The organism is Agrobacterium sp. ST15.16.024, assembly GCF_027956545.1.
Classification (GTDB): Bacteria; Pseudomonadota; Alphaproteobacteria; order Rhizobiales; family Rhizobiaceae; genus Agrobacterium; species Agrobacterium cucumeris.
Window position 1 is genome coordinate 1 of the sequence record NZ_JAQKGO010000011.1, and the last position, 115343, is coordinate 115343.

At 57.4% G+C, this 115343-nt stretch carries 99 protein-coding genes, 1 tRNA gene and 14 pseudogenes (1 of these 114 running past the window's edge); 52 read left to right on the forward strand and 62 right to left on the reverse strand.

Going from position 1 to position 115343, the window contains the following annotated elements:
* The first annotated feature begins 22 nt into the window (after positions 1-22).
* The 3 genes from PL640_RS22445 to PL640_RS22455 all read left to right on the forward strand — a co-directional run bounded on the left by PL640_RS22445 (position 23) and on the right by PL640_RS22455 (position 2896).
* Positions 23-99: transfer RNA gene (locus tag PL640_RS22445), tRNA-Met, on the forward strand.
* 604 nt (positions 100-703) lie between these two features.
* Entirely contained in the window at positions 704-2143 is a 1440-nt protein-coding gene (locus PL640_RS22450) for a DUF1963 domain-containing protein (protein WP_271363576.1), read from the forward strand.
* A 51-nt stretch (positions 2144-2194) separates the two neighbouring features.
* Complete coding sequence (locus tag PL640_RS22455; protein ID WP_271363577.1) at positions 2195-2896, forward strand: IS6 family transposase; 702 nt, start codon at positions 2195-2197, stop codon at positions 2894-2896.
* 66 nt (positions 2897-2962) lie between these two features.
* On the opposite strand, the gene PL640_RS22460 is transcribed toward PL640_RS22455, so the two are convergent.
* The 6 genes from PL640_RS22460 to PL640_RS22485 form a co-directional block, all read right to left on the reverse strand.
* Positions 2963-3769: an ABC transporter ATP-binding protein gene (locus PL640_RS22460; protein WP_271363578.1), complete on the reverse strand. Its 807-nt coding sequence runs from the start codon at positions 3767-3769 to the stop codon at positions 2963-2965.
* Positions 3762-4766, reverse strand: coding sequence for a FecCD family ABC transporter permease (locus PL640_RS22465; RefSeq protein ID WP_271363579.1), 1005 nt, complete (start codon positions 4764-4766; stop codon positions 3762-3764). Before PL640_RS22465 ends, PL640_RS22460 begins: the two co-directional genes overlap by 8 nt.
* Complete coding sequence (locus PL640_RS22470; protein WP_271363687.1) at positions 4763-5767, reverse strand: FecCD family ABC transporter permease; 1005 nt, start codon at positions 5765-5767, stop codon at positions 4763-4765. Before PL640_RS22470 ends, PL640_RS22465 begins: the two co-directional genes overlap by 4 nt.
* A gap of 14 nt (positions 5768-5781) precedes the next feature.
* Entirely contained in the window at positions 5782-6705 is a 924-nt protein-coding gene (locus PL640_RS22475; RefSeq protein WP_142842604.1) for an ABC transporter substrate-binding protein, read from the reverse strand.
* Between the two features lie 58 nt (positions 6706-6763).
* On the reverse strand, positions 6764-8908 hold the full coding sequence (locus tag PL640_RS22480) for a TonB-dependent receptor family protein (protein WP_271363580.1): 2145 nt from the start codon (positions 8906-8908) through the stop codon (positions 6764-6766).
* Between the two features lie 279 nt (positions 8909-9187).
* Complete coding sequence (locus tag PL640_RS22485; RefSeq protein WP_271363581.1) at positions 9188-10054, reverse strand: MurR/RpiR family transcriptional regulator; 867 nt, start codon at positions 10052-10054, stop codon at positions 9188-9190.
* Positions 10055-10338: 284 nt separating this feature from the next.
* Here PL640_RS22485 and PL640_RS22490 point away from each other — a divergent pair.
* A pseudogene (locus PL640_RS22490) lies at positions 10339-10575 on the forward strand (IS6 family transposase); the annotation flags it as partial.
* Positions 10576-10799: 224 nt separating this feature from the next.
* Here the strand turns inward: PL640_RS22490 and PL640_RS22495 are convergent.
* The 5 genes from PL640_RS22495 to PL640_RS22515 form a co-directional block, all read right to left on the reverse strand.
* Positions 10800-11183: a type II toxin-antitoxin system VapC family toxin gene (locus tag PL640_RS22495; RefSeq protein ID WP_271363582.1), complete on the reverse strand. Its 384-nt coding sequence runs from the start codon at positions 11181-11183 to the stop codon at positions 10800-10802.
* Complete coding sequence (locus tag PL640_RS22500) at positions 11180-11380, reverse strand: type II toxin-antitoxin system VapB family antitoxin (RefSeq protein WP_271363583.1); 201 nt, start codon at positions 11378-11380, stop codon at positions 11180-11182. The genes PL640_RS22495 and PL640_RS22500 overlap by 4 nt, the downstream gene beginning before the upstream one ends.
* A 172-nt stretch (positions 11381-11552) precedes the next feature.
* Positions 11553-12674: a siderophore-interacting protein gene (locus PL640_RS22505; protein WP_271363584.1), complete on the reverse strand. Its 1122-nt coding sequence runs from the start codon at positions 12672-12674 to the stop codon at positions 11553-11555.
* A gap of 18 nt (positions 12675-12692) precedes the next feature.
* Entirely contained in the window at positions 12693-13817 is a 1125-nt protein-coding gene (locus tag PL640_RS22510; RefSeq protein ID WP_271363585.1) for an ABC transporter substrate-binding protein, read from the reverse strand.
* Between the two features lie 7 nt (positions 13818-13824).
* A complete protein-coding gene (locus PL640_RS22515) occupies positions 13825-15972 on the reverse strand; it encodes a TonB-dependent siderophore receptor (RefSeq protein ID WP_271363586.1) in 2148 nt (715 codons plus the stop codon).
* Positions 15973-16135: 163 nt separating this feature from the next.
* Between PL640_RS22515 and PL640_RS22520 the strand changes: the two genes are divergently transcribed.
* A complete protein-coding gene (locus PL640_RS22520; protein ID WP_271363587.1) occupies positions 16136-16780 on the forward strand; it encodes a TetR/AcrR family transcriptional regulator in 645 nt (214 codons plus the stop codon).
* 434 nt (positions 16781-17214) lie between these two features.
* On the opposite strand, the pseudogene PL640_RS22525 reads toward PL640_RS22520, so the two are convergent.
* Positions 17215-17696 (reverse strand): annotated as a pseudogene (locus PL640_RS22525) (DDE-type integrase/transposase/recombinase).
* A 226-nt stretch (positions 17697-17922) separates the two neighbouring features.
* Here PL640_RS22525 and PL640_RS22530 point away from each other — a divergent pair.
* Entirely contained in the window at positions 17923-18132 is a 210-nt protein-coding gene (locus PL640_RS22530) for a TOBE domain-containing protein (protein WP_271363588.1), read from the forward strand.
* A gap of 58 nt (positions 18133-18190) precedes the next feature.
* Here PL640_RS22530 and tsaA read toward each other — a convergent pair whose 3' ends face one another.
* Genes tsaA through PL640_RS22550 form a run of 4 tightly spaced genes read right to left on the reverse strand, consistent with a single transcriptional unit; the run spans position 18191 to position 21551 of the window.
* Positions 18191-18706, reverse strand: coding sequence for a tRNA (N6-threonylcarbamoyladenosine(37)-N6)-methyltransferase TrmO (gene tsaA / locus PL640_RS22535; RefSeq protein ID WP_271363589.1), 516 nt, complete (start codon positions 18704-18706; stop codon positions 18191-18193).
* On the reverse strand, positions 18690-19499 hold the full coding sequence (locus PL640_RS22540; protein ID WP_271363590.1) for an ABC transporter ATP-binding protein: 810 nt from the start codon (positions 19497-19499) through the stop codon (positions 18690-18692). Before PL640_RS22540 ends, tsaA begins: the two co-directional genes overlap by 17 nt.
* Positions 19496-20509: a FecCD family ABC transporter permease gene (locus PL640_RS22545; protein WP_442867054.1), complete on the reverse strand. Its 1014-nt coding sequence runs from the start codon at positions 20507-20509 to the stop codon at positions 19496-19498. The genes PL640_RS22540 and PL640_RS22545 overlap by 4 nt, the downstream gene beginning before the upstream one ends.
* 13 nt (positions 20510-20522) lie before the next feature.
* The gene (locus tag PL640_RS22550) at positions 20523-21551 is read right to left on the reverse strand and encodes an iron ABC transporter substrate-binding protein (RefSeq protein ID WP_271363592.1); all 1029 of its coding nucleotides are present in this window, start codon (positions 21549-21551) and stop codon (positions 20523-20525) included.
* A gap of 222 nt (positions 21552-21773) precedes the next feature.
* Between PL640_RS22550 and PL640_RS22555 the strand changes: the two genes are divergently transcribed.
* Complete coding sequence (locus PL640_RS22555) at positions 21774-22571, forward strand: class I SAM-dependent methyltransferase (RefSeq protein WP_271363593.1); 798 nt, start codon at positions 21774-21776, stop codon at positions 22569-22571.
* Between the two features lie 21 nt (positions 22572-22592).
* The gene (locus PL640_RS22560; protein WP_271363594.1) at positions 22593-23465 is read left to right on the forward strand and encodes a LysR substrate-binding domain-containing protein; all 873 of its coding nucleotides are present in this window, start codon (positions 22593-22595) and stop codon (positions 23463-23465) included.
* 70 nt (positions 23466-23535) lie between these two features.
* Here the strand turns inward: PL640_RS22560 and PL640_RS22565 are convergent.
* The 4 genes and pseudogenes from PL640_RS22565 to PL640_RS22580 form a co-directional block, all read right to left on the reverse strand.
* Positions 23536-23839: pseudogene (locus tag PL640_RS22565) on the reverse strand (MFS transporter); the annotation flags it as partial.
* Positions 23840-23949: 110 nt separating this feature from the next.
* Positions 23950-24465 (reverse strand): HPP family protein, encoded by a 516-nt coding sequence (locus PL640_RS22570; protein ID WP_271363595.1) that lies wholly within the window; start codon positions 24463-24465, stop codon positions 23950-23952.
* Between the two features lie 59 nt (positions 24466-24524).
* Positions 24525-25730, reverse strand: a complete 1206-nt coding sequence (locus PL640_RS22575) for an NAD-dependent formate dehydrogenase (RefSeq protein WP_271363596.1) — start codon at positions 25728-25730, stop codon at positions 24525-24527.
* Positions 25731-26111: 381 nt separating this feature from the next.
* The gene (locus PL640_RS22580) at positions 26112-27056 is read right to left on the reverse strand and encodes a LysR family transcriptional regulator (RefSeq protein ID WP_271363597.1); all 945 of its coding nucleotides are present in this window, start codon (positions 27054-27056) and stop codon (positions 26112-26114) included.
* 163 nt (positions 27057-27219) lie between these two features.
* Between PL640_RS22580 and PL640_RS22585 the strand changes: the two genes are divergently transcribed.
* Complete coding sequence (locus PL640_RS22585; protein WP_271363598.1) at positions 27220-27669, forward strand: DUF6314 family protein; 450 nt, start codon at positions 27220-27222, stop codon at positions 27667-27669.
* A gap of 72 nt (positions 27670-27741) precedes the next feature.
* On the opposite strand, the gene PL640_RS22590 is transcribed toward PL640_RS22585, so the two are convergent.
* The 3 genes and pseudogenes from PL640_RS22590 to PL640_RS22600 all read right to left on the reverse strand — a co-directional run bounded on the left by PL640_RS22590 (position 27742) and on the right by PL640_RS22600 (position 29707).
* Positions 27742-28161, reverse strand: coding sequence for an FMN-binding negative transcriptional regulator (locus PL640_RS22590; RefSeq protein ID WP_271363599.1), 420 nt, complete (start codon positions 28159-28161; stop codon positions 27742-27744).
* Positions 28162-28202: 41 nt separating this feature from the next.
* Positions 28203-28409: pseudogene (locus PL640_RS22595) on the reverse strand (DDE-type integrase/transposase/recombinase); the annotation flags it as partial.
* Between the two features lie 59 nt (positions 28410-28468).
* Positions 28469-29707 (reverse strand): ROK family transcriptional regulator, encoded by a 1239-nt coding sequence (locus PL640_RS22600; RefSeq protein ID WP_271363600.1) that lies wholly within the window; start codon positions 29705-29707, stop codon positions 28469-28471.
* Positions 29708-30010: 303 nt separating this feature from the next.
* On the opposite strand from PL640_RS22600, the gene PL640_RS22605 reads away from it, so the two are divergent.
* The 4 genes from PL640_RS22605 (at position 30011) to PL640_RS22620 (ending at position 34882) form a co-directional block, all read left to right on the forward strand.
* Entirely contained in the window at positions 30011-31036 is a 1026-nt protein-coding gene (locus tag PL640_RS22605; RefSeq protein WP_405049206.1) for a substrate-binding domain-containing protein, read from the forward strand.
* A gap of 269 nt (positions 31037-31305) precedes the next feature.
* Complete coding sequence (locus tag PL640_RS22610; protein ID WP_271363602.1) at positions 31306-32391, forward strand: ABC transporter permease; 1086 nt, start codon at positions 31306-31308, stop codon at positions 32389-32391.
* Positions 32388-33164 (forward strand): ATP-binding cassette domain-containing protein, encoded by a 777-nt coding sequence (locus tag PL640_RS22615; RefSeq protein ID WP_271363603.1) that lies wholly within the window; start codon positions 32388-32390, stop codon positions 33162-33164. Before PL640_RS22610 ends, PL640_RS22615 begins: the two co-directional genes overlap by 4 nt.
* 113 nt (positions 33165-33277) lie before the next feature.
* Positions 33278-34882, forward strand: a complete 1605-nt coding sequence (locus tag PL640_RS22620; protein WP_271363604.1) for an FGGY-family carbohydrate kinase — start codon at positions 33278-33280, stop codon at positions 34880-34882.
* A 25-nt stretch (positions 34883-34907) separates the two neighbouring features.
* Here the strand turns inward: PL640_RS22620 and PL640_RS22625 are convergent, their stop codons facing one another.
* From PL640_RS22625 to PL640_RS22635, 3 genes are read right to left on the reverse strand one after another with little or no spacing between them, the layout of a single operon-like run.
* Positions 34908-35729, reverse strand: coding sequence for a DeoR/GlpR family DNA-binding transcription regulator (locus PL640_RS22625; protein WP_271363605.1), 822 nt, complete (start codon positions 35727-35729; stop codon positions 34908-34910).
* A gap of 60 nt (positions 35730-35789) precedes the next feature.
* On the reverse strand, positions 35790-36563 hold the full coding sequence (locus tag PL640_RS22630; protein WP_271363606.1) for an SDR family NAD(P)-dependent oxidoreductase: 774 nt from the start codon (positions 36561-36563) through the stop codon (positions 35790-35792).
* Positions 36564-36574: 11 nt separating this feature from the next.
* Positions 36575-37843, reverse strand: a complete 1269-nt coding sequence (locus PL640_RS22635) for an ADP-dependent glucokinase/phosphofructokinase (RefSeq protein ID WP_271363608.1) — start codon at positions 37841-37843, stop codon at positions 36575-36577.
* A 498-nt stretch (positions 37844-38341) separates the two neighbouring features.
* Here PL640_RS22635 and PL640_RS22640 point away from each other — a divergent pair, with 498 nt between their 5' ends.
* From PL640_RS22640 to PL640_RS25830, 9 genes and pseudogenes are all read left to right on the forward strand, one after another.
* Complete coding sequence (locus tag PL640_RS22640) at positions 38342-39358, forward strand: hypothetical protein (protein ID WP_271363609.1); 1017 nt, start codon at positions 38342-38344, stop codon at positions 39356-39358.
* Between the two features lie 115 nt (positions 39359-39473).
* Positions 39474-40760, forward strand: coding sequence for an ABC transporter substrate-binding protein (locus PL640_RS22645; protein WP_271363610.1), 1287 nt, complete (start codon positions 39474-39476; stop codon positions 40758-40760).
* Between the two features lie 217 nt (positions 40761-40977).
* Positions 40978-41844, forward strand: coding sequence for a carbohydrate ABC transporter permease (locus PL640_RS22650; RefSeq protein WP_271363611.1), 867 nt, complete (start codon positions 40978-40980; stop codon positions 41842-41844).
* Entirely contained in the window at positions 41841-42674 is an 834-nt protein-coding gene (locus PL640_RS22655) for a carbohydrate ABC transporter permease (RefSeq protein WP_271363612.1), read from the forward strand. Before PL640_RS22650 ends, PL640_RS22655 begins: the two co-directional genes overlap by 4 nt.
* Before the next feature lie 4 nt (positions 42675-42678).
* On the forward strand, positions 42679-43809 hold the full coding sequence (locus PL640_RS22660) for an ABC transporter ATP-binding protein (protein WP_271363613.1): 1131 nt from the start codon (positions 42679-42681) through the stop codon (positions 43807-43809).
* 53 nt (positions 43810-43862) lie between these two features.
* Positions 43863-44591: an SDR family oxidoreductase gene (locus PL640_RS22665; protein WP_271363614.1), complete on the forward strand. Its 729-nt coding sequence runs from the start codon at positions 43863-43865 to the stop codon at positions 44589-44591.
* A 46-nt stretch (positions 44592-44637) separates the two neighbouring features.
* Positions 44638-45326 (forward strand): annotated as a pseudogene (locus PL640_RS22670) (helix-hairpin-helix domain-containing protein); the annotation flags it as partial.
* Positions 45327-45486: 160 nt separating this feature from the next.
* The gene (locus PL640_RS22675) at positions 45487-46635 is read left to right on the forward strand and encodes an epoxide hydrolase family protein (RefSeq protein WP_271363615.1); all 1149 of its coding nucleotides are present in this window, start codon (positions 45487-45489) and stop codon (positions 46633-46635) included.
* A gap of 186 nt (positions 46636-46821) precedes the next feature.
* Positions 46822-47603 (forward strand): annotated as a pseudogene (locus PL640_RS25830) (IS5 family transposase).
* Between the two features lie 275 nt (positions 47604-47878).
* Here PL640_RS25830 and PL640_RS22690 read toward each other — a convergent pair.
* Both PL640_RS22690 and PL640_RS22695 read right to left on the reverse strand, forming a co-directional pair.
* Entirely contained in the window at positions 47879-48088 is a 210-nt protein-coding gene (locus PL640_RS22690) for a hypothetical protein (RefSeq protein ID WP_271363617.1), read from the reverse strand.
* A gap of 308 nt (positions 48089-48396) precedes the next feature.
* The gene (locus PL640_RS22695) at positions 48397-49812 is read right to left on the reverse strand and encodes an MATE family efflux transporter (RefSeq protein WP_271363618.1); all 1416 of its coding nucleotides are present in this window, start codon (positions 49810-49812) and stop codon (positions 48397-48399) included.
* 165 nt (positions 49813-49977) lie between these two features.
* Between PL640_RS22695 and PL640_RS22700 the strand changes: the two genes are divergently transcribed.
* Positions 49978-50454 (forward strand): MarR family winged helix-turn-helix transcriptional regulator, encoded by a 477-nt coding sequence (locus tag PL640_RS22700; RefSeq protein WP_271363619.1) that lies wholly within the window; start codon positions 49978-49980, stop codon positions 50452-50454.
* A 46-nt stretch (positions 50455-50500) separates the two neighbouring features.
* Here PL640_RS22700 and PL640_RS22705 read toward each other — a convergent pair whose 3' ends face one another.
* From PL640_RS22705 to PL640_RS22720, 4 genes are all read right to left on the reverse strand, one after another.
* Positions 50501-50689 carry a hypothetical protein gene (locus PL640_RS22705; protein ID WP_135856656.1) on the reverse strand — a complete coding sequence of 63 codons (189 nt, stop codon included), beginning with the start codon at positions 50687-50689 and terminating at the stop codon, positions 50501-50503.
* Between the two features lie 64 nt (positions 50690-50753).
* Positions 50754-51761 carry a cell division protein FtsZ gene (ftsZ, locus tag PL640_RS22710; RefSeq protein WP_271363620.1) on the reverse strand — a complete coding sequence of 336 codons (1008 nt, stop codon included), beginning with the start codon at positions 51759-51761 and terminating at the stop codon, positions 50754-50756.
* Between the two features lie 50 nt (positions 51762-51811).
* A complete protein-coding gene (gene fabF, locus PL640_RS22715; protein ID WP_271363621.1) occupies positions 51812-53107 on the reverse strand; it encodes a beta-ketoacyl-ACP synthase II in 1296 nt (431 codons plus the stop codon).
* 166 nt (positions 53108-53273) lie between these two features.
* Positions 53274-53861 carry a TetR/AcrR family transcriptional regulator gene (locus PL640_RS22720; RefSeq protein ID WP_271363622.1) on the reverse strand — a complete coding sequence of 196 codons (588 nt, stop codon included), beginning with the start codon at positions 53859-53861 and terminating at the stop codon, positions 53274-53276.
* Between the two features lie 98 nt (positions 53862-53959).
* On the opposite strand from PL640_RS22720, the gene PL640_RS22725 reads away from it, so the two are divergent.
* The 7 genes from PL640_RS22725 (at position 53960) to vapC (ending at position 62349) form a co-directional block, all read left to right on the forward strand.
* Positions 53960-55069: an efflux RND transporter periplasmic adaptor subunit gene (locus PL640_RS22725; RefSeq protein ID WP_271363623.1), complete on the forward strand. Its 1110-nt coding sequence runs from the start codon at positions 53960-53962 to the stop codon at positions 55067-55069.
* Positions 55069-58182 carry an efflux RND transporter permease subunit gene (locus tag PL640_RS22730; RefSeq protein WP_271363624.1) on the forward strand — a complete coding sequence of 1038 codons (3114 nt, stop codon included), beginning with the start codon at positions 55069-55071 and terminating at the stop codon, positions 58180-58182. Before PL640_RS22725 ends, PL640_RS22730 begins: the two co-directional genes overlap by 1 nt.
* Positions 58183-58324: 142 nt before the next feature.
* Positions 58325-58912: a glutathione S-transferase family protein gene (locus PL640_RS22735; RefSeq protein ID WP_271363625.1), complete on the forward strand. Its 588-nt coding sequence runs from the start codon at positions 58325-58327 to the stop codon at positions 58910-58912.
* 231 nt (positions 58913-59143) lie between these two features.
* On the forward strand, positions 59144-59956 hold the full coding sequence (locus PL640_RS22740; RefSeq protein WP_271363626.1) for an oxidoreductase: 813 nt from the start codon (positions 59144-59146) through the stop codon (positions 59954-59956).
* A 480-nt stretch (positions 59957-60436) separates the two neighbouring features.
* Positions 60437-61543, forward strand: coding sequence for a Fic family protein (locus tag PL640_RS22745; RefSeq protein WP_271363627.1), 1107 nt, complete (start codon positions 60437-60439; stop codon positions 61541-61543).
* A 174-nt stretch (positions 61544-61717) separates the two neighbouring features.
* Entirely contained in the window at positions 61718-61948 is a 231-nt protein-coding gene (vapB, locus tag PL640_RS22750) for a type II toxin-antitoxin system VapB family antitoxin (RefSeq protein ID WP_271363628.1), read from the forward strand.
* A complete protein-coding gene (gene vapC / locus PL640_RS22755; protein ID WP_271363629.1) occupies positions 61948-62349 on the forward strand; it encodes a type II toxin-antitoxin system tRNA(fMet)-specific endonuclease VapC in 402 nt (133 codons plus the stop codon). The genes vapB and vapC overlap by 1 nt, the downstream gene beginning before the upstream one ends.
* Before the next feature lie 127 nt (positions 62350-62476).
* Here vapC and PL640_RS22760 read toward each other — a convergent pair.
* Positions 62477-62739 (reverse strand): annotated as a pseudogene (locus tag PL640_RS22760) (hypothetical protein); the annotation flags it as partial.
* A gap of 361 nt (positions 62740-63100) precedes the next feature.
* Between PL640_RS22760 and PL640_RS22765 the strand changes: the two are divergent.
* Positions 63101-63301 (forward strand): annotated as a pseudogene (locus PL640_RS22765) (ATP-binding protein); the annotation flags it as partial.
* 84 nt (positions 63302-63385) lie between these two features.
* On the opposite strand, the pseudogene PL640_RS22770 reads toward PL640_RS22765, so the two are convergent.
* Positions 63386-64016 (reverse strand): annotated as a pseudogene (locus PL640_RS22770) (hypothetical protein).
* Positions 64017-64247: 231 nt separating this feature from the next.
* The gene (locus PL640_RS22775; protein WP_271363689.1) at positions 64248-67364 is read right to left on the reverse strand and encodes a hybrid sensor histidine kinase/response regulator; all 3117 of its coding nucleotides are present in this window, start codon (positions 67362-67364) and stop codon (positions 64248-64250) included.
* A gap of 162 nt (positions 67365-67526) precedes the next feature.
* Here PL640_RS22775 and PL640_RS22780 point away from each other — a divergent pair, with 162 nt between their 5' ends.
* Complete coding sequence (locus PL640_RS22780; protein WP_271363630.1) at positions 67527-68528, forward strand: sensor histidine kinase; 1002 nt, start codon at positions 67527-67529, stop codon at positions 68526-68528.
* Positions 68529-68893: 365 nt separating this feature from the next.
* On the opposite strand, the pseudogene PL640_RS22785 reads toward PL640_RS22780, so the two are convergent.
* From PL640_RS22785 to PL640_RS22805, 5 genes and pseudogenes are all read right to left on the reverse strand, one after another.
* Positions 68894-69007 (reverse strand): annotated as a pseudogene (locus tag PL640_RS22785) (GntR family transcriptional regulator); the annotation flags it as partial.
* A gap of 64 nt (positions 69008-69071) precedes the next feature.
* Positions 69072-71030: a MacB family efflux pump subunit gene (locus tag PL640_RS22790; protein ID WP_271363631.1), complete on the reverse strand. Its 1959-nt coding sequence runs from the start codon at positions 71028-71030 to the stop codon at positions 69072-69074.
* Between the two features lie 3 nt (positions 71031-71033).
* On the reverse strand, positions 71034-72257 hold the full coding sequence (locus PL640_RS22795; RefSeq protein ID WP_271363632.1) for an efflux RND transporter periplasmic adaptor subunit: 1224 nt from the start codon (positions 72255-72257) through the stop codon (positions 71034-71036).
* 22 nt (positions 72258-72279) lie between these two features.
* On the reverse strand, positions 72280-72576 hold the full coding sequence (locus PL640_RS22800; protein WP_271363633.1) for a hypothetical protein: 297 nt from the start codon (positions 72574-72576) through the stop codon (positions 72280-72282).
* 127 nt (positions 72577-72703) lie between these two features.
* The gene (locus PL640_RS22805; protein ID WP_271363634.1) at positions 72704-73321 is read right to left on the reverse strand and encodes a hypothetical protein; all 618 of its coding nucleotides are present in this window, start codon (positions 73319-73321) and stop codon (positions 72704-72706) included.
* A 202-nt stretch (positions 73322-73523) separates the two neighbouring features.
* On the opposite strand from PL640_RS22805, the gene PL640_RS22810 reads away from it, so the two are divergent.
* Positions 73524-74255 carry a response regulator gene (locus PL640_RS22810; protein ID WP_271363635.1) on the forward strand — a complete coding sequence of 244 codons (732 nt, stop codon included), beginning with the start codon at positions 73524-73526 and terminating at the stop codon, positions 74253-74255.
* Entirely contained in the window at positions 74252-75550 is a 1299-nt protein-coding gene (locus PL640_RS22815; RefSeq protein ID WP_271363636.1) for a sensor histidine kinase, read from the forward strand. The genes PL640_RS22810 and PL640_RS22815 overlap by 4 nt, the downstream gene beginning before the upstream one ends.
* 151 nt (positions 75551-75701) lie before the next feature.
* On the opposite strand, the gene PL640_RS22820 is transcribed toward PL640_RS22815, so the two are convergent.
* Positions 75702-75974 carry a hypothetical protein gene (locus tag PL640_RS22820; protein WP_271363637.1) on the reverse strand — a complete coding sequence of 91 codons (273 nt, stop codon included), beginning with the start codon at positions 75972-75974 and terminating at the stop codon, positions 75702-75704.
* Positions 75975-76303: 329 nt separating this feature from the next.
* Positions 76304-76752, reverse strand: a pseudogene (locus PL640_RS22825) (Lrp/AsnC family transcriptional regulator).
* Positions 76753-76903: 151 nt separating this feature from the next.
* On the opposite strand from PL640_RS22825, the gene PL640_RS22830 reads away from it, so the two are divergent.
* From PL640_RS22830 to PL640_RS22870, 9 genes are read left to right on the forward strand one after another with little or no spacing between them, the layout of a single operon-like run.
* Positions 76904-78451 (forward strand): ABC transporter substrate-binding protein, encoded by a 1548-nt coding sequence (locus PL640_RS22830; protein WP_405049205.1) that lies wholly within the window; start codon positions 76904-76906, stop codon positions 78449-78451.
* A 22-nt stretch (positions 78452-78473) separates the two neighbouring features.
* Entirely contained in the window at positions 78474-79418 is a 945-nt protein-coding gene (locus PL640_RS22835; protein ID WP_271363639.1) for an ABC transporter permease, read from the forward strand.
* A complete protein-coding gene (locus tag PL640_RS22840; RefSeq protein ID WP_271363640.1) occupies positions 79415-80230 on the forward strand; it encodes an ABC transporter permease in 816 nt (271 codons plus the stop codon). Before PL640_RS22835 ends, PL640_RS22840 begins: the two co-directional genes overlap by 4 nt.
* Before the next feature lie 3 nt (positions 80231-80233).
* Positions 80234-81898: an ABC transporter ATP-binding protein gene (locus PL640_RS22845; RefSeq protein ID WP_271363641.1), complete on the forward strand. Its 1665-nt coding sequence runs from the start codon at positions 80234-80236 to the stop codon at positions 81896-81898.
* Positions 81895-83451, forward strand: a complete 1557-nt coding sequence (locus PL640_RS22850) for a serine hydrolase domain-containing protein (RefSeq protein ID WP_271363642.1) — start codon at positions 81895-81897, stop codon at positions 83449-83451. Before PL640_RS22845 ends, PL640_RS22850 begins: the two co-directional genes overlap by 4 nt.
* A 25-nt stretch (positions 83452-83476) precedes the next feature.
* The gene (locus PL640_RS22855) at positions 83477-84301 is read left to right on the forward strand and encodes a creatininase family protein (RefSeq protein ID WP_271363690.1); all 825 of its coding nucleotides are present in this window, start codon (positions 83477-83479) and stop codon (positions 84299-84301) included.
* Positions 84294-84992, forward strand: coding sequence for an RraA family protein (locus tag PL640_RS22860; protein ID WP_271363643.1), 699 nt, complete (start codon positions 84294-84296; stop codon positions 84990-84992). The genes PL640_RS22855 and PL640_RS22860 overlap by 8 nt, the downstream gene beginning before the upstream one ends.
* Positions 84989-85882 (forward strand): N-formylglutamate amidohydrolase, encoded by an 894-nt coding sequence (locus PL640_RS22865; RefSeq protein ID WP_271363644.1) that lies wholly within the window; start codon positions 84989-84991, stop codon positions 85880-85882. The genes PL640_RS22860 and PL640_RS22865 overlap by 4 nt, the downstream gene beginning before the upstream one ends.
* A gap of 13 nt (positions 85883-85895) precedes the next feature.
* Positions 85896-86735, forward strand: coding sequence for an alpha/beta hydrolase (locus PL640_RS22870; protein WP_271363645.1), 840 nt, complete (start codon positions 85896-85898; stop codon positions 86733-86735).
* A 32-nt stretch (positions 86736-86767) separates the two neighbouring features.
* Here PL640_RS22870 and PL640_RS22875 read toward each other — a convergent pair whose 3' ends face one another.
* From PL640_RS22875 to PL640_RS22895, 5 genes are all read right to left on the reverse strand, one after another.
* Positions 86768-87652, reverse strand: coding sequence for a sucrase ferredoxin (locus PL640_RS22875; RefSeq protein WP_271363646.1), 885 nt, complete (start codon positions 87650-87652; stop codon positions 86768-86770).
* A 6-nt stretch (positions 87653-87658) separates the two neighbouring features.
* Complete coding sequence (locus PL640_RS22880) at positions 87659-88552, reverse strand: GntR family transcriptional regulator (protein ID WP_271363647.1); 894 nt, start codon at positions 88550-88552, stop codon at positions 87659-87661.
* A gap of 302 nt (positions 88553-88854) precedes the next feature.
* On the reverse strand, positions 88855-89823 hold the full coding sequence (locus PL640_RS22885) for a quinone oxidoreductase family protein (RefSeq protein WP_271363648.1): 969 nt from the start codon (positions 89821-89823) through the stop codon (positions 88855-88857).
* A 71-nt stretch (positions 89824-89894) separates the two neighbouring features.
* Positions 89895-90731 (reverse strand): alpha/beta fold hydrolase, encoded by an 837-nt coding sequence (locus PL640_RS22890; protein WP_271363649.1) that lies wholly within the window; start codon positions 90729-90731, stop codon positions 89895-89897.
* A 246-nt stretch (positions 90732-90977) separates the two neighbouring features.
* The gene (locus PL640_RS22895) at positions 90978-91622 is read right to left on the reverse strand and encodes a hydrolase (protein ID WP_271363650.1); all 645 of its coding nucleotides are present in this window, start codon (positions 91620-91622) and stop codon (positions 90978-90980) included.
* A gap of 154 nt (positions 91623-91776) precedes the next feature.
* Here PL640_RS22895 and PL640_RS22900 point away from each other — a divergent pair, with 154 nt between their 5' ends.
* A complete protein-coding gene (locus PL640_RS22900; RefSeq protein WP_271363651.1) occupies positions 91777-92670 on the forward strand; it encodes a LysR family transcriptional regulator in 894 nt (297 codons plus the stop codon).
* 271 nt (positions 92671-92941) lie between these two features.
* On the opposite strand, the gene PL640_RS22905 is transcribed toward PL640_RS22900, so the two are convergent.
* From PL640_RS22905 to PL640_RS22940, 8 genes and pseudogenes are all read right to left on the reverse strand, one after another.
* Positions 92942-93502 carry an NAD(P)H-dependent oxidoreductase gene (locus PL640_RS22905; RefSeq protein WP_271363652.1) on the reverse strand — a complete coding sequence of 187 codons (561 nt, stop codon included), beginning with the start codon at positions 93500-93502 and terminating at the stop codon, positions 92942-92944.
* A gap of 49 nt (positions 93503-93551) precedes the next feature.
* Entirely contained in the window at positions 93552-94733 is a 1182-nt protein-coding gene (locus PL640_RS22910; protein ID WP_271363653.1) for an acyl-CoA dehydrogenase family protein, read from the reverse strand.
* A 114-nt stretch (positions 94734-94847) separates the two neighbouring features.
* Positions 94848-95579 (reverse strand): annotated as a pseudogene (locus PL640_RS22915) (LLM class flavin-dependent oxidoreductase); the annotation flags it as partial.
* A pseudogene (locus PL640_RS22920) lies at positions 95551-95907 on the reverse strand (ketopantoate reductase family protein); the annotation flags it as partial. The pseudogenes PL640_RS22915 and PL640_RS22920, both read right to left, overlap by 29 nt.
* A gap of 304 nt (positions 95908-96211) precedes the next feature.
* Positions 96212-96355 carry a hypothetical protein gene (locus PL640_RS22925; protein ID WP_271363654.1) on the reverse strand — a complete coding sequence of 48 codons (144 nt, stop codon included), beginning with the start codon at positions 96353-96355 and terminating at the stop codon, positions 96212-96214.
* 130 nt (positions 96356-96485) lie between these two features.
* Positions 96486-96608, reverse strand: coding sequence for a hypothetical protein (locus PL640_RS22930; RefSeq protein ID WP_271363655.1), 123 nt, complete (start codon positions 96606-96608; stop codon positions 96486-96488).
* Positions 96609-96904: 296 nt separating this feature from the next.
* Positions 96905-98269 carry a sensor histidine kinase gene (locus tag PL640_RS22935; protein WP_271363656.1) on the reverse strand — a complete coding sequence of 455 codons (1365 nt, stop codon included), beginning with the start codon at positions 98267-98269 and terminating at the stop codon, positions 96905-96907.
* A complete protein-coding gene (locus PL640_RS22940) occupies positions 98266-98931 on the reverse strand; it encodes a response regulator transcription factor (RefSeq protein ID WP_271363657.1) in 666 nt (221 codons plus the stop codon). The genes PL640_RS22935 and PL640_RS22940 overlap by 4 nt, the downstream gene beginning before the upstream one ends.
* A 130-nt stretch (positions 98932-99061) precedes the next feature.
* Between PL640_RS22940 and PL640_RS22945 the strand changes: the two genes are divergently transcribed.
* The 3 genes from PL640_RS22945 (at position 99062) to PL640_RS22955 (ending at position 101566) form a co-directional block, all read left to right on the forward strand.
* The gene (locus tag PL640_RS22945) at positions 99062-99559 is read left to right on the forward strand and encodes a hypothetical protein (RefSeq protein ID WP_271363658.1); all 498 of its coding nucleotides are present in this window, start codon (positions 99062-99064) and stop codon (positions 99557-99559) included.
* A 466-nt stretch (positions 99560-100025) separates the two neighbouring features.
* Entirely contained in the window at positions 100026-101117 is a 1092-nt protein-coding gene (locus tag PL640_RS22950) for a histidine kinase dimerization/phosphoacceptor domain -containing protein (RefSeq protein WP_271363659.1), read from the forward strand.
* Complete coding sequence (locus tag PL640_RS22955; RefSeq protein ID WP_271363660.1) at positions 101114-101566, forward strand: response regulator; 453 nt, start codon at positions 101114-101116, stop codon at positions 101564-101566. The genes PL640_RS22950 and PL640_RS22955 overlap by 4 nt, the downstream gene beginning before the upstream one ends.
* A 29-nt stretch (positions 101567-101595) precedes the next feature.
* Here PL640_RS22955 and PL640_RS22960 read toward each other — a convergent pair whose 3' ends face one another.
* Positions 101596-102573 carry an HWE histidine kinase domain-containing protein gene (locus PL640_RS22960; RefSeq protein ID WP_271363661.1) on the reverse strand — a complete coding sequence of 326 codons (978 nt, stop codon included), beginning with the start codon at positions 102571-102573 and terminating at the stop codon, positions 101596-101598.
* Positions 102574-102829: 256 nt separating this feature from the next.
* On the opposite strand from PL640_RS22960, the pseudogene PL640_RS22965 reads away from it, so the two are divergent.
* Positions 102830-103164 (forward strand): annotated as a pseudogene (locus PL640_RS22965) (3'-5' exonuclease); the annotation flags it as partial.
* Positions 103165-103260: 96 nt separating this feature from the next.
* Here PL640_RS22965 and PL640_RS25835 read toward each other — a convergent pair.
* On the reverse strand, positions 103261-103506 hold the full coding sequence (locus PL640_RS25835) for a 2'-5' RNA ligase family protein (RefSeq protein ID WP_405049204.1): 246 nt from the start codon (positions 103504-103506) through the stop codon (positions 103261-103263).
* Between the two features lie 213 nt (positions 103507-103719).
* On the opposite strand from PL640_RS25835, the gene PL640_RS22970 reads away from it, so the two are divergent.
* A complete protein-coding gene (locus PL640_RS22970) occupies positions 103720-104931 on the forward strand; it encodes a CHASE3 domain-containing protein (RefSeq protein ID WP_271363662.1) in 1212 nt (403 codons plus the stop codon).
* A 242-nt stretch (positions 104932-105173) separates the two neighbouring features.
* The gene (locus PL640_RS22975; protein ID WP_271363692.1) at positions 105174-107084 is read left to right on the forward strand and encodes an AI-2E family transporter; all 1911 of its coding nucleotides are present in this window, start codon (positions 105174-105176) and stop codon (positions 107082-107084) included.
* A 205-nt stretch (positions 107085-107289) separates the two neighbouring features.
* Here the strand turns inward: PL640_RS22975 and PL640_RS22980 are convergent, their stop codons facing one another.
* Entirely contained in the window at positions 107290-107523 is a 234-nt protein-coding gene (locus PL640_RS22980; RefSeq protein ID WP_271363693.1) for a BrnA antitoxin family protein, read from the reverse strand.
* A gap of 528 nt (positions 107524-108051) precedes the next feature.
* Positions 108052-108861: a cyclase family protein gene (locus PL640_RS22985; protein WP_271363663.1), complete on the reverse strand. Its 810-nt coding sequence runs from the start codon at positions 108859-108861 to the stop codon at positions 108052-108054.
* A 357-nt stretch (positions 108862-109218) separates the two neighbouring features.
* Here PL640_RS22985 and PL640_RS22990 point away from each other — a divergent pair, with 357 nt between their 5' ends.
* Together PL640_RS22990 and PL640_RS22995 are read left to right on the forward strand one after the other, a co-directional pair.
* The gene (locus tag PL640_RS22990; protein ID WP_271363694.1) at positions 109219-110373 is read left to right on the forward strand and encodes a glucoamylase family protein; all 1155 of its coding nucleotides are present in this window, start codon (positions 109219-109221) and stop codon (positions 110371-110373) included.
* 2 nt (positions 110374-110375) lie between these two features.
* A complete protein-coding gene (locus tag PL640_RS22995) occupies positions 110376-110555 on the forward strand; it encodes a hypothetical protein (protein WP_271363664.1) in 180 nt (59 codons plus the stop codon).
* Positions 110556-111558: 1003 nt separating this feature from the next.
* Here PL640_RS22995 and PL640_RS25840 read toward each other — a convergent pair.
* From PL640_RS25840 to PL640_RS23005, 3 genes are all read right to left on the reverse strand, one after another.
* Complete coding sequence (locus tag PL640_RS25840; protein WP_405048909.1) at positions 111559-111798, reverse strand: LysR family transcriptional regulator; 240 nt, start codon at positions 111796-111798, stop codon at positions 111559-111561.
* Between the two features lie 272 nt (positions 111799-112070).
* Complete coding sequence (locus tag PL640_RS23000) at positions 112071-114815, reverse strand: LuxR C-terminal-related transcriptional regulator (protein WP_271363665.1); 2745 nt, start codon at positions 114813-114815, stop codon at positions 112071-112073.
* Between the two features lie 90 nt (positions 114816-114905).
* Positions 114906-115343 carry the final stretch of a DUF917 domain-containing protein gene (locus PL640_RS23005; RefSeq protein WP_271363666.1) on the reverse strand. It continues 651 nt past the right edge of the window, so only the last 438 of its 1089 coding nucleotides appear in the window; its start codon lies off the right edge, out of view — the gene reads right to left on this strand; its stop codon occupies positions 114906-114908.

The window sequence follows — 115343 nt, forward strand, 5'->3', positions numbered from 1 at the left end:
TTCTGCGAACTTGCGCTGGTAACGCGGGGTGGAGCAGCCCGGTAGCTCGTCAGGCTCATAACCTGAAGGCCGCAGGTTCAAATCCTGCCCCCGCAACCATTTCCCCTACAAAGACTACAATACAATAAAATACCCTCCCGCCGCGGAGGGCTTTTGCGTTCCAAGCACTCAAATACCCATGCATCTTCTGAAAGGCGCCGCCATGACATGTGGTCGAGGCATATACAACGTGGCAGTATGCTAACGCCGCTTCTCGATAGGCCGGAAGCGTCAAGGCCAAATGCTGCCCTATATATGCGCAATTGGTCGCGTGCCACCGTAGATGCCCTTACGAGAGGAAATAGCTAGGATATAGTATTGCTCAGTGGAAGCTTAGGGATAGTGAATAATTATACCCAATAAAAACTCGTCACGACTAATACGGCGGTATAAAGTAATTTAATTTGTCTAATTATGGATTGTCTATAAATCTGAATAGATTGCCTCTACCATTAATAAGTATTCCTATCGAACGTGACATGATTATATTGAGGGCATTGAGGAGTTGTTTGAGCATAAATAACTCTGTTTTCACAAATCCGATTGTATGGGTATCCACGTGAAGCCCGGCGGGGATATTGCCAAAAGAGGTATTCAGATTTCTCAACCGCGTGCCCTTTGGAATGCCAGGTTATCCTACCCACCCAATTCAAGGCAGATCTAGATGTTCAACTCAATCGTTACCGTCGAACAAGCGGCAGATCTGCTGCGCCCTCACCGCACGAAAGCTATCCGACTTGAGCGCGTCTGGCCCCCGCATCAAAAGACAAGTCTCCTGTCGCAGATTGGGGGAAGCCCCAATTTCCCACCGGGCTGGAGCTGGCCGAAGATCGACTTTCCAGACTCGACGTCAGCCTCACTCGACTTCTTGGCTCAGATAAACCTCGAAGAACTTCCAGACATGGAAGACCGGGACCTCTTACCCAGGGAAGGCATGCTTTACTTCTTTGCGCTGTCCCTATCGCACCAGCCTCTGCAGACATTTGGCAGCGATGCGTGGCGCGTTCTCTACTATCCTCACGCTCCCGATGGTCTTCCGGTCAGGGATGCGCCTGATGATGCCGGATGGGCAAAGGATTACATGTATTACAGCCGCATGCCAGGTTGGGAATATCGTGAGCCCGGAGCAAGCCCGGCATCGCTCTTCCCGAAATGCCCGATCCGTTTTGTGATCGCTGAGCTCTGGGCAGAACCGGAATTTGCAGGTCCTGATGATCCAGCGTTGGGGCCGTTCGCCGCGGCTTTGCTCAGCCAACAGATGGTCTGGGAACCTGAACCTCTCGGACTTACTGGTCGAATTATGAACCTCGCGAAGCGGTTTGGGAGACCGGGGAATTTAAAGTTGCCTGCCGCTTCTACGCGCAGGAATAGCGTCGATTTGCGTGAGATGAAAATGAAAATGCTCGTTCGGGACTGTCTAACGCTGGTCATGCGTGATGAGGATCGTGGAGGTTACGATCAGGATAAAGTCTTGGAGGACATCAGCCTTCCTTATCGTGCCGATGACGCCATCCTGCTTTTGAATGCGGTCCGCAACGATTGGCTCGAGGACGTCATGCCCATCAAGACCGTGTTGAATAACGAAGGTAAATATTCTGACGATTTGTTGCTGCGCTATGAGGCCTGGAGAGCTGAAGCAGTTGATCTAACGGAGACACTTGTCGCAATCGGCAGGCAAACGAAATTGTCCGACGAGCAACGCGAGAGGGTCAACGATGTGCTGAAGCAACATGGGCAACTCCGGAAGGAGGCGACCTCTTGCGGTCTCATCCCATATAACCATTTGGCTCTGCGAGCATCTCTTCAGCCGCTGATGACCGCCTTCCCTGATATCACCAATGAGGAAACGGAGCTCCTTGCGAGCTACGATCCCGCGCGCGATCCGCTCCTGAATGGCCCGGCCGCTCATCTGATGCTAAGCAAAGTCGGCGGCATCCAGTCCGATTTGGACCCTGATGAGGTCTTGCTCCTTCAGCTGGCAAGCGACTGCGATGGACCGCGCTGGAAATGGTGGGACCTCGGCGTTCTGAGATTCTCAATTAAGAAGGATGCACTTGCGGCAATGCGCTTCGATCTGGCGCAAGCGGAAATAGAGGGTCACTGAATGGCAACGTAAACTTAACGGAATGTGGAATCCGCTGTGCGATGAGGAGGCATGAAAGATCGAGATCCTCTCTACCGTCGGCATCGCTATCCCGCCGAGGTCATTGCCCACGCTGTGTGGCTGTATTTCCGTTTCCCTCTCAGTCTGCGAACGGTGGAGGACCTGCTGGCTGCCCGTGGGATCATCGTCTCGCATCAAACGATCCGGCTTTGGGCGGAGAAATTCGGGCGAACCTTCGCCAACGAGATCCGTCGACGCTCGTCCGGTCGGCTTGGTGACAAATGGCATCTCGATGAGGCCGTCGTTTCGATCCGGGGCAAGAAGCACTGGCTGTGGCGCGCCGTTGATCAGGACGGTTTTGTCCTGGAGGTGCTCGTGCAAAATCGCCGCAACGCCAAGGCGGCCAAGCGCCTGATGCGTAAGCTGTTGAAGAGCCAGGGCCGAGCACCGAGAGTGATGATCACCGACAAGCTTCTCTCTTACGACGCAGCAAAGCGTGACATCATGCCGGCTGTCGAGCACCGCTCGCATAAGGGCCTGAACAATCGGGCGGAGAACTCTCATCAGCCGATCCGACGGCGTGAGCGGATCATGAAACGCTTCAAGTCACAGCGACATCTACAACGTTTCGTATCGATCCACGACCCGATTGCCAACCTGTTCCACATCCCACAACACGACATCCCCTCCAGCCATCATCGCGAACTGCGTTTGGAGGCGTGGAACCTGTGGGCGAAAATTGCAAGAGCATGACCGACGAACTCCACCGGCGCCATGAATTGCCCTATTTGCCTTTAAGTTTACGATGCCCATTCCCGGTTAGCTATTCGATTTACTGCCGAGAGGCAGACACAGTGGCGTGCCATCGGCGGGATGCGGAATGACCATCGCCTCGACGCCGAAAATAGCGTTGATGAGGTGTGGGGTCAGCAGGGCGGAAGGGCTGCCTGTGGCGAGTATGCCGCCATCTGCAAGGGCAACCAGGTGGTCGGCATATTGCGCAGCGTCGTTGAGGTCATGCACAACCATGACGATCGTTCGGCCTTCGTCTGTGTTCAGCTTTCTCAGGAGGTCGAGAATTTCCAGCTGATGGGCGATGTCGAGATAGGTCGTCGGCTCATCGAGCAGGAGGAGCGGAGTCTCCTGCGCCAGCGCCATGGCAATCCAGGCGCGCTGCCTTTGACCACCCGACAGCCGATCGAGCTCGCGCTCGGCAAGCTCAAGAAGGCCGGTGGAGGCCAGTGCCTGTTCGACAATCTGTTCGTCGTGCCGGCTTGGGCGCGACAGGATGCCTTTATGCGGATGGCGACCGAAACGGCAGAGTTGTCTGACGGTCAGCCCATCCGGAGATACCGGGCTCTGCGGCAACAGGGCAAGCGATTGTGCAACCGTTCTTGCGGCCATCGTTCTGATTGGTTTGCCATCAAGATAGACCGTGCCGGAGGAGGGGTGAATGACACGCGCCAGCGTGCGCAGCAGTGTCGACTTGCCGCTGCCATTTGCGCCGATCAGGGCCGTGATTTTCCCGTCCGGTATGGCGAGATCGACATCGTTCAATACAGGGGCGGCGGCATAGCCGACGGTGATTTTTTCGCAGTGAAGGCGTGTCGGGTGGGCATCAGCCATGGCGACCTGTCTCCTTGATCAATAGAAAGACAAGATAGGGACCGCCGATCACAGCGGCGACGATGCCGGCGGGAATTTCATTCGGCAGGGCGATCACCCGGCCGATCAGATCTGCCGAAGAAAGGGCAAGGGCGCCGACAAGGGCGCTTGCCGGCACAAGATGGCGTGCGCGGCTGCCGACGAGAATACGTGCGGCATGCGGTGCGATGAGCCCCAGAAACCCCATGCTTCCCACAGCCGCGACGCCACCGGCGCACAGGAGAACGGATATGAGGATCAGGCCGCCACGCAGGGCAGGTGGTGAAATTCCGATGCTGATCAGCGTATCGTCACCGAAGCCGCCGGCATCCAGCCGCAGCGCAGAATAGATAACGGCCGGCAGGCAGGCGAGGAGCCAGAGCGAAAGGAAGAGCCCATCGCGTGCCGTGTTGCCATAGACGCTCCCAGCAAGCCAGACCATGGACTGGTCGGCGCGGGAAGGGTGGAGCACCATGATGTATTGCATCAGCGCCTGGGCAAGCATTCCGAGAGCGACGCCCGTCAGCGCGAGCGAGGCAACGCCACCAAAGCGCCGACCGATGAAAAGGAGCGCGGCCGCGCCGAACAGGGCGCCGGCGATCACGCCGAGCGGTACCGACCAGCTCACCCAGGCCGGTGGTGTCGCGAGCCCGGCGAGAAAAGCCCCTAGCCCCGCCCATTTGGTGATGCCGACGACATCCGGGGAGGCGAGTGGATTGCGCAGCGCACCCTGCAGGAAAACGCCGGCAAGGCCGAAGGAGAGACCTGCCAGAAGGGAGACGGCGATCCGCGGCAGACGATATTGCATCACGATGAAGGTGTTTTTACCGCCGCCGAGCGCATCGAGAACCTCGCGAAAACCGAGCGTGACGGCGCCAGCCATGATGCCCAGAAGAGCGATGGCCGCAAGCAGCAGAAAAAGGATGCCGCAGACGCCGATGGCACGCGCGTCTGCCTGTTGCTCCAGCGCGCGGCTCATGCACTCCTCCGGCGGTTGAGCAGCAGAAGAAAGGCGGGAGCGCCGATCAGCGCCGTCACGATGCCGACGGGTAGTTCAGACGGAAAGGTGGCGATACGGCCGAGAAGATCGGCGGTGTTGAGCAGGAGCGGGCCACAGAGCAGGGAGAGGGCAAGGACGGTTGCCTGGTCGCTGCCGACGAGACGCCGGACGATATGCGGCACCAGAAGGCCGATGAAACCTATGGGGCCGCTGACGGCGACGGCCGAGCCAGCCAGGACGACGATGAGAACCGCAGCCAGTCCGCCGACGCGCCGCGCATTCTGCCCGAGTGACACGCCGGTGCTTTCATCGAGCGACAGAACGCCGAAATGCCGCCCGGCAACAAGCGCCAATCCGCCACCCACCAGCGAGAACGGCAGGATCGTCCAGACCTTGGACCACTGCGCGCCGTTGACCGAGCCGGCGAGCCAGTAGACGATGTCCTGCGCCGCATTGTTGGCGATCAGGATCGCCTGGACGAGGGCGGACAGCACGAGCTGGATCGAGATGCCGGCAAGGGCGAGTTTCATATCGTTCATCGCCCCGGATACCGAGAGCGCCCACATCGCAAAGCCCACGATGGCAGCGCCCACGAAGGCCGGCCAGACTGTGCCTGCTCCCCGAAGCGCCGGAAAGGCGATCAGGCAGACGACGATGGCAAGCGACGCGCCGGCATTGATGCCGAAGGTCTGCGGCGATGCCAACGGGTTGCGTGTCAGGGTCTGGATCAGGACACCGGCTACTGCAAGATTGGCGCCGACCAGAACGGCAAGAAGGACGCGCGGCAGGCGGATGTCCCAGACAAGTGCGTTTTCTGGCGACCCGTCGGGAGCCACCAGAAGTCGCAGGGCCGTCATCGGCGACAATTGCGATACGCCGAAGGCAATCCCGGCGATCACGCTTGCGGCCAGAAGCACGATGAGAAAGGCTGCGACGAGAAGTGGCCGCCGTGTTTTGTTGTCCGGGCCTTTGGAGGCCATCGCCGTCACGATCCCTATCCCGCCCTGTAGACCTTGGCCAGCAGCTCCCGGGCGATCATTTCGGCAGTTCGCAATCCGCGGAACCGGGCGAACTGGTTGCGATCGACCTCGAAGACCATGTTGCTTCGGATTGCCGCGATGTTGGCCCAGGCGGCATTGCCCTTCCATTGGTCAAGCGCGGTGCCGCCCGGGTCGGTAGCGACAAGCAGGATGTCGGGATTGACCGCGATCAGCCGCTCAAGGCTGGCCCCGCTCTCCACCGGATCGGAGGACCGGAGGGCGGGCACGAGGCCGAGAGCCTCAAAAACCGAGCCGGTGAAGGATGACGAGGTATGAAGGCTCATCGAATCCGGCGTCGCCACCGCAAGCAGAATGCGTCGCTGTTCACCGGGCGGGATGCGCGCGACCAGTGCGGCGATGGTCTCATCGTGCGCTGCAAGCACCTGCTGGCCCCTGTCGTGTTCGCCGAGGGCGTCGGCAATGGTGGCCACGCTCTCCTTGATGGTCCTGTAGTCACCTTCCCAGCTATTCAGAACGATGGTTGGCGCAATGGCACTCAGCTGGCCATATATGGCGGCGTGCCGTACCTCATCCGCGATGATCAGGTCCGGTGCAAGGGTGCTGACGAGTTCGAGATTGGGTTCAAGCCGAGTGCCGACCGAGGCGTAATCGATGCTCTTGCCCAGCAGCAGCTCGATGCGCTGGCGCTGGTTGTCGTCAGCTATGCCTGCGGGAACGACGCCAAGTGCATCGAGAGCCTGCACGAAGGAGAATTCCAGTGCCACGACGCGGCGTGGTCTGCCGACGATTTCCGTCGAGCCAAGCTGATGGGCGATGCTTCTTGGTGCCTCTTCGGCTATGCCGGTTCGTGAAAACATGGCCGACGCGATCGTCGAAAGAAGCAGGATGCCTGTTGTTCTGCGAGTAAAGGTAATCATCGATGGTTCCGGAGAGTGCGGCAGGCCGGTACTATACCGGCCCGCAAATTTTACGCGATCAGAAAGCAACCGAGGCACTGACAAAGAAAGTGCGTGGCTGGCCGACGAACTTGCCGCCGTTGTTGTCAGTTGAGCGTGTGAAATACTCGTTGTCGAAGAGGTTTTTCACGCCGAGTGCGAATTTGGGGGCGTTCTTGCTGTTTTCCGGCTGGTACGCCAAGCGCAGGTTGACGGTGCCATAGCCCGGTATGTCGCCAAGGCGTCCGGTAGAGTCTTCTTCCGTGACATAGGTTGTGCCGCTTCCGGGGGAGCGCTGCTTCGACTGCGCCGTGACATCCGCATTGATGACCCAGTCTTCATATCGGTAGCTTGCGCCGACGGTGCCGAAGTGGCGAGAATAAAAGGGAAGATCTTTCCCCTTGAAATCTCCTGCCTCGTAAACGGCTTCCGTATAGGTGTAGTTCGCATAGACAGAGAGCCCGTCCAGCGACGGGGTGAGGCTGCCGAGATCGTAACGCCCTGCCGCTTCTATGCCCTGGTGGGTGGTTGCGCCGAGATTTGTCCACACGCCTTCACCGACGATGTTGCGGCTGAGCAGCAGTTCCTTGTCGAAATCGATGTAGAAGGCCGTCAATTCCGCGCTCAAGGCATCGCCCTGATAATGCGTGCCGATTTCATATGTCTTGGCCTTTTCAGGATTAAGGCCATCCGTGGTCGAGGCAAGATGGCTATATTGCTGAGGCCCGAAGGAAACGCCGGCATTTCCAAAGACGCTCCAGGCATCATTGATCTGGTAGGCGACGGAGAGCGTGGGCAGCAGTTCGTTCGCGTCGAATTGCGGCGAGCGCGATGCGGTGACGACACCACCGGTGAGGTCATTTACGGTGTTATTGGTGCTGATCATCTCGTAGCGGACGCCGGGCGTGACGGTCCAGTTGCCGAACTGGATTTTGTCGTCGATATAGATGGCGTGTGCCTTGGTGCCGCCCTCGCTGGTCTGGTAGGTGACCATCGGACGCGTATGGGGATTGTAGCCGGGAAGGCGGTCGTAATATGCGGTGCGCGCTGCCACCTCGGAGCTTTCCTCCCATAGATAACGATAGCCGACAGTCACCTCATGCGTGGTGTCGCCGATGTCGAACAGGCGCGAGTAGCGTGGTTCGATGCCGAAATATTCATAGTCGCGCGGTGCCGAAGTCAGACGATAGCGGTTTGCGCTTGCCCCTGTTCCCTGCTGTTCGACGAAGCTGCCGCGGAACGAATTTACATAATAGCCGAGGATCTCGAAGTTGTTTTCGCCATCATTGTGCTGATAGCGCAGCGAGATATCATTACGGCGTCCATTGAACTCGTCGTATTGCCGTGTCGACTGGAATGGGTCTGCCGCATATTCACCCGTTGTCAGGCCCCCTGGCATTTGCCCTTCGCCGCTGTAGTGGTGATATTGCAGGCTCAGCGTGTCCGTATCCGAAAGTTCATATTTGCCCTTGAAGATCAGGTCGTCGATATCCGTGCGGTCGTTGCTGTCACGATAGCCGGTGCCATGAATGCCCGAATAGAGAAGTGCGGCCCCAAGCCCGTCATCATTGGTCCCGCCGATTAGGAAACTCGGCGTTGCCTTGGTGCCGCCGCCGAATTCAGCGGAGGAAGACATGCGAGCGGTGAAGTCATCCGGGATCGGGTGTGTCACGAAATTTATGATTCCACCGACATTCTGCGGTCCATAGCGTACGGAGCCTGCCCCGCGCACCACATCCACGGTATCGACATTGCCTAGCACGAGAGGGAATAGCGACAATTGCGGCTGGCCATAGGGAGCGTAGGACAGCGGTATGCCGTCCATCAACACGGTGGAGCGTGGTGAAAGGCGCGAGGTGAGGCCTCGAACACCGAGGTTGAGAGAGACATCGCTGCCGCCGGTGCCGGCACTTTCCTGTACCTGGATGCCGGGAATCTGGTTGAGGGCGTCACGAATGTCGACGGCGCCGCGCTCTTCCAGCTCCGTTTTGTCCATGATGGTGCGAGCGCCGGGGTGCTTCAGCACCTTTTCCTTGTTGGGCTGCTCCAGCCAGTTGCCGGTAATGGTGATGGCTTCTAGGACGGTTTCGCCGCCATTGGCGCTATCCTGCGCGAAAACACTGGCGGGTGCGAAGGCGACCGAAGCGAGGAGAACGGAATTTGCTAATCTACGGTAGGAAATCATCAGGGCCCCAGACTGAAAGCAGGACAACAAAATTCCTTCCGTGCCGGTACGGCGCGGTAAAGGGATCATCGGTTTGAAATGGTGTGTGGGAGCGGTTGCTTGCGCGCTTCCGCTAGAAAGTGATTTTTCGACTAGATTTCATGAGTGCCCCTCGACGGAAAATACGGGATCGGCCGCTGTCGCCCGCGGCTATGTCGTCACCACTACATTATTGAAGTGTGGATATCAATAAAACATTACTGATATTCTCATCTTTTTGAATGGCTCTTTCGAGATCCGCTATTGCGTTATCTGTTCGCGCAGCCGCGCGAGGCGCTTTCGGCTCTTGAGCGCTCGGTCCTGATTACGCGTAGCAATGCCATAGGCAAGAATATCGGAGGTGACGACGGCGCCGAGCGTCCAGCTTGCAAGTCCCGCCGCGGATCCGACGCAAGTCAATACTGCGGAAACCCTGTCGCGATAAAGCTCCGTCAGCTGGACGCCGCATACCAGGATGACACGACAGCCGATGTCGCTGACCTGATTGACGATGAGCCGCAATTCGGCCGTGTCGCGGGCGACGTGGAACAGAATGACGACGTCCTCCTGCCGTAAATCAACCAACTCGTTGGCGAGCGAAAAGCCGGACGATCCGGAATGACGGGTTCTCAGCCCGACGCGGCTGAGTGCTGTCGCGCAATGCCTTGCTTCCACCTCGGATCGTCCCATACCCAGGCACCACACGGTATCGGCGGCATCGAGCAACTGGATCGCATTCGCAAGCGAATCGATCTCCAGTTTTTCTTCACATGAGGTCATAATCTCATGGGCTGTGGAGAAGATGCGTTTTTTGATCCTGCCAAGATCGTCACCGGTGGCGCGGAACCGCTGCGACAGCCGTTCCGTTGTTGGAACGCTTTTCGCCATGTTGCGGCTGGAGAGCCGCTTGAGTTCCGGCAGGCCGGTGAAGCCGAGCCGTCGCGCCGCACGAATGACCGTTGCGTCGCTCGTACCGCTCTTGGCAGCTATATCTTCCGCGCTTTCGAAGATCAGGACATCGATCGGCGTTGCCAGTAAATATTCGGCAACAGCCATTTCCGAACGGCTGAGTTTCGATTTGTGCTGCTGAAAGCGGTCCCGCAACACCATATGATTGTCGTCGCTCATGCCATTCCCGTTTTGAAAATGAAGTACTCACGACAAACTAGATAGCTGACAAGCCTTTCCATCGAAACAGGAAATCCGTTCACCGATGAGAATGAGCGGCGAAGGGATGAGCGGGCGCCAGCTTGGATCGCGGCACCCGGCGATTTTCATATCAGTAATCCGAGGCGAAGTTCAGGCGGAAACGCGCAGTCTGAACCGGGCGAGGATATGGTTCTGTCGCAAAATTTTCACTTCTGTTGAGCTAAGTCACCATCAACGTGCGTAATTGATTGAGCTGAATATAGGTGACAATTGATTTCAAAGGTGCTCATTTCCCCAAAAGTGTCATCCTGTATGCTGTTTTCTTCTATGTCCGTTATTCAGTTTCTTATCGCGAGCTTCAGGAAATCATGGCCGAACGCAGCGTAGAGATTGATCATGCAACGTTGAATCGGTGGGTTGTTAAATATTCGCCGCAGATTGCTGCTCAAGCACAAAGACGTAAACGACCAACCCTTGCATCCTGGCGTGTTGATGAGACGGAACAAGTACATCCCGATCAAGCGCTCGTTTCCCGGCAGGTATTCGAGCCGAACATTTTCTGGATGCAACATCTCCGCAATAGCTACGGCTTTCTTTGATTTGACCTACTGCCTCACGTGAGGTCGCACAGACGACGTCGGTTCTTCGTTGTCAGTCAATGCGACTGGCGGCAGGACTTCGGTCCTAACTCGACAAACTGCTCAGAAAGCTCCTCGCTGGATGTCTAGTGAGGAATATTCGCGGAAGGATAAAGCGCCGCGCCAACCTTCTGAGCCGCAGCCGCCAGGCGTTTATCCCTCGTCCACAAGCTTGATCGTCGATCGAGGAGGGTTGAAGTCAACAGATGTGCATCAGTATAGCCGATCCCCATGCTGAATATTGAATAACCATCAATGACGGTCATTACCTCTGCATGGGTCGCGACCACTGCCTCACGCTGAGCTGCAAGAAATGCTAATACCGCATCCCGATCTCGCAGGCTGCCTAGGGCCAGTTCGCCGACAATGAAAGGGTGGCAAAGTAACCGATCATCTCCGATGATTTTGGTCAGCTCCGAGTCGCCGTGTCGAAAATGATCAATCCAGATTGAGCTATCGACAAGGATCACTTACCCACTTCGCTCCGGCGGCGAGGCGCTACCTCGGCCTCGGGCATAGTGCCCCCAAGGGCGATCAGCCGTTTGCCGGATTCGACTCGTACCAAAGTCTCGAGTGCTTGACGCACAAGAGCCGCCGTTTCCTTTGTGCCTGTAAGGGACTTGGCCCGTTCCATGAGATTGTCGTCAAGATTGATAGTAGATCGCATAGCTAGCTCCCAGATGTTGATACGATCATAGCACCAATTGGTGCGATAATCTACGCCCCTCGATCTGGCCATTGCCACCATGCCTATCGCGGGTCGCTGGTTCGATCCCCTTCAAGGCGTTAACCGGAAAATGTCTGCTCATGCGTTCTATTCCATCAACCGCAACTCAATGTCACTGAGGTAGATAAGCATCTGCACCTGCAGCGATGATATCTTCCTCGCTGAGACACCTGTGCCAGTGCGAATAGAGCACGAAGCGGTGACGGGGAAGCCCGACTTCCTTCTTCAGGTGGCGATGAATGGCACTGAATGCCTTGTGTTCGCATCCACCCCAGAAGAAGGTGTTCTCAGTGCATGCCGGCCACTGAATGGAGCGGATTGCATCCTGAAGCAGCGTCGTTGTGCCTGCAGCATTGCCGTTGCGATACAACCACCGGATTGAGACATCGCTGGAAGAGCAGAGCAGCAGTTCGTCGGCGGGCGTATCGATTTCGATGAAGGCATGGCCGGTTGCCGTCGCCGGCAGATATTCGAGAATTCTGGCAATGCCGGGCAATGCGGTCTCGTCGCCGGCGAGAACGTAGAAGTCCGCCAGCCCTGGGCCGTTCGCCGCAGGCCCCAGAATACCGACGACATCGCCTGCCTGTGCGTTCATCGCCCACACGGTCGCGGGACCGGGATGAGCATGGAGCGCGAAATCGATTGTGATTGTTTGTCTTGCCGTGTCGATGAAGCGGATCGTATAGACGCGCGTCGGAACAGCATTATTGTCCGGCCAGACGACATGCCCGCGATGGTCAAGTAGCGGCCAGCGTGGCGCGGCGATATCGCGCGGCTGGAAAATGAGACGACAGTGGAGCTGGTCCTTGCGGTCGTAACGTTCGAGGTTCTCTCCCTTGAAGACGATCCTGCGAAAGCGGGGCGACAGGTCCTCAATGGTCTGCACCCGCAAAATGCGCAGATCGTCGGGTAAGGCGGGGTCCGCATGGTCGCCTTCCCATTGAATATCGAGATTTTCACGGGCGGCGATGAAACCGATCGGCCCGACCAGAGCATGTTTCAGCCGGTTCAGGCCGCCGGGATCGGAAGCTTCCGCCGTCAACCGGAAACCGTTTGCCGTCGCCTCGAATGTGGCGTCGCCGAATGGCGAATGGATATGATGAATGCCACCTGCCGTCTTAACGGTCATGTCGTGCGTTGCAATCGATTCAACAATCGGTTCGATATAGTCGTTAATCTTTTCAAACTGGACCGCGGCATGTGCGCGGTATCGGTTGTTGCTGGTCGATGGCATCGGGCGTGGCTCCGTGTCTCAGATCGCCGCCCACAGCGGTCCCTTTATGGGAAATGCTGCGAAGTCGCGATTGATGGTGTCGAGAATGGCGGTTGGATCGATATCGGCACATCGATCCGGATGCAGCCATCTGGCTGCCTGGGCGATAAACAGCACGTTGAGGGGCAAGTTGGTAATCAACCCGGTCCATATCCCGTAAACACGTTTTGAGCGAACGCTCGGCAGATGTTCGAAACTCGGGCGGCCCTCGATCAGGTGCTGTAATCCCTGTCGACCCTGTTCGGCGTCGATTCCAGGGCCGATGGACGGACGGCCACCCGAGGCCCAGCCGCCGCCGGAGGCGATGTAGACCTCATGCGGTGTGGCGAGAAGATATTCGAGCGACAGCTTCTCAAACCACGGCGCGACCACGCCCGGAAGCGGCTGACCACCGGCCAGCGCCAGCAATTCGCCCCAGTTCTTTCTGCCTGCCGCCCAGCAGCAGTCGTCGAGTGTCGACTGGACCTCCAGATAGGTCGTGACGGGCTTCGCACCTGAAACGCGCGTTGCAATGCCCGCCAGTTCCCGCTCGACAAAGGTGATATAGGCCTCTGCTTTGCCTGAAGCACCCATAAGTGTTCCCCACATGCGCATAGATGCTTTCATCGCATCAACCGGGCCGCTTGCCCGCGCCTCATCCGCCGCGTTTGAGGAGGCGTCGCTGAAGACCACGGGAATGCCGATCTCCTTCAGCCTCTGCAGCAGGGAATTCTCATCACCCTGCGGCGTTATGAAGGCCGTGGTCACGATCAGGTCGGGAGACAGGGCGATCAGCCCTTCAAGGGAAAGCGTGTCCGGGCTCAGTGTCCCGACCGTGCTGACGGAATGGCCGTTCAGCAGGATCGTCTGCAATTCACCGCTGTCGAGCCGATCGACGGCGGCCCAGCCCACGACCAGCGACGCAGGATCGCGATGCAGGAGCGACATCGTCAGCAGGTCATGCGCCTCCAGCAGAACGATCCTTTTCGGCAGGGCGGGAAGGTGTACCTCGCGCCCCGCCATATCCCTCACGGTAACCGGCTGCTCGGCTCCGGCGGGCTGAATGCCGGAAAGGATGCCAGCTGCCGCAAAGGAGATGCAAAAGCCTCGTCTCGTTATGATCACGGCGACATCACCATTTATATCTGAGGCCGGCGAGCACCGTGCGGCCGTTGCCGTACTGGCAATAATATTCGGAACTGCAGGAGGAGTAATAGTCCTTGTCGAGCAGGTTGGTGACGTTCAGTGTCGCCTGCAGCCCCTTGAGTTTCGGGTTCGTTGCTCCAAAATCATAACGAAGTGCGGCGTCAAGCAGGGTATAACCATCGGCTTTCACCGTATTGGTGTCGTTACTATAGCTGGAGCCGACGAAACGCATCCCGCCGCCGACGCTTAAGCCCTCCAGCGCACCGGATGAGACGGTGTAGTTCGCCCAGAGCGAACCATAGTAGCGCGGCACGGCCTGCGGGCGGTTGCCTATGATCGATGTGATACCGGATTCGGAAACTTCCGTGTCAAGCAGGGAAACCGCAGCGATAAGTTCGAGATTGCTGGTGAGGTTCCCCCTCGCCTCGAACTCCAGCCCGCGGGAGTGGATCTCGCCCTGTTGTTCATTGAAGCCTGATGAGGCGTTGTAGTAGACCACATTTTGTTGGCGAATATCGAAAGCGGAGAGCGTGAACATGGCGTCCAGCCCTGAGGGCTGGTATTTGACGCCCACCTCATATTGCTGCGCTTCCGTCGGCTTGAACGGACTGCCATTGGCGCCAACGCTGGTGGAAGGTTCGAACGAGGTGGAATAACTGACATAAGGCGCAATGCCGTTATCGAAAAGGTAAAGCAGGCCGGCGCGATAGCTTGTTGCGCTGTCGGATCGTTTCAACGATGTTGCGGCAAGGAGATTGTCAGTGTCCTGACGGGCCCAGTCGTGCCGCACCCCGAAAACACCGCGCAGCCCGCCGATCTCGATCTGATCCTGGAGATAGATGCCTGTCTGGCGAAGCGACTGATCATTGTCGACTGCCGTCATGAACGGGCCGACCGGTCGGCCGTAAGCGGGATTGGCCACATCAAGCGGCGTCGCGCCACCCAGCAGATATTCCCAGCTGCTGCTTGAGCGCTGAATGTCGAGGCCGGCAAGAAGCGTATGACCGATGGCGCCGGTTTCGAACTTGAATTCAGCCTGGTTGTCGAAGGAAAAGCCTTCGGCGTCCTCGATGGAATGGACAGCCCAGCGGGGAATAATACCCGTCGCGGACATTGGCCCGTTCATCTGGAGCGAACGCATATCGGTATCCACGCCGGAATATCGGAAGTTGGAGCGGACGGTCACCTGGTCATCGAACCTGTGCTCGAACTCGTAACCGGCACCATACTGGGTGCGCCTGAACGCGTCGTAGTTGGGATCCCCGACATTGAGGTCCCGACTGAGGAAACCGGCATAACCTGCGGGTGCCAGAAACTTCGGATAAAGCGAGTTGAAATAGCCGCCTTCCGGATCGCGCTGATAATAGCCGGAAATAACGAGCGAGGTATCCTCGTCCGGCTGCCACTTGAGGGATGGCGCAATGCCGAGACGCTTTTCATCCACATCGTCATAGCGTGTGCCGGAGGAACGGCCAACAATGCCGATACCATATTGCCATGTTCCATCCGTGGCGATGGGGCCGGTGGAATAAAGACCGCTTTGCACCCTCCCATCGGTCCCGACTTCGAGTCTTGCCTCGTTTGACTGCACGCTCGATGGCTTGCGGCTGACCTGATTGACGAGGCCGCCGGGGCTCACCTGGCCATAAAGAAGTGCTGCCGGCCCCTTCAGGACGTCGATGCGTTCAAGGAGAAACGGATCAATGGAGGGTGTTGCAAAGGCCTGACCGCGTTGAAGTTTCAAGCCATCCAGATAATTCACATAATTGGTCGCCGTGCCAAATGCGCCGAAGCCGCGCAGAAACACGGAATCGTAACGCGAATTCGAGTCCCGATCAGACAACACGCCGGCTGTGTAGCGCAGCGCTTCACCGACCGTTTGCGGGTTCTGGTCGTCGATCTGCTTGCGCGTTATCACCGTAACGGATTGCGGCGTTTCGGCTAAAGGTGTTCCGGTCTTGGTTGCCGACCGAGTGGACTTGGCGACAATCGCAGCGGAGGTCCCGGCTGCCCCGCCATTGCCCTGCACGACGATTGTTTCCAACTGTGTGCCCTGCTCCTGCGCCAGGGCATGGGTCGCCACCAGAAAGGTTGTGGCTGTAAGAATGTTTTTAAAGGAAAGACCTTGCTTCACGAATTCGCCCCCATGGTCGAAGCTTGGGAAATCTGCTAGAGTGCATAAATCAAACGGGACCGTCCTGTCCAGTTAATATGAAGGCATTGGTCAACTTTTATGTTGGCAATCCTGTTCGACGTCTTCAAACAGGCCGGGCACGGGCAAGTGCGGAGGAAATCTGGTGTCGGAAAAAACAAATGCCACAGCGCGGGTCGGTCGGCCCTTGAAGGCGGAACAGAACGCCGCGGCCGAGCGGATAATCGACGCTGCGACCACGCTTTTTGCGACGCGCGGCTTTGCCGGCACTTCAATGGAACAGGTCGCTTCGCAGTGCGGGGCGGGCAAGGATACTGTTTATCGCCGCTTTCCCTCGAAAGTCGCCCTGTTCGAAGCCGTGGTGGAACATGCTCACGCCCGAGCGGTGGCGCGGCTGAGAGACTTGCCGACGGCACAGGGCAACGCTCTTCAACGCCTGCGGGCCCTGATGCGCGAATTGCTGCATATCAACATGGAGCCGGACCTCATTGCGCTGAAGCGTATCACTTTCAGTGAAGCGGTCGTGTTCGAAAAGAAAAGACCGATCCCGCCGCAGCCCGATCCGATCATGAACCGGCTCGTCGATGCCGTGCAGACAGCGCAGGATGCGGGCATGGTTGCGACCGGGGATGTGAGCCTGATCGCCAGCCATCTCATTCACTGTCTTGTCGCAATGCCCACCTCATCCGCGATGATGGGCAGCGCCGAATTTGATACAAGACAGTCTGTCGACCTGCATTTCGACAGGACCTGGAACTGGCTCTACAGAGGAATATCGGCAGACGGCTAACAGCAGGGGTGACCATTTTTGTGGAGAGTTCTGGAGTTTGAAATCGAGCGTACTATCGCAAATCTTCCAAAGCCTGCTACCCATCTCGTCTGGTGCCCCGTGCCGTTTTGTGATGCCACGATCCAGCTGTGAATGACTTGGAGGTTCCGAGCTGCCTCCTTCAGAACTATCGATAAATGACCGCTATTTCAGTTTGGATATTGGAACGGGTCATTCGGTCCCAGCCCCCCAAGCTCTTGGTTAGCATACGAATCTCGTACTGAGGGAATTTCGTAATAACGGGGCCGTCGGTTCATATCCCTTCAAGAGTACGAACGTCGAACCCAAAATCACAACCGTTCGCCTGCTATTTTTATTTAGACTTGGGTTGAGGCCTCAAGAGGGCGTTGTCACGTTGTTGGCGAATGCTGGAATAAAGAGCGTATATGCGGAAATCAGACAGTCGCGGCTGTCACAGCTTTCCCCTCCGCCGTGGCGCGGATACGGTGAATGTAGGTGGCCAGAGCTGAGCGTTTCTGGCGTGGCGCGACGAAGAGATTTCGGACTGCCGAAAAGATCGAGATGAAGCGTTGCACGCCGCCGGCCGCTCGAAATCCCTGCATCATCCGTTCCCGTTTTCGCAGGGGTAAGTGAGAGCTTTCTGCCCGGTTGTTCAGGCCCTTGTGGGATCGATGTTCGACATCGGGCATGACATCGCGTTTCGCCGCTCCGTTGCGTGGCGTAGGCCGGGCCGAATTCGCGGCCCCAACGCCGGATCGTTTCGTAAGAAACGACAACGCCGCGCTCCGGTAGCCTTTCTTCCACCAGCCGCAGGCTCAAAGGGACCAGAAAATACAACCAGACCGCATGGGCGAAGGCCTGCGACGGAAAGCGGTGATTCTTGTAGTTGACGGCGTGTGCGCTCATCCCATCGCAACTATCCGCTACCCGTTAAGCCAAAGACAATGTGACAACGCCCTTTCAACTCTTACAATCGAATGCCTGACGGCAGCCGGCTGACTGTATGCACCCGTCGGCGACTTAAGATCAGGACACGTAATACCACGGTGCCGGATCTAATACTAAGCTAAGCGCAGTGGACTTGTAATCGCACGTCTGACAACTGATAAGGCTGCAGTAACGACAGCTAAGAGGATTCATATATGAAGATCAGCGCCAGAAACCGTCTTAAGGGCAAGATTATAGAAGTCACCAAGGGCGCAACGACCGCGCATGTGCGGATTGATATCGGGAATGGCGTCGTTGTCACGTCCTCCGTTACCAACGAAGCGATCGACGAACTGGGTCTTGAGGTTGGTGGCGAAGCCTATGCGGTAGTGAAAGCTTCCGACGTCATGGTTGCCGTCGACTGATATGCGAGATCGTTTGCCGTTGCTCGTGGCAGCGGCAAACGCGCATGGGCGTAGCAAGTCAGTCCTTCTGGCACATGGCCACCGCATCGACCTCGAAGTCGCCTTTCTGCGCAGGCGCAATCGGTTTGAACAAAGTTCGGTCGGGCTTCAGATCGAGAAGCGGCGTGTCGTCGAGGCAATCCAGTCCACGAACAAAAAGTTTCGCGCCTTCGATTTTTTCGAGAAGAACGATCGATGTGCCGATGGGATTGGGCCTGACGGGCGACCTGATGGAGAAGGTGCCATGCACTTCACCATTCGAGGCCGGGCTTTGGAGAACCAGATCACGCCGGGAGCGGTCGAGCCAGTATAATACCTCCAGACGCTCGAACCTCTCAACGCCCTTGAGTGCTGCAACCCAAGGCTCGAAAATCTCGATGACGCAGACAGGCCCGTCATGTCGACCTTGTCTGGGCGCTTCCAGCCGCGATGTCCATGGCGTCTGGATGCGTCCGATGAAGGTGAGAGCGGCATCCGTCGGTTCGGGGACATCGACGGCAACTTCGTTCAGCCGGACTTCATTTTCTCGAACCAATGCCATTCCTTTCATAGGTCTGTCTCAAGTTGGCGACAAAGACTGTCGATCCGTTTTTCGTGGAAGTCTCAATCTCCACATCAACGCCGTAGAGGGTTTTGATCGCCTCAGCCGTCAGCACCGCGTCCGGTGGCCCTATTCCTATCAGGGCCCCACCGTGCAGCAGCGCAACACGATCTGCAACGAGCCGGGCGTGATCGGGATTGTGTGTGGAAAGGATAATCGAGAGACCTTTCGACGCTATCTCACGAATGCGCGAGAGGAGCCTGATCTGATTTCCGTAGTCGAGACTGGAAGCCGGCTCGTCCATGACGATGACCGAGGCCTGCTGCGAGAGTGCCCTCGCGATCAATGCCATCTGGCGCTCGCCGCCGCTCACCTGTGTGTAGGGGCGGTCGGCCAATGCGGTGATTCCGAGATCGTTCAGAGCCTCTTCCGCTATTCTATGATCTTCATCACCGGGCATGTCGAAGCGTCCGAGATGGGCGGTTCGCCCCATGAGAACGATGTCGCGGATGGTGAAGGGGAAGGCGGCTTCATGTGCCTGCGGAACATAGGCGACCTTTATGGCCTGTTCTCTGCGGGACAATGTGGATAGGGTCTTTCCGTCGAGGAGGATTTCACCTGATAATGGCGGCATCAGCCCGAGAATGGTCTTGAATAACGTGGTCTTGCCGGCACCATTCGCTCCAAGAAGCGCGAGAACCTCGCCTGCTCGAATATCCAGAGAAAGATTGGAGCCGACTATCTTGCTGCCATGACCGAAGGAGATATTTTTCAAGCGCAGCGTCATGACCAACCCTTCCGGGTTGCGATCAAAAGCCAGAGAAAGAACGGTGCCCCAACAGCGGCCGTCAGAATGCTCAGCGGAATTTCGATAGAAGCAACACTTCGTGCCAGCATGTCGACGACCAGCAGGAAGGCCGATCCACAGAGGATGGAAGCGGGAAGAAGTCTCCTGAAGTCTGGTCCCACCAGCATTCGGGCGATGTGCGGAATGATCAGGCCGACCCAGCCAACGACGCCGGTTACGGAAACCGTCGCGGCCGTCACGAGCGTCGCGCCGGCGATCAGCGCAAGACGGACGATCCTTGTATCGACGCCAAGGCTTCGGGCTTCATCCTCGCCAAGCGTCATGACATTCATCCGCCAGCGCAGCAGAACCATCGGCAAGACGCCGATGACGACCGCTGGCAGGATCGACAAAACTTCGGTGCGTGTGATGGCCGTCATGCTGCCGAGAAGCCAGTAGGTGATCGCGGGGAGCTGATCGTAGGGATCAGCAAGGATTTTGAGCAGCGATATTCCCGCGCCAATCAGTGCTTGCACCGCGATGCCGACCAAGACAAGCGTCAGAACAGGATCTCGAGCCCGGATCATGCCGCCGATAATGTATACCAGCGACACCGCCGCGAGCCCAAACGCGAAGGCCAGTCCCTGGATGAGCAGGAATGGCATCGACAAAAAGATGCCGAGCACGGCTCCGAGGCTCGCGCCAACGGATACGCCGAGAAGGTCCGGAGAGACAAGTGGATTACGGAACAATCCCTGAAACGTCACGCCCGCCGCAGCTAGCGCGCCGCCGATGACGATCGCCGCCAGAACTCTCGGCAGGCGGACATTCCAGAAGACTGTCGCGAGTAGTGGGTCCTGACTGTTGCCTGTGAATAAGCTCTGGGTAGCTTCGATGAGCGGCGTCGGCCCGCTTCCGTATTTGCCGATCATCATTGAGATGACGGCAAGGACTGCCACGAGCGATATGCCAATGATCAGGATCCAGGATCGACCACGCCCGTGGGGCAATACCGACGCCAACCTATTTCCTCGCGGGAAGAAGCTTTGCGACCTGCTGGTCAGTCACTTCGACCTGGTAGAAAAGCTTGAAGAACGACTTGATCTCGCTAGTCAGATCGATTTTGAATTTTTCTGGATAGAAAACATGTTCAAGCCATTTGATGCCGATCATCCGGTTCACGCCGGGTGGAGAGTCGATCCATCCAAAGGGAAGGCCGGGCGCTATATGAACCCGACCGTCCTTGACCGCGTCGAGCCGCGACCAGATCGGGTCGCCCGAAAGCGATACCGCGAACTTCGGCGAAGCCGCAATGATAATGTCCGGCCTCCAGGAAAGGACCTGCTCGGCGGAAACCTGTGTCAGACCGCCTTTTCCGGCAGCAGCCGCCACGTTTTCCGCTCCTGCGGCACTGATGATCTCCATGTTGATGGACCCGGAAAGACCGGTTTCCAGCCCTTCGGGCCCACGTCCGTAGTAAACCTTTGGACGTTCTGAACCCTTGATCGATGCAAGGCCCGCCTGAAGCTCAGCCAGGCTCTTCTCGGAGTATGCTGCAAGCTCCTCGGCCCGATCCTGTACGCCGAGCATTGCTCCGGTCTCCCTAAGTGTCGTTGGCGTTCCCGCAACGGATCCATCGATCAGAACATAGGGAATTCCGGTCTGCTCCTGCACCTTGTCGGCTAGTGACGCATAGGTTGGGCTGACCGTTCCAACGTCGATGATAACGTCGGGCTTTGCGGCGAGCACGGCTTCGATGTTGGCAGTTCCGCCCTTTCCGGTCAGTTGCCCATAAGTCGGCAGGTCTCGAACGGAGGGAAGGAGAAACTCTTTTTCAGCCTGGCCAGGTTCACGCACCCATCCCACCATTTTCTGCGGAGCAAGAACGTAGAGAAGGATGGAGGCCGGTGGACCCGCAGCCATGACACGCTCGATCTTGTCCGGGACGACGACTTTTCTACCTGCAGCATCCGTGATGGCGGCGGCGTGGCCGACATTGATCCAAGACAGGAACAGAAGGCAAAAAGCCAATAACACCCGAGATAGATTCATCGCTTTCCCTCCAAACGATATGTTCGGAGCAATATATCGATTGGTTGGGAGTGTTAGGCAAGAGGATTCGAACTGGATCTCTTGTCCCCAGTCGAGATGCTTCGGAGCCCATTCGACGGTTGGTATGTGCATTTCGAGAACATATAATGTCGAATAATACTGTTTTACGTGACCGCCGTTCCCGTGCCATCTGCGTTCAACGGAAACTGGAAGGAAACTGACATGTCTGCACGGCGTGAGGACGGCAGCGCGGGGGATGCCAACTACGGTGTCATTGGGGTGAACTACAAACGATACCGCCAGCCCGACGCGGAGATCGAAAAGTATCTGGTGGAAGCGCTGGGTGACGCCCGTACCGTGCTTAATGTCGGCGCAGGCGCAGGATCCTACGAGCCGCGCGGCAGGATCGTGGCTGCGGTGGAACCGTCTGCAGCCATGCGGTCGCAGCGTGGTCCAGATCGGGTTCTGGCTGTCGATGCAGTGGCGGAAAATCTCCCTTTCGTGAATGCCTCGTTCGACGCAAGCATGGCGACCTTCTCCATTCACCAATGGAAAGACATGGAGAAGGGTCTCTCAGAAATGCGCCGGGTGACGTCAGGTCCTGTTGTTCTATTGACCTGTGATCCCGACAGCCTCGATCGGTTCTGGTTGAACGAATATGCGCCTGAAGCCATCGCGGTGGAGGCGAGCCGCTACCCGAAGCTCGATCGCGTCGCTGAGGCACTTGGGGGCGAGATCGAAATCGTCTCTGTGCCCATACCGCTCCAATGCACCGATGGGTTTAGTGAAGCCTATTACGGTCGTCCTGAAGGTCTGCTGGATCCGGGTGCACGGTTAGCGAACTCAGCCTGGAGCTTCGTCGCGCCGGAGGTGGGCGACCGCTTCGTGGAACGTCTCGCTTGCGACCTTGGAAGCGGCGAATGGGACCGACGCTACGGCCACTATCGACAGCAGGCAAATTTCGACGGTTCATTACGCTTGATTATTTCGAGACCCCTTTCAGTAATGACCGCTGATTGAAGCTATGTTACGTTTTCAGACATGAAGCGAAACTTGCCTTCCCTTAATGCATTGAGAGCCTTCGAAGCTGCGGCGCGGCTGGGTCGGATGACGCTTGCTGCCGAGGAACTGAACGTCAGCCACAGCGCGATCAGCCGTCAGGTGCAGGTTCTGGAGGAGCGACTGGGCGTCTCCTTGTTCGAGGGTACCAAGAACAGGCCGGCACTGACGGAAGCGGGGAGGGAGCTTCTATCCTCCCTGACGATGGCGTTCGATCAGATCGATGCGGGCATAAGAAAGGTCGCAGACCGTCCCGACGGTGTTCTCAACGTGTCCTGTCCGGGAACATTCATGATGCGGTGGCTCATCCCGCGGCTTTACGAGTTCCGAAGCTGCAACCCTGAAATCGACATCCGCCTCAGCGCGTCGACCGCGCCTGTGGATTTTGCACGTGGCGGCGTCGACGTCGCAATCCGCGTCGGGACAGTTGCGATGTTTGATGAAGCACAAGCCCTTGAGCTCTTCCCGGAGCGGACCGGGCTTGTCCATTCCCCGGATTTGGAAATCGACTTGAATGCGGGTGCCATCAGCGTTCCGATACTTCACACTCTTACGCGTCGCGATGCGTGGGTAAACTGGCAAGTCCGCACAGGGGTAGAACTCGCTTCAGATCGCCTGATCGAATACGAGCATTATTACTTTATGCTTGAGGCTGTCTGCTCCGGGATGGGAGTTTGTGTGGCTCCATATCCATATGTCCTAGAAGCGCTTGAAAACGGGCGGCTCGTCGCGCCATACAGCTTCGTTGACAGCGGGCGATCTTATATCGCCATCTCCAGGCGAAGGGGAGATGCGAAGACGCGTCTCTTTCTCGACTGGATCAGCAGGCAGAGTGCGGCTTTTCAGCCGACCTGAAGACGTTGGGTACATGGGATGGCGCGATCTCGGAGTGGGCTAAATTTTGCTCTATAGGTCCCCTGCCGCGAAGGAGGACGAAGAAGAGGGTATAGATACAGCCTAGATCTGCCACGCGCCAGTCGCAACTGGTCGTGAAGAGTGCCTTTAAAAGTCCAGCGCCGTCACATACGATGGGACTGCTGACGCTGACCGCCCGTGATAGCGGCAGCCAGAAAACCCAGAAGCCATAGGCCATGCCGATGCAGAGGTGGATGGCCAGAGCTGCAGGGGGCACCAGCCACCGGTTATCCCGGCTTTGCGATGGTTCTTTCACGAGACAGCAGGGCAGGCACAACTTCCCCCTGCCGCCAGCTCTCCTGAGTGGTCGACATCTTTTCTCCTCCTTGCGGCTGCCACGCCACAGTATCTGAACGTCATCGTCCAGGCCTCCTCTGCCGGTGATGTCGTCTCCGAAATGTAGACCGGGTGCCCATTCCGCAGATCAGGCGGGATCGGTCCGTTTCGAAATGAATCGATGGTAAACCCACGCGATTAGGACGAGCGTGGTTGTTCCCGCCAGGATCGGCAGGACCAGAAACGGCCAGCCTGCGCTGCCGATAATGACAACGAGGGGGTCGCCACCTGCAGGGGGATGCAGCGTGCCGGTGAATTGCATGACGGCAATGGCGAGACCGACGCCGATTCCCATTGCGATCACGCCGTTGCCTAGGAAAGTCAGTACCAGCAAGCCGACGAGCGCAGATAAAAAATGCCCGCCGATCACGTTGCGTGGCCGGGCGAGCGGACTTTGCGGTAATGCGAACAGGAGCACACAGCTTGCCCCAAACGGTGCAATCAGCAGGGTGTAATGAAGACCTTCGGTCAGCCCGGCGAGAAGCCAGATCGCGATAGCGCCCCCGAGACCAGAGGCCAGAGCGGGAATGGCATTTTTTGTGACATGCTGCAGGAAGGCATCGACCGGCGAGGGGGCTTGGGCTGTATCGGTATCTGTAGGCATTCTTGAATAACTCCAGAGGCGCCGGCCCGCACACGTGCATCTTGCGCGGGCCGGTACGGTTAGTTGACCTTCTTGAACTTGGCGGCCTCTTCGGAGCCGCCGGTTGCGTTACCCTTCGAATACGAATGAGTGCCGGTGCCAGCCAGGCCGCCGCCCTGGACGATCAGATATTCGTCGCGGATGGGCCGGCCCTCGAAATGGCACTCGAGGATCTCGCGAGTGCCGGCCGCGTAGCGGGCCTGCGCCGAGAGCGAGGTGCCGGAGATGTGGGGCGTCATGCCGTGATGCGGCATGGTGCGCCACGGATGATCCTGCGGTGCAGGCTGCGGGAACCAGACGTCGCCCGCATAACCGGCAAGCTGGCCGGATTCCAGCGCACGAGCGATGGAGTCTCGGTCGCAAAGCTTTCCGCGGGCGGTGTTGACGAGATAGGCGCCGCGCTTGAAGTGCTTCAGCGTCTCGTCGTTGATCATGTGCTCGGTTTCGGGGTGAAGCGGGCAATTGAGCGTTACTACGTCGCAAGCCTCGTAAAGCTCCTCACGGGTGGTGTGCCAGGTGAGGTTCAATTCCTTTTCGACCGACTCTGGGAGACGGTGGCGGTCGTTATAGTGTAAATGGACATCGAAGGGCTTCAGCAGACGCAACACGCGCAGACCGATGCGGCCCGCCGCGACCGTGCCGACATGCATCCCTTCCACGTCATAGGAGCGTGCCACGCAGTCGGCGATATTCCAGCCGCCCTTGATGACCCAGTTATAGGAAGGGATATAATTCCGAACGAGGCCGAGAATCATCATCACCACATGCTCGGCGACGGAGTTCGAATTGCAATATGTGACCTCAGCGACCGTGATGTTGCGGTCGATGGCAGCCTGCAGGTCGACGTGGTCGGAGCCAATGCCGGCGGTGAGCGCCAGCTTCAGCTTCGGAGCTTTGGCGATACGCTCAGCGGTTAGGTAAGCTGGCCAAAATGGCTGCGAGATCACCACTTCCGCATCGGCCAGATGTTCTTCGAGCTCAGAGTTCGGGCCGTCCTTCGACGAGGTGACGACCAGTTCATGTCCCTGTGATTCAAGGTATTTTCGCAAGCCCAGTTCACCTGAAACCGAGCCCAACAGGATTCCAGGCTTGAAATCGATGGCTTTGGGGGTAGGAAGTGTCTGTCCGTCCGGGTACTTTTCCAGCTTCGGCAGATCGTCGCGGGCGTAGGAGGAGGGGTATCCGTCGATCGGATCGTCGTAGAGGACGCAAACAACTTTGGCCATGAAATTTCCTTTCTGCCGTTGAGACAGCCAGATACCCGCCCGTGCAATGCTTTCGCGCACACAGGATCACGCGCCTGATCCGAATGTCAGGCAACCCACCCTTACGGCTGGATGAAATGTTGGGCTTCCTCCCTGGATGCCTCGGTTCAATGAGGTGTCTTGTGAGACAACCGCACCATGCACCTGCGCATTCAACCCATCCAATGGATGTTTTTTACGAATCGATAGGCAGTTTCAATGAAGTTGCGCTGCAGCAATAGGCGACCTCAATCAGTTCAAGGGGTTCTGGCAGCGAGGCCAGTGGTCAGACGAAGTTCTTCGCAGCGCAAAATCGTCGAAATCAGTAAATCGCGGCTTCGAAAGTCTCGAAAGCCTATTATCTCACAGCCGCTTCCCGCGGCTCCAGGGGGAACGCGCCAACATCGATGCAAACTCGGCTTCGATATCGACCGTATCGGCACAATCTTGTAGCGCTAAAGCCATCGGTGATTGGGGCAAACGGTCGGCCAATACTAGGCCGATGGTCTGTTGATGCACCGGCTCGACCATGTCCAGCAATACGAGATCTTCAGCGCCGCCGAAGACGAAGCCGAACGTATGGGGTACGATGGCGCACCAGTGTCCCAGCCGCAAATGCGATGCGACGCCAAGGAACGAGTTGCTGACGACCTTCGGCCTGAGCTCCAGTCCGGCGCCGGCCGCGATCCTGTTGAGGATCCGCCGATTCTGCATGTCTACTGATAGAAGGCAAAGCGGTTCCCTTACGGCTTGTGCCCAGGTTACCTTTTCTCTGCCCGCCAGCGGATGATCTTCGCGGCATGCAAAAACGTAACGCTCATGATAGAGCGGGAAGCGGCGCACATGCTCAATCGGCTCATTGTCCAGATAGGTGATGCCGCCATCGATCTCGAAATTCTCCAGCGACTTTTCGATGATCCGAGAGGACATCGATCTGATCTCGATCTGGACCAACGGGTTCCGATCCTCGAACTGGTGTGCGAGGAACGATACAGAGGGCATCGCTGCTGGAATGACCCCAAGCTGCAAGGTTCCAGTCAATCCGCCTTTCGTCTTGCCGCTCAGATCGTCGTGCAGGCTATCGTAATCAGCGAGGATCTGCCGTCCCCAACGCAAAACCTTCTCTCCTTCGGGTGTCAGCGAGACGAAACGATGGCTTCTGACGATCAAAGCCAGATTGAGATCCTCCTCCAGCTTTCGAATGGCCTGGGACAGGGTCGGCTGCGTGACGCTGCAGATCTGGGCAGCTCGGCCGAAATGCTGCTCCTCGGCCAGCGTGACGAAGAATTTCAAATGCCTGATCAACATGCTCTATCTCCTCAACCGATATATTCCTTGAAATATATCGGTTGAGTGTTCAAGTGATTTGAGGAAGCGATCGCGAAGGCCTGCCATCCTGAGACCGTGGCGGGCATGATCGCGAATGCAGTCGCCAGAGGGACATCAGGTTTATTCAGCGAAGTGATCGAACATGCCAATTCCAACCACAGGCCTTTCAACCACAAGCCATCTCGAAACTGCCTTTGGGCCGGAGGAGTTCTTTGGCGTTTGGGCCGTGCAACGTACCATCCTCGACAGGATGAATGTGGTAAAGGTGGAGTTCGCCGGCACAGCTGTCATCAGCCGATATCACTTCGAAGAAGACGGCGAGACGTTTTCGGGCGGCATGCTGCTGGCTAGTCGCCGGAAATACGCGCTCAGCTTCACTTATCATGGCGTCGATGTTGCCTTCCATGACCTTCGAGCATTCGGCTTCATCTCCCGCATGCCATCGCAGAAGCTTGATCATCGATGCGGTGATGACGATTACTCTGGACGCTTGTTGTTCCCGAACCCTGAAAGCCTGATCGAGGTGTGGCGGGTGAGAGGGCCTCGCAAGAACTACACGAGCTTCTCGCGCTATCAGCGTATCAAAGGCTGAAACGGTTGGCATCAAACCGCTTCAGCCATAATCCCACGAGCAGATCACACCAGGAGCTGAAGAGGCCTGGATCTATCTCTCCAAGCGCCAGCCGCCATCGGGTTCATGGTCGGCGACCAGATCAGCAATCTGCTTTTGTAGACCCTTGCAATCAAGACGATAGAGGCGCCCCTCCAACGTCGCACTCACATAGTTGCAGGTTGGCGCGGTGTGGCTGCGATCCGACGCGGCGTTCGGAAAGCGTGCGGTGTACCAGCTCGGTGAGATATGGGCGCTCGGGCCATCGATAATGATCGTTGCTGGCATTCCGTCGGCAATCGTATCGACTATGCTCTTCTGCTGCGCCAAATGAAACTCGATCGCGCCAGCTGATCCAGGCTTATCGCGAAACGTCAACGGCGCACGTGCGACCAGTGGCCTCCCATTGCCATTGATAACGATGACCGCGAAAGGAAAAGTTTCGATCAGACACTGCAGAAGGTTTTGTCGCAAATATTCCAGCTGGTTAAGAGTGAGCTTTTTTCTAGACGCAGTTATGCTGCGAGTTCGGCAAAGACTTCGAATGGTGAACGATTGTCATTTGCGAATTGGTTTTTGCGGATCATGTGAGCCACTTCGATGCCTGCGATTGTCGCTGACGCTGAATGAAAAGCTTTGAAGCCTAACATATGCTTGGTAAGCCTCTTGATGAAACGATGATCTTGCTCAAGGATATTGTTCAGATACTTGACCTGCAGGATCAATTACGCACGTTGGTGGTGACTTAGCTCAACAGAAGTGAAAATTTTGCGACAGAACCCTAGCGCGCTGGGGGCGCGCTATGACGCAACATCACCATTTCGACATTCTGCGCCTTCATCTGTTCTTCAACCACAAGAATGGCGGCGCCCATGATGCCAGCGTCTGGGTCCAGCGGTGAGATCACCAGTTCCAGTTCCCTGGTCGCCAGCGGAAGCGAGCGTTTGTAGACCAGCTCGCGTATGCCGGCCAGAAGGTGGTCGTTGGCGATGGCCAGTGTGCCGCCGATCACGATCATCTGCGGGTTCAGGATGCTGACGAGGCTTGTCATGACCTCGCCGAGAATGCGGCCGGATTCCCTGACGAGGTGAATGGCAAGCGGCTGTCCAAGTTCGACCAGCCGGGTCACGTCACGGGCGGTGTGCGCCTCGATCCCCTCTTTGCGCAACTCGCGTGCGATTGCCCAGCCGGCGGCGCGCGCTTCGACGCAGCCGATCTTGCCGCAGCGGCAGAGCGGTGCGGGTTCACGCGCGAACTGGATATGGCCAATATCGCCCGCCGCACCTTGCGCACCGCGATAAAGGCGGCCTTCCGTAATGATGCCGCTGCCGATGCCCGTTCCGACCTTGACGAACACCATTTCGCTCACATTCGTCCGCCGCTGCCGATGGTCGCTCAACGCCAGAAGGTTCACGTCGTTTTCGGCGTAGACGGGAACACCGAATCTTTCTTCAAGATGTTGCCTGATTTCGAAATTGTCCCAGCCGACCATCACGGAAGGACCGACGACCCGGCCGTTGGCGTAATCGACAGGGGCAGGCAGGCCAATACCGATGCCCAGCACATTGGCGGTTGTTTTGCCAATCTTCGATAAAAGCGCCTCGAACTGCTCTTCGATCCAGTTGAGAACCACAGCGGGGCCGCGCAGAATATCGAATGTTTCCGAGATTTCCGTCAGGATTCGCGGCTGCAGGTCGGTGACGGCGACGCGTATATGCTGCTCACCGATATCGGCGGAGAGGACGACAGCAAAGTCGCGGTTGAGATCAAGCGCGCGTGTCGGGCGTCCGCCGCTCGGAAGCGTTTCCTCCGTCTCGCGGATCAACCCCGCATCGATCAGGCTCGCTAGCTTCTGATGCACGGTCGCTCGCGAAAGGCCGGAAAGTTCGGTCAGGGCGCTGCGCGAACGGGCGCGACCCGATCCGACAAGCGACAAGAGCGCCGCGCTTGCCTTGATCGCGTTGAGATCGCCTTGCCATTCGCGAGCTGTAGACCCTTGTCCGGAGCTTGTGCTTGCCATTGCCTTTTCCCGTTCCTCAGAGCGTCTCCGAGTGTCTGGCACGCGGCCGAGCGATTTGCGAGGCTGCCTGCCAGGATTTCGCATAAAATCCAGACATATTCCGGAATTTGCAATCTTACTCATGATATATGTATAAAAAAATACAAAAGAATAAACAGATAATGTTGACAGTATGCATAATCACGGTCAGTAATAATCGCGCCAAGACCGATTATGTCCTCCGAACGGGAGGGAGCGCTTGGCAATCTGGGAGGATTTCACATGAAGTTTTTTGTAAAACCCGCTTTTGCAGGCAATTTTGCCATGTCCAGACGTCTCGGTTCTGCAGCGCTCGCTTTTGGTGTGAGCCTGGCCTTTGTTCCCGTGAGCGCACAGGCCGAGGACATCCTCATAGGCGTCATCACCAAAACCGAAGCCAATCCGTTTTTTGCCAAGATCCGCGAAGGCGCGACCTTGAAGGCCAAGGAACTGGGCGGTGTAAAGATCCAGAGTTTCGCCGGCAAGTTCGACGGTGATAATGAAAGCCAGGTGGCTGCCGTCGAAAACCTGATCTCTGCCGGTGCAAAGGGCATTCTGATGGTGGCGAGCGACACCAAGGCGGTGGTGCCGGTGGTGGAGCAGGCCCGCAAGGCGGGTATCCTCGTCATCGCGCTCGATACGCCGCTCGAACCCGCCGATGCCGCCGATGCGACCTTTGCGACCGACAATTTCAAGGCGGGTGAACTGATCGGCTCCTGGGCCGCCAAAACGGTCGCCGATGCTTCCAAGGCGAAGGTTGCCTTTATCGATGCGCTCGAAAACCAGCCGACGGTGGATGTCGCCCGCGACCAGGGCTTCATGAAAGGCTTCGGCATCGATCCCAAGGATGTGACGCGTTACCTCGATGAGGACGACAAGCGCATCGTCGGCCACCAGTGGGGGCAGGGATCGGAAGAGGGCGGCCGCACCGGCATGGAAACGCTTCTCCAGAAAGACAGCGATCTGAATGTGGTCTACACCATCAACGAGCCGACCGCGGCCGGCGCTTATGAAGCGTTGAAGGCGACCGGCAAGCAGGACTCCGTCATAATCACCTCCGTGGATGGCGGTTGCCCCGGCGTTAAAAACGTGAAGGCGGGCGTCATCGGCGCAACGTCGATGCAATATCCGCTCAAGATGGCGTCGCTTGGGGTTGAGGCGATTGTCGAATATGTGAAGTCCGGCAAGAAGCCCGAGGCCAGCCCCGGCCTGCCGTTCTTCAACACCGGCGTCACGCTCGTCACCGACAAACCGGTTGCCGGCGTTGAATCGATCACCTCCGACGAGGCTCTGAAGGCCTGCTGGGGTTGAGTGGCCTTGACGCCCCGTCCTTTCTCTGCCTGCGGGGCGTCATTCCCGGCAAGATTTGTGTCCTTCCGGACAACTCCCGGGAGCAAGGCATGGCTTTTCGGCTCGGAAACCAAACGGCCATGTCTTGCAAACTTTACCGTAACAGAACGCCGTGTGTCCCCCTGGATGTGAAAAAAGGCGCTAAACCGTGTTGAATCTGTGCATCGCACTTTCCGGCAGGCGATCCTTTATCCGGGCCGATGCCGCAGACCTGCGAAGGGTGTATCCCCATGAATGAACCCAGCAAACATGCTTCGGCGGGTCCGACAGGCTTTGAGGCCGGTCTGACAGGAAGCGAGACATCGCACGCCGTATTCGAGGATCAGGACACGAACCCGCTTCGCAGGCTGCAACGCTTCCTGCACGGCAATCCGACGGTGGTGCCGTTCATCGTGCTGGCAGCCAGCATCGCGGTCTTTTCCATGGTTGTGGGTTCCCGCTTCTTTCAGCCTTTCAATCTTTCGCTCATCCTCCAGCAGGTCACCATCATCGGCATTATCGGCATCGCCCAGACGCTGGTGATCCTGACGGCGGGCATCGACCTGTCCGTCGGTGCCATCATGGTATTGACCTCGACACTGATGGGCCGCCTTGCCGTTACGGCCGGGTTGCCCCCGGAACTTGCCTTCCTTATCGGCCTTGGCGGCGGGCTGGGTTGCGGCCTCATCAACGGGTTTCTCATCACCTATGTGCGTCTTCCGCCTTTCATCGTCACCCTCGGAAGCTGGAGCGTCTTCGGTGCGCTGAACCTCTGGTATTCCGGCAGCCAGACCATCCGCAGCCAGGAGGTGGCAGAGGTCGCACCGATCCTGCAATGGATGGGAGCCGCGATGCAATTCGGCGGCGCGCGTATCACGCTCGGCACCGTGCTGATGCTGGCTCTTGCCGCTCTCGCCTGGTACGTGCTCAACCGCACGGCCTTCGGCCGCCATGTCTATGCAACGGGTGACGACCCGGATGCGGCGGCGCTTGCGGGCATCGATACGCGCCGCGTGCTGCTGGCCGTTTATGCCTGTGCGGGTCTTATCTCCGCCATCGGCGCCTGGGCGTTGATCGGCCGTGTCGGCGCAATCAGCCCGACCTCCGGATCGACCGCCAATCTGGATTCGATCACCGCGGCGGTGATCGGCGGGACATCGCTGTTCGGCGGACGTGGCACCATCGTCGGTACTTTGATCGGCGCCCTGATCGTCGGGGTCTTTCGCAACGGCCTCGCGCTCGCCGGTCTCGATGCGCTGTGGCAGGAGTTTTCGGTGGGCATTCTGATCGTGGCAGCCGTCGGCGTCGACCAGTGGATCCGGAGGGTTTCGACATGACGCGCGAACTTGCGCTCGAAGGGCGCGGCCTGACCAAGCGATACGGCAACGTCGTTGCCCTCAACGGTGCGGATTTCGAATTGCGCCGTGGCGAAATTCTCGCCGTGATCGGTGACAACGGCGCCGGAAAATCCACCCTCATCAAGGCGCTCGCCGGTGCGCTTATCCCCGACGGCGGGGAAATCCGGCTGGAAGGCAAGCGTGTCGATTTCAGAACGCCGATGGATGCGCGCTCCGCGGGTATCGAAACGGTGTTTCAGAACCTCGCCCTTTCGCCGGCGCTTTCCATCGCCGACAATCTGTTCCTCGGGCGTGAAATGCGTGTGTCCGGCATCAGCGGATCGGTCTTTCGCCTGCTGGATCGCCCTCGCATGGCGACCGAAGCGCGGCGGCACCTGTCGAGCCTCGGTCTGATGACGGTGCAGGACATTCACCAGAGCGTCGAAACGCTATCCGGCGGGCAGCGGCAAGGCATTGCCGTCGCGCGTGCCTGTGCGTTCGGTGGGCGCGTCGTCATTCTCGATGAGCCGACCGCAGCTCTCGGGGTCAAGGAATCCCGCAAGGTTCTCGAGATGATCCTTAGCATTCGCGACAAGGGACTGTCGATCGTGCTTATCAGCCACAACATGCCGCATGTGTTTGAAATCGCCGACCGTATTCACATCCACAGGCTCGGCAAGCGGGCGGCCGTCGTCAATCCGGGAGACGTCACCATGTCGGATGCCGTTGCGATCATGACCGGCGCGATGGCTGCTGCCAGCCCGACAACGTGAAGAACGACAACGTGAAGAACGGCAGTGTTTCAGTCCCACCTAATTGCGAGATCTCATGCCCCTGAATGATGCCCACACCATACTTGTCAGCAGTCGCCGGGGGACGTGAGAGCATGACCGACACCTATATAATCGGCATGGATTTCGGCTCGGAATCGGCGCGGGGCATTCTCGTCAATGCCCGCACCGGCGCGCAGGAAGGCCACCATGTCCATCCGTATCGCAACGGCATTCTGACGCATTCGCTGCGCAGTCGAAGCCTGCCTGTCAATTTCGTGCTTCAGGTCGCCGACGATTACATGGAAGCTGCCGAGATCATTCTGTCGGTGCTCGGCAACGGCCGCGACGTGGTGGGGATAGGTGTCGATTTCACCGCGTCTTCCCCCATGCCCGCACGCGCCGACGGTACCGCGCTTTCGGCGCTTCATCCGGATGAGCCGCATGCCTATGTGAAGCTCTGGAAACACTCGGCGCAGGCTCATGCCGATGCGATCAATGCGTTGGGCGGTGATTACCTTGGAAACTTCGGCGGAAAGCTCTCCGGTGAATGGATGCTTGCCAAGGCGGCGCAAATGCGCGCTGAAGCACCCGCTTTGTGGGCCGAAACCGGACGCTTCATCGAGGCGGGAGACTGGCTGGTCTGGCAGCTTACCGGCAAGGAGGCGCGAAGCCTCGACTTCGCCTCCTACAAGGCGCAATTTTCGCGGGAAACCGGCTATCCGGAGGACGTGGTGCCGGGGCTTGCGGACCGTCTTTCAAAACCGCTTCAGGTCGGTAGTCCCGCCGGTTCCCTGACGCCGGAGTGGCGTCGCCGCACCGGAATTACAGGCGACGCTGTCGTTGCGGTTTCGGTTATCGACAGCCATGTCGTGCTCCCTGCGGTCGGCGCCGTCGGTCCCGGTGTTTTTGTCGGCGCGCTCGGAACCTCCGCCGGTTTTCTCATTCTGGACGGTGAGGGACGCGGCCTGCCGCCGGGTCTCGAAGGGGCTGCTTTCGGTGCCGCCCTGCCGGATTTGTGGTGTTACGAGGCGGGGCAGGCGGCGTTCGGCGACATGCTGGCCTGGTATGTGAAAACCTTTCCGCGCGATGAAGACCTTTCCCGTAACTTCGCCCTGCACAATGAGGCGGCACAGGCGGTCAGTCCGGGCGGAGGCGGTGTTCTCGCGCTCGACTGGTTTGCGGGCAACCGCATTCCGCTGGCCGACTCCATGCTTACGGGGTTGCTGGTGGGCCTCAGCCTGAAATCGACCTCGGCCGGAATCTACCGGGCGCTGATCGAGGCGCTGTGTTTCGGCACGCGATCCATTCTGGACATGGCGATAGCGGGCGGTGTGCCGATCAGCCGTATCGTGATGACGAGCGGTCTGGCCCGCAGCAACCCGTTTCTGGTGCAGACGATGGCGGATGTGTTTGGACGTACGATTGAGGTTCCTGATGTGGAGAACCCGACGGCGCTCGGCGCGGCAATCCATGCGGCGGTGGCGGCCGGGATCGTCGGCTCTTTTGCCGAGGGGTCTGAAAGGCTCGGTGCGCGCAGCCTACGCGAATTTGTGCCGAACCTGCGCCATTTCGAAAAATACGAGACGCTTTATGCCGAATATCGCCGGCTTGCGGCCGACGAGGAACTCCGGCGGACCATGCGCTCGCTTCATCTGTTTGCAGCACGTCAAAATGCAAAGTCGCAACCGCAATCGCCGAACGCCGAGGCGGCACAGTGAATTTGGCGATGGAAATGGCGGTTCGTCAGGCCAGTGGCGCAGGGGCAGCGGGCCAAACCAGCGTCACCTTGCACTCCGTAGCTTTGAGCGAGGTCATCGCATCCTGCGAAATGCCGTTATCGGTGATGACCTCATCTATCTGTGAAATATCCGAAAGCGTGCAGAAACCGGGCGCCGCGAATTTCGAGCTGTCGACGAGAAGCACGGTCCTGCGGGCCGCGGCGATCATGGCGCGCTTGAGCGAGGCCACTTCCAGCGAAGTTTCCGTCAGCAGCGTGCCGGTAACCGCAGAAGCGCCCGTCATGCAGATATCGGCATGCAGCGTTTTGATGAAGCTTTCCCCCGGCTCGCCCGCCAAGTGGCGGTGCCCCGGCCGAACCGTGCCGCCCGGCAGGATGGTGCGCCAGGATTTGATGTCGGCGGCGAAATCGGCGATCTGCAGACTATTGGTCACCACCGTCAACGGAAGGTCGCGTTCGGCAGCGGCCCGCACCGCCTCCATCACCGTCGAGGAGCTGTCGAAGATGACGCTGTCGCCGGCACTCAGCCGCTCCGCCGCCTCGCGGCCTATCGCAACCTTTTCCGCGTGCTGAAGCGCGGCATTCACCGTCATCTCCCGTTCGAAGGTCGCACGCATCGGCTGCAGCAGATGCGCGCCGCCGTGGGTGCGCTCGAGATAGCCCTTTTCCACCAGATGCTCGAGATCACGTCGCACGGTCGATTGCGATCCGCCGATCGTATCCGCGAGTTCCTGAATGCCCGCCGCGCCATTAATGCGCAGGTGCTCCAGAATGAGCGCCCGTCTTTTGGCGGGAACCATATCAACACGCTTGCTCGAAGACTCCATGCAATCACCCGGTTTTCGGCCCGTAGAAACTCGCCGATTCTCTCCAATGTCCGTCAAGCTCTACCAAATCGTGTATCCGCAATCCACCGCAACGATTGTGCCGGTCATGGCGCTGGCGGCGTCCGAAGCCAGAAACAGGATGGGCGCGGCGATCTCATCGGGCCTTGCGACGCGCTTCATCGGTGTCATCTCCATCCAGACCGGCATCAGGGTTTCGTCTGAAAAACCGCCACGCGACATGACCGTATCGACATAGGTGGGCGCAACGCAATTGACCCGAACGCCGCGCTCAGCCCATTCGCCCGCGAGGCACCGCGTCATGTGGTGAACGGCGGCCTTGGCTGTGTTGTAATGCACCTGCCGCTGCGGCTTGTTGGAAATCAATCCGGACATTGAACCGAGGGTGACGATGGAACCGTGTCCGCGCGCCAGCATCGGTCGGGCGAATTCGCGGCATGACCAGTAAGCGCCGTTGAGATCGACATCCACCACCTTTAGCCAAACCTCATCGCTCATCTCTTCGCCCGGCGTGTCGGGCCAGGCGATGCCCGCATTGGCGATCAGGATGTCGACGCCGCCGAAGCGGTCGTTGGCGACCCGCGCGGCCTCGGCGACGGCCTTCGCATCCGTTACATTGAGCTGCATGGCATCCGCCGCATGGCCTTGTGCCTTCAGTTCCGACAGACCCGCCTCCAGTACTTCGGCATTCATGTCGGAAATGATGACATGCGCGCCTGCTTCCGCCAGCGCTTGCGCTGTCGCAAGGCCGATGCCGCGCCCGCCGCCGGTGATGAAGGCAGTTTTTCCATCCAGACGAAATCGTTCGAGAAACATCGTTTTTTCCTTCAGGCCTGTTTGAGGGCGGCGGGGGCGGTCGCGACGCCCCGATTGCCGAGAACGAGAAGGCATCCGGCCGTGAAACTGTCGCCGAGGCCGAGCGTGGTGACGGGCTTTTCAACATAGGGTGAGGCGCAGGCAACAAAGGTCCAGCGGCCTTTCCGCACACGATTGTCGAAGGGCAACGCGTGGAACTGCGCCAGCGCATCGGTACGGATCGCGTTTGCCGGTTCCCCATTGGCGGCCCGGGCGCTGGCAATGGCGCATCCGGCCATCAGCGCCAGTTCCTCCTCGTCGGGGTCGTTGCGTGTCACAGCGGCCGCCCAGGTGTCGGCATGAACGCAGATGCGGTCGACATTCAGCCGGTCTCCGAGAGCGATCAGCGCTTCCATCGGATGCTGGGCTGTGCCATCCATTGCCAGCAGTTCCGAATGGCTCATGCCGAGCGAACTGATTGCGCCCCTGGCGTGATCGAGCAGCTCGCTTACGGCGTTCTGCGAAGCATAACCGGCAAGCTCGAAATGCACCGTCTTCAAGCCCGCATCCATCCAGTCGCGGCTGAGCGCAAAGACATGGCGGCTCGCAGGGCCGACATTTTCCGCTGCCTCGTCGTTGAGGCCGGACAGAAGGCCGGCAGCGGCGGTGGAGGCGCGCTTTCGTGATACCGCCTCGAATGCTGCATCATGCTGGATACCGCGATCGCAAAAACGCACGATGATACGGGTCGAACGATTGGGTATGAGCGCACCGATAGGCTTGCCCGCCGTGAATTCGAAGATGAATATTTCGGGAATGTGCCTTTCTGTCGGCGTCACTTCCGCCGCTGTTTTGAGCGCATGGCCCTCGGCCAATAAAACGCCCGGCGGGATCTGGCGAAGCTGCTGCTCGTGGCGGTCCTCCAGCGCCACAAGAGAGGCGACGCCGAGCCGCGAAAGCACCCAGGCGGCCTGCGGCCCGGTGCCGCCCAGCGCGTAGCGAACATCCAGATGGTCGCGCAGCCATTGCGGGCCGTCTACCCAGTCGGCGCGTACTTCGCCGCCGATGCCCTTTGCGGCGCGCGCCAGCAACATGGCGGCGAATTGACCCGCCGGCGTTTCGGCTGGAGCATCGAGAAGCGGCTGCATATTGTGCATGTCGACCCGTGCATCGACACAGGTGGACATGCCGCACAAGAACAGCCCCGCCCGCGAAAGCGCCGATGTTCCAATCGGACCGGAGCGCGTATCCGCAAGCGCGGCATAACGCTCCCCCCAGTCGCCTGTAAAAACGTCACCCATAGCCGAGTATCTCCTCCTCACGCGGCAATGATGTCAATTGCTACCATTATCTCTCAAATCGTCAATGAGATTTTATGCTGAAAATGCTATTTTGCTAGAATTTGCGCAATGCAGCGCATTTTTATAGCGGCGCAGCACATGTTTTGCGCATGCGAACGTCTCGGGTGGCGTGATGATTGTCGACTTTGCGAAAAATAAAGATATTTCAATCGTATGGATGGATGCCCAGTATGGCCCCGATGTTTTGTTGGTGTGACATGGAAAAGCGCCAAAAGATGTCTGAATAAAATATTTAAGATATTGATTTATTTTTATAAAATTTGAATTTTTGTGAGCTTGGATTTTATCCTTCGGTAAGGACTATGGGATGAGTTCCCATTGTCTAGAGAGAAAAAGATAGCTATTGACAGAATATGAGAAGTGGCCGTTTATGAATGCAAGTCTGCGGTCGCAATCGAAGCGCTGGCAGCCGAACTCCAACATTCATTGAGGGCTACGATGGTCACGAGACTCGACAGAAAACTGGCGAATATTCGCGCAGGGCGCTACAAACCGACCGATTTTATCATTGCCGACGCGAAGGATAGCGATGTCGGTGCGGGGGTCTCCGCCACCGGTTTCGATTATTCCGTCAAGCCGCCCCGCCGTCGCACCCGCCAGGAATTCATCACCCAGATCGAGGAGATCATCGATCAGGACGTGGTCGACATCATGCTGGTGTCGCAGTCCAATCTCGATCTGCTGGACGAGCGCGGCGCGTTTTCCGGCAGTGAGGTGAAACCGGCCATTCGCGGCAATCTCGAAAGCATGTGCTGGGGTGGCGTCCGGCATGGCACCTATACACAGTCGCCATCCGTGCCTTTCCGCGATACGGGCTTTGCCCGCGCCATCGCCAACTACCCGACCTCGGGCACTGATCTCTGCCTTTATTCGGTGTGCTTCACCAACGACCTCGACCGCGACATATGCACGCTGAAAGCTTTTGCCGAGTTCCGCGCCGAAGCATCGAAGCACAATTTCAAATATTTCTACGAGGTCTTCAACCCGAACATCGATATCGGCCTGACGCGCGAACAGACCGGCGAGTTTGTCAATGACCACATCATCAAGTCACTGGCGAGCGTGCCGCGTGCCGAACGGCCGCTGTTTCTCAAGATGCCCTATAACGGGCCGAAGGCGCTCGAGGAACTCGCCTCGTTCGATTCCGAACTGATCGTCGGAGTGCTTGGCGGCGGAGCGGGCACCACCCGCGATACGTTTGAGCTGGTGGCGCAGTCGGAGCGTTACGGTGCGCGGCTCGCGCTGTTCGGGCGTAAGATCAATCTGGCTGAAGCACCGCTCAATCTGATCGTGCTGATGCGCGCGGTTGCGGACGGCGCCCTGAAGCCGGAAGAGGCGGTTCGCGCCTATCATGGCGAGCTGCAGACACTGGGGCTTTCCCCGGTACGCCCGCTCGCGGACGACCGCGTCATTACCGAGGATGTGCTGAAAGCGGCGGCAGCCAAGGCGGCCTGATAGCTGCCGGGATTTCGAGTGAACGCGGCTCTGGGGAGGGCCGCGACAAAATTGGGCGGCAGGTCCGCCGGCATCTTTAAACAATGCGTCTTTAAACAATAAAGGGAGGAATATGATGAGGAAGACGTTGTTTCTTGCAACGACAGTTCTGACTGCCGTTCTGTCCGCTGCTGCCGCGAGTGCTGCCCAGAAAGAAGTGACCGTATGGTCATGGTTCGTGCAAAGCACCATGAAGAAGTCGATCGCGGCCTTCGAGAAGGCCCATCCAGACGTCAAGGTGAACTACACCTACTACAATTATTCGCCGGAATATATCACGGCGCTGAAGGCGGCGGCGGCATCCGAGAGTTTGCCTGACATCATCGGCCTGCAGCCGGGGTCCCTCACGCAGCAATATCGCGATAATCTGGAGCCCGTAAACGACCACGCCGCCAAGCAATGGAGTGCAACGTGGGAGGAGAAGATTTTCCCCGTCAACCGCAAACAGATGTTGATGGGCAACCCCGCCGGCGACAAGAATTTCTACATCATTCCCCAGGAATCGCAGGTTCTCTGCATCTGGTACAACCGCAAGCTCTTCGAAAAACACAATATCGCTGTGCCGAAGACTTATGCGGAACTGAAGGCTGCCGCCAAGACGCTGAGCGATAACGGCCTCATCCCGATGTTTCAGGGCGCTGCGGACGGCTGGCAGAACGAAAACGTCTTCCTCATGCTCGCCAACCAGTTTTCCCCCGGCATCGTCGACAAGGCGCAGGAGGGTGAAACGCCGTGGACCGCGCCGGAGCTGGTGGCCGCCATGAAGGCGTGGAAGGGCCTCTTCGATGACGGCATCTTCCAGCAGGGTGCGCTTGGCGCGCACGCCTATCCGACCGGCGCGCAACTCTTCGCACAGGGCAAGGTGGGGATGATGGCGCTTGGCTCCTGGTGGATGCAGGAAAGCAAGTTCCCGCCGCCGCTCTCCGAATATGTACAGAACATGGACGGGTTCGACTTTTTCTACATGCCTCCCGTCAAGGAGGGCAACAAGGCAAGCCCACCGGTTGGCGGCATCGACATCGGTTATGGCCTGACGAAGAATGGCGGCAAGAATGACGCCGCATGGACTTTCCTTGCCGAGCTGACCAACGGTGTTGGTCTGCAGGAGGCGCTGAACGACCTGAACGATCTGCCGGCCTTCGAGGGCCATACGCCGAAGGGCGATATTACCGACCACGTCAAGCAATTGTCGGCGCGGTTCATGGCAGATCTGCCCAAGGCCGAAAACCAGCGCTTTTCTTCCCCGGCCGTGGCTGAGGCGCTGGACAACGCACTGGCGGGTGTAGCCGCCGGCAGCATCGAAGCCGAGGCCGCGCTGGCCAAGGTGGACGAGGCGACCAAGAAAGCGCTCGCGTCCAAGTGACAGGCGGCCTCAAGATGCCGGGCGTTGCCAAATGCGCCCGGCGGGTTGAAGCGCATCGACCACGACAAGACCTCCCAGGTGCGCTTCAACACCTTTCGATGCCGTTTCGTTTGGTGGCGGCGTGATTATCAATCGGTGAGAACCCATGCGTGCAGAAGTTTTAAGGGCCGGCGCTACGCCTGTTATCATTGAACGCAGCAGAGTTTCGAGGACGTCCATGCTTTATGTCTTCGCCCTTCCTGCCGTTCTGCTGTTCGTCGTTTTCATTGCCTATCCAATCCTTTGGGTGACGGGACAGAGCTTCTATGCGGCTTCCGGCGAGGCACGCAGCTTTGCGGGGTTTTCGAATTACGCCATGGTTCTTGGTGACCCCACCTTCTGGATTGTCGTGCGCAACATGGTGCTCTGGGGTGTCATCACAATTCCAGTCCAGATGCTGGTTGGCGGGGTGCTCGCCTGGTTCATCGAACGGCACACGGACCGGCTGCGCGGCTTCTTTCGCACTATGTTCTTCCTGCCCGTCGTCACCTCCGTTTCGGTGGTCAGCCTTGTCTGGGTGCAGATTTATGCGCCCTATTACGGCATCGCGCAGGAATATCTGAAATATGCGGGCATCGTCATGGCGACCTCGCCGATCGGCGATCCGAAAACGGCGATCTACGCGCTCATCGTCGTCAACATCTGGCAATGGACCGGATTTTCCATGCTGATGTATATCGCCGGCATCGCCAACATGCCCTCCGAGGTGCTGGATGCGGCGCGCATCGACGGCGCTAAGGGTTTCAAACTCGCGGTGAATGTCGTGGTTCCGATGCTGGCGCCTGCTACAAAATCGCTGCTGCTGCTCGGCGTCATCGGCACACTTCAGACCTTTCCCATCGTGCATCTGATGACCGGTGGCGGCCCGAACCGGGCAAGCGAGGTTTTCGGCACCTTCATCTTCAAGCAGAGCTTTGTGCTGGGCGATACCGGCAGCGGTGCGGCGCTTTCCGTGATCGTTCTTGTCGTGGCGCTTGGCCTCTCCCTGTTGCAGATCGCAGCACTCGGCGCGCGGCTGACGCCTGCCGGAAAGGATCGGTCATGACGGCTTTTGCCCGCAACCGCGCACGCGGCCTTCTCGTTCATGCGGTGCTGTTCATCGTGCTCGGCATCTGGATGATCCCCCAGGTCTATATGCTGTCGGTCGGCCTTAGAACTCCGGCTCAGGCGTTCGATGCCGCGCTCTTCACATGGCCGGTTACCTTCGACAATTTCATCACCATTATCCGCGACAACCCGCTCGGCGGCATCTTCTTGAACAGTCTGATCGTGACTACCGCAACGGTGGCGATCGTGGTCGCCGTATCCTCGCTCTTCGCCTTTTCCATTGCCATCCTTCGGCTCAAAGGCACGCTGTTTCTGTACACAACGCTTCTGACCACGTTGATGGTGCCGCTCGCCTCCATGGTATTGCCGCTTGCCATTCTCCTTAAGAATTTCGGCTGGGTGAACACCTATATCGGTCTCATACTGCCCTATGCCGCACTTGGGGTGCCGTTTGCCATGGTCATCTTGAAATCCTTCATGGAGGACGCACCGCGAGAATTGTTCGAGGCGGCGCGGGTGGATGGCTGCAATGCCTGGCAGACCTATTGGCACGTGGCGCTGCCACTGGTGCGGCCTGCGCTTGTGTTTGTCACCATCTGGCAGTTCATCGTCACCTGGAACGAATTCTTCCTCGCGCTGATCGTGCTGACGAAAAGCGAGATGAAGACGCTTACCATCGTGCCTATGCAATATTCCGGCCTTTATATGGCCAATCCCGGCGCGCTGTTTGCGGTGCTGACGCTGATCGCGCTTCCCCTCATTCTTCTATATGTGCTGGTTCAGCGCGCCTTCGTGCGTGGCCTGACTGCCGGTGCGGTGAAAGGCTAGACACATGGCGACGGTTTCGATCGATAAAATCACCAAGGCTTTCGGCAGCCTGACGGTTATTCCCGAGTTGTCGCTGACCATCGAGGACGGCGAATTCTGCGTGCTCGTCGGTCCCTCGGGCTGCGGAAAATCCACACTGCTGCGCATCATCGCCGGGCTGGAGCCGATCAGTTCCGGACGTGTACTCGTGGATGGCGCGGATATGAGCGATGCCGAGCCGCCCGAACGTGGTGTGGCCATGGTCTTCCAGTCCTATGCGCTCTATCCGCATATGGATGTTGCCCGCAACATCGGCTTCGGGCTTGAAATTGCCCGAACGCCCACAGCTGAAATTGGCGAGCGGGTAGGCCGTGCGGCCGGGAAACTGCGGCTTTCGAGCTATCTGAAACGCAAGCCGCGGGAACTGTCCGGCGGTCAACGCCAGCGCGTCGCAATCGGCCGGGCGATGACACGCAAGCCGAAGCTGTTCCTGCTCGATGAACCGCTCTCCAACCTTGATGCGGCACTGCGTGTCGGCATGCGAGTGGAGATCGCCCGGCTCAAGGCAGAACTCGGCTGCACGATGATCTACGTCACGCATGATCAGGTGGAAGCGATGACGCTTGCCGACAAGATCGTCGTCATGAACGGCGGACGCATCGAGCAGATCGGCTCGCCACTGGAGCTTTACCAACGCCCCGCCAATATTTTCGTCGCGGGTTTCATCGGCTCGCCCGCGATGAACCTTCTCAAAGCACGCGTCGTCTCGGTCGCTGAAGGGGTCGCCACCGTATCTCTCGCAGCAGGCCCTTCATTTGAGATTGCGGTTTTGAGGCGACTCGAACCAGGTGACGAGGTGACGCTCGGTATCCGGCCCGAACATATCGCAATCGGTGACGGGCAGGGCGGGCAGTCGCATCCGATGAAAGCGACAATGGTCGAGCTTCTCGGCAGCGATACCTTCATCCATGTCCGCGAAGGCGAGGAAACGATCACAATACGCGACAGCTTTGGCCGCATGGCGAGGGCTGGTGACCGGATCGTCGTGTCTTTTCCGGCCGCCGCCTGCCATCTGTTCGATGCAAATGGGCAGAGGATTTCGCGGGATATGAAGACCCCACAAGAGACTGCACCAGTACACGTTCGGATCAATTGAAACTATGTGGAAGGGGTGCCGCATATCCGGCACGATGAGGGAGGAAGACGGGAATGACGGATTTTCAGGGCAGAACGATCCTTGTAACGGGCGGCAGCGGAGGTATTGGCGGAGAAACGGTGCGCCATCTCGTGCGCGCCAAGGCCGATGTCATCGCGGCTGGGCGTTCGCAGGAAGCGCTCGATGCCATCGCGAAAGAAACCGGTTGCCGCACATTGACATTCGATCTTGCCCGCGACGAGGAAATCCGCGCCGCGCTGGAGGGACTGGACCTGTGGGGCGTTGTCAATTGCGGTGGTTTCGGCGGCGAAATCGCCACGCCTATGGATACCGATATCGCCATCTTCGACAAGGTCATCACCATCAATGCGCGTGGTGCGCTGCTGGTGACGAAATACGCCACCCAATCCATGGTCAGGCTTGGCAAGGGCGGCGCCATTGTCAACGTGTCTAGCCAGGCAGCTCTTGTGGCACTGCCGGGCCATATCTCCTATGGGTCTTCCAAGGCAGCTCTCGACAATATCACCCGCTGCTCGGCGCTGGAGCTTGGCCGCTACAATATCCGCGTCAACAGCGTGAATCCAACTGTCGTCATGACGCCGATCTCGTCCGGCCACTGGAGCCAGCCGCACGTGGCCGAGCCTTTCCTAAAGCAGATGCCGCTTGGACGGTGGGCCAGCGAAGCGGAAATTGCCGCCCCCATCGTTTTCCTGCTCAGCGACGCAGCCTCGATGATTACAGGTGCTTCGCTGCCCATCGACGGCGGTTTTACCTGCTGTTGATTGGATGCAAATAATCCGCGTGCACGATCAACTATGATGCATCAATCTTCACAGGCGTGAGGGCAATGAACCGGTCGAGTATCCAGCACCCGAACTTGAGGCCGTCCTTGGCAAGACGCTCGGTGTGCCCCTGTTTCAGGAAAGTGCGATGCGGGTCGCCATGGTTTGCGCCGGTTTTACCGGCGGTGAGGCCGATTAGCTGCGCAAATCGATGGCCACGTGAAGTTCACCGGAGGCGTTTCGCGTTTCAAGGACAAGCTCGGTCTCCGGCATGGTGAAGAACGGCTATTCATCGGAGTTTGCCGAAAAGACGTTTTCGCAGCTCGAAGGTTTTGGTTCCTACGGTTTTCCGAAGAGCCATGCAGCCTCTGAACTGATCGCCTACGCTTCGAACTACATCAAATGCCATTATCCCGATGTTCTTTTGCGAAGCACTTCTCAACAGCCAGCCGATGGACTTTTATGCGCCCGCCCAGATTGTCGGTGATGCATCGCGTCGAGGTGCGGCCGGTCTGCGTCAACCGCTCGAGCTGGGACTGTACGCTAGAAAGGATCGGCAGCACCGATCGACATGCCGTCCGGCTGGGGTTCCGACAGGTAAAGGGGCTGGCAGTGGTAGACGCAGCCCCGGATCGGGGGGCCCGCATGAACAGGCCATTCACCTCGGCAGATGACATTTGGCGCCGGTCCAGTGTTCCGACCGAAGCGCTTATCCAGTTGGCAGAGGCCGATGCCTCCTAAATGGTAAGATTCCCAAATGCGGGTCGTTGGTTCGAATCCAATCAAGAGCAATAGAAATCGCTGATGATACGTGATCGAATAAATTCAAAATTGGCGTCTGCTCATCCAGTCCACAGCGTTCGCAAGCGCCAGTATACAATTCGAGGAAAGACAGATGATCATTCGACCATTCGCGATCGCAGTTGCCGACGAAGACCTTATGGATTTAAAGCATCGTCTGTCCATAGCTCGATGGCCTAAGCCACTTGACGACGCTTCCTGGGAGGATGGCGCAAGTCTCGCCTTTCTCCGCAGGCTAGTAGATCACTGGCAGAACCGCTTCAACTGGCGCGCGGAAGAAGCGCGGCTCAACGAACTGCCGCAGTTCGTAGGATCGATCGATGGCATCGATATTCATTTTATCCACCAAAGGGGCATCGGACCGGCACCGTTGCCGCTGATCCTCACTCACGGCTGGCCGGGTTCGTTTACTGAGTTCGAGCGCATCCTGCCGCTCCTGACCAATCCCGGTGCCCACGGTGGCGATCCGGCGGATGCTTTCGATGTGGTGGTCCCCTCGCTTCCCGGCTATGGGTTTTCGTCCGCGCCTCTAGAGCTGGGCGTTGGATCTCGCGCCATCGCCGGCCTTTGGCATGAACTGATGACATCGCTCGGATATGAGCGGTTTGGTGCGCAAGGCGGTGACATCGGCTCAGGCGTGTCCACCTGGTTAGCGCGCCTGTTTCCGGATACGGTCCTCGGCGTTCATTTGAATTACGTATCGGCAGGGTTCCGTCCCACTCTGGCTCGTGGCGACGAGCCGTCGGAAATGGAGCGGGCCTACCAGATGAGTGCCGCATCATGGGCCGCGACCGAGGGGGCATACTCGGCGATGCATTCCACGAAACCGCAGACTTTGGCGTTCGCGCTTTCGGATTCACCCGTGGGTCTGGCAGCCTGGATTTCAGAGAAGTTTCGCGCGTGGACGGACTGCGAAGGCGATCTCGAAAGCATTCTCTCCTTGGATACGATTTTGACTGACATCTCGCTCTACTGGTTCAGTGGCAACCTCAATGCCTCTCTCCGGCTTTACAAAGAGAACCGCCTCGACCCTCTCATTTTTGCCCCGAATGAACGACTGACACCGCCGTTGGGGATGGCGCATTTTCCCAAGGAACTGCCGATCCCACCGCGGTCTTGGGTCGAGCGGGTCGCAGAGATCACCCGATGGTCGGAAATGCCGAGAGGTGGGCATTTTGCCGCGCTTGAGCAGCCAGATTTGTTGGCAAATGAGATCAGGGAATTTTTCCGGCCGCTTCGCTGAGATCGAAGTCGACGACGCGTCCCCATTTCCTGATGGCTCGGATGATGCGGCCCATCGCGCCTGGTGCCATACCTGCAGGGCAGCGCACTCCATCGTTAAAGAGTTTTAGAGATCTAGGTCCTGTTGACAAAGTAGATTCCCAAATCAGCGGATGCATGTTTCAAGACTGCCTTTTATGAGGCGGACTTGGCTCGCGGCGATGTGACGGATTTGGAATGGAAGGTGATCGAGAGACTCTTGCCGACCGAGCGCGGGAGGAAGTCACGACCTGCACATGACAATCGCCGATATTTCGACGGCATGCTGCATGTTCTGCGGGTCGGCTGCCCCTGGCGCGACATGCACGAGCGCTACGGCAAGTGGAATTCCGTCTATGTGCGCTTCCGCCGCTGGGCTGAACAAGGCGTGTGGGATGCTCTCCTTGAGACGCTCGTCGAAATGGGGCTGACGGATGACTGGCAGCACATGATCAACAGCACTACGGTTCGGGGCCACTCTCAGGCTGCGGTCGCTAAAGGGGGACTTATAAGGAGGCTTTTGGTCGATCACGCGGCGGCTTTACGACGAAAATCCACGCCCGCGCAGACGGTCAAGGACGCCCTCTCGGCTTCATCCTGACGGGTGGCGAAGCTTCGGATTACAATGCCGTTGCTGACCTGCTGGCCATGCCGGTCAGCAAACCGCGACTGTTTCTCGCCGACAAGGGCTACGACGGCGACTTCCTGCGTGAGAAACTGCTGATCCATGGGATCAGGCCTGTCATCCCGCCAAAAGCAAACCGGAAAGACCCGCCTGCGTGCGACTTCCGGGTCTACAAGGACCGAAATCGTATCGAACGGATGTTCAACCGGATCAAGCAGTTTCGTCGTGTCGCCACCCGATACGACAAGACCTGCAAATCCTTCGCCGCATTCCTCGCATTGGCTGCAGCAAAGATGTGGCTGCCACACTTTGTCAATAGGACCTAGTCGAGGGTCGCTGGTTTATATCCCTTCAAGACCAAAGGACTTTTTCCGTTTAGAGGAACGTAGCAGTTCAACGGCGGCCGAAGCCGCGTCCGCTAGAACTAGGCCAGTGCCTTGCCGCGAGTTGAGACGTGTTTTCCGGCAGCATGTGAAAGTTAACGCAACCTACAGATAGGTTAATGATTTTTGATTCTCACCGCGCGCCTACCGTCAGAGAACGCTGCTATTGCCAGATTTGTTGGCCCGTGCCTCGCCGCTCGGATAGGAGCACATCAATCTCACCGGACAATATCATTGGCCAAAGTCTGAGCGTTGGGCCTCTTAGAGGCATCTCTGACATTCACGGCAGCCAAAGCCTGTTCAATCGACGTGTAGATCTCAGTATCGATGCCTTCAGGGAGCCACGAGACGACGCTTAGGACGTCCCCGCGCCTGTTTTTTCTGGCAAAGAGAACTGTTCCAGGCGGGAGGTCGTTGTGGTGGATCATCGAGAGCACCTCCGTTCGGACATATGGCCAGAATTCGTTGGGTATCCCCATTGCCAAAAGCGCCTGCAACTCGTTCCAGAACAGTTTCGAGCTTATTGTGCGATCGTCTTTCTGAACTACAACTACATAACGGCTTGCCTGTCGCAGGCGGAGCAGTACAGGCAAGCTCGTTGACTGGGGTGGCACGTGTTGTCGACAGTTCATTAGCGGTGAAATTCCGTTTATCTCGATACGATTTTTCGACATCCTCGGGGGATATCAGGCGGTTGATGCCTGTGCGACGGCGATTTTTTGGACAATCGACGTCTCTACCCGGAAGTTTGAACATCCTGTTGCCTGCCAAGATAGAACATCCGGCGCGGCAGCACGGCAATGGCCGTTAGTCCCCCGTATGCGATGGCCGCCGCCGCCACGATCTGGAAAAGGGAATTGAGACTTGCCTGAAACCAGATCACCGAAGCCCACCCGACGAAAGCTGCCAGGATCATCCTGACTGTTCCGGCAAGAACCGGGAGTAAAACACGCTTCAGTCCCTGGCTTGCAAAATAAAGCGCCAGTCCCAATCCAACTGCACCATAAACCGGTGCGACAATCTGCAGATACTGGGAGCCTAGCTGCTGCACATCCGGGTCCGCCGTGAATAATCTCATCCAGGTCATGGGGAGCAGAGTGGCGAGAATGCCGATTGTCTGCGTGAGGCCGAATGCGATACCTGCGCCAACCCAGGCGACCCGGCGGGCGCGTTCGATCTGACCCGCTCCGATATTAATCCCAACCATGGTGACGATAGCGGTTCCAAGACCGAAGATGATAGGGATTTGCAGATAATCTAGCCGCGATGCGATGCCGAACCCCGCGATCGCGTCTGCGCCGAAGTGGCCGACGGCCGCCGTTACGAACGTAACCGTCAGATTGACCTGGATCGTGCCGACTGCGGAAGGCAGGCCGACACCCAGAATGTCCTTGAACAATCGACCTTGCAGCGGAACGATTTTGAACTGTAGAGGGCTGCTTGATGAGCGCAGGTACAGGACAAGCACCAGTGCCGCGATGAGATAATAAATGAAGACTGCAGCGCCTCCGCCTGCCACGCCGAGCTGGGGGAAGAAGCCCCAGCCGAAAATCAACGGCGGCGACAAGACGAGGAGAAGGAACGCGCCGGAGATGATGACAAGGGCAGGCACGTTCACGTTGCCAGCGCCCCGCAGGGCTGCCGAAAGCAAAGCCGTGATCCAGATGGGAATAGAGCCTGCGAACACAATTCCTGAATAGAGGAGGGCGGCCCTAAGGGTTTCTCCAGTCCCTCCCATTGAGCGGTAGAGCGCAGGTCCAAGAAGGATTGCAGCGACTGAGAAAATAGCTCCGAATACTGTGGCCAGGACAATCGAATGCCAGACAAGCCCATCGGCATCAGCGTCGCGGTTGGCTCCCAGCGCTCGGGCCACAGCCGAGGAAACTCCCCCTCCAATCCCGCCATTCGACATCATTTGCATCAGCATGAGGACCGGAAAGACGAGGGTCACGCCCGCTAAAGCCTCGGTCCCAAGGAAGCTGACGAAGTATGTTTCCGCGACCCCAACAAAGGTCTGGACCACGAGAACGACGACCGTGGGCAATGCCAGCCGGAACAGTGTGGGCGTGATTGGTCCATAAAGAATTCCACGTGGTGTCTTCTGTGAAATTGTTGAGACATGAGAATTTTTGCTGTCAGGCATATCCGCCATGGCTGATCCTAAAAAGTTCTCCGAGGCTCTGCTCCGCTCCCAAGGCCATGGGGTCGCAACCGGTTCTCAGAATTTGAAAATAGATTGTTTTTGAAATCTAAATTATATAGAGTTCATTCGCAATCTAAAATATCGCTTCCGAGCGTGAGACCGGAGCCCGTGCAGGTGTTCAAAACCCATGTTTCCGATCAAGGATCGATAAAAGCTGAAATGGTGGAAAACCCACTTGCCGGGAATCTATGCTTTGCCGTGCAGCGGACAAACCGCATCATCTCCCGCCAGATCAACGATGCATTGCGCTCGACAGGACTAACGGCAGAGCAGATATTTCTTCTTGCAGCGATTGGTGAAGCAGGTTCCCCTCGAATATCGGAGGTTTTGCTACTTCGTGGCCTTGACCACTCAACCGTCGTTTCAAATCTCAAACCCCTTGTGAGGAAGAATTGGGTGATGATGTCCGTGGATGTTGATGATCGCAGGGCACGAAGACTTCTGCTCACCGACAACGGGAGCGAGCGGCTTGGAATGGCATTTGAGCGTCTTCAGGAACTTGAAGACGCGCTGGTGAAAAAGATTGGCGGGACGCAGAATACTCTTGGCCTGTGCCGGATGCTTAGCGAGCTATCAACAGCGTGCGCTTGACATAGGCCGCGCGGGCGACCGGTAGATGAGTGCAAGGATACAGCCATCACCCCTTATTTTCGGCGCCGTCTTCCCGCACTACCTCCTCGTGGGGCTGCGCCTTTAATCCAGCCACTTCGGTCTCCAGCCGGGCCAGCCGTTTTTCCAGCGCGATGAGGTAGTCTCCCTGCGGATCGTCGATACCCAGGACGGCATCTTCCCACGATCGCCATTTTTCTCGAAAACGCTTCAACATTTCAAATCTCCATGGCCATCAATTTTACAAATCAGCGCTTGCAGGCCCACAGTATGAGCGAGCATCACGCCATTCGCTCCGAGAGGCGGATCACCTCTGCCGGTTGCCTCAAACCTGCGGCGACGACTGAAACTCTCAGCCGCCCTTCAAGCGCGTCATTGAATGTCGCGCCGACGACGATATTAGCGTCGTCATCGACTTCCTCGCGAACACGTGTTGCCGCTTCATCGACATCAAAAAGGGTCATGTCCGGTCCGCCGGAGATCGAAACTAGAAGGCCTTTCGCTCCTCTGACGGACGCTTCATCGAACAGCGGATTGGCGATTGCTGCTTCGGCAGCGTGTCGGGCACGGGCGTCTCCCGTTGCCTCGCCCGTGCCCATGACCGCTCGGCCCATGTCACGCATGACTGACCTTACATCGGCGAAGTCGAGATTGATCAATCCTTCCTTGACGATCAGATCGATGACGGAACTGACCCCGGCATGCAGCACATGATCTGCCATTTCGAATGCATCCGCGAAGGTCGTCCTCGCATCGGCAATCCGGAACAGGTTCTGATTGGGGATGACGATCACCGTGTCTGCGCATTCGCTGAGGCGCTCGATTCCCTGCCGCGCTGTTCGCATTCGCTGGGTACCTTCGAATGTGAAGGGCATGGTGACGACGCCGACCGTCAGTATGCCGGCCTTGCGCGCAGCATGGGCGATAACGGGTGCGGCACCTGTTCCCGTTCCGCCCCCCATGCCCGCCGTCACGAAACACATATGGGTTCCGTGGAGGTGATCCATGATCTCGTCAATCGACTCTTCGGCGGCCGCCTGTCCAATCTCGGCCAATGATCCGGCGCCAAGTCCCTCCGTGACGGTCGGGCCAAGCTGGATAAGCCGTGGCGCTTTTGACATGGACAAAGCCTGTGCATCGGTGTTCGCAACGATAAACTCCGCGCCCTCGAGATCGTGCATGATCATGTTGTTGACAGCATTGCCGCCGCCACCGCCGACGCCGATGACGGCAATCCTTGGCTTGAGGAGCGTTATGCCGGGCGGTGAAACGACAGTCGTTGGTTGCATGGTGGGAGCGTCCTGGTGGAGACTTTGTTCAAAGGGGATGACGCGCGGGGTTAATCAGCTAATGGCGTACGATTGCCTCTCCTCGGCCAGCGTCGAAACACTGCGCTGGCATTGACGCCACCGAAGCCGAAGCCATTGGATATCGCATATTCAACATCGAGGGGTCGGGCATCGTTTGCGACAAAGTCGATGCCATTGGCCTCAAGGTCCGGTGAACTGAGATTCAAGGTCGGGGGTGCGATCTGGTGCTGGAGCGCCAGGATCGTGAAAATAGCCTCAAGGCCGCCGGCGGCCCCCAGCAGGTGCCCCGTCGCCGACTTCGTGCCGCTGACAGCGATCGACTTCCTTTGGCCGAACAGGCTCTTGATTGCTCTGAGCTCTCCGAGGTCTCCAACCGGGGTCGAAGTCGCATGTGCGTTCAAATGGCCTATTTCGTGCGGCGCGATACCCGCCTGCGCGATGGCGATTTGCATTGCCCTGCGAGCGCCGCTTCCATCTTCCGGCCCGGAGGTAATATGATGGGCGTCGGCGGTCGTTCCATATCCAACGAGTTCCGCTATCGGCGTCGCACCGCGAGCAAGGGCGTGGCTTAGCGCTTCAATGACGAGGATGCCTGCGCCTTCGCCCATAACGAAGCCGTCGCGCGTGGTGTCGAAGGGACGTGACGCTTTGGCCGGGGTCTCGTTAAAGCCTGTCGATAGTGATCTTGCCGCTGCGAAACCACCAAGGCTTACAATGTTCATACAGGCCTCAGTGCCACCACAAACCGCAATGTCGGCTTCATTGGATCTGATCAATCGCGCTGCATCGCCAATCGCCTGAACGCCGGCGGCGCATGCCGTCACCGGCGCTCCCAGCGGGCCTCTAAAGCCATGCCGGATAGAGACTTGTCCGGCAGCGAGATTCACGAGAAAGGATGGAATGGTGAAGGGCGAAAGGCGGCGGACACCGCGTTGGTCGACGGTACGCACCGCCTCCGTTATCGCGGGAAAGCCACCGATGCCCGATGCGACGATTGTCGCCGTTCTCAGTTTTTCTTCTTCGGAAGCTGGCTTCCAGTTCGCCTGCGCGAGAGCCTCTTCCGCCGCTGCCAGCGCAAAGATGATGAAGCGGTCGACCTTACGTTGATCCTTCGAGGGCAGGGTCCTGTCAGGATCAAATCCTCCTTCAGGATCTTCAGCCAGGGAAGGGACAACGCCTCCGATTTTTGAAGGCAAATCCCCGACGATGTCGTCACTCAGTCGCCGGATCCCGCTTTTGCCAGCAAGGAGCCGAGACCAGGAGATATCGACATTCGCACCAAGGGGGCTGACGGCTCCCATTCCCGTGACAACGACACGACGCATTTGCATTCCACCTGTCTATGATCAAAAATTTGGCATGCCTTCGGCGTCCGACCGAATGATCGGTCGTGAACTTGGGACATGCGGTTTGCGCTATACTCGCCTGATAGCCGTGCGGATTCGGCTGAGCCGTGACAGCTATCGGCGATGAATATCCAAAAACTGTCTGTTAGTCGCTGCCATCGCGGCCAGCAATGCGCCGGACCTCGCTCGCTGCCGCGTCGAGTACACTCGTCGACAGCAGTTCATCCTCGATGATCCGGGATAGCGTCACCGCACCGACCATCATTGACAATATTGCCATGGCCTTTCCGCTTCGAGCTTTATCGTCACCCTCTCCGATGAGTTCTTCGAGCACCTCGAAATGCGCCCGGATACCATCCTCAAACGGGCGTCGAACTTCGGCGGTTTGACGCGCAGCGTCGGAGCCGAGAGCAACGAGCGGGCATCCTTCTGCCTTTTCGCCACTATGGTCTTTGGAGAGGTAGAAGCTGATGATGGATTCCAGGGGATCTGATGTGTCTGCTGCGGCATCAGACCACCTTCTCGTGGCGCTCTCGAGAGCACGCCGTGATGCGAGCGCCGCAAGATCGTCCTTCGATGCGAACTGCTTGTAGAATCCACCCTGGGTGAGGCCTGCACCCTTCATCAGGTCTTTCAGTCCGATCCCGTCGAACCCATGCTCTCGAAACAACCGGCTGGCGACGTTGATCACCCTCTCGCGGTTTTCTTCTGCCTGTACGCGGCTCACTCTCATGTGGACCTCCAATTAGATTTCAATTGACATCTATATGCCTTTTAGAGTTAGACTGCAATCTAATATTTTTGAACAGGCCGTCAAGAAGGGGCGACGAAATGAAACGGAAACTAGTTATCACTGCAGCAGCAGTGCTGGCGCTGGCCGCAGGCGGAGCCGCAGCACTGCTGCTTACGGCGCAGGCACCCGAGGCAAAGGCTGCCGATCCCCGGACCTTGGCGCCGCTGGTCAACCTCGCGACGGCCAGGCTCCCTGGTAATTCGAGCAGCAGCTTTACCGGAACCGTTGGTGCTCGCGTCCAGAGTAATCTCGGCTTTCGCGTTCCCGGAAAGATCGTCGAACGTTTCGTCGACGTCGGGCAGCAGGTAAACGCTGGCCAGCCATTGATGAGGCTTGATGAGACCGATCTTCGCCTTGCTTTGACTGCCAAGCGAAACGCTGTCATCGCAGCACAGGCGACGTTTGTTCAAGCGAAAGCCGATGAGAAACGCTTTGCCGTGCTGGTGAAGACTTCTGCTGCCTCGACGCAGCAATATGAACGATCAAAGGCCCTGCTGGATACGGCGACGGCACAGTTGGCCGCCGCTCAGGCTGAGGCGAATGTTGCCGAAAACGAGGCCCAATATACGGTTCTTGTTGCCGATGCAGATGGAACCATTGTCGAGACGCTCGGTGAACCGGGCCAGGTGGTAACCGCCGGGCAGTCGGTTGTCCGGCTCGCGAAGTCTGGTCCGCGCGAAGCCATTGTCTGGCTTCCCGAAACCATGCGTCCTGACATTGGAGTTCAGGCTTCCGCATCGGTTTATGGCAGAAACAATGTGGAGAAGGCCAAGCTGCGCCAGATCTCCGATTCTGCCGATCAGCAGACCCGCACTTATGAAACGCGCTGGGTGCTTGAAGGGGGGGCTGCAAATGTGCCCCTGGGAGCGACCGTCACCATCGAGATCGAGAACAGGGATGCGCAGAATCATGCCGAACTGCCGATAGGCGCCCTGTTGGATGACGGGACGCGAACGGGCGTCTGGGTGATCGATCAGCAATCATCCGTCGTAAAGTTTCGTGATGTGAACGTGGAGCGGGTGAGCGAAGAGAATGTGGTCGTCACTAATGTCAAGCCGGGAGAGGAGGTCGTTGCGCTTGGCGCACATCTTCTGAAGGACGGAGCGCAAGTTCGCACCAACGTTGGGACAAAAGAGGCGGCAAATTGATGAACCTCAATCTTTCCGCCCTTGCGGTTCGCGAACGCGCCGTCACGCTGTTCTTCATCGTCCTTCTGTCGGTTGCCGGCGTCTATGCCTTCGTCAAGCTGGGACGCGCGGAAGACCCCTCCTTTACCATCAAGACATTGACGGTCACCACGGTCTGGCCGGGCGCAACCGCACGCGAGATGCAGGATCTCGTTGCCGAGCCGTTGGAGAAGCGCATTCAGGAATTGGCCTGGTATGATCGTGTCGAGACAACCACGCGTCCCGGTTTTGCCTATCTTACCGTCACGCTCAAGGACAATACGCCGCCGGGCGCCGTCGCCGAAGAGTTTTATCAGGCGCGCAAGAAGCTTGGCGATGAAGCCAGAAACCTGCCGCAGGGTGTTCTGGGACCGTTCGTGAACGACGAATATTCCGACGTCAGCTTCGGCCTTTACGCTCTCAAGGCGCAGGGCATGCCGATGCGCGATCTCGTCCGGGAAGCCGAAAAGATCAGGCAGGACATGCTTCATGTTCCCGGCGTCAAGAAAATCAATATTCTGGGTGAGCAGCCGGAGCAGATATTCGTAGAGTTCTCTTATGAGAAGCTCGCCACGCTCGGCATATCTCCTCAGGACATTGCCGCAGCCCTTCAACGGCGCAATACCGTTACGCCCGCTGGCTCGATAGATACGCAGGGTCCGCAGGTCTTCATTCGTCTCGACGGTGCCTATGACAGTGTTCAGTCTATCGCTGATACGCCCATCGTCGCTTCCGGCCGTGCGTTAAAGCTTTCCGACATTGCTGAGGTCCGCCGGGGTTATCAGGAGCCGGCAAGCTATGTCATCCGTCATGACGGCGAGCCGGCCATCATGCTCGGTGTGGTCATGCAACAGGGCTGGAATGGTCTGGAACTTGGCAAGGCTCTCGAGGAGCGCTCCAGCCGGATCGCACAGTCGTTACCCCTTGGCATAACGCTGACCAAGGTCAGCGATCAGGCTGTCAACATTGATGCGGCGGTGGGTGAATTCATGGTGAAGTTCGCCATGGCCCTCGGCGTGGTGCTCTTCGTTAGCCTCATTGCGCTCGGCTGGCGGGTGGGCATCGTCGTGGCTCTGGCCGTTCCGCTGACGCTGGCTGTCGTCTTCATCATCATGCTCGAGACGGGGCGCTTCTTCGACCGCATCACGCTCGGTGCATTGATCCTGGCGCTTGGCCTGCTTGTCGATGACGCCATCATCGCCATCGAGGTGATGGTCGTGAAAATGGAAGAGGGCATGGACCGCATCAAGGCGGCTGCCTATGCCTGGAGCCACACTGCCGCACCGATGCTGTCGGGCACGCTGGTGACCATTATCGGCCTGATGCCGGTCGGTTTTGCCGCCTCTGCAGCCGGTGAATATGCGGGCAATATCTTCTGGATCGTCGGTTTCGCACTGATTGTTTCCTGGTTCGTGGCGGTGATCTTTACGCCCTATCTCGGCGTAAAGCTGTTGCCCGATATCAAGCCGGTAGCAGGTGGCCATCATGCGATTTACGATACGCCGAACTACAGACGCCTACGCGGCGCGATCGAATTCACCGTCAAGCACAAGTTCCTGACCTGCGCCATTGTCGGCGTCGTCATGGCGCTCTCGGTCGTCGGGATGGGTGCGGTGAAGCAGCAGTTCTTCCCCACATCGGACCGCCCTGAGGTTCTTGTCGAAGTCCGCATGCCAGAAGGCACGAGCATCGAGACGACGACCGCCACGGTGAAGAAGCTCGAGGCGTGGTTGAAGCAGCAGCCCGAAGCGAAGATCGCGACCAGTTACATCGGCCAGGGTGCGCCCCGCTTCTTCTTCGCCATGGCGCCTGAACTGCCCGATCCTGCCTTTGCAAAGATCGTTGTGCTGACATCCGACGCCCACGAGCGTGAGGTGCTGAAACTTCGTCTGCGGGAAGCCGTTGCGCAAGGGCTGGCGCCCGAGGCATTCGTCCGTGTGACGCAACTCGTCTTTGGCCCCTACACGCCATTCCCCGTCGAGTTTCGGATCAAAGGACCGGACGCCGGAGAACTGTACAAAATCTCCGAGCAGGCACTTGCTCTCATGAGCACTGTCCCTGACGTCAGAAATGCCAACCGTGACTGGGGTAACCGCACACCTGTTGTCCGGTTCGTTCCTGATCAGGATCGCCTGAACCTCATCGGCATGTCGTCCGCCGAGGCTGCCCAGCAGATACAGCTCCTGCTAAGTGGTGTTCCCGTCACGCAAGTCCGTGAGAACATCCGAAACGTTCCCGTCGTGGCCAGAAGTGCCGGTGAAATCCGCCTCGATCCTGCAAGGCTAGCCGACTTCTCGCTCGTGACGAGAGACGGCCGTGCGATCCCGCTCGATCAGATCGGCCACACGGAGGTGCGCTTCGAAGAGCCGATCCTCAAGCGTCGTGACAGAACGCCGGTGGTGACGGTCCGGTCGGATATTAACGAGGCGACACAACCGCCGGAGGTTTCGCAACAGGTGATGACCGCTCTTCAGCCACTCGTTGCCTCTCTGCCTGCTGGCTACACAATCGAGATGGGCGGCAATATAGAGGAGTCCCTCAAGGCGAATACTGCCCTGGTGAAGGTGTTCCCACTGATGATCGCAGCGACCCTGATCATCATCATCCTTCAGGTCCGCAGCCTGTCGACGATGACGATGGTGATGCTGACGGCACCGCTCGGTCTTGCAGGCGTCGTGCCGACCCTGATCCTGTTCAACCAGCCTTTCGGGTTTAACGCGATCCTGGGTCTTATCGGCCTGGCAGGCATCCTCATGCGCAACACGTTGATCCTCACCGAGCAGATCAAGGAGAACAAGGCTGCGGGTCTGGACGATTACCATGCCGTGATTGAGGCTACGGTGCAGCGAACGAGGCCCGTCATCCTGACAGCACTTGCCGCGGTCCTCGCCTTCATTCCCCTGACGCATTCGGTTTTCTGGGGTTCGATGGCCTACACGCTTATCGGCGGAACGGCGGTGGGCACGCTTATCATCCTGCTCTTCCTGCCGGCACTCTACGCTGCATGGTTCCGCATCAAGCCACCCAAGGCAGAAATCTATTCGGCGGAGCACGCGAATACGGAAACAGCTCAGCATTCGCTTGCTGCGGAATAGCCACCCCGTCCCTCCGCAGCATCATCTGCTGCGGAGGGATCATATTGCTTGGCGAGAGTGGCGTGTGTTTTGTGTGCCCACAGGGCCGTTTCGGAAGCCATGTCTTCGTCCCGCTTCAATCCTGCCAATGAGGAGTCTTTACATGAACCCCGTCGTATCCATTTTCAAACATCCTCCGGACGGGGGTAGAGGATATCACCGGGATATGCGCGTGAGGTGGGCTCTCGAGGAAGTCGGCCAGCCTTACACTCTACGGTACCTGACTTTTTCCGAGATGCGCCGCCCCGAATATCTGGAAAAGCAGCCGTTCGGCCAGATGCCGATCTACCAGGAGGGCGATCTCATTCTTTTCGAATCCGGTGCGATCGTGCTTCACATAGCACAGCGTTTCGCCGGCCTCCTTTCCGATGAAGCGAATGCGCGCTCGCGTTCCATCATGTGGATGTTTGCAGCGGTTAATTCGATCGAACTCTGTATCGCCTCCGGCAGCGTTGGTCATCTCAGTCAGCGGCTCCAGCAACTGGGCGATACGCTTGGAGGGAAAGAGTGGCTTGAGGGGGCTCAGTTCAGCGCCCGTGATCTCATGATGGTGAGCGTACTGCGGCCGCTTAAGCACTCTGATATTCTGCTGGATAGCCCTGGCTTGCAGGACTACGTCGAAAGAGGCGAGCAACGGTCCGCGTTCCAGCGTTCGCTGGGCAATCCACCAGCGGACAGGCGAACGGCGTGACTTGATGGCATAAGCATCCGTCACACCTGTCTCTTCAGGCGAGAACCGCCGCATTAACTCGACCGATGTTTCCCGCGTCGAGGCGACTCCCCCCACGTGTCGTGGGGACTGACCATCCGCCTCCTCAATTTCTGCAAATGCGTTTTATTTCGCTTGCAATCTAACGGATTTATAGATTACAAACGAAATCTAAATTGATTTCTAATCCAACGCTAATTTTGGAGAGCGTAGATGTCGAGAGACAAGATTGTTGTGGTGACCGGAGCATCCTCCGGCATAGGGCAGGCGACCGTGAGGTTGCTGTCACAGAATGGGTTCAAGGTGTTTGCAGGATCGCGCAATCCGGACAAAAGTGGACCGGTTCCCGGTGTCGAGTATGCACGTCTCGATGTGGACAACGACGAGTCGGTGAGGCAATTCGCCGATTGGGTTCTGTCCCGTTCAGGTCGGATTGATGTCGTGGTGAACAATGCAGGCGTCTCTCTTGTCGGGCCGGTCGAAAGCACGTCGGACGATGAGGCGAAGACCCTTTTTGAAACCAATGTTTTTGGCCCACTGCGCATGATACGAGCGGTATTGCCTGCGATGCGTCAGCAGAATTCCGGCCTGATTGTCAATGTCAGCTCGGTCCTCGGCTTCCTCCCCGCACCTTATATGGGCCTTTATGCCAGCAGCAAGCATGCCCTGGAGGGACTATCTGAAACGCTCGACCATGAAGTTCGGCAATTCAATATTCGCTCCGTTCTGGTTGAGCCAACGTTCACGAGGACAAGTCTCGATGTCAATGCGAAGCAGACGGAGACGCGCATTGACGACTACGCTCATCAATTAGCCAAATCCAATGAGGCCGTTCTTTCCGCCATTAAGACAGCAAGCAGTCCTCAGACTGTCGCTGCCGAAATCATGGCCGCAATCACAGGACCTCACAAAATGCGCAGGCCGGTTGGAAAACAGGCTGCGCTTCTCAGTCGCCTGAAGCGCTTTGTTCCAGCCAAGGCATTGGATAGCGGCATCAGGAAGACGTTTGGGCTCTCCAAGCTGTAAGCATTCGCGGAGCTTGCGCGCCACAAGCAGAAAGTAGGGCGTCGGCATTCGGAAACTTCACGTCATCTATCATCATGACTGACGGAGGCCACACTCGCGCCGACCGCCACGCCCGCTGCAGCGGTCGGTCGCACTGCCGACAACCTGTTTGCGTGCGCTCGGACCGGCGGTAGAAATGCGTCCGGGCCAGCGGGATGTTGCAGTGGTCATCGCCTTAGTAAAACCGGCAAAGCCAGCATTCATGGTGGTTTCGGCTTCCATCAGGAAATTGTCGAGAGTTATCCTTCGCTCTGGTCCCGATGCCAAGGACGAGCGGAAATACGGGGCGCCCGTTAGCAAAATTGTTTAGGGCAAGTGGTTACCCACCGATCGCTACGTCTTGAATGGAGAGCCGCAGCTTGTGGTGCGGAGCGATAGACGGGCTTGCAATAGCTCATTTATGGCAATAATTATGAGTTATAGAGAGAGGTGCTATAACTCATGAAATGGAACTGGCAAAACACGGATTGGCCAAACTTCAGGTACGGCACCGCAAGCTTGTTACCCTTGGAGCAGAAATTCTTGCAGTCCGCGGGCGAGGTTATCGGTGCTGTCCGGCATTTCAACGATGATGACAGCAACCAACTTCGCATTGAGTTGCTGAGCGACGAAGCGGTCAAGACCTCAGAGATTGAAGGGGAATTTCTGGACCGCATGAGTGTCCAATCATCACTCCGCCGGCAGTTCGGGCTGGACACGGATGATAGACAAATTCGCCCCCAAGAGCAGGGGATCGCCGAGATGATGGCGGATGTCTATCGAAGCTGGCATACGCCGCTGCGTCATGAAGGACTGTTCCATTGGCACTTAATGCTGATGGCCGGAAACCGATACATTGAAACGGTTGGTGCTTACCGCAGGCATGAAGACGCCATGCAGATCGTGTCAGGTCGATTGGATAAGCCGACAATCCACTTCGAGGCTCCCCCGTCTCGCCAGGTTACCGGTGAGATGGAGACTTTCATCGCATGGTTCAATCAATCCCGGCCAAATGGCCAAACTTCGCTTCAAGCTTTGACACGTGCAGCAGTAGGCCATCTGTACTTTGAAAGCATACATCCATTTGAGGATGGCAACGGCCGAATTGGGCGTGCGCTCGCTGAGAAATCCCTGGCGCAAAACATAGGGCAGCCAAGCCTCATTTCTCTCGCCTTCACAATCGAGCAGCGCCGTAAGGCCTACTACTCCGAGCTTGAGCGTCACCAGCGCACGCTTGATATCACCGACTGGATCATTTTCTTTTCAGAAACTATCCTGGACGCTCAACGGTCGACGCTTGAGCGCATAGATTTCTTCATTCAGAAAGCAAAGTTCTATGATCGTTTTCGGGGCCAGTTGAACGAGCGGCAAGAAAAGGTAGTCGCACGCATCTTCAAGGAAGGCACGGCTGGCTTCAAGGGGGGGCTAAGTGCCGAAAACTACATTTCGATCACAGATACATCCCGCGCTACAGCAACACGCGACCTTCAGCAGCTCGTGGAGATCGGTGCACTGACGCGTACGGGTGAACGTCGGCATACCCGGTACTCTCTGTCACTGCAGAAATAAATTGCTGCTAGGCAAATGCACTAGGTGAACGGCTGTTCGATTCCGCTCAAGGCGAAGACGGCTGGTTGATGATCGTATGCGCTTAAGTAAATCTAGGATGTATATCCCTTTGACATATCCCAAGTAAAAAGCTACATAGGCTACGTCCTTATTAGGCAATTCGGAGGTATCCAGATGGAGCAAGGCTCAGTATTCCAGAGCAATCGGAGCCAAGCAATACGGTTGCCAAAGGCGGTCGCTTTGCCCGATGACGTAAAGCGGGTCGATATCGTTGCGGTGGGACGCACTCGCATCATCGCCCCAGCCGGTGAAATCTGGGACAGTTGGTTTGAAGGAGCAGAGGCGACATCCGACTTTATGATTGAGCGCGACCAGCCTGCTTCGCAAGAGCGCGAGGCATTATAATGCTGAAGTACATGCTGGATACCAACATCTGCATTTTTACGATTAAGAATCGGCCTCAGCACGTGCGCGATGCGTTCAATCGCTCACACGATCAGCTTTGCATCAGCTCGGTCAGCCTAATGGAATTGATTTACGGAGCGGAGAAGTCAGCTAGTCCAGAAAAGAACCTTTCCGTTGTGGAGGGCTTCGTGGCGCGCCTCGAAGTGCTCCCATATGATGATTTCGCGGCAAGCCATTCGGGTCAATTGCGAGCAGAATTGGCGCGCAGTGGAACTCCTATTGGCCCATATGATCAATTGATCGCGGGGCATGCGCGCTCGCGTGGACTGATTATAGTCACCAATAATCGCCGTGAATTTGATCGCGTACCCGGATTACGAGTGGAAGACTGGGCCGCTTAGTTTCAAATATTGATCGCCTGCCGGATTTCCGCAAGCATTCCACCACCGGGTCGTCGCATCGTATCCCATCAAGAGCTTTCGCGCTCGTAACCCCGGTCAGTAACGTGAGCCCTCTATCACTAGCGCGAAGATGTAGGGAAATCCGCCGTTGCTCGGCCGGGCTGATGTCGCCAAGATCATGACCGTAGAGCGATCGCGCTTGGTGCGGCAGCTTCGCCTTGAAATAACCCTCCGACAGTCGGTAACGTGTTTCGATCCTGCCCAGGATGTCAACGGCCGCGGGACAGGCTCGGCCTGGATCCAGAATGGAAGCGTCTTGCTGTCGAAGGTCTCGGCCAAGTGAACCACAGCGCGATAGAGCTGCCAGTAGCTGTCGTCAAACCGGCGCATGTGGTCGATAAGCGCATCTTGGAAGCTCGCCGGATTGTCGCCTCAGTTTGTGAGGTGGCATCGTGAGAACACCTTCAAGCAACAGGCTGCTGGTTCACATCTTCAAAACGGTAGATTCATTGCAACGATTATCCGTTGTAGTTCGCGGCAGCAGCTACAGATCGTTCAGATCGGCCATTATGATGGCCTTTCATTGTCCTGTTTTCAGAACGGTATATCCTGATCTTCGATCTTCCGGCCAGTTTGTTCCAGAACTGTTTTGCTCTCACACGATAACCAGTGACCCTTCGCAAGAGAGAAGGGCATCCAGGAGACTATGATGAGACAGGTGCTGGGTATCATCAAAAATGCCCCGGTCATTGATCTGATTGACTTTTCGATGCCAGGCATGAATGGAGCTCAACTCGCAAAGGCTGCACGCGAATTGCGCCCAGCCCTGCCGATCCAGGTCGCGACGGGTTATGCGGATTTGCCGGCAGGGACCGAAATGGGTCTTCCACGACTGGGAAAACCCTACACGCAGGAACAGTTAGAGCGAGAGATCGCCATAATTCTTTCCTGAACCATAACGCCCCATTATCCTGCGCCAGAGCGTGAATCTCGAATGCGGGATTGTTAACCGACGACCGTTCCGGGTCCACCGTCACTACCGAAGAAGTCCGTCAATATCAAATTCTTCCCAGCCTTTCAGTTCTGACGCCGTTTTGATCAGGTTTGTCCGGGGCATCTTTCTTTGCCTTGCGGTTCGCCTTCAGCAACCTTGTCAGTTTCGCTCGATATGCGGCTTGCTGCCTCTTTTCTGCTTTAGCCTCAGCATCCTCTACGCGCCATTCATCGACGGCGCCTCGGTCAAGCAAATCTTCGACCACTTTGGGGTCAAAGACATGGAACGTGATCTGACGAGCCCGCCCATTCAGCCGGACCGTTCTGGTCCCCGCGCTCGTGAGACGCCCGTCGGCAAGCCAGCGATGCCTTTCCCCAGCTTTGATGGTGAGAATATCCTGTATCTCCCGGGGAATGATCGGCAGGAGTTCAATTCCTTCCAACGCGCGCGAGATGATCACCGCTGCCATGTTAAAGGCAGTTTTCTCATCTGCCGGCATTGCGAGGATCAGATCAGGGCCATCGAGTGAAAGGGCTTTTTTAGAAACGAAGGGGAGCCGGGACTTTATCTCCTGAAGGATGCCCTTCGCCCGCACTGCTGACCCAAGCGTGGCGGCGGGCGACAGCGTCCATGTCCTGAGCAGCTCTACGTGGGGTTTTTCGGTTTTCGGCATGCTTGATAAATGGGGAGAGCACCCTGTCAGGTCAACCACAGTATCGCAACGAATGATCGCTGGCGCTCTGCGCTTATCAAAGACATGACTTGGCGCTGAATAACCGGACCTCAACACCTGCCTTTGAGGCGGGTGCGCCATGTGGCGTACCGCGTCTGTCGAGTGAGACGAATATATCAGTGCGAGACTGCCGCGGTGCCGAGCGCCAGAGCAGCAGGTGAACTTGAAGTTTTAACGCGAAGTGGTTTCAGCCAGGATTGCCTCCAGCCCGTCTATTGTGAACGGCTTCGACAATTGCAATGCATCTGAAATGCCAGATGTCGATCTTGCGCCATCGTCACCACTGGCAAACACGATATGCATGGTCGGCCAGCGCTCCCGAGCCTGCCGCGCCAGATCAGTCCCCGACATTCCCGGCAGACCGACATCCGTCAGCAGGACGTCTATTTTTTCTGCCTCGAGAACGGCAAGTGCCTCTTCGGCCGAGCTGGCTTCAAATACCTCGTGGCCGAGTTCAATGAGCATATCGACTGTTGACATCAGGATAAGCGGCTCGTCTTCCACGACAAGTATTCGTATCTGCGCCAGGGGGGGCACAGGATGACTTTGCATATGTGCTATCTCATCGCGGTCGAGCTGCTCGACCGCAATTTGCTGCTGCCGCGCGTTACTCAACACGTGGCGAACCTTGCGGGCAAGCGCTTCGCGCGTATAGGGCTTGGACAGCAATTCAACGCCTGTATCAAGCCTGCCGCCATGGACGATCGAGTTTTCGGTGTATCCCGACGTGTAGAGAACCGCGATGCCTGGAAAAAGTCCCTTGACCTTTTGCGCAAGTTCCGTGCTCCGCATAGGACCTGGCATGACGACATCGGTAAAGAGCAAATCGACATGCACGCCGCTGTTGACGATTGCAAATGCCGATTGAGCATCGTGCGCCTTCAGCACCCTGTATCCCAGATCGGTCAAAAGCGCGACCGACGTATCGCGCACCCCCTCGTCGTCTTCCACGACGAGAACAGTCTCTGTGCCGCCGCTTGGCGGGATGACACTAACGTCAGCCAGGCTGTCTTCCACTTGCATGGTGCGCGGCATATAGAGCTTCATGCTCGTGCCAAGCCCGACTTCGCTATAAATTCTCAGATGGCCGCCGGACTGTTTGAGAAAACCATAGACCATGGAGAGGCCCAGACCACTTCCTTTGCCTTCGGTCTTGGTGCTGAAGAACGGCTCCAGAACATGTTCGATGATGTCCGGGGATATGCCTGATCCGGTATCGGTCACGGCCACGAGCACGTATTGTCCCGGGTGCACGTCTTCGTGCGCGCGTGCGTAGTCTTCGTCAAGCACAGCATTTGCTGTCTCGATTGTCAGTCGCCCGCGGCCATCCATTGCGTCCCTCGCGTTGATAGCAAGGTTTAAGATGGCGTTTTCCAGCTGTCCGGGATCGATCAACGTATTCCACAACCCGCCAGAAACGACAGTTTCAAGCTCGATCTCTTCTCCCAGTGCCCGGCGCAACATGTCATCCATATTCTGGATCAACTTGCGGACATTGACGACTTTTGGCTCAAGCGGCTGCCGACGCCCAAACGCTAGTAGCTGTGAAGCCAGTTTCGCACCTCGCGCGACACCGGCCAGCGCATTCTGAAGGCGTTGTTCGGCGCGGGCGTTACCGCCGATGTCCTTAGATAAAAGCTGCAGGTTGCCGCCGACAACTTGGAGGAGATTATTAAAGTCATGCGCGACGCCGCCGGTCAAATTGCCCAGCGCCTCCATTTTTTGCGCCTGCCTCAACGCGAGCTGCGCGGTCTCGCGCTCGACCGTTTCTTTCTCCAGTTCCAGAAGCGCGCTCCGTAGTTCGTGGGTGCGCTGCTCCACCCTCTGCTCAAGCGTATGATTGAGGCTCTGTAACTGGTCTTCCGCCCGCTTCTGGTGCGTGACATCGAAACCATCGACGAATATGCCCGTGACATCTCCGGTCCGATCAAAGATGGGCTGATAGATCAGGTTGATGAAGCGTCTGTCAGGCTCTTTTTCATCGTCTCGCTGCAGGGAAACCGGAAGGGAGCGACCGATGTAAGGTTTGCCGGACCGATACACTCCATCCAGCAACTCAAAAAAACCCTGATCGGCAACGTCTGGGAGCGCGTCACGAACGTTTATGCCGATCAATTGACGATGCCCGACCAACTGAAGATAGGCGTCGTTGACGAGTTCGAAAACATGATCAGGTCCACTCAGAATACACATGAAGCTCGGGGCCTGCTGAAACAGGGCCCGCATGCGGTCTCGTTCCGCGGTCCGCTGCTCGACTTCTGAGGAGAGCTGGCGGTTAAGCTGCTCAAGAGCGATAGCGGCTTTCTCTTTGAGTTCAGCCGCCTCGGCCAGCGTGGCCGCCCTTTGCCGTTCCGTCTCGAATGCCTCGGCATTGGCAAGGCGAGATGTAATCTGGCCTGCAACGAGCTTCAGGAAATCAAGATACTCGTCGGTCACGGCGCGGTGAGGATTAAGCCCGCCGATCAATACACCTCTCGGTTTGTCGCTTCCTTGCCCTATCAGGTAAATGATAGCCGCGTGTGTCGCTGCTTTCGACCATGGACCAGAAGGAACATCGGCAATGCGTGACAGGTCGATCACATCGAGGGACTGTTGCTTCCACGTGGTTTCGAGGTCCCAGATATTATCTCCGCAACATATTTCCGGCGGCAACAGCATGTGGTCGTCCGACGCACCACAAACCCATTGGCGATGCGCGTTCCCGTCTACATCAAACAGATACAACGCGCTAAACGGCAGGTCCCGGGAGTTTTCGCTAAGGGCTGCGCGTGACGCCTTGATTACTTCGCTCGACGTTTCAGCAGACGCCAGTCCCGATGCCAGTGCTCGCATCGTCAATACACGGCGCTCTGTTATAACCCGCTCCGTATCTTCGCTGACGGTGCAGAACACGCCTTCAACGTCGCCGTTCTCGCCGATAAGCGGGCTGTAGGAAAAGGTGTGATAGGTTTCCTCGGAATAACCGTTTCGCTGGAGCAGGAGCAGAAGTGCCCTATCCCAAGTCGACTGACCCGTTTCGTATACGGTCGCCAACCTGTCCTTCACATCATCCCAGATTTCAGCCCACAGTATTTTTGTCGGTACACCGAGGGCGTTAGGATGCTTGTGTCCCAGCGTTGGGCGATAGGCGTCATTGTAGAAGAAAGCAATGTCTGGGCCCCAGCCGAGCCACATCTCAAACTTTGACGTCAGCAGGAGACGCAGCGCCACCTTCAACGTTTCAGGCCAGGTGTCAGGCGGTCCGAGAGGGGTACTTGCCCAATCGCGCTGGCGCATTAATTGCGCCATTTCGCCATCGCCTACAAAAATGTCCTTGTAATCGTCCGAAAATTTTAAGGTCATGGCCCTTCCGTGAGAACATCGCATGGCACAATTCGCCATTGATAACGCTCGCCCCGCCAGTTAGTTCTGGGGCTAGTCGGTTTTTGCAACTGGTGGAGAAATGTGACGATGAGCCAGGCGTTGTTGCAGCCTGAATGGAGTGCTGACGATCTCAAACGGGCAATCAAATCGGCCGGGGTCGCTCTCTGGACCTGGATCGTGGATGACGATACGTTCGTGATGGACACCAAAGCCTATGAGCTATGGGACATCGGCGTTGAGACAGACCTTACCTTCGAACACCTGTCGGCGAAGGTCCATCCGGCTGACCGGGATCGCGTGCGAGCGGCGTTTGTTGCTGCCCGGGAAATAGACGGCCCCTTCGAAATTGATTTTCGCATCCTGACGGACGCCTCGGATGTCCGTTGGATTTCCGCGCGGGGCCAAGGCAACGAAGGTGACGCTGCGACCAAGAAAATGAGCGGTATTTTCCTTGATGTCACGGGACGCAAGCAGGCCGAGGAGGGCCATGAGCTGCTTGCCGGCGAGATGAGCCATCGCGTGAAGAACCTTCTCGCCCTGGCTTCCGGCCTGACCCACATTACGTCGCGCGCCACACGGACAAAAGAGGAAATGGCGCAGCAGTTAACGCAGCGCCTGACTGCCCTTGGCCGCGCACATGAACTGGTTCGACCTCTGCCCGACGGTCAAGGAAACGCAGCTTTACTTGGTGATCTCTTTACCGTGCTTCTGGCGCCCTACGATAACGTTGGAGCGTTCGCCGGCCGTATACGCGTCGCGGTTCCGCGCATGGGGCTGGGTGAGAAGGCTGCCACGAGCCTTGCCCTTGTCGTCCATGAGCTGGCAACGAATTCGCTGAAGTACGGGGCGCTGTCGAATGATGTTGGATTGCTGGATATTTCAGGTGCTGTGGTTGAAGATCACGTCGAGATTATCTGGAACGAGCAGGGTGGCGAGACCGCCGAGCCCCCTGCATCGATGGAGGGTTATGGTAGCAAGTTGTTGCACAGAACAGTTTCGGGCCAACTGGGTGGGGCGATCAGTTATGACTGGGTTGAGGGCGGCGTTATAGTGACGCTGAAGTTCAAGGCGAGCTGCCTCACGTCCTGAGGAGTTGTCGCCAAGCTCGTTTGGCGTAGGCATCCATACCCTGAAACAGACGCAAGGGGGAGGTTGAGACTTGGGCGCCGCTAGGTGGCGCCCTCGATGCAGGCTTACCATAGAGAGGTGCGCAATCCGGGCCTGAAGTTTATCAATAGTGATGGTCGGGCAGATGTCGATGTCGTGACATATGTGCTGACAGGGCGAGTGGCCTGCATGCTGAGCACCAGTATCGTCTTTTCAGGTGTAGCTCGCCCGAGGTTTGATTGCGGCCGGCCAGACGCGTCCGACTTGAAATCAGGGCGGGCGAACGTGCCATTTTGCCATAGAGGGGCCCCGTCCTCGTTTTCTTTAATGGCATCGGGAGAATTGCTTTATCGGCCTTTCGTCAGTCGAACGCGGCCTTCGATGTCGGCGAGGTGATGGTCCATCGACTGCTGAGCCTTGCCAAGACAATTTGCCTTAAGCGCCGTGACGGTCATGCGGTGCGCCTCGAACAAGGCTCTTGCGTTCTTCCAGTGCTTTTGAACCTGATCCCCATGATTTTATTCTTCATACACCCGAGAGCGCCGCGACGGGATCGAGCTTGGAAGCATTGCGCGCCGGCAGATAGCCGAAGGCAACACCGATCAGCGTCGAACAGACAAAAGCGGCGATGATCGACGTTGTGGAATAGACCATGGCGAAACTGCTGCTGAAGGCGGAAAAAACCGCACCGAAGGCAAGGCTGCTCAAGACCCCGAGCGTGCCGCCGATGATGCAGACAAGCACCGCCTCAATCAGGAACTGCCGCAGAATATCGGTGCGCCGTGCGCCCACCGCCATGCGCACGCCGATTTCCGACAACCGTTCAGAAACGGAAACGAGCATGATGTTCATCACCCCGATACCACCGACAAGAAGCGATATCACTGCAATGGCTGCGACCAGAAGCGTCATGGTCTGCGTGGTGCTGGTGATGGTCTGGCGGATATCGTCGGTATTGAGGATATAAAAATCCCGCGTGCCGTGGCGTTGGGTCAGAAGCGTTGTCACCGCCTGCTCGGCAATCGCGGCGTCGGTATCATCCGCCACCTGCACCGTGATGCTGCGCAGCGACAGGCTGCCAAGGAAACGGGCCTGGACGGCGGTATAGGGCAGGTAAAGCGATAGATTCTGGCTTGAACCAAAACCGCCCTGCTGCGCCTGCGTGACGCCGACAATACGCGCCGGCACCTTGCCTATGAGAATGACCTGACCGACCGGGCTGCCATCGAAGTCCGCAAACAGCGATTTGCGGGTATTCTCATCGATCACCACGTCCTGGGCCCTTTGCGCGACGCTCGCGGCATCGAAAAAGCGCCCTTGGGACAGCTTGGTACCCTTGGCGATGAAATATCGCTCACTGACACCGTTGACCAGCGCATTCGCCTCCTTGGCGCCGAAACGCACGGTGCTGGAGGTCGAGACGGTGGGTGTCACCGCCGCCACATAGGACTGCTTGGCCAGCACCTCGGCGTCGGAAACAACAAGCGTGGTGATCTTGCCCGACCTTATGTCGCCGAAATCCTTGCCGGCGAAAATTTCCAGCGTGTTGGTGCCAAGGCTGGATATATTTTCCAGTACGCGCTGTTGCGACCCCTGCCCCAGCGCCACGACGCTAATGACCGAGGCGATGCCGATGATAATGCCGAGCATGGTCAGGAAGGTGCGCAGCTTGTGCGCCCGCATCGACAGCAGCGCCATGTGCAGGGCTTCGCGCAGCGAAGAAAAAAGACCGGCGATACCAGACATCCCGCCGGAAACGGCGGCGGCCCGGGTTTCCTCCCGCGGCGCGGCGGCCTTCTCCGACTTACGGTCGGAGATGATCGTCCCGTCACTGATTTCGATGACCCGTCCCGCACGCCTGGCAATCGACATGTCATGGGTGACGATGATGACGGTGCGGCCTTCGGCATGCAGCTCATCGAGAATGCGCAGCACCTCGTCACCGCTGGCGCTGTCGAGCGCGCCGGTCGGCTCATCGGCGAGAATGATCTCGGCGTCGTTCATCAGGGCGCGGGCGATGGAGACACGCTGCTGCTGGCCGCCCGAAAGCTGGCCGGGACGATGAGCGAGGCGTTCGGCCATGCCGAGACGGCCGAGCAGTCTTGCGGCACTACCTCTGCGTTCGCCTTGCGACTTTCCGGCATAGATCGCCGGAATTTCGACGTTACCAAGCGCCGTCAGTTCAGCCAGCAGATGGTAACGCTGGAAGATGAAGCCGAGATTTTCGCGCCGCAGTGCCGAAAGCGCGTCCGCATCGAGATCACCCGTTTCCCGGCCCCTGATGCTGTAGCGTCCTGAGGTCGGCCGGTCGAGGCAGCCGAGAATATTCATCAGCGTCGATTTGCCCGATCCGGACGCGCCGACGATCGCCACCATCTCGCCAGCCTCGATGGCAAGGTCGATATCCTTCAGCACGCTGATCGTGCCTTCGCCGGAGGGATAATCCCGCCGCACGGATTTAAGCGAAATCAGGGGTTCGGTCATGATTTAAAACCCCATCGGCGGGCCACCCGGCCCCGGCATGGCGTTCGTGGCGGTTTCAGCCGAGCGCTCGCCGGTCACCACGCGTTCGTTCTCGGCAAGACCGGAGCGCACTTCCGCCGTGACCTTGTTGTTCAGCCCGATTTCGACCTTGCGGTCGGAAATCTTTCCACTGGCATCAACAACGCGCACGGCGTAGCCGCCTTTGCCATCCATGCCGCCGAGGGCCGAAGCCGGAATGGTCAGCACGTCCTTCGCTTCACCAAGAACGATATGAACCTCCGCCGTCATATAGGTACGCAGCTTGCCGTTCGGGTTCGGCACCTCGAACACGCCATTATAATAGATCGCTTCCGACGACGACGTGCTGGAAGAAGATGAACTGGACGATGTAGAAGTCGAGGAACTGAAACTGGAATCGCTGCGCACCGATTCCGGCGCAGGTTCTATGGAAGCGAGCGTCGCATCGTAGCGTTGCTGCGGCTCGCCTAGCACCGTGAAATAGACCGTCAAGCCCGGTTTTACCCGCGTCACATCCGCTTCGGAAATTTCCGTGCGCACCGTCATGCGGTCCAGTTGGCCGAGAATGACGATGGTCGGTGCCGATTGCGTGGCATTGACGGTCTGCCCCTCCTGGCTGACGATCGACAGAACCGTGCCTTCGATGGGAGCGGTGATCTTCGTATAGCCAAGATTGGCCTCGGCTGTTTCGACAGCAACCTGCGCTTCCTCGATCTGCGCATCGATGGCCTTGATCTGCGCCTCGGTGACGGCGAGCGCCGCGGTGGCGCTTTCGAAATCGGCACGGGAGGCGGCGTTCTTGGAAACCATTTCCTGCTGGCGGGCAAGGCTCTGGCGGTTGAGAACAAGCGTCGCCTGTTTCTCCACCCGCTGCGCCTTCACATTGGCAAGCGCCGCCTGCGCGGTGCGCAGGCTGTTGGTTTGGGTGACGGAATCGATCTCGGCGACGAGATCGCCAGCCATCACCGTGTCTCCCAGCGTAACCTTGACGGAGGTGATGCGGCCGGAGGCCTGCGCGCCGACGGCCACAAGGCGGACAGGCTTCAGCGTTCCGGTTGCCAGAACCGTCTGTTCGATATCGCCGCGCGTCACCTGCGATGTGATGTAAGCGGGCGTGGCGGCCCGGGAATATTGCGAGGATAGCCAGAAGCCTCCCGCAGCGAGAGCCGCAATCGCCAGCAATGCGCCTGCCTTGCGTGCCGTTTTCATCTTTTTGTCCTGTCCGGCCGGTTTATTTGAAGTAGGAAACCGGTGTCATGTCACGTTTCACGAGGACGAAACCCTTGTCTGCTTCGATCCATTCATAAGCGGCGGCGGAATTTCCGGCGGCCTTCTTCCGGCACGCATTGCGACGACGCTCGGAGCCGGGCTTTGCGCGCTCATCCGTCTTGCAGACGGGCTGCCGCTGTTTTTCTTCCTGCCGCGATTTCGCCGCCGGGGTTTCAATCACCCTGTCCCTGGCGGCAGCGACCGACCAGGCGAAATTGAGGCCGAAGACCGTCGCCAGAACCACGTAAAAATATCTCATCATCATCTTCCTGATTTAAAACTGCGCGGGGGATCGCAGGCGAGCGATCCCCCGGCTCCGGTCGTTGCCGACCGATTTCCTCCTCTACTGGGGGGCAGATCAAAGGAGGAAACTTCAAAAATTCAACTCAGCCCCGGTCCACCTCGAGAACAGGCGGACGCATGTCGCCATGCGGGGGATCGAAGCAGTCGTCCGGCATAGGTCCGTGGCGCGGGCCGGGAGGCGGTGGCATCAGGGCGCGTTCGAGTTCGGCAAGCCTCAGCACCTGCTGCGGCGAAAGTTTCGGCTTCAAAGTGGCAACCGCATCCTGCAAGGCTTTCGCCTGCTCAGCCTTTTTTGCCATGATGCCGGCCAGTTCCTCGCCGGCAAGACGCGGCTCCGGCCGCGCGGCACCCGGTCCCTTCGGCGGCGAAGGTTTGCGATCCGGGCCGGGCGAAACGAGATCAATCAGCGCCGTGGTGTAGGCCCGCCAGGAGCCGAGCTGTTCCGGTGTCACACCGAGATAGATTTCGGCGGCCGAAAGTCTCATTGCCAGCCCGAGGATATCCGGACCCGGCATATTGTGGATATGTGGCGGGGGTCCCTGATCGGGACCACGATCCGGGCCGAGATCTGGACCGGCGGGCGACGCGGCCTGCTCCGTTGCAAGCGGTGCCGGACCATTCTGCTCGGCGGCCTGCGAGATGGTGGAACCGCTTAGAACTGCTGTCGCGATGACGGCGGTAGCCAGTAGCGAGTGTCTCATCTTACCTTCCTTCCGTTTTCCAACATGAAAGGACGATAGGAGCGTTTCGTTTCCGGCCTTGGTCCGAATGTTTCCGGTCCTCTTCCGCAATGGGCCGATTTGTAACCGAATGTTGCCAGAGTTGCCCCGGAAAGCTTTCGTTGCAAAAATCCGCCGTTTCTTTTCGCCGCTTATGTATAGTGGCATCAAAAGGTTGGGCGATATGACGACGGTTTCAGTGACACATATATTGATCGTTGATGACGATCCGGAAATACGTACATTGCTTGCGAAATATCTCAGCTCGCAGGGGTTTCGGGTCTCGATGGCGGCCGACAGGCGCGAGTTCGAGGAGCGTATCTCAAGCTCCGATCCCGATCTCATCGTGCTCGATGTGATGCTGCCTGACGGTTCCGGCCTCGATATCTGCCGCGATCTGCAGGGCCGGCGGCCACGCACACCGGTCATTCTGCTCACCGCACTCAAGGAAGATGTGGACCGGATCGTCGGGCTGGAAATCGGTGCCGATGATTATCTCGGCAAACCCTTCAACCCGCGTGAATTGACAGCGCGTATCAAGGCTGTGCTGCGCCGCGCAACACCGCAGGAAGCACCGGCTCCCTCCGCAGCCGCCTATGGTTTTGCGGATTTCACCGCCGATCCTGAACAACGCTCGGTCATTCACGCCGGCGGCAAGCAGATCGAACTGACAGGAGCGGAGTTCGATCTTCTGAAAGTCTTTCTCGACAGGCCCGGCCGACTTCTTTCCCGCGACCAGCTTCTTGATCTGACGCAGGGCAAGGACCGGGGACCGTTTGACCGCTCCATCGACGTGCTGATGAGCCGGTTGCGCAAGAAGCTCGACGCCGATACGCGGACACCAATCTTCAAGACGGTGCGCAATGGCGGCTACCAGATGACGGTTCAGGTAAAAACCCTGTCGGTGCAGCGATGAATTCGCTCCGCAACCGCATCGCGGCCCTGCTGATCTCCTCCATTGTCGCTGTCATCGCGCTTGCGACTGTCGTGGCCGATCGCACATTGCAACCGCCGCCGCCGGACGCGACCATCGAGCCCCTGGCACGCAGCCTCGCTTTTGCGGTGATCATGGCGGAACGCGATCCCTCCGTGCAGCAACCCGGTTATTTCCGTATCGAACAGAAACCGCCGGAAGGCGATCTGGACGGGATGCTTTCAGAATTTCTGGAAAAGGCGCTGGCACGCGTCGGAGAACCGCGCACCGCAATGGTAATTCGCTCCTCGGGAAGTCCCGCCCCCGTGGCGGCTATCGCTCTGGAAAAAGACGGATGGCTGGTTGCTGAGATTCCGCATATGGGTCCGCCTCCGGGCGGCTGGAAGATTTTCGGCATGTGGATCGGGCTGATCATCCTCGGCAGCGCTGCGGTTTCAATCTTTGCCGCAACCAAGATCACCCGCCCCCTCGACATGCTTGAAAATGCCGCCGCCAGCATTGGCCCCGATGGTTCGCTGCCGCACTTGCCGGAAACTGGGCCGGGCGAAATCCGCGCAACGGCGCGCGCACTGAACGAACTCACCACCCGCCTGAAGGCGGCGATGGAAAGCCGCATGCGCCTCGTCGCAGCCGCCGGCCACGACCTTAGAACCCCGATGACCCGCATGCGCCTCAGGGCGGAATTCATCGAGAATGACGAAGAACGGGCCAGATGGTTGGCGGATCTCCAAGAACTGGACGCCATTGCCGACAGCGCCATCCTGCTGGTGCGGGAAGAGGTCAGCCAGGACAGCGTCAAGACGATAGACCTCGGCGCGCTTCTCAGTGAAATCGTCAGCAATGTTTCCGATCTCGGTCACGCCAGCGCTCTCCACTTCATCGCGCCGGAAGCCGCCATGACCATCCAGGCCGCACCGCTCGCGCTCAAGAGAGCCTTGAGCAACCTCATCCTAAATGCCGTCACCCACGGCAAAAAGGCGCATATCGATCTGAGCGGAGATGATCGCGAAATCGTCGTGACAATCAGGGATGAAGGCCCCGGCATTCCGCAGGAACTGATTGGGCGGGTCTTCGAACCCTTCTTCAGGGTGGATCTCGCGCGTCGCAAATCGATCCCCGGCGTGGGGCTTGGTCTCGCTATTGCCAGGGAGATCATTGAACGCTTCGGCGGCAGTATCGAACTTGTCAACGGCCTTCCAGCGGGTTTGATCCAGACTGTGAAACTTATCAGATTTGAGGGAGAATCGCCGACTCAAACTCCATCAAATAAGGGATAGCTGCTAGATTTTTTCATTACATCCCGGCGGTTCCTCCACGTATATCCATTTCTTTCGTGCGCGGTTCACTATGCTGGCCGGCGGAAATGTGAGCTCGAATCCGTCATCGCCACTGTCCTGGTCATATCGACTGCCGATGTGTCTGCGGCCCTCATTTGAGACATCCATGAGCGTGGCATTGGGTCGTCAATAACTCATGAATCTGGCCGCTCGGTGTTATGGTGACTTTGTAACGGTGCAAGGAACGAGCGATAGTCTTGCAATGGCCGGCGGCAACATGGCCGCATATTTGCAATAGGGTCGCCTGACTAACTCCCGCCTTGTGAGAGATCTCCGCCGCCGGCACACCTTCCAATCCCTTTAGACCCGGAATGAACTGCTCGAGTGCATTGAGATCAAAGCTGCCGTGTTCGATATCCAGCACGACTGCACCCTACCCGATGGAAGAAGCAATTTCTGCGGCGGCCATGTTTGGTCCGGAAAGCCAGACGGCCGATTTGTGTCCGGGATCCTGATTTGAAAGAAAAAGGTCGTCGCATTTGTCCAAGGGCGCTGACATGAACGATTTCGTCGGCTTCTTGTCGCGTCAGATGGTTGAGCAAAGATGGAACTGCATTCTGTCTCTGCGGTTCCTTCGGGCCGCGCTCGTGATTTCTACCCTCGGTGTCATTCAACAGTATTGCAAAACCGGGCGGTATAATCTGTCTTAAAAGTGCTCTCGCTTAGTCCGCCCGGTCTTTTCGCGGCCCGATGTCAGTCCAGCCGATCTTTAATGGCCCGCGTTACGATATAGGTGAAGTAGCGCTGGATGCCGATTTCCATGGCGAGCATCCGGTCGACGAGACGCTGATAACTGTCGATGTCAGTGGTTTCCACGGTCAGGAAATAATCGACGCCACCGCCACCGACCAGCAGGACACAATTTCCGCTATGTCAGTGACAGCGCTCTCGAAGCGTTTGAAATCCGCATGGCGATGGCTGGCCAGTATTATTTCCATCAGCACCCGAACAGGCAATGGCTGTTCTGCCCTCGATATGCGGGCGTGATAGCCGGTAATCACCCCCTGTGTCTCAAGCCTTTTCAACCGCGCCCAGGCAGGGGTGGCCGACAGGCCAACGGCCTCCGCCAGCGCCTGTTTGGTCAGGCGTCCATTGCGCTTCATGGCCTCGATAATGCGCAGGTCTATTGCATCCAGTTTCAAGTTTTTCTCCATGAGGCCGCCGCAGACAGTTGCGGCAGGCGTAATGTGGGTGGCTCGAACATGTTTTAATAATGCACATGGAAACATACTTGACTATGATTTTTACATATGAAATGTTTTTTGCATAAACATAAAACAAGAGGGCGAACTTATGTCACTGTCGAAACCGGCCTTGCGTGCATTATGTGCATTTGCGGCCCTGGCTCTTCCCGGATTGTCCGTAGCCAATACGCTGAACGTGCAGATTACCGCTGATATCAGAAGCTCCCAACCGGGCATAAATCGCGATGCCGGCACGGATTCCGTCATGCTCAACGTGGTTGAAGGACTGGTTGCTGCAGGTGAAAAGGGCGAAATTCGTCCGATGCTGGCCAAGGAATGGACGGTATCCGACGATGGCAGGACATATACATTTACCCTGCGTGACGGCGTGAAATTCCACAATGGCGAGACGATGACCGCTGCCGATGTGCAGTGGAGTCTCGAAAAACTCATTCGTGATCCGGAATTCAGCTGCAAGACCTTCTTTGATGGCAGTCGTGACGCCAAGGTGGAAACAATCGAGGCAAAGGACAACACAGTTGTCGTGACGCTCGATCGTCCCGATGCGATGTTCCTGAACTATATGGCGCAGGCGCAGTGCGGCTCCACCGGTATCGTGCACCGTGCTTCATTCGGAGATGACGGTAAGTGGAAAGCGCCAATCGCCACAGGCCCGTTTGAGTTCGGCGAATGGAGGCGCGGACAGGGACTGACACTGAAGAAGTTCACAGACTATTCCATTTCAGGCGAGCAGCCCGACGGTTACGGCGGTCGCAAGGAAGTCCTTGTTGACGAGGTGAAATACGTTGTGGTGCCCGACACTGCAACGGCAGTCGCTGGTCTTAAAAGTGGCGCGCTGGATGTGCTGCCCTACCTGCCGCCAGGCGAAGCCGCAAAGCTGAAGGACGAAAAGGACTTCAACATTGTTGCGGCTCCTCACGGTGGCCTTGTGACCATGCTATTCCAGACCGCTGATCCGTTGATGTCGAAGGTCGAAATGCGCCAGGCGGTCATCGCCGCGCTGGATACACCGCAGGTCGTCGATTCCGTAACTTACGGACTGGGTGTTCCCAACAATTCGCTCGTTGCATCCGGCTCGCTTTATCATACGGCAGCGCATGACAAGGGTTACACCTATGACCCTGATGCCGCGAAGGCACTGTTGGCCAAGGCTGGTTACAAGGGCGAGAAGATCAATATTCTCACTAACCGTCGCTCGGCCATCAACTACGATACTGCAATCATCGCGCAGGCCATGTTGCAATCCGCCGGTATCAACGCGGAAATCGAAGTCCTTGAGTGGGCAAGCCAGCTCGACCGCTTCAACAGCGGCAAATACCAGATCATGGCATTCAATTATTCCAACCGTACCGATCCGGCGCTCGCCTATCAGACGGTTGTCGGATCGAAAGCCGAAAAGGCCAATGCTGTCTGGGATGAAGCTGATGTCAGCAAGCTCGTCAATCAGGCGCTGCAGGAAACCGAACAGGCGAAACGTCAGGCAATCTTTGATGATCTGCATGCCCGTTTTCTGGAGCAGGCACCGTTGGTGATGCTGGCCAATGGCCTCGATGTCGGCGTGTCCGGCCCGAAGGTAAAGGGATATCGCACCTGGCAGGGCTTTGCCCGCTTCTGGGGCGTTGAGAAAACCCAGTGAGAATGACTGGCGGATACTGACCATGCTGAAATTTGCTCTGAGCCGACTATTGTCGGCAATCCCCACCCTGTTCATCGTTTCGGTGGCGGTGTTTAGCCTCATCCGCCTGATACCCGGCGACCCGGCCAGTCTGATGCTCGGCGATCTCGCTGATGCAGATGTGCTGGCCGCCGCCCGCCAGTCGATGGGACTGGATAAACCCGTGCCGCTGCAATTTGTCATCTGGCTTGGCAATGTCCTGCAAGGTGATCTCGGTCACTCCGTGCTGAATGGCCAGCCGGTGCTTGACCTTGTGCTGCAGCGGTTTTCGACCAGTGCGTGGATGGTGCTGATTGCAGTTGGTCTTTCCGTTCTGATCGCCGTGCCGCTCGGCATGGCAGCGGCATGGAAACAGAATGGCGGACTTGATCTCGCTATTGTCGCCATGTCGACTTTACTGCTTTCAATCCCGACCTTCTGGTTGGGATTGATGATCCTGCTCGGCTTCGGCCTCAAACTCGGCTGGTTGCCGGTGCTGGGTTATGTCTCGATTACTGACGATCCGGTTGCCGGATTGATCTACCTGATCATGCCGGTGGCAACGCTGGTGCTGCACGAAGTGGGCATTATCGTTCGTATGGCGCGTGCCTCGACGCTTGATGTGCTGCGGCTGGATTACATTACCCATGCCCGCGCCAAGGGTTTGGGCGAGGCGGCTGTGCTTCTGCGCCATGCGGCACGTAACGCCTTCGGCCCGACCTGGACGCTGATTGGTCTTATCCTCGGCAACCTTCTCGGCGGTGTTGCCGTGGTGGAAACCGTATTCACCATTCCAGGCCTCGGCCGACTGATCGTCGATTCCATCTATGCTCGTGATTACGCTGTCGTGCAGGGCTGCCTGCTGTTCGTGGCCGTCACCTACCTGCTCGTCAATCTGCTGGTTGACCTGCTCTATCCCCTGTTCGATCCAAGAGTGACTGCAGAATGAAACGCCATCAACGAAACCGTATCCTCGGCGGCGCCCTTCTCGCCTGTTTTTTCGGGGCAGCGCTTGCCGGACGCATCTGGACACCTTTCGACCCGATGCGCATCGATCTGCGCTCCAAGTTGCAGGCACCGGGCGCTACCCACTGGTTTGGAACCGATGAATTCGGTCGCGACGTGCTGTCGCGATTGATGACAGCTGCGGGAACCAGTGTTTCCATCAGCCTTGTGACTGTCGGTATTGCGGTGTTGGCGGGCGTATCGTTTGGCGTCCTGGCAGGGTACGCCCGTGGCTGGACGGACCGTGTCATCATGGCATTCAACGATGCATTGCTGGCGTTTCCCAGCATGCTGCTGGCGCTCGCGCTGTTGTCCATCACCGGCGCCAATATGTACGGTATTATTCTGGCGCTCGGCATTGCCTATACGCCATCGATGGTGCGTGTCGTGCGTGGTTCGGTGCTTTCGCTGCGTGAGCGGGAGTTCATCGAGGCGTCGCGGATCATGGGCAATTCGGCCGCCTATACCATGTTCCGCCATATCGTGCCGAACTGCCTTGGTCCGGTGATCGTGCTGGCAACCTCGATGTTCGGGTCGGTGCTGCTAACTGAAAGTGCGCTCAGCTTTCTTGGTCTTGGTGTGCCGCCACCAGCGCCGACTTGGGGCAACATGCTGGCCAGTGGCCGTCCCCATATCGCGGAAGCCGTATGGCTCGGCATCTTCCCTGGTCTCTGCATCTCCCTGTCACTGCTTGGCATAAATCTTTTCGGTGATGCGATCCGCGACCGTTTCGACCCCCGCATGCGAGGATTGTAAGCAATGAACCAGCCTCTTATTCAGGTCGAAAATCTTAGCATTTCCGTGAATGGAATTGATGATCACCTTATCGTCCGAGATGTTTCGTTCAGCGTTGAAGCGGGTGAAATCGTCGGTATTGTTGGCGAGAGTGGTTCGGGGAAAACCATGGTGGCACGCAGTCTCATGGGTCTCCAGCCCCCGGCGATTGCCATTTGCGGCGGTGATATCCGTTTCGAAGGTCGCTCTGTACCATCGATGAAAGGCAAGGAAATACGCGCATTGCGTGGTTCTCGGCTGGGCATGGTGTTTCAGGAACCGATGACCTCGCTCAATCCGTCGATGACCATCGGCAAGCAGCTCGAAGAACCACTGAAACTGCACACACGGCTGGACGCTGCGGCGCGGCGCGCCAACATTCTCGATATTTTGCGGCGGGTTGGAATTCATGATCCCGAAGGTGCCTTGCTGGCATTCCCGCACCATTTTTCCGGCGGCATGCGCCAACGCATGATGCTGGCATCTGCCATGCTGTTGCGACCATCACTACTGATAGCCGACGAGCCGACCACTGCGCTTGATGCGCTGGTACAGCGCGAGGTGCTGGAGCTGATGCTGGAGATGGTGCGCAGTGAAAACACCGCACTGTTGATGATCAGCCACGATCTACCCATGGTGGCGCGTTATTGCGACCGCGTCATTGTCATGCGGCAGGGCGAGATTGTCGAGCAGGGGCCGGTTAAGGATATCATTTCCAGCCCGCGTCATGATTACACACGCGAATTGCTGCAATCCATGCCGATGCGTGGGCCGCTCAGAGACATCGATCCGCAATCGAAACCGGTCATGGAAGTGCGCGGCATAGAGGTTACATACAGCGCCCGCGCAGGTTTTATGGCGCCGCGGAAGACCAAGAAGGCTCTGCAGGGTGTCGACCTTGTCGTGCGGCCGGGTGAAATCGTGGCGCTGGTCGGCGCCTCCGGTTCCGGCAAGACCACGCTTGGCCGTTGTATTGCCGGACTGGTTCCTGCCTCTGCCGGCCGTATTTTCTTTGCCGGTGAAGAGGTGAAGCCGGATTCGCCAGCATGGCGCAATTACCGCCTCAATTGCCAGATGATCTTTCAGGATCCGTTCGGTTCACTCGATCCGCGCATGAAAATCCGTGATATCGTCGCAGAGGCCCTGCGCCACGACACCATGTCGACGCGGCAAGAAAAGCTGAACCGCACCCGCACCATTCTGGAAGAGGTCGGGCTCGACGGGCGTTATCTCGACCGGTTCCCGCACGAGCTTTCCGGCGGTCAGCGTCAGCGCGTGGCGATAGCCCGTGCCATTGTCGGGCGGCCGCGGTTCGTGATCGCTGATGAGGCCGTGTCGGCGCTTGACGTTACCGTGCGCGCCAGAGTGCTGGAACTGCTGGCTGATCTGCAGAAGCGATATGGATTTTCGTGCCTGTTCATCAGCCATGACCTGGGTGTGGTCGAGCAACTCGCCGACCGGGTGGTGGTGATGCGTGATGGTGCAATCGTTGAGCAAGGCAATCGCGACGACATTTTTGACGCTCCGCAATCGAAATATACGCGCGCCTTGCTTTCCGCCATCCCAACCCTGACCCGCACCGAAACCGGCGTTTCGCTGAACTGGCGTTTCGCTGAAACGGAAAAACAGCAGGCGGATGCATTGCAATGAAAATAACAGCAGTAACCACGGATCTGCCACGGGCAACACCCGCTTCGCGTCGCACAGATCCGGCGATAATCCTTGCCATGCTGGATGAGATCAAACGTCACGATCTCGAATTGCATAGCCTTCTCATCTGGCAGGATGACGCGCTGATCACCAGCGCTTACTGGGCACCTTATTCACTTGCTCGCCCGCATATGATGCATTCCGTGACCAAAAGTTTTACCTCCATGGCCGTTGGCCTGGCGGTGTCGGATGGTCTGCTGTCGGTCGATGACGCGGTGCTGCAATTTTTCCCTGATTATGCAGGACCGGTCGACGATAATTTGCGGGCCATGAAGGTACGGCATCTACTGACCATGACCAGCGGTCATGGGCGCGGCATTTCCGGTGGCTCCTGGCGCCGGGTGCTTTCAAGCTGGGTGGAGGATTTCCTGCGCCAGCCCAGTCCCCACAATCCCGGAGACGTGTTCGTCTACGACAGTGCGGCAAGCTACATGCTGTCTGCCATCGTGCAGCGGGTCACAGGACGGTTGATTGCCGATTACCTCAGCGAGCGGATATTCCAGCCAATGGGCATGTCTGCCAACATGACATGGGATACGGGCACTGACGGCGTCAACACCGGTGGTAACGGTCTCAGCTGCACCAGTGAGGACATGCTGAAACTCGGCATATTGCACTTGCAGGGTGGTGAATGGCAGGGCCGACAGCTTTTATCGCGCTCGTGGGTGCAGGCGGCAACCGGCATGCAAATTCGGGACGTGGTGCTCGGTGTGTTTACCGGAGACCACTATCTCGGGCCGGATGAAGTCGGTGATGGTCAAAAGGTTAGCCGGCGGGAAGGCTACGGATATCAATGGTGGCGTGGTCCTCATAACAGCTTTTCCGCCAATGGCTTGTTTGGTCAGTATTGTATCGTCCTGCCGGAAGAAAATGGTGTCGTGGCGTTTACCGGCGGCTTGGAAGACAGTGATCGCCGTGTCCATCAGCTTATCTACGACGTGCTGCGTCCCGCACTCGGGAAGGGTGGCGGTAAGTCTGAGAGTGCCGAGAAGCTAGACGCGCGTCTAGCTGGGTTGCGGCTTGAAAATTATGCAGAAACGGCGTTTTCTTCGAAAAAAGTGCCGTGCGGCACATGGATGATCGAACCCAACGATCAAGCTATCGCAAGCATTGCTCTTGCCTCCAGCAGTAACGAGCTGAGTGTCATTCTCCGCGACGCCGACGGTGAACATCAGGTGCGAACAGGATGTGGTTTTTACATTGAAACTGTCACCACTATACCCGGCGCAAGGCTGCACCATTCCTACCAGCCAGCCGGCGGATTGAGGGTCTTGGCCTCGTCCCGCCTTCTTGAAAAAGACGGTGTCGACACGGTTCTGGAAATGGACTGGATATTTGTTGAAACGGCGTTTCGCGATACTGTCCGCTTACGCTTTGCAGACAGCTCGGTGACGCTTTCGAGGCGGGTGAACGTCAATTCATCCGAACTTGAATTGCCTGACATCAAGGGGCGACTGCTGGAGCAGCATGCAAGGGAGAAACAGCATGGTTGACGATGAACCGGTTTCGATTTCCCGCATGACGCATGAGAGATTTGCGGAGCGTATGAAACGCCCCGCAGTCATTCTCATTCCGCTTGCATCGCAGGAAGAGCAGGGGCCGCATGCGCCGATGGGTGATTTCATGCTGACCGAACGCCTGGCGGAAATGAGCGCCAGGGCGGGCGACGGGCTGACAGCTCCCGTGCTGCCTTTTGGTCATGCCGAATTTTTCCGGGCCATCGCCGGTGGAGTTCAGCTGCGTGCCGCGACATTCGCCGCCGTGCTTGAGGATATACTGACCTCGTTCCTCGATCACGGCCATGAACAGCTGCTGATTTTTAACGGTCACACAACGAATGCACCGCTGATCGATCAGGTTTGCCGCAAGTTGCGCCGTGAAAAAGGCGTGCTGATACCGGCACTGAACATCTGGCAGAGCCTGCCGGATAGCCTATGGAAGACGCTTTATGGTGATGATGCTGTACGTGTGCGCGGTCACGGCAGCGAACCGATGACCTCGGTCTATATGCATCTTTTCCCCGAACTGGTTCGAACAGAGGCGATGCGCGATCCCGCGCCGCGTGGCAGCGTATTCGGTTTGCCTGTCGGTGGTGTCTCTGCCACTCGTTTTGAAGGAATACCGGTCCAGATACCGCTTGATTGCACCGAGGTCGATCCGGACGGCATGCTCGGTGGTAGGGCTTGGCTGGCAAGTTCTGAAAAAGGTCAGGGGATCTGTGACCACATTGTTGGCCACACTGCCCGGTTGATGCGCCATCTGGCCGGTTTTGATCCACGAAACGCTGTACAGCCTTTTCAGGTATCTGCCCCGGGGCCGTCGCAAGGAGAAAGCCATGACTGAACTACGCATAGGCGCAATGCCGGATACGCCTCCTCAGGAGGTTATCGAGGCGTTGCAGCAGATTGAAACGGCCAGTGTCGGGCATCTGCGTCACACCGGTTTCATGAGCGGCTCCATTCAGGCGGTCTTGTCGCAGCAACGGGCCCGTGCCGGTATTGCCGTCACGCTCGCTATTCCCGCCATGTGCTCGACCCTATTGCATTACGCGCTGAGCCAGGTGCGCCCCGGCGATATGCTGGTGATCGACCGGCTGGGTGACAGTCGCCATGCCTGCCTTGGCGGTGCCGTTGCGCGGGCTGCGCGTATGGCTGGTATTGCCGGTGTCATCATTGACGGTCCGTGCACCGATGTCGCGGAAATCATCGCCGAAGGGCTGCCCGTGTGGTGCCGTGGTGTTTCGTCTGTCACGACCCGCCAGCTTGATCTCGGTGGCACATTCAATCGTCCGATCGCGTGCGGTGGTGTGCCGGTCTTGCCAGGCGATATCGTATTGGCGGATGCGTCTGGCGTGGTGGTGCTGCCAGCAGATGAGGCAGCAGAGATTGCGGCGATCTGCATTGCCCGTGAGACACGCGTTGCCCGCACCATGCAGCGACTGCTCGACGGCGAAAAGCTCGGCGACATCACCCGCGCAGTAGATAAGGTCAATGTGCGCCTCAACCCGGGTGCAACGGAAGGAACACAAAAATGACCCCGCTTTATGGCCAGTTGCAAGATGTCACGCTGGACGGCGTACTTTCGGTGATTGCACCCCGCGTACCTCTCGTTCCGATGGTGTTCGATAGTCCCCATAGCGGTCTGGACATGCCCAGGGGATTCAGGCCTGCTGTTTCCGCAGAGCGTGTGAGAGTGGCGGCAGACACCCATATCGATGATCTGTTTTTGTCGGCATGTGATATTGGTGCGCCGTTGCTGAGTGCGCATTTTCCCCGCAGTTTTCTCGATGTAAACCGGTCCTTGCTCGACATGGACACCCAGCTTGTGGACGGCGATTGGCCTCATCCGGTGCGTGACAGCGCAACCGCAAAACGCGGCATGGGGTTGATGTGGCGTTATGCCTGGGGCGATGAGCCAATGTATGCGGCACCCATGAGTGTGGTGGAAGCTGAGGCGCGGATCGCCACCTACTGGCAGCCCTACCATGAACACTTGGCTGGCCTGCTGAATGCAGTCTACAGCCGGTTTGGCCGTGTTTATCACATCAACTGCCATTCGATGACCGCGGTTGGCCATGCGATTTCGTCTGATCCGGCGGGAACGGTGCGGGCAGATATTTGCGTTGGCGATTTGCACGGCGGGTCGGCCTCCGGTGAATTTGTAGCACTGATCACCGAAACTCTTGAAGCGGAGGGGTTGGTCGTTGCGCTCAACAAACCTTTTCGTGGTGCGGAACTGGTCGCGGCTTATTCGAACCCGGCACTTCAACGCCACAGTGTGCAGTTCGAGATCAATCGCAAACTCTACATGGATGAGACAACGCGCGAGTGTAACGATGGTTACGAGGCATTAAAGGGCGTGCTCGCCCGTATGAACCGCGTGCTGGCCGATTACGCCAGTCAGCAACCACCGAAAAAACTGTAAGGGGAATTGTTTCATGTCTGCCCAGCAAAACGCCGTGCCACTCAATTTCTATCGCCGGGGCCGTACACCGATCTTTGCTTCGCGCATGGATCAGCGCTTTTCGTGGTGCTGCTATATTCCCGAAGGATATGATCCGGCCGGTGAAGCCATTCATCCGCTTGCCGTCCTCGTTCATGGGAGCCTGCGTGATGCTGATATCCTGCGCGACGAATTCATCGATTTTGCCGAACAACATCAATGCGTCCTGCTGGCGCCGCTTTTCCCGGCCGGCATTGATGACCCTGATGATCTGCACAACTACAAGCACATGATCTATCACGGCATTCGTTATGATCTTGTTCTGCTGGATATGATCGATGAACTGGCGATGGGTTACCGCGTCGAAAAGGACAAGGTGCTGATGCACGGCTTTTCTGGTGGTGCACAATTTGCCCATCGTTTTCTCTATCTTCACCCGCGTCGCCTCCAGGCCGTTTCGGTCGGCGCACCGGGTACCGTCACGCTTCCCGACGATCGCGCCAATTGGTGGGTCGGTTTAAACGGCATGGAAGAGATATTCGGCCAACCCATTGATATCGAAGCGATACGTCAGGTGGCGGTGCAGTTGGTGATCGGCGATGCGGATATCGAAACCTGGGATGTCACCGTCGGGCCAAAATCATCCTTCTGGATGGAGGGCATCAATGATAGCGGTGAAACACGCGTCGAGCGCTTGCGAGCCTTGGAAAAGGGTCTGAAGGCGATTGGTGCGGAGCCACGCTTCGATACGGTTGCGGGCATCAGCCATGATGGCACCGGCATTCAGCCACCCGTCAAGGCATTCTTCTCGGCTGTTCTCGAAGGTTCGGGCTGAGGAACCATCGGTTCAGCCGAGGACTGCAGTGTTCAGTCTTCGGCTAGAACGGATGTGGCGACCCACCGCGACACGTTTTTTGTACCCTGCGGCTCGTCAATCGTGACGCAGCGTGTGTTGACCACAAACTCAGGTCTCTCAACGGTTACAGTGGCGCGTTGCGTGCCAATCGTCGCGTGGAAAAGAACCTGCTCGGGGCTGGAAATTTCGCTCTCCGTATCCGTCTTACGAAGTGTCATCTCCCCCGCTATGCCGCGTTGTCGCGCCCATTCCAGCAGCGCGATTTCCGCAGTCTGTGCAGGCGCGTCGTAGGAGGGGCTGCCGCGATAGGCGGGCAAGTAGGCAATGCCCTGTTCAAGGCAATTGAGAAAATCGCCCACCTGCGATGGCTCCAGTCGGCTGTAACGGGCTCGTTGTGGTAAAACGACAAGCGAGGCGGCAAAACGGCATCCGCCGAGATGGGTAGATTGCAGGATACGGAAACGACTTGGGTCTGCCGCCTGTCGCAGCGCCTTCCATGTCGCAAAGCCGTAACGGGCGCAGCAAGGGTCCTGTTTGCCATCGGTGCAGCACACGATGGTCATGCGAGGGTCATGTCGGCCATCAAGCACGCCTCCGCCGGCCACATGCAGCAGCAATTGTTCGGCTTCCTCGGGCGTGACATGGTCCCTGACAATGCCCTGGTGTGTGAAGCCGATGTCGTCGCCGTCCACCAACGCAACGTGAATGCCCGCGGCATTGGCGGCCAGAATTGCCTGCCCGAGCTCTTCTGGCATGTTGTGCGATTTGATGCGTGGCACACGCCAGTCACCGCGCGGCCAGTGCAGCAGCACATAGCTTTTTGACGATGGGCCAAGTCCCGACGCTGGTTCGCCGCGTTCAGCACACAGGTCACGGCAAAAGATACGTATTGCCATCTGCAATCAATCACCGAGACGGGCGGGACGCGTGTCGCCGCTGGCGGAAGAACGGCTGAGATGGCGGAAGAGGATGGCCGACGCCAGCTTGCGGTCATCGCTTTTGATGGCTTCGAGGATTGCAAGGTGGTCCCGCGCCGCCTTGCGTACACCAGCTTCGCTCAATTCAGCAAATTCGGCATATTCGGTCATGCGTCGCAGGCTGTTCTGGCGGCGGATCGCCTGTTCGAGAAAGCGGTTGTTTGCCCAGGAAACCACGGCTTCGTGGAATCGGGCATTTGCCTCAAACCAGGCGGATCCTTCGATCGATGCCAAGGGGGCGTTCAGAAGTGCCGTCTGTTCACTTTCGAGCGCCAGCAGCATCTCCATGTCCACCCGGAATGTATCCTCCATTACGGCGCCGCATTCGATGATGGCGCGGAAGGCATAACTTTCATTGACCGCCTGTCGGTTGTCGAGGCATTCAGCAAAACGCCAACCGTGCCCGTCACGCCGTTCTGCCAGTCCTTCGGCGGACAGGCGCATCAGCGTGCGACGTACGATACCACGTGACGTGCCGAAATGTTCCAGGAGCTCAGTCTCGGAGGCTTCGCTGCCGATCAGGCCGTTTGCTCTTGCGTGCATGATTTTCCGATAGAGTGTATCCACCCCTGAAGGGGGAACCATTTCTTCCAGCCTGTCTTTGTCGGCTGGTGCACGCACCAGTGCAAAACCGCGATTGTCGATCTGGGCCAACATGCCCTTTTCCGTCAAAAATTGCAGGACCTGCCGGACGGGTGTCCGGGAAATGCCGAACTCACGTGCCAATGCGGCATCAGAAATCTTCTCCCCGGCCGCCCAGCGTCCTGCACCAATGAGGGGCATCAATTTGCGAGCAACCTCGATTTGCAACGAGCTCAATTCACCTGCCTCCAGTGTGAACGGCTCGGGTGTGACCACATTTCCACTCAAAAAAAGGACCAACCTCTGAAATAAAATGATTTATAGACGCGCATAATACAAAAATAACTTTTTTTAAAGGTTTTTTACAAGTGTGCACATGTTTGTGACCCTGGCGGGTTTCGCCAGGCGAGGCGCTCTTGCAGACGCCGATGCCCTCCTGCCGTGACTGAGACTGGAACTGGAACTGCGCGACGCTCTTGGCGGATCAACGCGTTGCGCGACGAACCATGACCGTTGTTTGTCGCCGTGCGAGCTGCTCATTACCCTGCTGGGACGATGACGACGCGTCCGAGGATGGAATTGCCTTCGGCATAAGCATGGGCCTCAGCCGCTGCCATCAGTGGAAACGTCCTGTCCACGATCACCTTGAGAGTGCCGCCCGCCGCCCGATCCAGCATCCCGGACACCGTGTCGTAAACATCCGGCTTTTCCAATTGCGTTCCCATGAAGACCCCGAAAAGCGATTGGTTCGCCTGCAGCGCCGGCCAAAGGTCGATGCTGAGCTGTGAACCTCCGGCATTGCCGACAAAGACCAAACGCCCCTCGGGGCGCAGCGCCGCAAGAGAGTTTTGCAGGGTTGTCGCCCCTACCGGGTCCACAACGAGATCGACACCGCGACCCTCGGTGAGATACATGACCCTGGCAAAGATGTCGGTCAAGTGATGGTCTATCGCATGATCGAGGCCAAGTCCGAGGAGAGGTTCAATCCTCTCGCTCCCAGAGACTGTTGCAAGCACAGTCGCACCTGCCTGCTGCGCGAGCTGAATGGCGGCGAGCCCGACGCCGCCGGCACCTGCCTGAATGAGGACGGTTTCGCCCCGCTTCAGACCACCCCGTGCGAAGAGGCAGTGATGGGCGGTCCCGAATGCGATCGGCAGCGCTGCGGCAGCCACCATATCTAATCCTTCCGGCACAAGCCAGGTCCGACTGGCGGCGACCGCACGTAACTCTGCGTGCGACCCGGCGAGATCAAAGCTCGTCACCCTTTGGCCCACATGACGATCCGATACATTTTCTCCAATTGCGATGATTTTTCCAGCGGCCGAATAACCGACAACATAGTCAGGATGAGGCGCGGGCGTGGACGCGCGATTAATCAAGTCCCCACCTTCAATGGCGGCGGCTTCAATGCGGATCAGGACGCCATCGCTGGCGCAAACCGGATCTGGGACATCCACGTAACGCAGGACGTCCGGTGAGCCCGGGCGATCATAGACGGTCGCTTTCATGGTTATCTCGATGCTCCCTCACTTGAGACAAAAACTGAACACATCGTCAAACGGCTCCGTGTCGGTTGCATTCACTTCGTGACGAACTCCAGAAGAGCGGCGTTCAGCACGTCGGCGTTGATGGTCAGCATGCCGTGCGAGAAGCCGGGATAGGTCTTCAGCGTGCCGTTTTTCAACAGCTTTACCGACTTCAGCGCGGAGTCGGCAATCGGCACGATCTGGTCGTCTTCGCCGTGCAGCACAAGTGTCGGTACACTGATCGCCTTCAGGTCTTCCGTCTGGTCGGTTTCGGAGAAGGCCTTGATGCCATCGTAATGGGCCTTTGCGCCACCCATCATGCCCTGCCGCCACCAGTTCTGGATAACGCCTTCCTGCGCGGTCGCACCATCATGGTTGAAACCGTAGAACGGGCCGGACGGCACATCGCGGAAGAACTGCGCGCGATTTGCGGCAAGCGCCGAGCGGAAGCCGTCAAAAACCTCGATCGGCAGTCCTTCAGGGTTTTCCGCGGTCTTCAGCATCAGCGGTGGCACGGCGGAAACGAGCACGGCCTTGGCAACGCGGCCGGCGGGTTCACCATGTTTGGCAACATAACGGGCAACTTCGCCGCCGCCGGTGGAGTGGCCGATATGGACGGCATTCTTCAGATCGAGCGCCTCGGCGACGGCAAAGGCGTCGGCGGCGTAATGATCCATGTCGTGACCTTCGGCAACCTGGGCAGACCGGCCATGGCCACGGCGATCATGGGCGACGACGCGAAAACCCTTGGAAAGGAAGAACAGCATCTGCGCATCCCAGTCATCGGAAGAGAGCGGCCAGCCGTGATGAAACATGATGGGCTGGGCATCCTTCGGGCCCCAGTCCTTGTAGAAGATTTCGGTTCCGTCTGTCGTCTTTACAAAGCCCATGATCATTCTCCTTCTGGAGTGTCTCGAATGGTGGGCCTGCAGCGCGCGCAGTACCCGATGGAAGGACGAGGCTTGTGGTCAGTGCGAAGACCGAGATCAGGACATAGCGGCGAGGGAGCGGCAGGAAAAGAACGGCTCACGTGACAGAACTTGCCGTTAAAAGTCTTTCCTGTCGGGTAAAAGCGGCGAGGGCCGGCAGACGGATAGCTCCGCCCCTTGCCAAAATGCTTGCCAGGTTGGCGGCGATCAGTCAGCCACCGGCGTATTGAGAAGCTGCTGCTCCCAAAGATATGCGATGCCGCTGCCGCCGAAGTGCTGAATGAGAACCTCGGTCACCTCCTCGACATGCTCGGTGCGCGCCCAGTCGCGTTGCCATTCGCCAGCGAGCGCCATCACGGTCATCGGGTTCGCGCCGGCCGCGATCATCCGCTGGATGGCGACTTCGTGAGATTCCTTCGAAATCCCGCCCGACGCGTCGGTGATCACGGTCACGTCCCAGCCTTCGCCAGCGGCCTGGATCACAGGCATTGCCACGCAGACCTCGGTCCACAGCCCGGCGATGATCAGCTGTTTGCGGCCTGTCGCCTTGACCGCGTCCACGACCTTCTCGTCCTGCCAGGTGTTGACCCAGGTCCGGTCGATGACCTCCTGACCCGGAAATACGTCGGTGATCTGCTTGAAGAGAAGTCCGCCGCGCGCTGCGATCACGCTGGTGAGAATGGTTGGAACATTGAAAGCTTTTGCCAGCTTCGCCAGCGCGGTCGTGAGATTGACCACGGCTTGCGGATCGTGGCTGTTGAGATTTGCGAGCTGATAGGGTTGATGGTCGATCAGAACGAGGACCGAATCTTCGGGACGAAGAAGAGAATCGAGGCCGTTACGAAGGGTCATCAAGACTTCCTTTCTCTGCCGCCATGGACGGCGATGGGTTCAAGAGAGACACGCGCCAGCGGGCGGCGTTGCCTGGAAGCAATTTGCTGTTCCTTTTGGTAGGGCGATAGTGCCATATTCTGGCTAGCTGTGTCGCGAAATGAGGAACGCCGGAATGGACATTGAAGATCTCCAGACATTCGTCGCAGTCGCTGATGCCGGTGGTGTTTCGGCCGCTGCGCGTCGGCTCGGCGTCTCAAAATCTATTGTCAGCCGGCGGTTGTTGCGGGTTGAGGCGGAACTTGGCGTTCAGTTGCTTGCGCGAACGACCCGCGGCGCTGCGCTCACGGAAGCTGGGGTCACGTTCAGGGACCACGCGGCGAGAGCCACCGCTGAGATCGATACCGCCAGGGAAACGCTCCTTCCCACCGGTGAGCTACGCGGTCGCTTGAGGATCGCAATGCCACTTACTTTCGGCCCGACCCACTTTGCCCCCGTGCTCGCGGAAATGGCGCGTCTGCATCCGCGGCTTCACATCCACACCTCCTATAGTGATCGCTTCGTCGATCTCGTCGCAGAAGGTTTTGATTGTGCGATCCGTGGCGCTTACCTCCAGGATTCAAACCTGATCGCAAAGCGCGTCGGGCCAATCCATGGAAAGCTTGTCGCCAGTCCGGCTTACATCAAGGCGCACGGTGCCCCTGAGACGGTAGAGCAACTCGGCAACCATCAGGCACTGATGCAGGGAACCGAACCCTGGCAGTTCATGGATGGCGACAGGATTGTCACGGTTCAACTGCAGGGCAAGTTCAAGGCCGACAGCGCCACGGCGCTTGCTGCAGCGGCGGCGGCAGGTCTCGGTATCGCCTGGCTGCCAGATTGCATCACGCATGCATATGTGTCCTCCGGCGCATTGGTTCCGATAATGGCGCGCTACCCGGTCCCTCCGGGAGCCGTGTATGTCGTACGTCCGCCGAGCCAGCATCCCACCCGTAAAGTCCGTGTACTTACTGAAATGCTGGCAGAGTATTTCAAACGGAACCCGGAACTATGGGGCGTGGACAGTTAAAACGCGGACGGAGCAGGGGCTGTAGAGGTAGCAGCACGCGTCTTCCACGAGAGGAATGCCCACCTCGAAATCAGTGTCTATGCCAATGCATTCGAAGGCGAGGAACGTGCAGGAAGAGCTGATTTTAGAAATGGCAAAAACGTCGAATATCCGCATGCTTTAACAGCTGGGCGTTCTAAACTGGTTTCTTCCCACAAGGACGTAGTTCTCTTATGCTGCGACAGTCATGAGACAGGATATCGAGACCCTATTCTTCGCCGTCAGGGACCTTTTATTCCGCAGCAATCGTTGCGCTTCCAAACTGCGCTTTCACAAGCAAGACAGCTTCTGCGATTGCCTGATTCACCCGCGCGTTTATAGTCGGTGAAAGCGCACCTTCTATAAAATCACGGCCGGAGGTGTAGATTGCGGTCGGTGTCACGAAGGCTTCGAAAAACGCAAATAGCGGTCTGAGTTGATGCTCCACCACAAGTGAATGCCGGTCTCCGCCGCCGGTCGCCGTCAGGATGATCGGCTTGCCTCTGAGGTCGGCGGGGTCGAGAAGATCGATGACGTGTTTAAAGAGGCCCGTATAACTTCCCTTGTAGGTTGGTGAGCCGATCACCAGAGCTTCGGCCTCGATAATCGTCTGAACAACCCGCTGTGCGTTCCCATCAAGATCCGCTACGGATCGTGCCGAGCCTAACGATGTCCCCAGATCCTCGACGTCGAAAACCTGATGCTGCAGGCCTAGTTGCCCGGCCAGTGCTTCGCCGACACTTTCAACAAAACGCTTCGTGCTTGATGGGCGTGACGTATTGCCGGAGAAACCGACGATCAGATTGTTGCTCATTGGACGTTCTCTCGGATGATCATGAGGAAGGGGATCGCGCTACTGCGCCTTAAGCTGTCTTCAAGACTGACAGGCTGGCTGGGTGTTTTGATCGGTTATTCTCGCCCGTTTTCCAGCGCTCAAAAGCGGCACGTCCGAGAATGGCGACGGACGTATCCTCCTGGGGGGCATGGACGAGAACCGACTGGATATCCCGGAAATGCCGCTCCAGGCCCAGATCGGCGTTGAGGCCGGGATTGCCGATGCCGCGGACTGCCAGCTGAACAGCGTCGCGGATTTGCCTGCCGGCGAGAAGGCGGGCCCTTATCAGGTGTTCGGCATCGCCGATATGGTTTGCGAGCGCGCCAAAGATGATCTGGCGGGCTCCGGAAACCAGAAGGTCGATCTCACCCGAGAGCTCGACGAAACGTTCCGTCTGCGCAATCGGACGGCCCAGATTGGCGGGCACGCGCTCATGCGCGAAGCGGATGAACGCTTCCTGAGCGGCCTCAGCCGCGCCCAGATAGATTGCAGTCAGCGCAAGGGTCATTGCTGCATGGCCGCGATTGTCCTGCTGGGCGACCGAGGGATCAACAAGCTCCAGCACATTTTCTGCCGGAATTTCAACCTCGGTATATTCGACGTCGTGCGAACCCGTCGCCCGCATTCCGAGGCTTTTCCAGTTTTCTATGATCTTGATGCCGGGCAGGCCGTTTGGAACAACGAACGTACCGACCCGAGCCTGAGCTTCGTCGGTGTGTGCCCAGACGAGAAAGTGGGTAAGGCCGTACGCACCCGTCACGAAGCGCTTGCGGCCGGTGATCGACCAGCCATTTGCCGTGCGGTGTGCACGCGTGGCCGGCAATCCGCCGCGGGCCGGCGAGCCCAGTTCGGGCTCCACACGAGCCGCGTTCAGAAGAAGCGGCTGGTGTTTGGCCTTTGAAAGAAGTTCCCTGTAGAGACCGTCCGGCCAGTGGTCTTTTGCCGCCTGTCCCAGATGCGTGAAGATCGTCATCGCGCTGATGAGCGCTACAGAAGGATCACCGCGTCCAAGCGCCGCCAGAATATGGGCTGCGGTGTTCAAGTTACCTCCAGAACCGCCGTAACGCGTGGCCACGGTGCTCTCAAGAAGCCCAGCCTGATGAACAGCACGAATACCGGCCCAGGGAAATTGACCGGTCTGATCCGCAACCGGAGCGGCTTCGGAAACGGCGCGCACGGCGGCGTCAAGTGCGGTGGGATCGTAGGACATGCGGACAACGGCTTTCTGGAGGTCGAGAGGCGGGATCACCCATTGCGGGGATGGATGATCCTCGTTCTGAAAGGAACGATGGACAGATCCGGCCGTCTGGCCGGACTGCGGTCATCACGCGGCGGCCTTCTTCTTTGCCTCTTCACGTTCGTGAATACCCTCGCGGACGAGGGGCAGGATATATCGTCCGTAGTCGACGGCATCATTATAGTTGTCGTATCCACGGATCGAAATCAGATCGGCGCCGAGATCAATATAGTCGAGAATGGAGTCGGCGATTGTGCGGGGTGATCCGACCAGAGCGGTTGTCGCGCCGCTTGCATTGGTCGCGGTGACCGTCGGATACCAGAGCGCGCGGTCATGGACATCGCCACGTTTGGCGATATCGAGCAGGCGCTGGGAGCCGATATTAGCGGGTGGTGTTGCGTTGACCGGCGCGCGGGAAAGACCCTTCTGGCGGTTCTCGTTCAGACGGTTGAGAACCCTGTGCGCTTTGTCCCAGGCCAGTTCATCCGTTTCAGCCACGATTGGCCGGAAGGTGACCCAGATACGCGGGCGATCGGTTCGACCCGCTTTTGCGGCTTCCGCGTAGATGCGGTCAATCTGCTGCTTGGTTTCAGCCAGCGGTTCGCCCCAGAGGCCGAAAATGTCGCACAACGAGCCGCCGATACGATAGGCGGCATCCGACGAGCCGCCGAGCGAAATCGGGATCAGGCCGTTGGTGGGACGTACGGCGCTTCGAAACTGCTTGAACTGGTAATATTTGCCGTCGAAATCGAAGGGCTCGGTTGACGTCCAGGCAAGACGAAGTATGCGGATATATTCTTCCTGCCGCTCGTAACGCTCTCACGACAGGCAGGTTTGCCGCTGCCGGTGTCGTCGTGTTCGAGACGCTTTGCCAGGACCAGAAGGCGAGCGCGCTTACGGCATCCTGTGCTTTCACCGTGAGCAGAAGTATATCGTCCGGCGTCAATTCCGGAAGATCCGCCAGGTCGAAGACCTTCAGATCGATCTGCCGCGTCTCTGCGGGGCGCTGGAAGGTGAGGCCATGCTGCCTGATATGGCTGATCTGGGCACCCCGTCCGAAAAGCGCATAGTCAATGCCGGAAAGTGCGAACTGCGCTGCAAGGCTCGCGCCCACCGCGCCGGCGCCAATGATAACGTAACGTGGCATATGTCGTTTTTCGTCCTGTCTTTTACGCTCCGGATTTTCCGGAGGATTTCGGTTATTGATCGGTTCGGAGGTCTGTGCGGGCGGCGATTGAGGACGGTGGCAGGATGCGGTTGAAAAGCAGTCTGGAACGGATCGTAAGGCCTTCCAGCAGTATAAAGGAAGACCGGTCATTCTATATCTACTAATTTTGTAGAAAATCAGTTCCCGAAATCGGCGATTTCGGGAGAGAATGCGCTGCCCCTGGCAGGTGGTCGGTTATCGCAGAGCCAGGGACGCGTCTGTGTTCGATGCCGGGGGAAGGAGTTTATTTGATGCCGAAACCGAGAGGGCGCAATGTCTGGCTCAGTTCCGCACGGCCCTTGAGCGCGGCGGCGTTCTCCACACGGTGGGAAATGGGTGCCGTCCAGCTGTTTTGCGGAAGACCCTGTTTTTCCTGAAACGTCTTCAAGACCTCGTCATAGGAATCAAGATCATCCCGTGCGGCTTACGAATAAGTTTCATGAAACAGGATGGATGACCGGGGCAGGCGCTGTTTGACGTCGGTCTTCACGGCCGGGTCGGAATAACCGACGGTGAGGTCAAAGATGCGATACGTCTTCCGGCCTGTTACGAATGCCGCCAACGTAGCAAGAGCCGAGACCGAGTGAATCGATTGCGGCAACCGCCTTCTGCGCGGCCAGCCCCGCTTGTCGGTTGCGCATAGGTTCTACTGGTGGTACCCAGTCATCGCGCCTGCAAAGACTGTCGACGCTGATTGGAGTAGGCGATGCAAAAGAACGACAAAGCGGTTGTTGGCAGAAACGCGTCACGCAGTGATCCTGCGACGGCTGATACGGATTGCGAAAAGCTGAAATGAGAAGCAGAGAAAGCCACCGAGAGTATTAAACTCGGTAAAAAGCCAGCTCCGTGACTGAGGATGATCCATCTATCACGGCCTCCGATGCACTTCGGGCAATTATTTCTAGCGATTGTCACCATCGAACAGATGCGCTACGCGTCATGTCACCTGCGCCGAGGCGGGCAAGGATATGACAGCCTCAAGCCCATCCTCAAGATTTCGGAGCAGGAGTGTTCCGCCATACAACTCCGTCATCTCCTTTGCTATCCCAAGACCAAATCCGCTGCCTGCCACGCTTTCGTCCAGACGTAGCCCGGGACGGAAGGCTGACTCAATTTGGTCGTTGGAAATGCCGGGGCCATCATCTCTGATTTTGATTTCGACCAGATCGACTTTCCGGTTTGCAGAAACCGCAATCGTTGTTGATGCCCATTTAAAGGCGTTGTCCAAAAGATTACCGATGATCTCATCGATATCGTCGGGGTCGCAGCGGACGGCAAGTGTACTCTCGACGTCGCAGCGAACGGATAGGTCTTTGTCTCGATGAACATTTGAAAGAACGAAAATGAGATCATCGAGATGCGACCGCACTGACGTATTTTGATCGGCAAGGCCCGCGACCGCAGACTTTCGCGCGTCAGCAAGGTGATGGCGAATGCGCCGATCAATGCGGTGGACCAGATTTCTCAGGCTGCCGTCCGGATCATTTCCTTCATTCAAGCCAAGCGTCAGGCTTGCGACAGGTGTTTTTAAACCGTGCGCCATGTTGGCGAAATGAATGCGTGTATCCTCAAGGCGCCGGTTGTTCCGTGCAATCAGGCGATTAATCTCGGCAGCTACAGGTGTCAATTCTTCGACATTTGCATCCGGCAGGCTTGCTCTTTTTCCAAGAGAAACCGCCTCGATATCGGTCGTCAGTCTTTTCAGCGGCTTGAGGCCAAAGCGAACTTGAAGATAAGTTCCGATCACAAGGCTAATGCCGAACAGCAGCATGGCCGGCACCAGCCACATCAGTGATCTGAACGCCGGACTAGTTAATGCAGATCGCGGTGCGGATGCTGTTATCTCTAGTGTTTGATCGCCAATCCCCGTCTGCAACGTTCGCACATAAAGCGCTTTACCGCGCACATCTTTGGCCTCGTCCGGTCGAGGCCTGTTTGATGCGAATTCACGCCATTCGGGCCGATGGCGCGGTTCAAGCTGCTCTCTCTCCAGAGATCGTGACGATAGACTGAAATTTGGGGAAGTCACCTGCCAGTACCATCCAGAGCCCGGACGATCGAAAGGTGGCCCGTCTAACTGAGCATCAAGCCTCAATGCGCCGCTTTCACCAATTGTAAGTGCGCTTCGTAAACCCTCGATCTGGGTATCGAGCCGCTGATCAATCTGTTCGCGGACGACGCTTGCGACGATGAACCAGAGGATCACCGAGGCAACGAGGATGGCGCCAGCGACGAAGGCGATGGAGAACGCGATCAATCTCCCGGCTACCGATTTTGGTTGACGGCGAAGCTTGGGCCTCATGATGCGGCTGCCGTCAACATATATCCGCGGCCCCGGACGGTTTCTATGACGTCAGCGCCAATCTTCCGGCGCAGCCGCGCTACGATGACTTCGAGTGAGTTCGAATCAACTTCGGCGTCCCCATCATAGACACGTTCCATCAGTTCGATTCGATCTACGACGATCTCTTTTCGCAGGATCAGGCAAGACAGCACACGCCACTCCAACGCTGTCAGCTTCAAAGGCACGCCGTGTTGCTCAAAGGTGCCGAGTTGAGCATTGAATACAATCGAACCGCAGGTGACCGTCGCGTTCGCATGATTGTTGGCGCGGCGCACCAGCGCGCGAAGCCGCAGCACCAGTTCCTCCACCCTGAAAGGCTTGGTCAGGAAGTCGTCGGCTCCAGCCTTGAAGCTTGCCACCTTGTCAGGCCAGCCATCGCGTGCAGTTAAAACCAGCACCGGGAATGTGCGACCCGCGCCTCGCCACGAAGAGAGAACCGAGACTCCGTCGATCTTTGGGAGGCCAAGATCAAGGACTGCGACGTCGAAGGCTTCTGTTAGTCCTGCATGCTGCCCATCATCACCATTGCGCGCGATATCGACCACGAAGTTTTCGTGTCTGAGGCTACTGGCAATGCGGCCGGACAGGTCGCTGTCGTCTTCGACAAGCAGTACGCGCATGGGAATTTTACTCCGGGTTGAGGGAGGTTTTATGATGCTAACGCTTAACTCAAGCTGAACCAGTTGGTTCAGGCTGCTGGCGGCACTTCCTTGCTAAAAAGGGTCATCCCACAAACAGAGGAGATCTGGAATGTCCATTACCCCTGAAACAGAAGCTACACATCGCGAACACGACATCCGTACAGTCCATCCACAACCGAAGAGGCGACACGCAGCTGCGCTGGTGGTTGGCGCCTTTGCAATCCTGGCCATCGGCGTTGCAGGCGGCGCTGGCGCTATGAAACTCACGCGCCCTTCGACTGAGCTTGCGCCTCTCGCACCGACCGCAATATCTGCCATGGCAGAAGACAGCCTCCTAAGCGTCAAAGGCAAAGTTGCAGAAATCTTCGGCAACAAGTTCATCATTCAAGATGATAGTGGGCGCGCTCTTGTTGAAACCGGGCCAGAAGGCGAGGGTGGAAAGATCGTAACGCAGGATGAGATCGTTACTGTTCAGGGTCGCTTCGATAACGGCTTTGTCCATGGCAGCTATATCGTTCATGAGGACGGAAAGACAGACCAGCTCGGTCCTGCGGGCAAGCCTCCGCGTGGTCCCGAGCGCGGCCCACTCAAGCATCTTCTGAATTGAGATCGTCCTGAAAAGTGAGCAGACGACGCCCGGCTTTCCGCCGGGCGACCTGCTGTGGACTACCATGCCAACCTGGCCTCGTGTAATATGATCGAACGCCATTTCACCGCCCGACGCAAAGTCCGTACACTCGGATGTTCGGTCTTGCCCCAGCTCGTAACGTCAGAAGGCAGAGGTAAGGCCAATTTCAACCTTGCCGCCCGGATATGATAAGGAGCGGCTCGAGCAGATGCTCAAGCCAGCATAGGCGACGTAAAACAAGGTGATGGCGTCCAGGCCAACGCGGTCATTCGCTATGTTTTCAATATTTTGCAAGTCGGTGCCTGAGGCATCACACCAGTTTTCGACTGAGGTCGAAAGCGAAATCTGGATCCACAGCGTCGCGGCAATTTGTGTTTAAGGAACATTTGGCACGTGACTACGTTTATGCGCGGATACAGGGCACAAAGTTCATTGTTTGGTGAGCATGGAAGATAAATACGACTGGAAGCTCACCGACAGGCTGCAGGCCGAGCATGGACGCGGGGATCCTTTCGCCGCAGCGGTTCGTGCTACACGTATGCCAATGGTGGTGACCGACCCTTCCCAACCTGATAATCCCATCGTGTTCGTCAATGAGGCGTTCCAAGAGCTAACAGGCTACACGCGCGAAGAGTGTTTAGGACGTAACTGCCGCTTCCTTCAGGGAAAGGATACCGAGCCCGCCACTGTCAGCCAGATACGACACGCTGTTGAGCACGGAAAAGACATATCAGCTGACATTTTGAACTATCGAAAAGATGGAACCAGCTTCTGGAATGCGCTTTACCTCAGCCCTGTGCGTGGCGGGAACGGCGATATCCAGTTTTACTTTGCGTCACAACTCGACGTCAGTCAGCGAATTGATGCCCAGCAAAAAGCGGTAGATCAGAAAGAGCTGGTCGAGCATGAGGTCCGGGTGCGTACCGCTGATCTGGAAGCATCGGTAGAAGCGCAAGCACTCCTACTGCACGAAGTTGACCACCGGGTCAAAAATAACCTTTCGGTCATCGGCTCTCTGCTACGAATGCAGATCAGAGATTCCGACGATGCAAATGTTCGCAAAGCTTTACGATCAACGATGGAACGTGTGGACGCAATGGCTGCCGTACATCGTCGGCTTTATCAGTCCGACGACGTTCGATATTTCGAAGTGTCGTCATACACCGCAAATATTGTTCAGGATGCCATCAGCGCGAGTCGTTACAAGGATGTCTTTCTGCATTCCGACCTCCAAACGGTCCATCTTCCGTCAGATAAGGCGACGTCTTTTGGTCTCCTGCTCAACGAAGTCCTCCAACACTTGTTCAATCCTTACACGCCTATCAAATCGGTGAGCTTGCGGTGTTCCGCGAACAACGAGAAGCTGACGATCTGCCTCAGCAACGAAGTTCGCGACAAAACCCCTCAAAATGTGATTTCAGCCCTCAGCCTGCAGCTTATTTCCAGGCTGTGCGGCCAATTGGACGCTCGGGTAGATTGGGATCATTCTCTCAACGGTTCAAGCGCGACCTTAACTATTCCTGTGAGTGTCCCATGAAGCGACCCAAACCTCCCCTCAACATCCTGATTGTTGAAGATGAACCGTTAATTGCCATGGATATGGAGATGATGGTGGAAGACGCGGGTCACAAGGTGATTGCCGAGGCAGCCTCTTTGTACGATGCCCAGAATTGGGACGACGAACTCCAGCCAAATATCGCGTTCGTGGATATCCAACTGGCGAGAAACACAAACGGTCTTGATGTTTCAAAGCTTATCCAACAGCGATGGCCAGAAACGATCATCGTGTTTGTGACTGCCAACCCCAAAATCATCCCGGAAGATTTCGGGGGGGCACATGGTGTCATCCCTAAACCACTGTCGCAGAACGGGTTTATAGCAGCGATGAACTACCTGCAGGAAGGGGTATGTGACCCACCACCATCCGTGCAGCAGCCCAACAGTTTTACGGCGTCGCCCGCATTTGCCGCTACCTGGAACGATTAACGTTTGAGTTTGGCGCTTGGCTTCTTGGACTACTGTTCCGAGAAATTCGATAGAGGTGCAGATAACGAGAATACCAGGCCGTCAGCATTAAAATCGATCCTGCTGGTCCCGCCAACATACGAGGATAGTGCTCTTTCGATCATTCTGGAACCGAATCCTCGTTGTGACGGAAGGGCTACTTCAGGGCCTCCACTCTCCACCCAGGAAAGATCGAGGGTCGGCTTTGTCCATTCCGACCTGATTTTCCAGGATAGTGCGACAAGCCCCGTGTGGTTCGATAGGGCGCCATATTTTACTGCATTTGTTGTCAGCTCATGGAACGCCAGCGCCAGAGCAAGTGCGCATTTCGCAGACAGGTTTATTTCAGGACCATCCATCAAAACCCGACCAGCAGCCTGTTCTGCAATGACGGCCGCCGCCAATTCGCGCAGTTGCGTCGAGTTGTGCTGGGCGTTAATGAGAATGTCATGCCCTCGACTGAGAGCGGTCAAGCGTGAAAGGAAAATCGGCTTGGCGACCGCCATATCGGCATCGTCCTTCAAGGTCTGCGACGCAACAGCCTGCACCATTGCCAAGATGTTCTTGATCCGATGCGCAAGCTCACTCCGCAGCAAAATTTGCTCGTCTTCGAACGCCTTTAAGGCAGTGATATCTCTTGAAATCGAAAGGATGCTGGCGACCTCACCTTCGTCGTTCAAGATCGGCGATACCTTCACATCCCAGTAGCGTTCGTTTCCTTTGGCCGTGTTCGCAAAGCCAGTGAAGCGAGCGGAACGTCCAGAGCGTGCTTCTTCAAGCGCCGCAATGGCATCGATGTTTCCCTGCCCCTGCCAGAAGTCAGGCCAAGGGCATCCGAGGAAGCGGGAAAAATCTTCCACCTCCATTACCCGCTGACCGCCTTCGTTCATGAACTGAAGCGAGCCATCAAGGCCGATAATCTTGATGCAGTCGTCTGAGGCCGCAAGCGCAGCGTCAATGAACCGTGGATTATTTTGGGCATCAAGCAACAGACACAACCTTTATCAGGAGGGTTAAATGAAAATCCTCCCAAAGGCTGGTAGGGGCTTCCAGTAAGATAGGAACGCGACAGCAGGTTTCAAAATTAATTTTCGCATCAAACCCGTAGAGGCTGTTAATATTGCTCGGGATTTTGCCGGCGAATAAAATATCCCGTGACGCTCTTAAAGATCTTCGGGTTGCGATCGGGAAATAACCTTATTTCTGGATGCATCAAGCGATTGCTGAAAGAGCCAGAAATCTGATCGCGCGGTCGACGACTGCTTTGCGCTGCTTGAAGTGTTGGTCCGCCAAGATGAAGCCCGTCCGTCGACAGCGTTTGCCGAGCTTCATGCGGCAAGCCAGCGCTGAAGGGTTCGGATCTTCGCCGAGAACAGTCCCTTTGATCTCAAGGATCATTTGAAGGCGAGGGGCTATTGCTGGTCGGACGGGAGCGAGGGCCGTCCGAAATCCTGGTGGACCGAAGTCGATGAACTCCGCTCGCCGAGGAGCTTCATTATTCGCGCACCGACATTTATCGCTATGCCGAAGCCGATCTGCCGACCAGACATCCCACCGCCTTTGGTCGTTTCAGGCGCTGAAGCCGTCACAGTGAGGCAAAGGTTCATGTTTCATGTCCGATTTCTGCAGCGGATAGGGGCAAAGGCCGCATGCTGTCACGGGCCGCCAAGATAGGCCTAAAGATCGAGGCAAACTATCTCGATCTGCCAAGGCTGGAAGCTCTTATTCAAGTCTCGATGGAGTGCATCTGCCGTGGATCGGAGCACCTTATTCTGGATTGCGATGTGCGGCCGCCATGTCTGCATCTCCTGTGAGCCGAGCCAGGACACAAACTCGCTTTTCAATGTGGCACAGATCGCCTCAAGTGCCGGGCTGGTGATCGAGAAGGCCACGCCAGCGCCGAGATGCCTGGCGCCACTCACCTCCAGCCTGTTCGAGAAGCGCCAACCAACCGACGAGCGGCGATGTTTTTAATCGTTGTCTCGAGAGCAACGGTCGTGCCCCCGTCGCTTGAGGCGGCATAAAAACGTGCGCGCCGGTGAACAATGTTCGTTGGCCCTCGTTTCTGTCGTCAGGCTGTGGCTTAAGCTACAGATTGTCTTTCGAAGTCTTTTTTTCTGGGTGGGACCACACGCATGCGCCGACCTTCTTCCATCGACTCGACGATTTCCCGACAACTCGCAAAGAAGGCAATGCCGATTGCACTTTCAGTCGTTGCTATCGGTGTGTGCATGACCGTCTATCTTTGGTTCTGGATATCGTCCGAAGACAAAAAAGCAGATGAGGCTGTCCGAAGTAACGTTGCGTATTTGAGCGCGATCTCCGACCTCATGTCTCATATCCAGGACGCAGAAATTGGGCAGAGAGGTTTTCTCCTTACGGGTGACAAGGTTTACCTCAAGCCGTATACCAATGCGGTGGAGTCACTTGACGGGATGCTTGATAATTTGGCCGAGGGAGCAGAAAACTCCTCTGCCCAAACAGGAAGTATGGCAACGCTACGCAGTCTGGTTGCCCAGAAACGATCTGAGCTGGAGCAAAGCGTGGAGTTTCGCCGCAACGGGGACGAGAACGACTCAATTGCGCTTGTGAAAACTGGACAGGGCAAAATCCTTATGGACGGGATTCGGTCTGTTCTGGCTCAAATGGAAAAGGATGGGTTGGAACAACTTGCAACGCGTTCCGAAGCAGCCAGCATAGCGAAGACGCGGATGCACCTGCTCCTTTTGCTGTTTGCCATCATGGCCGGAGGAATGGCGATACTGGTCGTGCGCGCCACGGTTACCCGCGCAAAAGCGGCTGAAAAAACGAGAGATGAGCTTCTTTCCCGGGCAGACAGGCGCCTAATGGCGGTTATGGCAGCTGACCTGGTTGGTTATAGCAGGCTCATGGAAAACAACGAGGCCGATACTCTTGAGCGTTTGAAGGCTGCGAGAGACATCATCGACACGATAATTGAAGAAAATAATGGCGCCATCATAACCACGGCGGGAGACAGCATCGTTGCGGCATTTCCAAGCGCGCTTTCAGCGATCGATTGCGCACTTCAAATCCAGAAATATATGGTGACACACAACGCCGACAGGCCCGACGCAGATCGACTTCTTTTCAGGATAGGAATGAATGTCGGCGACGTCATTATTGATAACGGTGACATATTCGGTGACACAGTCAACATCGCCGCGCGTCTTGAGGGGATTGCTGAACCTGGAGGTATATGTGTCTCGCGCTCCGTGAGAGATCATGTCAGAAAGCAAAGAAAGCTTAGGTTTGAGGACGCTGGCTTTCAGCAGGTCAAAAATATTTCTCGACCAATCAGCACCTTTAGGGTTCGCGATTACCATTAGGTTTGATCGGCGCTCCCGGCACCACAGAAAAGCGCGAGCCCGCATAAATCGGTATCACATTTTGCTCATTGCAGAATTTAGCTTGATCACGATGATGTCCCTCACGAATAATCCCGATTTTTTTTCGGCGTCCCGATCAGTTTCGTTCCTGATGCATTTACCTGCACGCCGGAATTTACGGCAACACAAACAATTTGGGGAAATCCGTGAGCGGTATCGAGAAAAACGCAATCGCAGGAGCAGTGATTCCGACTAGATCGGTCGCGCTCACGTCGCCGACGCTTTCAGGTCGGACAATCATAATCCTCATCGGCGTTGCGGTCATTCTGTACGTTGGGCAGGAAGTGTTCATTCCCCTTGCGCTCGCTCTGTTGCTGACCTTTATGCTTGCCCCGATTGTCAGCTTTCTGCGCAAGCGCCGCGTGCCCAAAATCGCCGCCGTTCTCATGGCAGTGGCGAGCGCCTTTCTTGTTATTGCGGCTTTCGGCTTCATCGTCGCTGGCCAGGTTGCCAATCTGGCGGACAACGTTCCAACCTATCAGCGCAACATCGTCGCGAAGGCGCAGGCACTGAGCCACGCCGGGTCCGGAAACGGAATACTCGAACATATCAGCAAGGTTGTCGAGCGCATCGGCTCCGAAATGCAGGACACTGCCGAAGAGAGCAAGGAAGACGGAGCCGCACCATCCTCCAAGCGGGATCCAATGCCCGTGGAAATAGTCACGCGCTCTAACCCAATTCAAACGCTCGGCAACTTCATCCTGCCGCTAATCAGCCCGTTCGCAACGGCCGGTCTCGTCATCGTCCTTGTAGTCTTCATGCTGCTGGAGCGTGAGGAGTTGCGCGACAGATTCATCCGTCTCGTCGGGCTAGGTGATCTGCACCGGACGACGGCAGCGCTGCAGGATGCTGGAAAGCGCGTCGGCAAGTATCTGCTGATGCAGCTTGTCGTAAACACGCTTTACGCTCTTCCGATTGCGATTGGACTGTGGTTGCTCGGCATTCCGAACGCTATTCTCTGGGGACTGCTAACGCTCGTTCTGCGTTTCGTCCCTTATATCGGTCCGGTGATCGGCATGATCCTGCCGCTCTTCCTGGCGCTGGCGATCGCGCCCGGATGGTCACTCGTTGCATGGGTGGCAGCGCTCTTCATCATCACAGAACTGGCGAGCAACAACGTCGTCGAGCCTTGGCTTTACGGAAGCCATACCGGCCTCTCCCCTCTTGCGATCATCGTTTCGGCGATCTTTTGGTCATGGCTCTGGGGTCCAGTCGGATTGATGCTGTCCACACCCCTTACCGTCTGCCTCGTGGTGCTTGGGCGGTATGTCCCTCAGTTCAGCTTTCTGGACGTTCTTCTCGGGAACGAGCCCGTCCTGCAACCACAGGAGAAGCTCTATCAGAGACTTCTTGCCGGAGACCCAAACGAAGCGACCGATAACGCCGAAGATTTTCTCGAAGCCGAGTACCTCCTCGATTATTACGAGCAAGTGGGATTTCCGGCTCTGAAACTCGGTGAAATGGATCGACAGCGGGGTGTGATGACGGAAGCGCAAATTGCCCTGTTTGCCTCCACGACCCAGACACTGATCGGCAATCTTGCAGAGATTGCGATCGAGGAACAGGCGGAACAAGGTCAGTCAGGATCGGAAGCGGCCGCGCTGGAAGAGGCGACTGAAAACCCGGAAATGCCTGACGTTAAGCGCAAATCGGTCCTTTGCATTGGCGGCAGGGGCGCAATGGACGACGCTGCCGCTTCGATGATTGCGCAAGTCCTAGCCGTTCAGGGGGCGACGGCCTCCCAGGCCGAACATTCCATGGTCAGCGGCACAACCATAAACCTGCTCCGCCTCACAGACATCGACACTGTCGTTATCGCGTTTCTGAATGCAGGGTCCAAGGCCCATGCCCGCCAGGCGGTGCGTCGCCTCAAGCGGCAGAAGCCGTCCCTACGGGTTGGGATCGTAATACCAGGTAGCGATGGTGAGAGAGAAAGCCCCGTAGCGGCGGAGGACATCGATGCCGACTTCGTGGCAACAGGCATTGCCGACGCTGCCCGGGGCGCTCTTTCTGATGGAAATGCTGTTGCGATAAGAGCCACGAAACGCATCGGGCGGAGTAGGGAAAGGAAAATCAACCCGCTCGTAGCGTAGCAAGAATCTACAATCACCTATGCTAGAGAGAAGTTTATCGACGTTATCTTCTGTCTTCCGCTTTGACTGGACAGGTAGCGTTTCACAATAATGGCTTCATCCAAAACGCCCGAAAGAGTATTGTCATGGAAAAGCGTTCTGACAGGTGTGAGCGTGCTTGGTATTTCAAACATCGCGCCGCAGGTTAGGGTCTCTTCAAGACCTGTCAATTGCACGCATTCATTGCAGCTCGCAAGGTATCGTTGATACGCTCTTGCCAGCCGGGTCCGTCCGCCTGAAAATGCGCGAGGACGTCGCTGTCGATCTTCAATGATACGGGCTCCCTGGTGTTGGGGATTGCAGGCCGTTCAACGGCCGGCGCTGCGACCTTTTTTGCCTTTTTGAACAATGCCTCTGCCGCGTCTTTCGGATTGGACGGTCTTCGGGGTGTCGTCGCCATGGTCATATCCTCTCTTGTCGTGCGCTTGAACAGCTGCACCGGTAAGCCTTTGTTTCCTGGATGTATATCCAACATAGCGGCTGCCGCAACCCGCGTGTAGTCGGCAGCCGAAAGGGCGTCATTGCCGCTGATAAACTGGTCAGCCGTCCCATAATCCGGAAGAGATCGCACATCGTCACCCATAATCGCGGCTTTGAGCGCTTGTCCGGTTTTCAGTCAACCGATGGACCGGTATGGTCGGCGGTAAAGAGAGCCGCGACTGACGCAGTGGCGCCAGGCACATTCCTCTTTATCTGTAGTTCAGCAGGTATGGGCAAGTTTCTCACGCGACAGATTTTCCGGAAGGCTGACACCAATCATTGTCACGGCGTTCTGTGCAGACAGCAGGCGAGGGCGGTCGTAAAACACGGTTCAAAACCCTTCTGGAACGTATCAGCAGTTCACTGGCAGCCCACCGCAAAAGCAAGCACCTGCTTCTGCGGTGTTATTTCCGGAGGTCGTTGTTCATCGCCAGGAGACCAGTTGCGATTAAACAAGCGCCAGAATACGAGCCGGTCCTCCTGTCCCGCCTCGGTGGGTTGGCGCGCCAACGACGATTGTCGCCCCCTTGATCGGTAACGCCTCAAGGTTGTTCAGACCTTCGATACCGTAGCGGCCGGCTGGAAGCCAAGAATTATGCACGGCGAAATCGGCAGAGTTGCCCGGATCCAGCGAGAGCGTGTCGACGCCAATTGCAACGGTGTCGCGTTCGAGCAGTAAATCGGTCGCCGACTTGCTGAAGCCGGGAAAGGCGAATTTTCCAGCGTCGTCATTACGGAAGACGGGGCTCTTAACCTTTATGGCCCAGCCAGAACGCAACGCCACGACGGCACCTGCGGGAATCTCGCCATTTGCGCTGATCCAGCGTTCTATATCCGCCGCCTCAACGGTCGAATTGGCATCTTCCTTGGCGCGATCGGTGATGTCGATGATGACCAGAGGCGCGACCAGCTTTTGAGGTTCCAGCTGATCAACGCTGGCGCCATCGGCGCTGAAGTGGAAAGGCGCATCGATATGGGTTCCAGTGTGCTCGAAAACCGTCAATTTATGGAGTTGGTATCCGTCCTTGGCGATATCTGCTGCCCATTCGAATTCTATTCCGGGCTTGCCATCAAATGTTGGAAAGGCTGAATCGTACACATGAGTGAGATCGACGACTTTGTGAGCCGTCTGAGCAAGGACCGGTGTCGCCAGATTTCCCGCGGCCATCGCCACACCCGCAAAGGCCGCACCTTTGAACAGCATACGACGCGACAGCATGTTCTTCTTCACGTCTTCTATCACGCAGTGATTACACATCCCATCTTCCCTCCGTTACGAAACCTCTGTTCATGACGGTATCGGAAAACCCTGGTGAAGCAAGATTGGTCGTTCTCAAGGTCTCAGCTTTGGTAGAAAGACATGTTAAATACACATCGGCGTCGCGGAGCCAGTTTTTGAATGTTGGCTTCCGTTCCCGGCGAAGAATTCCTGCGCATTTGGAAATAGTAACCGAGTCGGATAAGGCTTGGCACGGGTCTGCTCCCAACTGTCGCGGATCTTTTGAGGTTGGAAGTGACAGACGAATTACCCGGTCAACTTGATAGCCTGCATCGCGCCACCTTTGACTATTTCTGGTCCGGAAGCCATCCTGAGAGCGGGCTGCCCAGGGATCGGATGCGATCCGATGGTTCGCCGATCCATGAGATCACCTCAATCTCGGGTGTCGGGTTTGGTTTCCTCTCGCTCATCGTTGGCGTTCATCGTAGGTGGATAAGCAAGCGGGACGCCATTGCGCGTGTGTGCCGTATGCTGGAATCTCTGGCTGGAGTGAAGCGTTTTCACGGCGCCTTTCCTCACTTCGTCGATACATCGAGCGGAAAAACAATACCATTTGCGAAATACGATGACGGTGGTGATCTTGTCGAAACCGCGCTTCTCGTTCAGGCGCTTATCTGCGTTCGCGAGTTCTTCAGCGGCGAGACATCCGAAGAGATTGGTTTACGCCGGTCTGTCACTGGAATAGTCGATGCCGTCGAATGGAACTGGTTTACCAGGGGAGAAACAGGGCCGCTTTTCTGGCACTGGAGCCCTCGGTATGCCTGGATGAAAAATCTGCCGATTGTGGGCTGGAACGAGGCTCTGGTCTGTTATGTGCTGGCGGCAGGTTCAGTTGCGCATTCGATAAGCCCGGAGTGTTATCATTCCGGGTGGGCGCGTAGTGGCGCGATCCGGAATGGATCGAATTATCTCGGTGTGCGGCTGCCGCTTGGCGAGCCATATGGAGGCCCGCTCTTCCTGTCGCACTACTCGTTCTGTACGCTTGATCCACGAGGCTTGGGGGATGTTTACTGCCGTGATTATCTGGAGCAGGCTCACGCCCATTGCCAGATCAACTACCGCTACTGCCGAACCCGATATGCAATCGAAGACGGATGGGGACTGTCCGCCTGTGATGGGCCAAAGGGTTACGTCGTCAACTCTCCGACCAACGATCACGGTATTATCGCGACGACGGCAGCCCTCTCCAGCATGCCTTTTATGCCGCTGCGGTCACAACAGGCGGCGCTACGCTTCCTGCAATGGCGTGACGGCGCGCTCATCGGCCGCTTCGGCCTGATGGATGCCTTTCAGCCTTCAACGGGCTGGGTCTCCCGAACGCATCTTGCAATAAATCAGGGCCCGGTGGTCGCAATGGTGGAAAACCATCGCACTGGTCTCATCTGGGATTTGTTCATGAATGCGCCGGAAGTGAAAAACGGCCTGGCGCATCTGGGGTTTTATCAGAGCAACTCCGAGAGGGTGATGGTAAGGACGTGTATCGAGATATGAGCATGATCGTTTCCAAGCTTACTCAATACGAATGCATAGCGGCTGAAGACGTGATCGGCATCATAACTCTATTGCAGCAGGTGGTAGTGGCGATGTTCGGCAAGATGGCAGCATCTGGCGATCGGGAACCGTGGGCAGAAGAAGGCGAGCAACTGAGCTTGATTGCCTTCAGTCTGGGATAACAATCAAGACGCTCGAGGCGCTGATGAAGCAGTATTTTGTGAGCCAGGGCGAAGCGGTGAACTGGGAATGCAGCAAAGTCGTGTGATTTGCAGCCACGCCCAACCTGGCCTGAATAGAGGAATTGCGCGCCTACCGCGCAACCGGATGACCTCATTGCCCGTTGAAGCCGTGAACATCGCAGCAGGGAGGAAAGCACGATGAGCATTCCTGAGATTGCATGCAGCCTGTCCATTCTGTTTCTATCGGCCTGCGTCCTGTTCGTGTGACACTTCCAGCCGATTACCGTTCATTTCGCCCATATCCGGCCCGTCAGCGCGTTTGGCGGGCCTTTCGCCTATTATTATTGGCTGCTGCTTCTGTTGGAGGGGCTTCTAGGGGTCCCGTGAAGCAAAAAGGTCAAGTTGGAAAAACGCCCCGGTATGGGTTCAGAGAGACGGCCAGCTACGTCACTATTCATGAATATCGAGCAATCGGGAACATAGTTCCCAAGTGAAAAAACATAGCGATCCCTAAAGTTGTAAACTGGCTTATGCTGCAATCTAAGGAAGTGCAGTCGCTGCAATACCTTCGCAGAACGTCCAACCGGCGCGAGCGCGATGTGGATATAGGGGCAATGCAAAGACGGGTGACGGGTGGTAAGTCTGCGTGACTGAGGTCATTATGGGGCGTCATTGCCATAGCAATCGCAGAACGGCTAGCGAACTATTTGAGAACGCTGGCGTCCATTGGACTAAATTAGGTTTTTCTCAACGAGAACATCGGCTTGTCTCTATCAAAAGCCGCTCCAGAGAACTGGAAGCGGCATGCTTGATGAAATCAATAGAATACGAGGTGCAAATATTTGGGAGAGTATTCGAGCTAGAAAAACGTTGCCCGCTCCCATGAAACGTAGAGATCAATTTAGGTTTCCACTCAGTTTGTCAATTAGCTTTCAAGTGTATCCTTAATTTGCTAGTCAGATCGAGATTTATCTCTAGCCTGGAATATCTCTAGCGGCCGATGTCAGATACATCGTCGCAAATAAGTCGGCGCCGATATCCTGACAGCACCATTTATGTCAGTGGCTCCGCCGGTTACGTAACCGACAGCCTCATCCATATCTATAAGGATACGCTTTACCCTCTCGTGGAAGGCAACTCCCAGTGTATTTGACCTAACGTAATGCGTTGATCGATTTAATAGACGGACTCCCAACTCTTCTTCCAACTGCGCGATGCGCCGGCTGACAATTGACCGATACATTCCCAGCCGGTCAACCGCTTACGGTTTCCACCACCAACGCAAAAACTTGGAGCTGATCAGTCCCAGGCAACATCGAGCACCTCGCACAACCGCTAGAAGCTCATACCACTTCCCGCCTTGTTGCACTGCAAAATTCGCCTTCAGGATGGCGACCGCCAAGTGCCCAGCTCGATTGCACAGATAGTTCCGTAATAAAAGGTTTGGCCGGAGACCTTGGCTCCGGCTTATTCTTTAGGCCAACTCGTTACAACGACGCTGGTGAACCAAACACCTTATTCAGGCTCAGTCAGCTTAAGGTGTCTGCTGACGGAAACGGCCATGCCACGTCGGCTGACGCCAAGCTTGGCATAGATGTTCTTCAGGTGAAACTTGACCGTGGATTCCGAAAGCCCTAGTTCGCGGGCGATTTCCTTGTTGCTGCGGCCTTCGGAAAGAAGCTTGAGGACTGTGAGTTCACGTCCGCTCAGCAACCCGGACGCTGGCGCTATGCCGCCATGCTTCTCGTGTGCGGAAACTATCATACGAGGCTTGCGACCGAAGCCATGTCCAACAATGCGGCTCATGAATTCCACGGCGTTAGGGCTAAAGACCTTCAGCCCGAAACGGCGCACGATGGCGCGCAGAGTGGCAGCCAAATCATGCCCCTCATCGGTAAAGAGCTGCGTCGCTTCGTGAGTGCGAGCAAGCGCGATGGCCGATTGCAGATAGGTGAAGGCCTGCTGTTGGCGCCCCGCCTTCCAGGATGCCTGGACGGCCATGATCTCGGCCAGCATGCGATGATAGGCCCGGCCTGACGCCCTGGCCGACAGGATCAGAGCCTCCAGAACCTGTAGCGCCCGCGATGCCTGCCCCTGGGCAAGCGCCAGCCGCGCTGTCGCAATGTCGAAATCATAGGCCTCTCGCCATGTCCAGTTGTCGGAGCCACCTAGCTCCTTCAGCGATTTTGCCCGCTCCATGGTCTGAATTGCTGATTCTATCATGCCGACCCGAACAAGCAGGTCGATCCGCATGATGGCAGCTGCGGTCTTCAGCCGAGGCAGGTTGCGCTCTACCGCCACCTCTTCTGCCTTGTCCAGCGCGGCAGCCGCGGCGTCGAAGCCGCTCACCTGAAGGCGACTGCGGGCCAGAAGCCAGAACAGCCGCGTGAACAGGTCCACCCAGCTTTCTCCCCGGATCAGCGGTTCCATGCAATCGGTCAGGCTCTGCTCCACCTGCAACACGTCGCCCTGCTGATAAAGCACATCGGCCATAGCCAGACGCACGATGGCCAGCAGGTTCCGGTCCGTCCAGTGCACTCGTTCCACCAGCTCTTCCGCCTCCCGACAGAATTGCAGAGCGGCGGAGAATTCGCCCTTTAGTGTACTGACGAGGCCAAGATGGATGAGCATGAACACCTGCGCATAGGGCGTTTTCTCCTCGCGATAATATCCGAGCGCCTTTAGCGCCGCCCGCCGTGCCTCCTCAAGCTGGCCCGTCCGGGTATAAATGATGCAGAGGTGGTTGAAGAGCCAAGCGAGTTCCCAAGTGGCGTGCGGTGGCAGGGCGGCTGCGGCGCGTTCCAGCCGTTCAGCTTCTTCTTTCGTCATGCGGCGATCTTCATAGACATCGATCAAACTGTCGATATGGTCAAGAACGCTGCGGTCCACTGCGGAAAGCGCTGCCGCCGACCATTCTCCGTTTTCCTTGAGAATATCGAGTCGCTCGCGTCCGGCCGAGGCATTTCCACGTTTCGACAGCACTACGGCGTAAGAGACCATCAACCCGGGCGAGGCATGCAGGACATCTGGAGGGAAATTGTCTATCAGTTGCTCCAGCACTTGATGGCCCGCTCTCAAAAAAATATCGACGCCACCGGCCTTGCCGATAATTTCTTCCGCCATGCGGAAGTCGCCGCTTTGGGCGGCATGCGATACGGCTCGTTCCAAATGCCCCCGCTTGGCGAACCAGAGCGCAGCCTGTCGATGCATCGCCTTTTTCTCGGCATCTGAGACGAAGGCCGCCTCCCGTTCAAGGCAAGCGCGAAGCACAGGATGCAGCGATAGCCAGCCATTCTGCCCGTTTTCTATTATCGGATGCATGCTTTCAATCATCGTCAGGTCTTCTTGTGAAAGGTTGCTGAAGCCGAGGTCGGATGCGAGATCCAGGCGAAACTCCTGAAAGGGAGAAAGGCTACGCAGCATTGACAATACGGTGGGCGACAGCCTGTCGACGACGGTCTCGCGAACATAGCCTGTCAGATCCAGGTGCGTAGCGGCAAGAAGCACACGACGCTCTTCGTCCGTCGGATTGCCGTCTACAATGCGGGCAGCAAGCTGCGCCAGTGCCGGCCATCCGCGCGTGATCTCCATCAAGGGATCGACAAGCGCCGTCATCGCGCTGGCCGATAGAAGCCGCCGCAATTCGGACCGCCCGAATTCGAGGTCTCGCGCCGTCAGTTCCGCCAGCACGCCACGCGCTTTCAGCCGGCCAAGCGGCAATTGTGCAGGCGAGCAGGAAGATAAGGCAATACGCAGATTGTCAGGCGCAGACAGTATCAGCCGTTCCAGCAGACTGTGCCGGGCGGCAATTTCGATGTTGTCGATATTGTCGATGAAGAGAACCGTTTCGCCCTCACGCCTGGCAACGGTATCCATGGCATTGGTCATCGCCTCCGGCTTGTCGGCCATGGCGGCAAGGCCAAGCGATTGGAGCAGTTCGGCGACGAGCCGCTCAGGAGACGCAATACTGAACGCGTTTAGCCAAGAACAATGGGAAACCGCCGTCTCGCGCATGCCTGGCAAAGTGAGGGTGCCGTTCACCAGACGCTCATAGGCCGCCTTCATCAGGGCGGTCTTGCCGAAACCGGGCGGGGCGCGAAGCACGACGATCTGTCTAGAAAGCCCTGCGGCCAGCTTGGAAAGCAGATAAGGTCTTTCGATGCCTGAAAAAAGCATGCGCGGCGGGCTGAAGCGCAACCCGGCGCCGGTAAAGGTTCTTACGGCATTCAATTGCTTTTCACGCGAGACACGGCTCGGCATCGGTCCTCTTTCGTCACTGAACGACCGGCCCAAGCCGGAATGATGTCCGGAAAGGGCAGGCCATTATCAGCGCCTGATAACGGGCATTCGTCAAGAGCCGAGTGGCCGGTAGGCTTGCGAAAGGCCGAAGGCTGCGGGACCGAAGACGGCAAGCGCTTCCGGAGTGCGCATAATGGGCGGCACACGCACGGCAAGCACGTTCACGCGTTGTCCATAACGCAGCCTCTCGGTAGTGATGGCTTCGGCCGTGTCGATGTCGAGCACGGTGATAAGATCGGGGACTATCGCCAGCACGCGGCCGCCTTCCTCCTCGGCCACGAGATTTTCGTTCTGAATGCGGATTTTGACCTTCGGTTTCAAGGTATCAAAGGGTTCCACGGTGGCAATCCCCACCGACCAGCCGTTTTCCTCCTTGCGGGCGACATCGCAAACCTTGCCGGATGTGATGATTTCGGCATGGCCGTAATGCGTGCCCGCGAAAAAATCGACAAGCGCCCGCACCGGATCGAGGTGCCCGGAGGCCGCCTC

Bases quoted from the DNA above. Each gene is read 5' to 3' on its own strand.
- PL640_RS22450 (WP_271363576.1), top strand. From the start codon at position 704: ATGTTCAACTCAATCGTTACCGTCGAACAAGCGGCAGATCTGCTGCGC.
- PL640_RS22455 (WP_271363577.1), top strand. From the start codon at position 2,195: ATGAAAGATCGAGATCCTCTCTACCGTCGGCATCGCTATCCCGCCGAG.
- PL640_RS22460 (WP_271363578.1), bottom strand. From the start codon at position 3,769: ATGGCTGATGCCCACCCGACACGCCTTCACTGCGAAAAAATCACCGTC.
- PL640_RS22465 (WP_271363579.1), bottom strand. From the start codon at position 4,766: ATGAGCCGCGCGCTGGAGCAACAGGCAGACGCGCGTGCCATCGGCGTC.
- PL640_RS22470 (WP_271363687.1), bottom strand. From the start codon at position 5,767: ATGGCCTCCAAAGGCCCGGACAACAAAACACGGCGGCCACTTCTCGTC.
- PL640_RS22475 (WP_142842604.1), bottom strand. From the start codon at position 6,705: ATGATTACCTTTACTCGCAGAACAACAGGCATCCTGCTTCTTTCGACG.
- PL640_RS22480 (WP_271363580.1), bottom strand. From the start codon at position 8,908: ATGATTTCCTACCGTAGATTAGCAAATTCCGTTCTCCTCGCTTCGGTC.
- PL640_RS22485 (WP_271363581.1), bottom strand. From the start codon at position 10,054: ATGAGCGACGACAATCATATGGTGTTGCGGGACCGCTTTCAGCAGCAC.
- PL640_RS22500 (WP_271363583.1), bottom strand. From the start codon at position 11,380: ATGCGATCTACTATCAATCTTGACGACAATCTCATGGAACGGGCCAAG.
- PL640_RS22505 (WP_271363584.1), bottom strand. From the start codon at position 12,674: ATGCCATCGACCAGCAACAACCGATACCGCGCACATGCCGCGGTCCAG.
- PL640_RS22530 (WP_271363588.1), top strand. From the start codon at position 17,923: ATGAAGATCAGCGCCAGAAACCGTCTTAAGGGCAAGATTATAGAAGTC.
- PL640_RS22540 (WP_271363590.1), bottom strand. From the start codon at position 19,499: ATGACGCTGCGCTTGAAAAATATCTCCTTCGGTCATGGCAGCAAGATA.
- PL640_RS22550 (WP_271363592.1), bottom strand. From the start codon at position 21,551: ATGAATCTATCTCGGGTGTTATTGGCTTTTTGCCTTCTGTTCCTGTCT.
- PL640_RS22555 (WP_271363593.1), top strand. From the start codon at position 21,774: ATGTCTGCACGGCGTGAGGACGGCAGCGCGGGGGATGCCAACTACGGT.
- PL640_RS22560 (WP_271363594.1), top strand. From the start codon at position 22,593: ATGAAGCGAAACTTGCCTTCCCTTAATGCATTGAGAGCCTTCGAAGCT.
- PL640_RS22570 (WP_271363595.1), bottom strand. From the start codon at position 24,465: ATGCCTACAGATACCGATACAGCCCAAGCCCCCTCGCCGGTCGATGCC.
- PL640_RS22575 (WP_271363596.1), bottom strand. From the start codon at position 25,730: ATGGCCAAAGTTGTTTGCGTCCTCTACGACGATCCGATCGACGGATAC.
- PL640_RS22580 (WP_271363597.1), bottom strand. From the start codon at position 27,056: ATGTTGATCAGGCATTTGAAATTCTTCGTCACGCTGGCCGAGGAGCAG.
- PL640_RS22585 (WP_271363598.1), top strand. From the start codon at position 27,220: ATGCCAATTCCAACCACAGGCCTTTCAACCACAAGCCATCTCGAAACT.
- PL640_RS22600 (WP_271363600.1), bottom strand. From the start codon at position 29,707: ATGGCAAGCACAAGCTCCGGACAAGGGTCTACAGCTCGCGAATGGCAA.
- PL640_RS22605 (WP_405049206.1), top strand. From the start codon at position 30,011: ATGTCCAGACGTCTCGGTTCTGCAGCGCTCGCTTTTGGTGTGAGCCTG.
- PL640_RS22610 (WP_271363602.1), top strand. From the start codon at position 31,306: ATGAATGAACCCAGCAAACATGCTTCGGCGGGTCCGACAGGCTTTGAG.
- PL640_RS22615 (WP_271363603.1), top strand. From the start codon at position 32,388: ATGACGCGCGAACTTGCGCTCGAAGGGCGCGGCCTGACCAAGCGATAC.
- PL640_RS22620 (WP_271363604.1), top strand. From the start codon at position 33,278: ATGACCGACACCTATATAATCGGCATGGATTTCGGCTCGGAATCGGCG.
- PL640_RS22625 (WP_271363605.1), bottom strand. From the start codon at position 35,729: ATGGAGTCTTCGAGCAAGCGTGTTGATATGGTTCCCGCCAAAAGACGG.
- PL640_RS22630 (WP_271363606.1), bottom strand. From the start codon at position 36,563: ATGTTTCTCGAACGATTTCGTCTGGATGGAAAAACTGCCTTCATCACC.
- PL640_RS22635 (WP_271363608.1), bottom strand. From the start codon at position 37,843: ATGGGTGACGTTTTTACAGGCGACTGGGGGGAGCGTTATGCCGCGCTT.
- PL640_RS22640 (WP_271363609.1), top strand. From the start codon at position 38,342: ATGGTCACGAGACTCGACAGAAAACTGGCGAATATTCGCGCAGGGCGC.
- PL640_RS22645 (WP_271363610.1), top strand. From the start codon at position 39,474: ATGAGGAAGACGTTGTTTCTTGCAACGACAGTTCTGACTGCCGTTCTG.
- PL640_RS22650 (WP_271363611.1), top strand. From the start codon at position 40,978: ATGCTTTATGTCTTCGCCCTTCCTGCCGTTCTGCTGTTCGTCGTTTTC.
- PL640_RS22655 (WP_271363612.1), top strand. From the start codon at position 41,841: ATGACGGCTTTTGCCCGCAACCGCGCACGCGGCCTTCTCGTTCATGCG.
- PL640_RS22660 (WP_271363613.1), top strand. From the start codon at position 42,679: ATGGCGACGGTTTCGATCGATAAAATCACCAAGGCTTTCGGCAGCCTG.
- PL640_RS22665 (WP_271363614.1), top strand. From the start codon at position 43,863: ATGACGGATTTTCAGGGCAGAACGATCCTTGTAACGGGCGGCAGCGGA.
- PL640_RS22675 (WP_271363615.1), top strand. From the start codon at position 45,487: ATGATCATTCGACCATTCGCGATCGCAGTTGCCGACGAAGACCTTATG.
- PL640_RS22690 (WP_271363617.1), bottom strand. From the start codon at position 48,088: ATGATCCACCACAACGACCTCCCGCCTGGAACAGTTCTCTTTGCCAGA.
- PL640_RS22695 (WP_271363618.1), bottom strand. From the start codon at position 49,812: ATGGCGGATATGCCTGACAGCAAAAATTCTCATGTCTCAACAATTTCA.
- PL640_RS22705 (WP_135856656.1), bottom strand. From the start codon at position 50,689: ATGTTGAAGCGTTTTCGAGAAAAATGGCGATCGTGGGAAGATGCCGTC.
- ftsZ (WP_271363620.1), bottom strand. From the start codon at position 51,761: ATGCAACCAACGACTGTCGTTTCACCGCCCGGCATAACGCTCCTCAAG.
- fabF (WP_271363621.1), bottom strand. From the start codon at position 53,107: ATGCGTCGTGTCGTTGTCACGGGAATGGGAGCCGTCAGCCCCCTTGGT.
- PL640_RS22720 (WP_271363622.1), bottom strand. From the start codon at position 53,861: ATGAGAGTGAGCCGCGTACAGGCAGAAGAAAACCGCGAGAGGGTGATC.
- PL640_RS22725 (WP_271363623.1), top strand. From the start codon at position 53,960: ATGAAACGGAAACTAGTTATCACTGCAGCAGCAGTGCTGGCGCTGGCC.
- PL640_RS22730 (WP_271363624.1), top strand. From the start codon at position 55,069: ATGAACCTCAATCTTTCCGCCCTTGCGGTTCGCGAACGCGCCGTCACG.
- PL640_RS22735 (WP_271363625.1), top strand. From the start codon at position 58,325: ATGAACCCCGTCGTATCCATTTTCAAACATCCTCCGGACGGGGGTAGA.
- PL640_RS22740 (WP_271363626.1), top strand. From the start codon at position 59,144: ATGTCGAGAGACAAGATTGTTGTGGTGACCGGAGCATCCTCCGGCATA.
- PL640_RS22745 (WP_271363627.1), top strand. From the start codon at position 60,437: ATGAAATGGAACTGGCAAAACACGGATTGGCCAAACTTCAGGTACGGC.
- vapB (WP_271363628.1), top strand. From the start codon at position 61,718: ATGGAGCAAGGCTCAGTATTCCAGAGCAATCGGAGCCAAGCAATACGG.
- vapC (WP_271363629.1), top strand. From the start codon at position 61,948: ATGCTGAAGTACATGCTGGATACCAACATCTGCATTTTTACGATTAAG.
- PL640_RS22775 (WP_271363689.1), bottom strand. From the start codon at position 67,364: ATGGCGCAATTAATGCGCCAGCGCGATTGGGCAAGTACCCCTCTCGGA.
- PL640_RS22780 (WP_271363630.1), top strand. From the start codon at position 67,527: ATGAGCCAGGCGTTGTTGCAGCCTGAATGGAGTGCTGACGATCTCAAA.
- PL640_RS22790 (WP_271363631.1), bottom strand. From the start codon at position 71,030: ATGACCGAACCCCTGATTTCGCTTAAATCCGTGCGGCGGGATTATCCC.
- PL640_RS22795 (WP_271363632.1), bottom strand. From the start codon at position 72,257: ATGAAAACGGCACGCAAGGCAGGCGCATTGCTGGCGATTGCGGCTCTC.
- PL640_RS22800 (WP_271363633.1), bottom strand. From the start codon at position 72,576: ATGAGATATTTTTACGTGGTTCTGGCGACGGTCTTCGGCCTCAATTTC.
- PL640_RS22805 (WP_271363634.1), bottom strand. From the start codon at position 73,321: ATGAGACACTCGCTACTGGCTACCGCCGTCATCGCGACAGCAGTTCTA.
- PL640_RS22810 (WP_271363635.1), top strand. From the start codon at position 73,524: ATGACGACGGTTTCAGTGACACATATATTGATCGTTGATGACGATCCG.
- PL640_RS22815 (WP_271363636.1), top strand. From the start codon at position 74,252: ATGAATTCGCTCCGCAACCGCATCGCGGCCCTGCTGATCTCCTCCATT.
- PL640_RS22830 (WP_405049205.1), top strand. From the start codon at position 76,904: ATGTCACTGTCGAAACCGGCCTTGCGTGCATTATGTGCATTTGCGGCC.
- PL640_RS22835 (WP_271363639.1), top strand. From the start codon at position 78,474: ATGCTGAAATTTGCTCTGAGCCGACTATTGTCGGCAATCCCCACCCTG.
- PL640_RS22840 (WP_271363640.1), top strand. From the start codon at position 79,415: ATGAAACGCCATCAACGAAACCGTATCCTCGGCGGCGCCCTTCTCGCC.
- PL640_RS22845 (WP_271363641.1), top strand. From the start codon at position 80,234: ATGAACCAGCCTCTTATTCAGGTCGAAAATCTTAGCATTTCCGTGAAT.
- PL640_RS22850 (WP_271363642.1), top strand. From the start codon at position 81,895: ATGAAAATAACAGCAGTAACCACGGATCTGCCACGGGCAACACCCGCT.
- PL640_RS22855 (WP_271363690.1), top strand. From the start codon at position 83,477: ATGACGCATGAGAGATTTGCGGAGCGTATGAAACGCCCCGCAGTCATT.
- PL640_RS22860 (WP_271363643.1), top strand. From the start codon at position 84,294: ATGACTGAACTACGCATAGGCGCAATGCCGGATACGCCTCCTCAGGAG.
- PL640_RS22865 (WP_271363644.1), top strand. From the start codon at position 84,989: ATGACCCCGCTTTATGGCCAGTTGCAAGATGTCACGCTGGACGGCGTA.
- PL640_RS22870 (WP_271363645.1), top strand. From the start codon at position 85,896: ATGTCTGCCCAGCAAAACGCCGTGCCACTCAATTTCTATCGCCGGGGC.
- PL640_RS22875 (WP_271363646.1), bottom strand. From the start codon at position 87,652: ATGGCAATACGTATCTTTTGCCGTGACCTGTGTGCTGAACGCGGCGAA.
- PL640_RS22885 (WP_271363648.1), bottom strand. From the start codon at position 89,823: ATGAAAGCGACCGTCTATGATCGCCCGGGCTCACCGGACGTCCTGCGT.
- PL640_RS22890 (WP_271363649.1), bottom strand. From the start codon at position 90,731: ATGGGCTTTGTAAAGACGACAGACGGAACCGAAATCTTCTACAAGGAC.
- PL640_RS22895 (WP_271363650.1), bottom strand. From the start codon at position 91,622: ATGACCCTTCGTAACGGCCTCGATTCTCTTCTTCGTCCCGAAGATTCG.
- PL640_RS22900 (WP_271363651.1), top strand. From the start codon at position 91,777: ATGGACATTGAAGATCTCCAGACATTCGTCGCAGTCGCTGATGCCGGT.
- PL640_RS22905 (WP_271363652.1), bottom strand. From the start codon at position 93,502: ATGAGCAACAATCTGATCGTCGGTTTCTCCGGCAATACGTCACGCCCA.
- PL640_RS22910 (WP_271363653.1), bottom strand. From the start codon at position 94,733: ATGTCCTACGATCCCACCGCACTTGACGCCGCCGTGCGCGCCGTTTCC.
- PL640_RS22930 (WP_271363655.1), bottom strand. From the start codon at position 96,608: ATGCGCAACCGACAAGCGGGGCTGGCCGCGCAGAAGGCGGTTGCCGCA.
- PL640_RS22935 (WP_271363656.1), bottom strand. From the start codon at position 98,269: ATGAGGCCCAAGCTTCGCCGTCAACCAAAATCGGTAGCCGGGAGATTG.
- PL640_RS22940 (WP_271363657.1), bottom strand. From the start codon at position 98,931: ATGCGCGTACTGCTTGTCGAAGACGACAGCGACCTGTCCGGCCGCATT.
- PL640_RS22945 (WP_271363658.1), top strand. From the start codon at position 99,062: ATGTCCATTACCCCTGAAACAGAAGCTACACATCGCGAACACGACATC.
- PL640_RS22950 (WP_271363659.1), top strand. From the start codon at position 100,026: ATGGAAGATAAATACGACTGGAAGCTCACCGACAGGCTGCAGGCCGAG.
- PL640_RS22955 (WP_271363660.1), top strand. From the start codon at position 101,114: ATGAAGCGACCCAAACCTCCCCTCAACATCCTGATTGTTGAAGATGAA.
- PL640_RS22970 (WP_271363662.1), top strand. From the start codon at position 103,720: ATGCGCCGACCTTCTTCCATCGACTCGACGATTTCCCGACAACTCGCA.
- PL640_RS22980 (WP_271363693.1), bottom strand. From the start codon at position 107,523: ATGGCGACGACACCCCGAAGACCGTCCAATCCGAAAGACGCGGCAGAG.
- PL640_RS22985 (WP_271363663.1), bottom strand. From the start codon at position 108,861: ATGTGTAATCACTGCGTGATAGAAGACGTGAAGAAGAACATGCTGTCG.
- PL640_RS22990 (WP_271363694.1), top strand. From the start codon at position 109,219: ATGCGATCCGATGGTTCGCCGATCCATGAGATCACCTCAATCTCGGGT.
- PL640_RS22995 (WP_271363664.1), top strand. From the start codon at position 110,376: ATGATCGTTTCCAAGCTTACTCAATACGAATGCATAGCGGCTGAAGAC.
- PL640_RS25840 (WP_405048909.1), bottom strand. From the start codon at position 111,798: ATGTATCGGTCAATTGTCAGCCGGCGCATCGCGCAGTTGGAAGAAGAG.
- PL640_RS23000 (WP_271363665.1), bottom strand. From the start codon at position 114,815: ATGCCGAGCCGTGTCTCGCGTGAAAAGCAATTGAATGCCGTAAGAACC.